Origin of the sequence: Shewanella sp. SM23, from assembly GCF_025654295.1 — a bacterium.
Lineage (GTDB): Bacteria > Pseudomonadota > Gammaproteobacteria > Enterobacterales > Shewanellaceae > Shewanella > Shewanella oncorhynchi.
Genome location: NZ_JAKKRM010000005.1, coordinates 1 through 115,343 on the forward strand (window position 1 = coordinate 1; position 115,343 = coordinate 115,343).

At 45.3% G+C, this 115,343-nt stretch carries 99 protein-coding genes, 1 tRNA gene, 1 pseudogene and 1 riboswitch (1 of these 102 running past the window's edge); of the genes and pseudogenes, 73 read left to right on the top strand and 28 right to left on the bottom strand.

Going from position 1 to position 115,343, the window contains the following annotated elements; all coding sequences use genetic code 11:
- The first annotated feature begins 83 nt into the window (after positions 1 to 83).
- The 7 genes from L5L98_RS08065 to L5L98_RS08095 all read left to right on the top strand — a co-directional run bounded on the left by L5L98_RS08065 (position 84) and on the right by L5L98_RS08095 (position 6,737).
- Complete coding sequence (locus L5L98_RS08065) at positions 84 to 1,061, top strand: transposase (RefSeq protein WP_263139892.1); 978 nt, start codon at positions 84 to 86, stop codon at positions 1,059 to 1,061.
- Positions 1,062 to 1,235: 174 nt separating this feature from the next.
- Positions 1,236 to 1,586, top strand: coding sequence for a HEPN domain-containing protein (locus tag L5L98_RS08070; protein WP_263139894.1), 351 nt, complete (start codon positions 1,236 to 1,238; stop codon positions 1,584 to 1,586).
- A 20-nt stretch (positions 1,587 to 1,606) separates the two neighbouring features.
- Entirely contained in the window at positions 1,607 to 2,032 is a 426-nt protein-coding gene (locus L5L98_RS08075; protein ID WP_263139896.1) for a hypothetical protein, read from the top strand.
- A 99-nt stretch (positions 2,033 to 2,131) separates the two neighbouring features.
- A complete protein-coding gene (gene drt3a, locus L5L98_RS08080) occupies positions 2,132 to 3,304 on the top strand; it encodes an antiviral reverse transcriptase Drt3a (protein WP_263139900.1) in 1,173 nt (390 codons plus the stop codon).
- The gene (gene drt3b / locus L5L98_RS08085) at positions 3,297 to 5,276 is read left to right on the top strand and encodes an antiviral reverse transcriptase Drt3b (protein ID WP_263139902.1); all 1,980 of its coding nucleotides are present in this window, start codon (positions 3,297 to 3,299) and stop codon (positions 5,274 to 5,276) included. Before drt3a ends, drt3b begins: the two co-directional genes overlap by 8 nt.
- A 550-nt stretch (positions 5,277 to 5,826) precedes the next feature.
- Entirely contained in the window at positions 5,827 to 6,258 is a 432-nt protein-coding gene (locus L5L98_RS08090; protein ID WP_263139904.1) for a hypothetical protein, read from the top strand.
- Positions 6,259 to 6,326: 68 nt separating this feature from the next.
- The gene (locus tag L5L98_RS08095; protein WP_263139906.1) at positions 6,327 to 6,737 is read left to right on the top strand and encodes a hypothetical protein; all 411 of its coding nucleotides are present in this window, start codon (positions 6,327 to 6,329) and stop codon (positions 6,735 to 6,737) included.
- 458 nt (positions 6,738 to 7,195) lie between these two features.
- On the opposite strand, the gene metH is transcribed toward L5L98_RS08095, so the two are convergent.
- The gene (metH, locus tag L5L98_RS08100) at positions 7,196 to 10,930 is read right to left on the bottom strand and encodes a methionine synthase (protein WP_263139909.1); all 3,735 of its coding nucleotides are present in this window, start codon (positions 10,928 to 10,930) and stop codon (positions 7,196 to 7,198) included.
- 269 nt (positions 10,931 to 11,199) lie between these two features.
- Here metH and L5L98_RS08105 point away from each other — a divergent pair, with 269 nt between their 5' ends.
- The 12 genes from L5L98_RS08105 to L5L98_RS08160 all read left to right on the top strand — a co-directional run bounded on the left by L5L98_RS08105 (position 11,200) and on the right by L5L98_RS08160 (position 24,568).
- The gene (locus L5L98_RS08105; protein ID WP_263139912.1) at positions 11,200 to 11,925 is read left to right on the top strand and encodes a histidine phosphatase family protein; all 726 of its coding nucleotides are present in this window, start codon (positions 11,200 to 11,202) and stop codon (positions 11,923 to 11,925) included.
- A gap of 221 nt (positions 11,926 to 12,146) precedes the next feature.
- Positions 12,147 to 12,323: riboswitch (cobalamin riboswitch) on the top strand.
- A gap of 99 nt (positions 12,324 to 12,422) precedes the next feature.
- The gene (locus L5L98_RS08110) at positions 12,423 to 13,298 is read left to right on the top strand and encodes an ABC transporter ATP-binding protein (RefSeq protein WP_263139915.1); all 876 of its coding nucleotides are present in this window, start codon (positions 12,423 to 12,425) and stop codon (positions 13,296 to 13,298) included.
- Complete coding sequence (locus L5L98_RS08115) at positions 13,295 to 14,425, top strand: FecCD family ABC transporter permease (protein WP_263139917.1); 1,131 nt, start codon at positions 13,295 to 13,297, stop codon at positions 14,423 to 14,425. The genes L5L98_RS08110 and L5L98_RS08115 overlap by 4 nt, the downstream gene beginning before the upstream one ends.
- A 208-nt stretch (positions 14,426 to 14,633) precedes the next feature.
- Positions 14,634 to 15,716, top strand: a complete 1,083-nt coding sequence (gene cobT / locus L5L98_RS08120) for a nicotinate-nucleotide--dimethylbenzimidazole phosphoribosyltransferase (RefSeq protein WP_263139918.1) — start codon at positions 14,634 to 14,636, stop codon at positions 15,714 to 15,716.
- Positions 15,717 to 15,822: 106 nt separating this feature from the next.
- Positions 15,823 to 16,611, top strand: coding sequence for an adenosylcobinamide-GDP ribazoletransferase (locus tag L5L98_RS08125; RefSeq protein ID WP_212599388.1), 789 nt, complete (start codon positions 15,823 to 15,825; stop codon positions 16,609 to 16,611).
- Positions 16,608 to 17,249, top strand: coding sequence for a bifunctional adenosylcobinamide kinase/adenosylcobinamide-phosphate guanylyltransferase (gene cobU / locus L5L98_RS08130; protein WP_263139923.1), 642 nt, complete (start codon positions 16,608 to 16,610; stop codon positions 17,247 to 17,249). The genes L5L98_RS08125 and cobU overlap by 4 nt, the downstream gene beginning before the upstream one ends.
- A 105-nt stretch (positions 17,250 to 17,354) precedes the next feature.
- Positions 17,355 to 18,989 carry a cobyric acid synthase gene (locus L5L98_RS08135; RefSeq protein ID WP_263139925.1) on the top strand — a complete coding sequence of 545 codons (1,635 nt, stop codon included), beginning with the start codon at positions 17,355 to 17,357 and terminating at the stop codon, positions 18,987 to 18,989.
- A gap of 44 nt (positions 18,990 to 19,033) precedes the next feature.
- On the top strand, positions 19,034 to 19,657 hold the full coding sequence (gene cobO, locus L5L98_RS08140; RefSeq protein ID WP_006085878.1) for a cob(I)yrinic acid a,c-diamide adenosyltransferase: 624 nt from the start codon (positions 19,034 to 19,036) through the stop codon (positions 19,655 to 19,657).
- 760 nt (positions 19,658 to 20,417) lie between these two features.
- Complete coding sequence (locus L5L98_RS08145) at positions 20,418 to 21,206, top strand: trypsin-like serine protease (RefSeq protein ID WP_263139932.1); 789 nt, start codon at positions 20,418 to 20,420, stop codon at positions 21,204 to 21,206.
- 113 nt (positions 21,207 to 21,319) lie between these two features.
- Positions 21,320 to 21,703 carry a DUF952 domain-containing protein gene (locus tag L5L98_RS08150; protein ID WP_263139934.1) on the top strand — a complete coding sequence of 128 codons (384 nt, stop codon included), beginning with the start codon at positions 21,320 to 21,322 and terminating at the stop codon, positions 21,701 to 21,703.
- 926 nt (positions 21,704 to 22,629) lie between these two features.
- A complete protein-coding gene (locus L5L98_RS08155; protein WP_263139937.1) occupies positions 22,630 to 23,664 on the top strand; it encodes a DUF2235 domain-containing protein in 1,035 nt (344 codons plus the stop codon).
- Positions 23,665 to 23,740: 76 nt separating this feature from the next.
- The gene (locus L5L98_RS08160; RefSeq protein WP_131525603.1) at positions 23,741 to 24,568 is read left to right on the top strand and encodes a cobalamin-binding protein; all 828 of its coding nucleotides are present in this window, start codon (positions 23,741 to 23,743) and stop codon (positions 24,566 to 24,568) included.
- Positions 24,569 to 24,630: 62 nt separating this feature from the next.
- Here the strand turns inward: L5L98_RS08160 and L5L98_RS08165 are convergent, their stop codons facing one another.
- Complete coding sequence (locus L5L98_RS08165; RefSeq protein ID WP_263139941.1) at positions 24,631 to 26,022, bottom strand: NAD-dependent succinate-semialdehyde dehydrogenase; 1,392 nt, start codon at positions 26,020 to 26,022, stop codon at positions 24,631 to 24,633.
- A gap of 217 nt (positions 26,023 to 26,239) precedes the next feature.
- Positions 26,240 to 27,358 (bottom strand): glycerol dehydrogenase, encoded by a 1,119-nt coding sequence (locus L5L98_RS08170; RefSeq protein ID WP_263139942.1) that lies wholly within the window; start codon positions 27,356 to 27,358, stop codon positions 26,240 to 26,242.
- A 471-nt stretch (positions 27,359 to 27,829) separates the two neighbouring features.
- Here L5L98_RS08170 and L5L98_RS08175 point away from each other — a divergent pair, with 471 nt between their 5' ends.
- The 3 genes from L5L98_RS08175 to L5L98_RS08185 all read left to right on the top strand — a co-directional run bounded on the left by L5L98_RS08175 (position 27,830) and on the right by L5L98_RS08185 (position 29,274).
- Positions 27,830 to 28,345 carry an AAA family ATPase gene (locus L5L98_RS08175; protein WP_219255377.1) on the top strand — a complete coding sequence of 172 codons (516 nt, stop codon included), beginning with the start codon at positions 27,830 to 27,832 and terminating at the stop codon, positions 28,343 to 28,345.
- 57 nt (positions 28,346 to 28,402) lie between these two features.
- Entirely contained in the window at positions 28,403 to 28,798 is a 396-nt protein-coding gene (locus tag L5L98_RS08180; RefSeq protein WP_028759277.1) for a GNAT family N-acetyltransferase, read from the top strand.
- Between the two features lie 92 nt (positions 28,799 to 28,890).
- Complete coding sequence (locus tag L5L98_RS08185; RefSeq protein ID WP_113941155.1) at positions 28,891 to 29,274, top strand: MAPEG family protein; 384 nt, start codon at positions 28,891 to 28,893, stop codon at positions 29,272 to 29,274.
- 9 nt (positions 29,275 to 29,283) lie between these two features.
- On the opposite strand, the gene L5L98_RS08190 is transcribed toward L5L98_RS08185, so the two are convergent.
- Complete coding sequence (locus L5L98_RS08190) at positions 29,284 to 30,759, bottom strand: PLP-dependent aminotransferase family protein (protein WP_263139947.1); 1,476 nt, start codon at positions 30,757 to 30,759, stop codon at positions 29,284 to 29,286.
- A gap of 117 nt (positions 30,760 to 30,876) precedes the next feature.
- Here L5L98_RS08190 and L5L98_RS08195 point away from each other — a divergent pair, with 117 nt between their 5' ends.
- Complete coding sequence (locus tag L5L98_RS08195; RefSeq protein WP_263139948.1) at positions 30,877 to 31,335, top strand: GNAT family N-acetyltransferase; 459 nt, start codon at positions 30,877 to 30,879, stop codon at positions 31,333 to 31,335.
- Between the two features lie 128 nt (positions 31,336 to 31,463).
- Here L5L98_RS08195 and L5L98_RS08200 read toward each other — a convergent pair whose 3' ends face one another.
- Entirely contained in the window at positions 31,464 to 32,531 is a 1,068-nt protein-coding gene (locus L5L98_RS08200; RefSeq protein ID WP_263139949.1) for a tartrate dehydrogenase, read from the bottom strand.
- Positions 32,532 to 32,627: 96 nt separating this feature from the next.
- On the opposite strand from L5L98_RS08200, the gene L5L98_RS08205 reads away from it, so the two are divergent.
- Together L5L98_RS08205 and L5L98_RS08210 are read left to right on the top strand one after the other, a co-directional pair.
- Positions 32,628 to 33,542, top strand: a complete 915-nt coding sequence (locus L5L98_RS08205; protein ID WP_263139951.1) for a LysR family transcriptional regulator — start codon at positions 32,628 to 32,630, stop codon at positions 33,540 to 33,542.
- 263 nt (positions 33,543 to 33,805) lie between these two features.
- Entirely contained in the window at positions 33,806 to 34,948 is a 1,143-nt protein-coding gene (locus L5L98_RS08210) for a glucosaminidase domain-containing protein (protein ID WP_263139952.1), read from the top strand.
- Between the two features lie 203 nt (positions 34,949 to 35,151).
- On the opposite strand, the gene L5L98_RS08215 is transcribed toward L5L98_RS08210, so the two are convergent.
- Together L5L98_RS08215 and murI are read right to left on the bottom strand one after the other, a co-directional pair.
- On the bottom strand, positions 35,152 to 37,206 hold the full coding sequence (locus tag L5L98_RS08215) for a toxin-antitoxin system YwqK family antitoxin (RefSeq protein WP_263139953.1): 2,055 nt from the start codon (positions 37,204 to 37,206) through the stop codon (positions 35,152 to 35,154).
- 241 nt (positions 37,207 to 37,447) lie between these two features.
- Positions 37,448 to 38,260, bottom strand: a complete 813-nt coding sequence (murI, locus tag L5L98_RS08220) for a glutamate racemase (protein ID WP_263139956.1) — start codon at positions 38,258 to 38,260, stop codon at positions 37,448 to 37,450.
- A gap of 627 nt (positions 38,261 to 38,887) precedes the next feature.
- Between murI and L5L98_RS08225 the strand changes: the two genes are divergently transcribed.
- Positions 38,888 to 42,832: an NACHT domain-containing protein gene (locus L5L98_RS08225; protein ID WP_263139957.1), complete on the top strand. Its 3,945-nt coding sequence runs from the start codon at positions 38,888 to 38,890 to the stop codon at positions 42,830 to 42,832.
- A 623-nt stretch (positions 42,833 to 43,455) separates the two neighbouring features.
- Here L5L98_RS08225 and L5L98_RS08230 read toward each other — a convergent pair.
- The 3 genes from L5L98_RS08230 to pyrC form a co-directional block, all read right to left on the bottom strand.
- A complete protein-coding gene (locus L5L98_RS08230) occupies positions 43,456 to 43,749 on the bottom strand; it encodes a DUF3144 domain-containing protein (protein ID WP_014611180.1) in 294 nt (97 codons plus the stop codon).
- Positions 43,750 to 44,168: 419 nt separating this feature from the next.
- Positions 44,169 to 45,215: a hypothetical protein gene (locus L5L98_RS08235; protein ID WP_263139960.1), complete on the bottom strand. Its 1,047-nt coding sequence runs from the start codon at positions 45,213 to 45,215 to the stop codon at positions 44,169 to 44,171.
- A gap of 131 nt (positions 45,216 to 45,346) precedes the next feature.
- Positions 45,347 to 46,378, bottom strand: coding sequence for a dihydroorotase (pyrC, locus tag L5L98_RS08240; protein ID WP_219251151.1), 1,032 nt, complete (start codon positions 46,376 to 46,378; stop codon positions 45,347 to 45,349).
- A gap of 354 nt (positions 46,379 to 46,732) precedes the next feature.
- Here pyrC and L5L98_RS08245 point away from each other — a divergent pair, with 354 nt between their 5' ends.
- From L5L98_RS08245 to L5L98_RS08290, 10 genes are all read left to right on the top strand, one after another.
- Positions 46,733 to 47,995, top strand: a complete 1,263-nt coding sequence (locus L5L98_RS08245; protein WP_263139963.1) for an efflux RND transporter periplasmic adaptor subunit — start codon at positions 46,733 to 46,735, stop codon at positions 47,993 to 47,995.
- Positions 47,996 to 48,082: 87 nt separating this feature from the next.
- Entirely contained in the window at positions 48,083 to 48,346 is a 264-nt protein-coding gene (locus L5L98_RS08250) for a hypothetical protein (RefSeq protein ID WP_263139966.1), read from the top strand.
- A 96-nt stretch (positions 48,347 to 48,442) separates the two neighbouring features.
- A complete protein-coding gene (locus L5L98_RS08255; RefSeq protein ID WP_263139968.1) occupies positions 48,443 to 49,192 on the top strand; it encodes an ABC transporter ATP-binding protein in 750 nt (249 codons plus the stop codon).
- A gap of 11 nt (positions 49,193 to 49,203) precedes the next feature.
- Positions 49,204 to 50,514: an ABC transporter permease gene (locus tag L5L98_RS08260; RefSeq protein ID WP_263139970.1), complete on the top strand. Its 1,311-nt coding sequence runs from the start codon at positions 49,204 to 49,206 to the stop codon at positions 50,512 to 50,514.
- A 10-nt stretch (positions 50,515 to 50,524) separates the two neighbouring features.
- Positions 50,525 to 51,724: an FtsX-like permease family protein gene (locus tag L5L98_RS08265; protein WP_263139972.1), complete on the top strand. Its 1,200-nt coding sequence runs from the start codon at positions 50,525 to 50,527 to the stop codon at positions 51,722 to 51,724.
- Positions 51,725 to 51,847: 123 nt separating this feature from the next.
- The gene (locus L5L98_RS08270) at positions 51,848 to 53,326 is read left to right on the top strand and encodes a sigma-54-dependent transcriptional regulator (protein ID WP_263139974.1); all 1,479 of its coding nucleotides are present in this window, start codon (positions 51,848 to 51,850) and stop codon (positions 53,324 to 53,326) included.
- A 39-nt stretch (positions 53,327 to 53,365) separates the two neighbouring features.
- Entirely contained in the window at positions 53,366 to 55,054 is a 1,689-nt protein-coding gene (locus tag L5L98_RS08275) for a sensor histidine kinase (RefSeq protein ID WP_263139976.1), read from the top strand.
- Between the two features lie 299 nt (positions 55,055 to 55,353).
- Positions 55,354 to 55,764, top strand: coding sequence for a curli production assembly/transport protein CsgE (locus L5L98_RS08280; protein ID WP_131523186.1), 411 nt, complete (start codon positions 55,354 to 55,356; stop codon positions 55,762 to 55,764).
- 10 nt (positions 55,765 to 55,774) lie between these two features.
- Entirely contained in the window at positions 55,775 to 56,170 is a 396-nt protein-coding gene (locus L5L98_RS08285) for a curli assembly protein CsgF (RefSeq protein WP_106649655.1), read from the top strand.
- Positions 56,170 to 56,976, top strand: a complete 807-nt coding sequence (locus L5L98_RS08290; protein WP_105251644.1) for a CsgG/HfaB family protein — start codon at positions 56,170 to 56,172, stop codon at positions 56,974 to 56,976. Before L5L98_RS08285 ends, L5L98_RS08290 begins: the two co-directional genes overlap by 1 nt.
- Positions 56,977 to 57,123: 147 nt before the next feature.
- Here L5L98_RS08290 and L5L98_RS08295 read toward each other — a convergent pair whose 3' ends face one another.
- The gene (locus L5L98_RS08295) at positions 57,124 to 57,729 is read right to left on the bottom strand and encodes a TetR/AcrR family transcriptional regulator (RefSeq protein WP_181800896.1); all 606 of its coding nucleotides are present in this window, start codon (positions 57,727 to 57,729) and stop codon (positions 57,124 to 57,126) included.
- Positions 57,730 to 57,746: 17 nt separating this feature from the next.
- The gene (locus L5L98_RS08300) at positions 57,747 to 59,171 is read right to left on the bottom strand and encodes a coniferyl aldehyde dehydrogenase (RefSeq protein WP_263139980.1); all 1,425 of its coding nucleotides are present in this window, start codon (positions 59,169 to 59,171) and stop codon (positions 57,747 to 57,749) included.
- 226 nt (positions 59,172 to 59,397) lie between these two features.
- On the opposite strand from L5L98_RS08300, the gene L5L98_RS08305 reads away from it, so the two are divergent.
- The 3 genes from L5L98_RS08305 (at position 59,398) to L5L98_RS08315 (ending at position 60,930) form a co-directional block, all read left to right on the top strand.
- The gene (locus L5L98_RS08305; protein WP_028761699.1) at positions 59,398 to 59,781 is read left to right on the top strand and encodes an STAS/SEC14 domain-containing protein; all 384 of its coding nucleotides are present in this window, start codon (positions 59,398 to 59,400) and stop codon (positions 59,779 to 59,781) included.
- 108 nt (positions 59,782 to 59,889) lie between these two features.
- A complete protein-coding gene (locus L5L98_RS08310) occupies positions 59,890 to 60,321 on the top strand; it encodes a universal stress protein (protein ID WP_263139983.1) in 432 nt (143 codons plus the stop codon).
- A 171-nt stretch (positions 60,322 to 60,492) separates the two neighbouring features.
- A complete protein-coding gene (locus L5L98_RS08315) occupies positions 60,493 to 60,930 on the top strand; it encodes a universal stress protein (RefSeq protein ID WP_219251157.1) in 438 nt (145 codons plus the stop codon).
- Positions 60,931 to 60,945: 15 nt separating this feature from the next.
- Here L5L98_RS08315 and L5L98_RS08320 read toward each other — a convergent pair whose 3' ends face one another.
- Together L5L98_RS08320 and L5L98_RS08325 are read right to left on the bottom strand one after the other, a co-directional pair.
- Positions 60,946 to 61,803, bottom strand: coding sequence for a substrate-binding periplasmic protein (locus tag L5L98_RS08320; RefSeq protein ID WP_263139984.1), 858 nt, complete (start codon positions 61,801 to 61,803; stop codon positions 60,946 to 60,948).
- Between the two features lie 151 nt (positions 61,804 to 61,954).
- Positions 61,955 to 62,506, bottom strand: a complete 552-nt coding sequence (locus L5L98_RS08325) for a DUF924 family protein (RefSeq protein WP_212599365.1) — start codon at positions 62,504 to 62,506, stop codon at positions 61,955 to 61,957.
- 207 nt (positions 62,507 to 62,713) lie between these two features.
- Here L5L98_RS08325 and L5L98_RS08330 point away from each other — a divergent pair, with 207 nt between their 5' ends.
- The 6 genes from L5L98_RS08330 to L5L98_RS08355 all read left to right on the top strand — a co-directional run bounded on the left by L5L98_RS08330 (position 62,714) and on the right by L5L98_RS08355 (position 68,426).
- Positions 62,714 to 63,049: a winged helix-turn-helix domain-containing protein gene (locus L5L98_RS08330; protein ID WP_263139987.1), complete on the top strand. Its 336-nt coding sequence runs from the start codon at positions 62,714 to 62,716 to the stop codon at positions 63,047 to 63,049.
- 687 nt (positions 63,050 to 63,736) lie between these two features.
- Positions 63,737 to 64,069: a hypothetical protein gene (locus tag L5L98_RS08335; protein WP_263139988.1), complete on the top strand. Its 333-nt coding sequence runs from the start codon at positions 63,737 to 63,739 to the stop codon at positions 64,067 to 64,069.
- Positions 64,070 to 64,187: 118 nt separating this feature from the next.
- Complete coding sequence (locus tag L5L98_RS08340) at positions 64,188 to 64,373, top strand: hypothetical protein (protein ID WP_263139990.1); 186 nt, start codon at positions 64,188 to 64,190, stop codon at positions 64,371 to 64,373.
- Between the two features lie 152 nt (positions 64,374 to 64,525).
- On the top strand, positions 64,526 to 65,815 hold the full coding sequence (locus L5L98_RS08345) for an NCS2 family permease (protein ID WP_131523194.1): 1,290 nt from the start codon (positions 64,526 to 64,528) through the stop codon (positions 65,813 to 65,815).
- 202 nt (positions 65,816 to 66,017) lie between these two features.
- Positions 66,018 to 67,136, top strand: coding sequence for a glutamate 5-kinase (gene proB / locus L5L98_RS08350; protein ID WP_105251651.1), 1,119 nt, complete (start codon positions 66,018 to 66,020; stop codon positions 67,134 to 67,136).
- A 12-nt stretch (positions 67,137 to 67,148) separates the two neighbouring features.
- Positions 67,149 to 68,426, top strand: coding sequence for a glutamate-5-semialdehyde dehydrogenase (locus L5L98_RS08355; protein ID WP_263139994.1), 1,278 nt, complete (start codon positions 67,149 to 67,151; stop codon positions 68,424 to 68,426).
- Between the two features lie 104 nt (positions 68,427 to 68,530).
- Here the strand turns inward: L5L98_RS08355 and L5L98_RS08360 are convergent, their stop codons facing one another.
- The 3 genes from L5L98_RS08360 to L5L98_RS08370 all read right to left on the bottom strand — a co-directional run bounded on the left by L5L98_RS08360 (position 68,531) and on the right by L5L98_RS08370 (position 70,565).
- Positions 68,531 to 68,839 carry a hypothetical protein gene (locus L5L98_RS08360; protein WP_219251162.1) on the bottom strand — a complete coding sequence of 103 codons (309 nt, stop codon included), beginning with the start codon at positions 68,837 to 68,839 and terminating at the stop codon, positions 68,531 to 68,533.
- Between the two features lie 209 nt (positions 68,840 to 69,048).
- The gene (gene ybaK, locus L5L98_RS08365) at positions 69,049 to 69,525 is read right to left on the bottom strand and encodes a Cys-tRNA(Pro) deacylase (RefSeq protein ID WP_028759489.1); all 477 of its coding nucleotides are present in this window, start codon (positions 69,523 to 69,525) and stop codon (positions 69,049 to 69,051) included.
- A 119-nt stretch (positions 69,526 to 69,644) separates the two neighbouring features.
- Complete coding sequence (locus L5L98_RS08370; RefSeq protein WP_263139999.1) at positions 69,645 to 70,565, bottom strand: DMT family transporter; 921 nt, start codon at positions 70,563 to 70,565, stop codon at positions 69,645 to 69,647.
- A gap of 288 nt (positions 70,566 to 70,853) precedes the next feature.
- Between L5L98_RS08370 and dnaK the strand changes: the two genes are divergently transcribed.
- The 3 genes from dnaK to L5L98_RS08385 all read left to right on the top strand — a co-directional run bounded on the left by dnaK (position 70,854) and on the right by L5L98_RS08385 (position 74,910).
- Positions 70,854 to 72,773, top strand: a complete 1,920-nt coding sequence (gene dnaK, locus L5L98_RS08375; RefSeq protein WP_263140001.1) for a molecular chaperone DnaK — start codon at positions 70,854 to 70,856, stop codon at positions 72,771 to 72,773.
- Positions 72,774 to 72,883: 110 nt separating this feature from the next.
- On the top strand, positions 72,884 to 74,020 hold the full coding sequence (dnaJ, locus tag L5L98_RS08380; protein WP_113941183.1) for a molecular chaperone DnaJ: 1,137 nt from the start codon (positions 72,884 to 72,886) through the stop codon (positions 74,018 to 74,020).
- Positions 74,021 to 74,316: 296 nt separating this feature from the next.
- A complete protein-coding gene (locus L5L98_RS08385; protein WP_113941184.1) occupies positions 74,317 to 74,910 on the top strand; it encodes a hypothetical protein in 594 nt (197 codons plus the stop codon).
- A 737-nt stretch (positions 74,911 to 75,647) separates the two neighbouring features.
- On the opposite strand, the gene L5L98_RS08390 is transcribed toward L5L98_RS08385, so the two are convergent.
- Both L5L98_RS08390 and L5L98_RS08395 read right to left on the bottom strand, forming a co-directional pair.
- Positions 75,648 to 76,658, bottom strand: coding sequence for a sugar-binding protein (locus L5L98_RS08390; protein WP_263140006.1), 1,011 nt, complete (start codon positions 76,656 to 76,658; stop codon positions 75,648 to 75,650).
- Positions 76,659 to 76,994: 336 nt separating this feature from the next.
- Positions 76,995 to 77,273 (bottom strand): DNA polymerase III subunit epsilon, encoded by a 279-nt coding sequence (locus tag L5L98_RS08395; protein WP_173243176.1) that lies wholly within the window; start codon positions 77,271 to 77,273, stop codon positions 76,995 to 76,997.
- A gap of 574 nt (positions 77,274 to 77,847) precedes the next feature.
- Between L5L98_RS08395 and L5L98_RS08400 the strand changes: the two genes are divergently transcribed.
- The 8 genes from L5L98_RS08400 (at position 77,848) to L5L98_RS08435 (ending at position 88,014) form a co-directional block, all read left to right on the top strand.
- Entirely contained in the window at positions 77,848 to 79,179 is a 1,332-nt protein-coding gene (locus tag L5L98_RS08400) for a DEAD/DEAH box helicase (RefSeq protein ID WP_263140010.1), read from the top strand.
- Positions 79,180 to 79,316: 137 nt separating this feature from the next.
- Complete coding sequence (locus L5L98_RS08405; protein ID WP_263140013.1) at positions 79,317 to 79,901, top strand: GNAT family N-acetyltransferase; 585 nt, start codon at positions 79,317 to 79,319, stop codon at positions 79,899 to 79,901.
- 149 nt (positions 79,902 to 80,050) lie between these two features.
- A complete protein-coding gene (locus L5L98_RS08410; RefSeq protein WP_028759303.1) occupies positions 80,051 to 80,860 on the top strand; it encodes a M48 family metallopeptidase in 810 nt (269 codons plus the stop codon).
- Positions 80,861 to 81,079: 219 nt separating this feature from the next.
- Positions 81,080 to 81,697, top strand: coding sequence for an FKBP-type peptidyl-prolyl cis-trans isomerase (locus tag L5L98_RS08415; RefSeq protein ID WP_006083907.1), 618 nt, complete (start codon positions 81,080 to 81,082; stop codon positions 81,695 to 81,697).
- Positions 81,698 to 81,768: 71 nt separating this feature from the next.
- Positions 81,769 to 82,581, top strand: a complete 813-nt coding sequence (gene dapB / locus L5L98_RS08420; protein ID WP_105251661.1) for a 4-hydroxy-tetrahydrodipicolinate reductase — start codon at positions 81,769 to 81,771, stop codon at positions 82,579 to 82,581.
- Between the two features lie 168 nt (positions 82,582 to 82,749).
- Positions 82,750 to 83,910 (top strand): glutamine-hydrolyzing carbamoyl-phosphate synthase small subunit, encoded by a 1,161-nt coding sequence (gene carA, locus L5L98_RS08425; RefSeq protein ID WP_263140018.1) that lies wholly within the window; start codon positions 82,750 to 82,752, stop codon positions 83,908 to 83,910.
- Positions 83,911 to 83,937: 27 nt separating this feature from the next.
- Positions 83,938 to 87,162, top strand: a complete 3,225-nt coding sequence (carB, locus tag L5L98_RS08430) for a carbamoyl-phosphate synthase large subunit (RefSeq protein WP_105251663.1) — start codon at positions 83,938 to 83,940, stop codon at positions 87,160 to 87,162.
- Positions 87,163 to 87,282: 120 nt separating this feature from the next.
- The gene (locus L5L98_RS08435) at positions 87,283 to 88,014 is read left to right on the top strand and encodes an RluA family pseudouridine synthase (protein WP_198571776.1); all 732 of its coding nucleotides are present in this window, start codon (positions 87,283 to 87,285) and stop codon (positions 88,012 to 88,014) included.
- 80 nt (positions 88,015 to 88,094) lie between these two features.
- Here the strand turns inward: L5L98_RS08435 and L5L98_RS08440 are convergent, their stop codons facing one another.
- From L5L98_RS08440 to L5L98_RS08455, 4 genes are all read right to left on the bottom strand, one after another.
- Entirely contained in the window at positions 88,095 to 88,868 is a 774-nt protein-coding gene (locus L5L98_RS08440) for a substrate-binding periplasmic protein (protein ID WP_263140019.1), read from the bottom strand.
- Positions 88,869 to 89,084: 216 nt separating this feature from the next.
- On the bottom strand, positions 89,085 to 90,173 hold the full coding sequence (locus L5L98_RS08445; protein WP_263140021.1) for a methyl-accepting chemotaxis protein: 1,089 nt from the start codon (positions 90,171 to 90,173) through the stop codon (positions 89,085 to 89,087).
- Between the two features lie 258 nt (positions 90,174 to 90,431).
- The gene (gene mgtE, locus L5L98_RS08450; RefSeq protein ID WP_105251666.1) at positions 90,432 to 91,805 is read right to left on the bottom strand and encodes a magnesium transporter; all 1,374 of its coding nucleotides are present in this window, start codon (positions 91,803 to 91,805) and stop codon (positions 90,432 to 90,434) included.
- A gap of 19 nt (positions 91,806 to 91,824) precedes the next feature.
- Positions 91,825 to 92,532: a hypothetical protein gene (locus L5L98_RS08455; RefSeq protein WP_263140022.1), complete on the bottom strand. Its 708-nt coding sequence runs from the start codon at positions 92,530 to 92,532 to the stop codon at positions 91,825 to 91,827.
- Between the two features lie 783 nt (positions 92,533 to 93,315).
- Here L5L98_RS08455 and L5L98_RS08460 point away from each other — a divergent pair.
- Positions 93,316 to 94,521 (top strand): endonuclease/exonuclease/phosphatase family protein, encoded by a 1,206-nt coding sequence (locus tag L5L98_RS08460; protein WP_263140024.1) that lies wholly within the window; start codon positions 93,316 to 93,318, stop codon positions 94,519 to 94,521.
- Positions 94,522 to 94,801: 280 nt separating this feature from the next.
- Complete coding sequence (locus L5L98_RS08465; RefSeq protein WP_011788387.1) at positions 94,802 to 95,992, top strand: class I SAM-dependent rRNA methyltransferase; 1,191 nt, start codon at positions 94,802 to 94,804, stop codon at positions 95,990 to 95,992.
- A gap of 182 nt (positions 95,993 to 96,174) precedes the next feature.
- On the opposite strand, the gene rpiA is transcribed toward L5L98_RS08465, so the two are convergent.
- Positions 96,175 to 96,837 (bottom strand): ribose-5-phosphate isomerase RpiA, encoded by a 663-nt coding sequence (gene rpiA / locus L5L98_RS08470; protein WP_263140033.1) that lies wholly within the window; start codon positions 96,835 to 96,837, stop codon positions 96,175 to 96,177.
- A gap of 251 nt (positions 96,838 to 97,088) precedes the next feature.
- On the opposite strand from rpiA, the gene L5L98_RS08475 reads away from it, so the two are divergent.
- Genes L5L98_RS08475 through L5L98_RS08490 form a run of 4 tightly spaced genes read left to right on the top strand, consistent with a single transcriptional unit; the run spans position 97,089 to position 100,129 of the window.
- Positions 97,089 to 98,021: a DUF808 domain-containing protein gene (locus L5L98_RS08475; protein ID WP_219255308.1), complete on the top strand. Its 933-nt coding sequence runs from the start codon at positions 97,089 to 97,091 to the stop codon at positions 98,019 to 98,021.
- Between the two features lie 35 nt (positions 98,022 to 98,056).
- On the top strand, positions 98,057 to 98,989 hold the full coding sequence (locus tag L5L98_RS08480) for a 3'-5' exonuclease (protein WP_263140036.1): 933 nt from the start codon (positions 98,057 to 98,059) through the stop codon (positions 98,987 to 98,989).
- Positions 98,986 to 99,144 carry a hypothetical protein gene (locus tag L5L98_RS08485; RefSeq protein WP_173497483.1) on the top strand — a complete coding sequence of 53 codons (159 nt, stop codon included), beginning with the start codon at positions 98,986 to 98,988 and terminating at the stop codon, positions 99,142 to 99,144. Before L5L98_RS08480 ends, L5L98_RS08485 begins: the two co-directional genes overlap by 4 nt.
- Positions 99,145 to 99,184: 40 nt before the next feature.
- Positions 99,185 to 100,129 (top strand): hypothetical protein, encoded by a 945-nt coding sequence (locus L5L98_RS08490; RefSeq protein ID WP_263140038.1) that lies wholly within the window; start codon positions 99,185 to 99,187, stop codon positions 100,127 to 100,129.
- A gap of 107 nt (positions 100,130 to 100,236) precedes the next feature.
- Here L5L98_RS08490 and L5L98_RS08495 read toward each other — a convergent pair whose 3' ends face one another.
- Positions 100,237 to 100,575 (bottom strand): PBPRA1643 family SWIM/SEC-C metal-binding motif protein, encoded by a 339-nt coding sequence (locus L5L98_RS08495; protein ID WP_028761503.1) that lies wholly within the window; start codon positions 100,573 to 100,575, stop codon positions 100,237 to 100,239.
- 381 nt (positions 100,576 to 100,956) lie between these two features.
- Between L5L98_RS08495 and L5L98_RS08500 the strand changes: the two genes are divergently transcribed.
- A tRNA-Trp gene (locus tag L5L98_RS08500) sits at positions 100,957 to 101,033 on the top strand.
- Positions 101,034 to 101,126: 93 nt separating this feature from the next.
- Here L5L98_RS08500 and L5L98_RS08505 read toward each other — a convergent pair.
- Positions 101,127 to 101,318: pseudogene (locus L5L98_RS08505) on the bottom strand (hypothetical protein); the annotation flags it as partial.
- 388 nt (positions 101,319 to 101,706) lie between these two features.
- Between L5L98_RS08505 and L5L98_RS08510 the strand changes: the two are divergent.
- Together L5L98_RS08510 and L5L98_RS08515 are read left to right on the top strand one after the other, a co-directional pair.
- The gene (locus tag L5L98_RS08510) at positions 101,707 to 102,918 is read left to right on the top strand and encodes an NnrS family protein (protein ID WP_263140042.1); all 1,212 of its coding nucleotides are present in this window, start codon (positions 101,707 to 101,709) and stop codon (positions 102,916 to 102,918) included.
- Positions 102,902 to 104,311: an ammonia-forming cytochrome c nitrite reductase subunit c552 gene (locus tag L5L98_RS08515; RefSeq protein ID WP_198573664.1), complete on the top strand. Its 1,410-nt coding sequence runs from the start codon at positions 102,902 to 102,904 to the stop codon at positions 104,309 to 104,311. The genes L5L98_RS08510 and L5L98_RS08515 overlap by 17 nt, the downstream gene beginning before the upstream one ends.
- A gap of 286 nt (positions 104,312 to 104,597) precedes the next feature.
- Here L5L98_RS08515 and L5L98_RS08520 read toward each other — a convergent pair whose 3' ends face one another.
- Both L5L98_RS08520 and L5L98_RS08525 read right to left on the bottom strand, forming a co-directional pair.
- Positions 104,598 to 106,175 carry an ATP-binding cassette domain-containing protein gene (locus L5L98_RS08520; protein ID WP_263140044.1) on the bottom strand — a complete coding sequence of 526 codons (1,578 nt, stop codon included), beginning with the start codon at positions 106,173 to 106,175 and terminating at the stop codon, positions 104,598 to 104,600.
- The gene (locus tag L5L98_RS08525) at positions 106,172 to 107,773 is read right to left on the bottom strand and encodes an ATP-binding cassette domain-containing protein (RefSeq protein ID WP_263140046.1); all 1,602 of its coding nucleotides are present in this window, start codon (positions 107,771 to 107,773) and stop codon (positions 106,172 to 106,174) included. Before L5L98_RS08525 ends, L5L98_RS08520 begins: the two co-directional genes overlap by 4 nt.
- Before the next feature lie 319 nt (positions 107,774 to 108,092).
- On the opposite strand from L5L98_RS08525, the gene L5L98_RS08530 reads away from it, so the two are divergent.
- The 8 genes from L5L98_RS08530 to L5L98_RS08565 form a co-directional block, all read left to right on the top strand.
- The gene (locus L5L98_RS08530; RefSeq protein WP_263140047.1) at positions 108,093 to 110,210 is read left to right on the top strand and encodes a TonB-dependent receptor; all 2,118 of its coding nucleotides are present in this window, start codon (positions 108,093 to 108,095) and stop codon (positions 110,208 to 110,210) included.
- A 92-nt stretch (positions 110,211 to 110,302) separates the two neighbouring features.
- Positions 110,303 to 111,013, top strand: a complete 711-nt coding sequence (locus L5L98_RS08535) for a TetR/AcrR family transcriptional regulator (protein WP_219234616.1) — start codon at positions 110,303 to 110,305, stop codon at positions 111,011 to 111,013.
- Positions 111,014 to 111,085: 72 nt separating this feature from the next.
- On the top strand, positions 111,086 to 112,027 hold the full coding sequence (locus L5L98_RS08540; RefSeq protein ID WP_113939273.1) for an ABC transporter permease: 942 nt from the start codon (positions 111,086 to 111,088) through the stop codon (positions 112,025 to 112,027).
- Positions 112,024 to 112,974 carry an iron chelate uptake ABC transporter family permease subunit gene (locus L5L98_RS08545; protein ID WP_014611500.1) on the top strand — a complete coding sequence of 317 codons (951 nt, stop codon included), beginning with the start codon at positions 112,024 to 112,026 and terminating at the stop codon, positions 112,972 to 112,974. Before L5L98_RS08540 ends, L5L98_RS08545 begins: the two co-directional genes overlap by 4 nt.
- Entirely contained in the window at positions 112,971 to 113,753 is a 783-nt protein-coding gene (locus L5L98_RS08550; RefSeq protein ID WP_263140055.1) for an ABC transporter ATP-binding protein, read from the top strand. Before L5L98_RS08545 ends, L5L98_RS08550 begins: the two co-directional genes overlap by 4 nt.
- Positions 113,750 to 114,751, top strand: coding sequence for a siderophore ABC transporter substrate-binding protein (locus L5L98_RS08555; RefSeq protein WP_263140056.1), 1,002 nt, complete (start codon positions 113,750 to 113,752; stop codon positions 114,749 to 114,751). Before L5L98_RS08550 ends, L5L98_RS08555 begins: the two co-directional genes overlap by 4 nt.
- 154 nt (positions 114,752 to 114,905) lie before the next feature.
- On the top strand, positions 114,906 to 115,196 hold the full coding sequence (locus tag L5L98_RS08560; protein WP_028761491.1) for a DUF2607 family protein: 291 nt from the start codon (positions 114,906 to 114,908) through the stop codon (positions 115,194 to 115,196).
- An 85-nt stretch (positions 115,197 to 115,281) separates the two neighbouring features.
- Positions 115,282 to 115,343, top strand: the start of a protein-coding gene (locus L5L98_RS08565) for a TonB-dependent siderophore receptor (RefSeq protein ID WP_263140058.1). 2,110 nt of this gene lie beyond the right edge of the window; 62 of the gene's 2,172 nt are visible here — the first part of the coding sequence; the start codon lies at positions 115,282 to 115,284; its stop codon lies off the right edge, out of view.

Consider the following 115,343-nt stretch of genomic DNA (forward strand, 5'->3'; position numbering starts at 1 on the left):
CAAAATCAAGCCACCCATTACAAATCGCGTTATTTAGGCTCCTCTACTAGACTCAGTAAAAGTGTTTATGTGGAGGAGTTGCTATGCCGAGGCCTAGAAGAACTCAGATTAGTGTTGAAGACACACCCTTCTATCATTGTTGTAGTCGCGTTGTTCGGCGTGCATTTTTATGCGGTGATGATAGTTACTCGGGTAAAAACTATGACCATCGCCGCGCTTGGGTAGAATCGCTACTGTTTGAACTTGAGGCGGTTTTTGCTATTGATGTAGCGGCCTTTGCGGTGATGTCGAATCATTTGCATGTGGTGTTACGGGTGGATATCGACTGTGCTAATCGTTGGACTGATCGCGAAGTGCTTGAGCAGTGGCATAAGCTATTTAAAGGTGATGAATTAACGCAAAAATTCGCTAAAGGTGAGTTGGTTGAACCTCACCAAGTCCTCAGGCTAAAGCATGCCATAGCAATTTACCGTAGCCGTTTATGTGATATCAGTTGGTTCATGCGTTGCTTAAACGAACCGATAGCAAGACAAGCAAATCAAGAAGATAACTGTAGTGGTCGTTTCTGGGAAGGTCGCTTTAAGTCACAGGCTCTACTTGATGAAGCTGCTGTTTTAGCCTGTATGACCTATGTTGATTTGAATCCCATCAGAGCCAAAATGGCTGACATGCCAGAACAATCAGATCATACCAGCATTCAGCTACGCATTCGGGCAGCATTGAAAGGTGAACAGCCTAACAATCTACTGCCTTTCATTGGTAATGAACGCGATAACCAACCTAATGGAATCGCGTTTACACTCAAGGATTATCTTGAGTTAGTTGAGGATACAGGGCGGATCATCCGCAACGACAAGCGTGGTGCAATAAGTGAAAATAGCGCCAACTTACTGACAAGATTAAATATATCCCATGAAAATTGGTTAAAACTGACCACTGAGTTTGGCAAGCTCTTTCGTGGTCCAGTGGGGACGCTGCAAGAACTGACCGATTACTGCGAGCATTTAGAGAAGCGACGACGGCACTTTGCTAAATGCTGTCGGTACCTTAACGCTGGCTGATTTCAAGCCTGTTTCATTGCTCGTTCCTTCAAGACCTCCAACGAGGCAATGGGTTGGGCTTTTTTTACTAAAAATATCGTTTTTTCAGCCAAATAGGTCAATTTAGTTAGTCATCATCCTTTGGAACCCTACCTCGCTAGCCTTTTAACGGCTAAGTGACTTTTCGTCACTTGAATGCTAACAGAAAGTGCATTATGTTCTTGTTTTATCTTGGGTGGCCCGATTTATTTGCAGTTTTCTACCCGCTTGAAAATGTTTCATAACCCAGACTCCGCTAAAACGAAGCAAATTTTTGAAGAGTTTTTCGGGATTGATGTTACAGAGCATTGGAAATGGCCGAATTACATCCCTAAACAAGCGAGAGAAACCCTTAATACTTGGCTAAGAAAGCGTGGAGATGCGGTTCATCGTGCGCAGGTTGAAATAGGAACACCTCAAATTATTAAGCGTGATGAAGTGGATAAGTGTATTCGGTTTATTACTGAATTAGTGACAGCAACAGATAAAGCATTAGGTTCAGTTTAGTTAGGGTTATGTGAGCTGCAATGAAACTAATACTACAAATTACCTTAGGTATCTTGCTAGCGAGCTTAGTCACTTTGTTGGTGCGAATTGGCTATTTGAGTTATGTCGAATACCGCCTGACACAAGGGCTTAATGAGTTTGCTATGCAACAAAAGCAAACGGAACTTGCTCGCCAGCAGGCTACGAAAGATCGCCAGCTTGCTGAGTATCAGATTCAGCAAGAGTTACAACACAACGCGGCTGAAAAATCCAGACTAGCCAAGCAAAACGAGGCCGCTCGAATACGCAAAGCCGAAGCATGGCGCAAGTATTATCTAGTCCCCGAAGACTGTAAAAACTTTAAGTCCGATGAACACATGGTCAACTGCATCAACCACAAAGCCGATGCAAAAGCAGAATTTGATAGGGCGTATGATTCAGGAGAATTGATACTATCTAGTAAGTAATCGTATAGGGAATGCAGAGTTAATACTACTGCAAACTTATTGAATACTTATACTGTAAAATTTTTATGAAATGTAACTATTAAAATTTTGAGGTAAGTTATGTCTGATAAATATAAGTCACAGTATTTAACAAGAGTGAGGTTTGTTAATTTGTGCGATAAGTTTAAATACTCACCGTTATGTATTCCTTATGCTTTTGAAATTGTTGCCGGTTCTCGTTCTATTTCTGACGGTTTTAGTATTTTAAACTTTAGAGGTAAACCAATTTTATCCATAAACGATGAGCATTCAAAGTTAGTGATTAACCATGTGTCAGAATTGTTAAAAGAGTTGTATGAGGTAAAACAAGGGAATAGGCATAAGATTGTTGCTAATGTGGTACAAATGCTCGGAGAAAACTCAGAAAAGTATGTTTTTAGATACGATATTAAAAAGTTTTATGAGTCAATACATCCTGAGTATATTTATCGTATGGTAATTAGTGACCCTGCTATATCCCCAAATAGTAAAGCATTAGTTAGAATGTATCTCAAGGGTATCGAAGATAAGGGCATTTTCGGAGTAGGTAGAGGAACAAGTTTGAGTGCTGCACTGGCCGAGTATTACTTACTCGATTTTGATAAGGTTATTAGAAGGATCGATGGTGTTTATTATTACGCACGATTTGTTGATGATATAATTGTTTTTTCTTATAAAAAAGTTGAAAATTTTAAGGACATTGTACAATCTAAATTGCCTGTTGGAATGATTCTTCACGAACGAAAAGATAAAAAGTCAGAAGTATCTTTTGTTGATGATGCTGAATGGACTTTTAGTTATTTAGGATACAAATTTACTGCCAATAAGAAAAGGTTAATTAAGATAGATTTTTCAGATAATAAAGTTGAGAAGATCAAGTCTAGATTGGTTAAAAGCTTTATGGATTACGGTAAAAACAAAGATGAAAGATTGTTGATTACAAGAATTAAATATCTTACTGGAAATAGGTTTATACAATTGAGTAATGGGCTGGCATATACTGTCGGGTTCTATTCAAGTTATAGAAATATTAACCCAAGTAACTCTGATGGTTTAAGAGAGCTTGATAATTTTTATAAAAAAATAATTTATTCTAAAAGTTTTAGAGTGAATAAGTTGATTCCATTTTCGATGCTAAGCCAAAAGGGTCTTAATTTTGTTAAAAACGTCTCATTTCTAGAGTCTTATAAGTCAAAACCATATTACTACTTCTCAAATATAAACAGAGTTAAAAGGTGTTGGTCTAATGAATAAGTCAAACGTTGATTACTTAGATGAAAATAGGGTTATAGCTACTGAGCTAACTCCTTTTGAAACACCATTGGTTTTCTCAAATGAAGGTTTTTATAAGAATGTAAAATCTAAAATTCCTTCTGGTTTTTTAAATTCAATTTTATCTCTAAAAAAAGATGGATATACAATTCCATACTCATTTAAAATTGATAAGGATGAGAATTCTGAAAGAAGATTGGCGTTAATACATCCTGGTTTGCAAATAGATTTTGTTAGTTTTTATGATAAATATAAATTTAGGATGATTGAATCTTGTGATTTTAGTGGATGCTCACTCCGTCGGCCGATTAAATTAGCATCTAAGTATTATAGTAGTAGATATAACAAGGTTGAGTCTGAACTGAAGTCTGATGATGTTGAGCATAAAGATAATCAGAATGAAAATTCATTTCAAAACTCATTTTTTGCATATGATAGATATTCACACATAAATTTATTTACTTCATCTAACGAATTTATTGAGCTTGAGGCTGACTTTAAGTATCTACTAAAGCTTGATATTCAATCATGTTTTGAATCGATATATACACACTCAATTTGTTGGGCGGTTAAAGATAAATTATTTTCAAAGAAAAGTGTTGGAGTTGATAATTTTGAAAATAAATTTGATAAGCTCATGCAAAGAATTAATTTTAATGAAACAAATGGGATTATAATTGGCCCTGAAATTTCTAGAATTTTTAGTGAGGTAATTTTACAGAAAGTTGAAGATGATGCTATTTCAAAATTAAATAACATTGGGGTGGTTAAAGGGCGTGATTATGTGCTTCTTCGGTATGTTGATGATTACTTTATATTTTCAAATAGAATCGAACATCTTAATGAAATTGAATATTTATTAGCAGATAGTCTGTTTTTCTTTAAGCTATCTATTAACGAAAGTAAGCGTTTTTTACATGAGCGGCCCTTCTATACTTCGAAAGATATTGCAATAGATAAAATTAGAGTGTCAATTAAAAAGCTTGATCACTCAATAAGTAAGTTGTCTACTATTGGACTTATTCAAATTCGAGTTCCTTTTTTTGGTCGGAATGAAAGAGTTAGATTGGTATCTAATACGGTCAGAGAGATTAAAGCAATTATATCAGAAGAAAAAGTGAAGATTTCAGACGTAACCCCTTACTTGCAGAAGACAATTAAAAATATAATTTTCGGAATGATAGATAAAGTCATTAATCATGCTGTCTTGATAAATGATGATATGTTTGAATATTTAGCGACATATTTTGATTTGCTTCTGTATTTCTACTCTTTAGACCGAAGAACTACGTCATCTTTTTCATTCTGTTTCACGTTAATAGTATTGAATGATTTCTTTAAGGAAAGGTCTCAGTTGCATCATCTATATTTTTTAGATAGAGGTTGCCACTTTCTTAAAAGTAAAATAGAACGAACAGACATTGGGGTGAAAAGTAGTTCTAAGATAGAATTGTATAATCTTACTATGACGCTTCAATATATTAATGTAAAATTTGAAGGTCTATTAGATCTTGTTGATTACAATATCTTAAGGAAAGTTTCAGATTTTTCGTATTTTGATTTTGTTTGTTTAATGACTTTGGTTGTCAAAAGCAAAATTTTAAATTTTCTAATTCCTGAAATAGTTAATGAGTGTGAGGCTCGCATTTTGTTTTTGATTTCTGAATATGGCTATGCATCTTCTGAATTAATACACTTAACATTAGATTATATGGCTTGCCCTTCGATTGATAAAACTAGGAAAGTTGAATTCTTAAATAAATTCTTCGATAATGCTGATTTCAAAGCAAAAGTGTCGCAAATTTCATTTGCTATACCTAAGAGTAATGTCGATAAAAATAATTGTATTTTAGACGCTATTAATTATTCGGAAGCCAATCATTGGTTTACTGATTGGAATAATATTAATATTAGGAAGATTTTGCTCAAAAAAGAGTTGAATCCTACATACTAATTGTTATATCTTATAGTCCCATTTCTAAGAAGGCAACCCTAAATATGTCTAGATTTTTAGCATAAATAGGCAAGTCTTTTTGCTTACTTGTAAGTATACGTGTAGCTAGATATATGGCTGCATTGGCCGAAAGGCACACACAGAAGAAAGGGTAAAAAAGGCTGCCAATAGGCAGCCTTTCTTTTTCTAGCAGATATATTTACTTTATTATAACTATAGCTGCAGAATACCGATCCCCTGTGAAGTTGCCGCAAGCGTTGGAATAAATTGCGTGAGTCCGGTCATGGATGACCGGCTAGCTTTCGTAGGTACAGGGACGTTGCCTTCGGAAGCGATAGCAATTTATCCATAAGACCAAGGCTAGTATCTAATTGCATGTAACTTCGCTAGGGCGTCTTGGATAATCCAAGGAGGATGGGACGAGCAGTCCTCCTTGGTCGACTCTTGATAAAAAAATCAGGGGGTGAAGCCCCACGACCTTGATGTAGATTTTTAATTTGAAATTGAGGCCAGTGTAACTCTGAATAGAGTGCATTCCATTGGAGGTAAATTGAAGTTTTTAGTGATTATCTTCGGCATAGCTGTGTCGATATTTATGCATGGAAGTGGGTTGTCTGTCGATAGCAAATGGTGGTGGGATTTACTGTTATCTTTCAATGTAAAAGCATTAAGTGAAAACTTGGGGATGGTTGTATTTTGCTTTTGGATACATCTTCCACTGATGATCATATTTTCTTTAGCATGTGCTTTGATTATTAATCGAGTTGGGTATCCAAGGTATTTTATTTACTCTGTGTTAGGTACTTCATTTTTTACATTTGTTGTGCTGCCATCACTGCCTGTTTTCGATGTGTTATTAGCTGGCGGGATGAGTCCATTACGTTTTATCGATATCTTTGTAAAAACACTCATGTTTCTGACCTTGTTCTTTGTTTTTAATATACTTGTGAAAAATTATAAAAGTTTGAATTTATTGGGTTAACTTCACTTTCAAGACGTTTCGCTGACTGTGTTTATTGATTTATTTTAGGGATGATTTAAGAGTTTTTTATGAAAAAAATTAGTTTTTTGGGTATGAGCATAGTGCTTGCTTTGACACTTGTTATCGGCCTTGCTGTTGATTTTTTGGTTGAATTTAAGTCTGAATCGATTTTTATGCAGATGAATATTTTTAGCTTTAAATTATTGTTTTCTTTACTTAGCATGCTCTGTGTGCATATTGCTATTGCAGTCACTTTTAATTTGAAACTGTTACCTATGCTTATAGGTAAAGATTATCCGTCAAATTACTTTAAATGGTCTAAATTTCGACTTATAGAAGTTTTATTTTTATTTAACTTATGGGCTATGGGTCATCTTCAATATTTCACTGTCGTAATAGTTAATTTAGCTTTGGTTGAGTTGATACACTTATATTTAGTTTATAGAAGTATCAATAATAAGCTTGAGTCTACTATATAAATTGGTAAGTTGAGGGTAATAAGGCTTGTGGCGTTGGCATAATTCTTTCAATGCGAAAAGTTAACTCTAATCTCACAGAAGTTCACCGATCCCCTGCGAAGTTGCTGAAGGGCGTTGAAGGAAATCGCGTGACGCAGACAGGACGTCTGCGTAGCTTTCGGGGGGAAGGGACGCCCCATCGGAAGCGTTAGCTATTTTCGAATAAGCACGAAGCCAGTAACTAATGCATGTAACTTCGCTAGGGGCGGCAAGGGGAGATGCAAGAGGGGGATTGCTGTTGATCCCCTTCTTGCCCTGGTGTGGAATGGAATTCCACGACTTTGATTTTGATTTTAAATTTAAAAATTAAAACCAAAAATTAAGGAGTGATAACTCAGCCCCTTGATTCTACGTTTTGCTTAATTCCCCAAGTGAAACTTGGGCATTAACGAGTACCAATGACTACTCTGGGTCACTCCCTATTCAGGATCATAATCCAACACTGGCGCCAGCCACTTCTCCGTTTCCGCAATGCTCATCCCTTTACGCTTCGCATAATCTTCCACTTGATCGCGGCCTATGTTACTCACGCCAAAGTAGCGGGATTTCGGGTGGGCGAAATACCAGCCCGATACTGCCGCTGTGGGGAACATGGCGTAGCTTTCGGTGATGTTCAAGTCGATAGTCTCATCGGGCTTGAGCAAGTCCCATAACAAGCCTTTTTCTGTGTGGTCTGGGCAAGCTGGGTAACCCGGTGCTGGGCGTATGCCTTTGTATTTCTCGCGGATTAAGGCTTCGTTGCTTAACTGCTCGTCGGCCGCATAACCCCAAAACTCTTTACGTACCCGTTCGTGCATCCGCTCGGCAAAGGCTTCGGCCAAACGGTCGGCTAAGCATTTGAGCATGATGGCGTTGTAGTCGTCGTGGTTGGCTTCAAAACGTGCCACATGTTCGTCTATGCCGTGGCCTGTGGTCACCGCAAAGCCGCCCATGTAATCGGCGACGCCTGAGTCTTTTGGCGCAACAAAGTCGGATAGGCAGAAGTTGTCGTTGCCGACACGTTCAAGCTGCATCCGCAGGTGATGCGTGGTCATTTCGACTGTGGTGCGTGACTCATCTGTGTAGAGCTCAATGTCGTCGTAATTGACGGTATTGGCTGGGAATAAGCCGATAACCGCTTTCGCCGTGAGCCACTTTTCTTCGATGATTTGTTTGAGCATGGCCTGACCATCGGCGAACAGCTTTTGCGCCTCGACGCCGACGACTTTATCGGTAAGGATTTCAGGGTAATGGCCGTGCAATTCCCACGAGCGGAAAAACGGTGTCCAGTCGATACGCTCGACTAAATCTTCTAACGGATAATTATCAAACACTTGGCGACCGAGCACGTTTGGCGTGAACGGGGTGTAATTGGCCCAATCGTGTTGGCAGCGGTTTTCACGGGCCGCTTCGAGTGAGACTATCTCTTTGCGCTTGGCTTGGGATAGGCGCTTAGTGCGCATGTCGTCGTATTCGGCATAGGTTTCGTCTATGGTCGCTTGGCGAGTCTCGTTGTTGATGAGCTTACTCACCATAGGCACGGCGCGGGACGCATCGGCAATATAAATGGCGCCATGGGGATAATGGGGCGCAATTTTCACCGCTGTGTGGATTTTAGAGCAAGTCGCGCCGCCGATAATTGCTGGAATCGTTAAGCCTTCGCGGTGGAAGGTCTTCACGTTATGCACCATCTCGTCCAGACTCGGCGTGATGAGGCCCGACATGCCGATGATATCGATATTGTGTTCTTTCACGGCGTCGAGAATTCGCTCCACCGACACCATCACACCTAAATCGAATACCTCAAAACCGTTACAGGCGAGCACCACGCCGACGATATTTTTGCCGATATCGTGCACGTCACCTTTTACTGTCACCATCAAAATCTTGCCGTTAGATTGGCCTTCGACCTTTTCTAGCTCAATATAGGGGTTTAAGTAAGCCACGGCTTTTTTCATCACCCGCGCCGATTTCACCACCTGCGGCAGGAACATTTTGCCTGAGCCGAACAAGTCGCCGACCACGTTCATGCCGTCCATCAAGGCGCCTTCAATCACATCCAGCGGACGTTTCGCTTCTTGGCGAGCGGCTTCGGTATCTTCATCAATAAATTCGGTAATGCCTTTGACGAGCGCATGGGATAAGCGTTGGCTCACCGGCCAGCTGCGCCATTCTAAATCTTCTTTTTTGCCGACCTGTGCACCATCACCGCGGAATTTCTCCGCAATTTCAAGTAACTGCTCGGTATTGCTTGAGCCTTCAACTGGGCAGGGCAAGTTAAGCACCACGTTTTCGACCCGCACTTTAAGCTCAGGATCGATATCGTCGTAAATGGCTAACTGACCCGCGTTGACAATGCCCATGTCCATGCCGACTTTGATGGCGTGGTAGAGGAAAACGGCGTGGATCGCTTCGCGCACTGGGTTGTTACCGCGGAACGAGAACGACACGTTCGACACGCCGCCCGAAATCATTGCGTGGGGCAGGGTGGCTTTAATCGCTTTAATGGCATCAATAAAATCGACGGCATAGTTGTCGTGTTCATCAATACCCGTGGCGATGGCGAAAATGTTCGGGTCGAAGATGATGTCTTCTGGCGGAAAGCCGACCTTGTCGACCAGCACCCGATAGGCGCGGGTACAGATTTCGATTTTACGCGCCTTAGTGTCGGCCTGACCTTGCTCGTCGAACGCCATGATAATGGCCGCCGCACCGTAGCGTTTCACTAAGGTGGCTTGCTCAATAAACTTGGCTTCGCCTTCTTTGAGGGAAATAGAGTTAACTATGCCCTTGCCTTGAATACATTTGAGGCCAGCTTCGATGACTTCCCACTTAGAGGAGTCGATCATAATAGGTACGCGGCTGATGTCGGGCTCAGAGGCTATCAAGTTTAAAAACTTGTGCATGATCTCGGCGCCATCGAGCATGCCTTCGTCCATGTTGATGTCGATGATTTGCGCGCCGCTTTCGACCTGCTCGCGGGCGACATCGAGCGCTTGCTCAAACTTGCCTTCTTTGATCAACTTTAAAAACTTGGCCGAGCCTGTAACGTTGGTGCGCTCACCCACGTTAACGAACAGGGATTGGGCGTCGATAGTCAGTGGTTCCAAACCTGCCAAGCGGCAAGCGACCGGAATGTCCGGCAAAATACGTGGATCGTGACGGCTCACCGCTTCGCGGATCACGCGGATATGTTCAGGCGTACTACCACAACAACCCCCGATAATATTAAGCATGCCTTCGCGCGCCCAATCTTCGATCACGTTCGCCATGTCTTCTGGGGTTTCATCGTAACCGCCAAACTCGTTCGGCAGGCCCGCATTCGGATACGCCGACACATAACACTCACTGATGCGGGATAATTCTTCCACATAGGGGCGTAATTCTTTTGGCCCAAGTGCACAGTTAAGACCGATAGATAAGGGCTTGATATGGCGAAGGGAATTGTAAAAGGCTTCGGTCGTTTGGCCAGTCAGTGTGCGGCCAGAGGCATCGGTAATGGTGCCCGAAATCATGATCGGCAATCTGTCTTTAGAATGCTGACCGAATAAGTCATCGAATACGGATTCAATCGCAAACAGCGCAGCCTTGGCGTTTAAGGTATCGAATATGGTCTCGACCATAATGATATCCGCGCCGCCTTCAATCAGCGCCTTAGTGGATTCTTTGTAAGCAGTCACTAACTCATCGAAGCTGACGTTGCGGTAGCCTGGGTCGTTCACATCAGGGCTAATCGAACACGTACGGTTAGTGGGGCCTAACACACCGGCGACGTAGCGTGGAATGCCTGTTGCAGCAAAGGCTTCATCACAGGCTTCACGGGCGAGGCGCGCGCCGACTAAGTTAATTTCGGCGGACAGCGACTGCATGTCGTAATCGGCCATGGCGATGGTGGTGGCGTTAAAAGTGTTGGTTTCAATGATGTCGGCACCGGCATTTAAGTAGTCGGTGTGAATTTGTTTGATGATGTGGGGTTGCGACAAGACCAAGAGGTCGTTGTTACCTTTGACATCTGTATGCCAATCTTTAAAACGTTCGCCGCGATAGTCCTCTTCTTCCAGCTTGTAGCCTTGGATCATAGTGCCCATGGCACCGTCTAAGATCAGAATGCGCTCTGCAAGCTGTTTGCGAATGTCTGCTAATATTTGGCTGGCTTTGGTTGAGGGTATCGTCATAAATAATTACCTTAAATACAGCTAAGTTAAGTCCAAAAATCGGCCATTGTTATGCTAAGTGCATTTTATTGTCGTCTGCCGATATTTTTTGAATACTTGTTCTTAAAAATTTGTTTTGGACATTTAAACGTATAGACGTCCATAATACGCGACTTATGATTGTCAGGGCAAGATGAAAGTCAAAGGCATTAGGAGCGAGAATCGAGAATCAAGAATTTAGGCCCTTGGCTTGAGTTCCTAGCATCTAGTCCCTAACTAAAAAGGCATATATGAAACAAGTTCGATTGTTATTGTTACGCCACGGTGAGTGTGAAGGCGGCGCTATTTTGCGGGGTCGTGTGGATGTGCCTTTGAGCGAAAAGGGTTGGCAACAAATGTCGGCAGCAGTTGAGTCACAGGCCAGCGTGTGTAGTGCGATTTACAGCTCGACTTCACGCCGCTGCGCCGATTTTGCCCACGCTTTTGTCGCCGAGTTGCATTCGACGGCGGCACTGATATCTGAGTCAAGGCCATTGCAGGCGCAGTGTTTGTCGGGTTTACAGGAAATTGATTTTGGTGATTGGGACGGTTGTCGGCTCGATGAACTGTATCAACAAGAGGGCGAACGCTTAGCGGCGTATTGGCAAGACCCTTGGCAAACTCCGCCGCCTAATGGTGAAACTATGGCAAGTTTTGAGTCGCGGGTGAATGGGACTATTGACCAGATACTCGCCGCCGAGTTTGAACGATTGGCCCTTGACTCACATAAAATGGGTAATGAAAACAGTGCCATTAATGAAACCACTGACAATATGCCAGCCACTCAAGTGTGGGTCGTGACCCACGGCGGGGTGATCCGTCACTTAATGGCGCGTGCCTTAGGAGTTGAACGGGCGGTAGGGTTTTATAGTCAACTCGATTTACCCGTGGCGGCCGTGGTGAGCATTAATGTGCTGCAAGATGAACAGGGTGCCTGCTATTGGCGTTTAGATTGGCCGAGTGGGCGCACGTGTTGAGGCCTTATTTCACGACCTATGCGCTATGGTTTAGGCGTGATCGTTTGGCGAGAATAAGCTGACATGAAAATATTCTGATTTAAACAGCATTGCCTAATGGGATAGATGTAGGATAATGCTTTTCCCTGACGTTTGAACGAGATAGCGTATTACATGCGCAATGAGTGATAACGTCGCAGAAATAGGTGTTGGGAATAGACTCTCTTTGTTCGAATCGCTCCGCTGTTTTAATTAATAGTGGCGTTGTTAACAAAGAGCATATCAACCCAAACATAATAGGGAATCGGGGAGCTGCTTGTTAGTCAGCCCGAACTGTGCCCGCAACTGTGAGTAGTGAAAAAGATCTCGAATCTTCTTCCCTACAAGTCAGGAGACCTGCCTATTTCTGTTATCGCTGCGTGCAGCCTTAGTTCTCGAGCGGGTGACTCGAGGGAGCAGATGACAATGTGCACAACCTTTGTTTATACAGGTTTGGACTCGATAGGAGCGCCGCTTAGGTGAAACTTTCCGCAATCCAAACTAACAGCCCCGTGAATGACACTAACCCGTCATTGAGCCCGTCAGTCGCGCTCAATGTGAGCCAGTTGAGCTGGTGTATCGATGGCAAAACCATTCTTTCCAATATTAACTTTACGCTGCCAACGGGGCAGATGCTGGGGCTGATTGGCCCTAACGGTGCGGGCAAGTCTAGCTTGTTGCGCTGTTTGTATCGGTTTGTTCGCCCGACTCAGGGCAAAATTACCCTTTTTGATCAAGATATTGAGCGCTTGTCACCCAAGGCGTTTGCCTGTCGCGTTGCCGTAGTGCAGCAGGATACACCGCACTATTTTGACCTCACCACAGAGCAATTGGTCAGCATGGGCTTAACGCCCCACAAGGGCATGTTCGATACCAATTCGAGCTGTGATACTGAGCGTATTGCTAAGGCTTTAGAGAAAGTCGGCTTGAGCCATAAGATGCACCAACAATATGAGCACTTATCTGGCGGTGAAAAGCAACGCGCCTTGATTGCCCGCGCCATAGTGCAGCAGCCGCAGCTTTTAATCCTCGATGAGCCAACGAACCACCTCGATGTGCGCTATCAAATTCAAATCCTCGAATTGGTGCGTAGCCTTGGCATCAGCGTGATTGCCTCTATTCATGATCTTAATTTAGCCAGTGCCCTGTGCGACAGTTTGTTGTTGATCCATAACGGGGAAGTCAGCGCTATGGGGACGCCAACCGAAGTATTAACCGAGGCGCGAATTGGCGATGTGTTTGGCGTGTGTGCTCAGGTATCGCCCCATCCACAACATAAAAAGCCCTTAATCAGCTATTTTTATGGTTACCACCATGTAGATCATGGCCTGAACGAGCGAGGCGAGGGTGGATGACTCAGGGGAGTAAACAATATTTCATCTCATATTTGGGGCGTATCGTGACACCGTTGACGAGACAACAACTGATGCTGCTCGTATTAGGTATCATCACTTTGATAACGCCTATTGCCGCCACGAGTTTTGGCGCGGCGAACATCAGCTTTATGGATGTTATCCAAGTGTTTATCAATAAAATGGCCAACCTCACTCAAGCCAATGGCATTACTGAGCGCATTGTGATGGAGCTCAGGTTGCCGCGCATTTTACTGGCTTTTGTGGCGGGAGCGGGTTTGTCACTGGCGGGCAGTGTGTTGCAAACCGTGACTCGCAATCCGCTCGCCGATCCCTATTTGTTTGGCATTAGCTCTGGCGCGTCCTTTGGCGCTGTGGTGATGTTGACCTTATTCACTGGCTCTGGATTTTTTGATAATGCGGGCATGGCGGCACATTCTGGGCTTTTTAGCGGTTCGGGTGCCTTGTCTGGATTACTTTGGTTTAGCTTGCCCTTGGGCGCTTTTATTGGCGCGAGTTTGTCGGTGTTGATAGTGCTTGCTTTGTCTGGGCTTGGGCTCAATAGCCAAGTGGAGCGCATGCTGCTCTCTGGTGTGGCGACCTCCTTTATGTTCGGCGCATTAACGAGTCTGCTGCTGTATTTCGCCAGTCCGCAGGCGACAGCCTCTGTGCTGTTTTGGAGTTTAGGCAGTTTTGCAAAGGCCAGTTGGTCCTTGTTAGTACTGCCGACACTGGTGATTGGTGCGAGTTTATTCATTATTTTAGGCATGAAACGGCAGATCATGGCGTTGCAGGCGGGGGATGAAACGGCGCATACCTTAGGGGTGAATGTGCCTAAGCTGCGGCTCAATATGTTGCTGCTCTGCTCCTTGATTACCGCTATTTTGGTGGCTACCTGTGGCGGTATCGGTTTTGTCGGGTTAATGATCCCCCATACAGTACGCATGCTGTTTCCCGGTCGTCAGCCGATTTTATTAACGGCGCTGGTGGGCGGATTATTTATGGTGTGGATTGATGTATTAGCGCGCTGTTTATTGGGCAATCAAGAGTTGCCCGTGGGCATTATCACGGCCGCCATAGGTAGCATGTTCTTTTTGCTGATTTTGCGTAAGCGTAGAGTCATGCCGTAAATACAAGGTCATGCCGTAGGCACCTAGTCAGGACGTAAACCCAGAGTTAAGTCGTCATCCCAGAGTCATGTCGTAAGTGCAGACTGGCGGGATAATCAGTATTTCTGTTGATATCCCACCCGCGATTGGAAATGCACAATTGGACATGTTCGTCATAAACGCGGGATGCGTTGTGGTTATTTAATGTAGATTACAAAGTGGAGTGTGGATGTCTCAGTCAGCCGTGTCTTTTCAAATAAGCCCTGTGAGTAAAGCGCAGGATCTGGTGATTTTGCAGAAAATTGATCTTAAGACTAAGCCGCCCGGCGCCTTAGGTCAGCTCGAATCCTTAGCTTTGCAGATTGCCCGCGTGCAAGCGACTGATTTGCAACAAACGGAGCAGCCACAAACGGATGTGCTCAAAATAGTCCATCCAACCATGTTAGTGTTTGCGGGGGATCATGGCATTGCCGCAGAAGGCGTGTCGATTGCCCCTAGCGAAGTGACTCACCAAATGGTGCAAAACTTTGCCCATGGCGGCGCGGCGATTAACGTTTTTTGTCGGCAGGTGGGCTTTAAGCTCGAAGTGATCGATTGCGGTATTTTAACGCCAGTTGAAGGGGTTGAAGGCATTATTGATCAACGTCTTGGTGCTGGAACGGGTGCAATCCATTTAGAGCCCGCAATGGCGCTTGAAACCGTCGATAAAGGCTTTGCTATAGCGCGCGATTTGATTGAACGTCACCATCAAGCGGGTTGTAACTTAGTCGCCTTTGGTGAAATGGGCATAGGCAATACCTCCTCTGCTGCGGCTATTATGGCGGCGATTATGCAGCTGGATGTGATTGATTGTGTCGGCCGTGGTACGGGCATTAATAGCGAAACCTTAGAACGTAAACTGATGCTGATTGAGCTCGCGTTATTGCTGCATCAAAGCGCCTTAACTGGGCCTAAGTCAGTGTTAGCTTGCCTAGGAGGTTTTGAAATTGTGCAGATGACGGGTGCTATGTTAGCTGCCGCTGAACGTAAAATGCTGGTGGTCGTGGACGGTTTTATCGCGACAGCGGCGGCATTAGTCGCGGTGCAAATCGCCCCCAATGTGCGTGATTATTTGATTTTTGCCCATCAATCCGATGAGCAAGGTCATCTGCGAATGTTAGAATTTTTGCAGGCTAAACCTTTATTATCCCTAGGGCTGAGATTAGGCGAAGGTACGGGGGCGGCCTTGGCATTGCCGCTTATTCAAGCCTCAGTAAATTTTTACAATCAAATGGCGAGTTTTAGTGATGCGGGGATTGAGGCTGTTGTATGATGTGCTCTGCTAAGTCGCTTATTTTACTTATTTAAAATAATAGCCTTTTAGCCAACCGTTTTAATTTTAAACCTTGCAGCAAGTGTGAATTCACTAAGGATGCTTTATGTCAGAACGCGAAAGCTGGCACAAAGAGATAGATTTATTTTTAGTTGCCATGGGCTATTTTACCCGCATTCCTATGCCTAAGTGGGTCGAAGTCGATAGCGATAAGTTGAATAAGGCCAGCCGTTATTTCGGTCTCGTCGGTCTTCTGGTCGGCTTGTTAAGCGCCATAGTGTTTTGGCTGACGCAGAACTGGCTCCCCGCCGGCGTTTCTGTTCTTTTAGCTATGTTGGTTGGCGTCTTGCTCACGGGCGGATTCCATGAGGATGGCCTCGCCGATACCTTCGACGGTTTTGGCGGGGGTTGGACGGCTGAAGACAAGCTGCGGATCATGAAAGATTCGCGCCTTGGCAGTTATGGCGCACTGGCGCTGATGTTGGCCTTGCTGCTGAAATGGCAGTTGCTAGTCGAGTTGGCCCTGTACGATCCTGTCGTGGCGGGTTCTGCACTTATCGTCGCGCACACAGTGAGCCGTGTGGTATCAGCCAGTATCATCTTTAGTGAAAAATATGTCCGCGATGACGAGACCAGTAAGTCTAAGCCGCTATCGCAACATCAAGGCATTAATGAGCTGCTTATCCTGATCGCCAGTGGCGTATTAGTGCTGTTATTCCTCAAGGGATTAGCGGCATTGTCATTGCTATTGGTGATGATAGGATTGCGCCGTTTGATCATAGTGATCTTTAGACGCCAGATTGGCGGTTACACGGGTGATACCTTAGGCGCGGCGCAGCAAATATCTGAAATCATGTGTTATTTTGTATTGCTCGTTGTGGGTAACATACTGTGATCCACCTCGTCCTAGGCGGCGCCCGTAGCGGTAAGAGTCGCTACGGCGAAGCCTTAGTGCGTCAGTACACTGCGCTCGGCTTCGATGCCTGCTATGTGGCGACGGCGCAGGCGCTAGATGATGAAATGGCGACACGTATCGCCAAGCATCAAGCGGGACGATCGGACGATGGTATCGAATGGCAATTGTTTGAAGAGTCGCTCGCCCTCACTGCACTGCTAAAACGGTTAGCAAAACCTGGGCGAGTGATTTTAGTAGACTGTTTAACCCTTTGGTTAACGAATCAATTACTTGCATCGAACATTAACATCGATGATGAACCTGCGCCGACTGAGTGGAATGCGACTGACTTTGCCGTTTCAACCTCTGCCACTTCAACCTCTGCTACTTCAATCTCTGAAGATAAAGCTCATGCGAGTTGGCAGGACGAGAAAACCGCTTTTGTGGATTCCCTCATCGAGCTCGAGGGAGTGGTGATTTTGATCAGTAACGAAGTCGGTTCTGGCATAGTGCCCTTAGGTGAGTTGAGCCGACAATTTGTCGATGAAGCGGGCTGGTTAAATCAAGCCGTGGCGACCTTAGCGGACAATGTCACCTTAGTGGTCGCTGGTTTACCCTTAGCATTGAAACCACTTTAGACTTTGTGCTCAGTCCACGTTTTAAGCTTAAGTTGCTTACTTAAGTGATTTTTAGACTGAGCTGTTATGTTAATGACTGCAAACTAGAATAAGTTTTTTAACCCTATGCCCTCTCCAAACACAGACAACACAGGCGGTACAAATGCACTCGATACCGCTGACGCACCTGTAGTTAATACGCCCGCAATTAATACGCTTGCGGTTAATTCACCTCGGCGCGCGGCAGTCTTGATGGTGCAGGGCACAACATCGGATGCGGGCAAGAGTACCTTAGTCGCAGGCATTTGTCGTTTGCTCGCTCGTCAGGGGATTAAGGTTGCGCCCTTTAAGCCGCAAAATATGGCGCTCAATAGCGCTGTCACTATTGATGGCGGCGAGATTGGCCGCGCACAGGCCTTGCAAGCCGTGGCCTGTTATCTTGAGCCCCATACCGATTTTAACCCCATACTGCTTAAACCAAGCTCGGACACGGGCGCGCAAATTATTGTTCATGGCAAAGCCCTGAAAACACTCGAAGCCTCGGCCTTTTTTGGGCCTAAATCTAAGGACTACAAGGCAATGGCGCTCGGCGCTGTGCTGGAATCCTTCGAGCGATTAAGTGGCCAGTATCAAACCATAGTGGTGGAAGGCGCGGGCAGTCCGGCGGAGATCAATCTGCGCGAGGGCGATATTGCCAACATGGGATTTGCCGAAGCCGTTGATTGCCCTGTGATTATCATTGCCGATATCGATAAAGGTGGCGTATTTGCCCATTTGGTCGGGACCTTGGCCTTGTTATCAGAATCCGAACAAGCGCGGGTAAAGGGCTTTGTGATCAACCGTTTCCGTGGTGATATTAGCCTGTTGCAATCTGGCCTCGATTGGCTTGAAGCTTATACTCAAAAGCCTGTTTTAGGCGTGTTGCCTTATCTGCATGATTTACATCTCGATGCCGAAGATGCGCTGATAAGCTCGCCGACTAAAGGCGCTAACAGCCGCTTAAAAGTACGGGTATTAGTGTACCCAAGGATCAGTAATCACACGGATTTTGATCCGCTGCGGCTGCATCCCGATATTGATTTTGATTATGTGTCGTTGCAAACTCAAGCCGCAAATCACGCGACTCATTTGCCCGCCGCCGATGTATTGATCTTGCCCGGCAGTAAGAATGTGCGCGCCGATTTGGCCTTTTTACGCCAGCAAGGCTGGGATAAAGATATTGCCACACACCTGCGTTACGGCGGAAAAGTGCTAGGCGTTTGTGGCGGCTATCAAATGCTAGGCCAAAGCATTGCCGATCCCTTAGGTATTGAAGACAGTGCGGGCGATACCGCAGGACTTGGCTACCTGCCGCTGAGCACAGAACTCAAAGCCGAAAAACAGTTACGGCGAGTGAGCGGTGAGCTAACGTTACTTGGGCAAAAGGTTGCTGTGAAGGGCTATGAAATCCACTGCGGTGAATCAAGCTATCTTATCCCTAGGCTTGAACAAACGAATGTGCCCTTGCAGTTAATCCCTGAATCCACATCTGTGAGCTTTGCTGATGGCCTGCAAAGCGATGACGGGCAAATCCTTGGCACTTATTTACATGGGCTGTTTGATAGCCCTGATGCGTGTCAGTTGATTTTGCGCTGGGCGGGATTAAACGATGCTAAGGCGATAGATATCAATCAAATACGTGAGCAGCAACTCGATCGTTTAGCCGATGTGTTAGCCGAGCATTTAGACATGCAAAAATTACAGCCAATTTTAGAAGCATAAGTTTTAGAAGCAGACATTTTTAGCAGCAGAGTGAAGAGAAGACCATGACAGCACAGAACGACAACGAACAAGCACAAATCAAGGCCGAACGCCACAAGGCTCGCCAACAGAAAGTGAAAGCCGGTGTGGATGCTAAAATTGCCGCCGCCCAAGAGGAGAAGGGGATTCTGCTAGTGTTAACCGGTAACGGTAAAGGCAAATCGACCTCAGGTTTTGGCACAGTGGCCCGCGCTGTCGGTCACGGTAAAAAAGCCGCGGTAGTGCAATTTATCAAAGGCACTTGGGAGTGCGGTGAGCGCAATTTACTCGAAGGTGCAGGGGTTGAGTTTCATGTGATGGGCACAGGTTTTACCTGGGAAACCCAAGATAAAGAAAAAGATACCGCCGCCGCCGTACTCGCTTGGGAAGCTGCTGAAAAGCTGCTGCAAGATGAGTCGATTGACTGCTTGATGCTCGATGAGCTGACCTACATGGTGAGCTATCACTATCTGGATGTGGAACGTGTCCTTAGCGCACTTAAGAATCGTCCACCCATGCAGCATGTGATTATCACTGGCCGCGCTTGTCATCGGGCGATTATCGAATTAGCTGATACTGTGAGCGAAGTGCAGCCGCTGAAACACGCCTTTGAAGCGGGTATCAAGGCACAGCAAGGTTTTGATTATTAAACTGAGCGTGTTGTTATCATCATAAAGCGATATTTTTTATATCCATATTGGGCAGATAGTAAATGGCGGCCATGCCGCCAACGATCACTGTTGCAACAATGGCAATCTTAACAATCCCTTTAGCTATTCGTTCAGCTAAAAAGCTAATGCCCCAAAGCAAGACAGTTGAGTTACGCGCATTCCGTATTAATTGTCATTGCTTCCCCAGTGACACGCCGTAAATATATCCCTATAGGCTCGACGGCGACATCCATGTCGCCAACGGTCACTGGTACACCAATGCCAATCTTAACTAACCCTCTCGCTGCTCGTTTAGCTAAAAAGCTATTGCCCCAAAGCTTGCTAGCACTCGTTTAGTGTATCGAAAACTGACGAATGAGTTGCCCTACAAAATCTCATCTTTTAGCCTTGTATTTAGCGCGTACATTATTTGATTGTTTGAAACTGGATTGGTGTACCGTCGTATTCAAATCGCTTGGTTTAAAGCTATTTTAAGTTGCTATCTTTGCGTGATATCTCGAATTCTTAAATCTAAAGACCCTTAGAATTAATAACTTAAAGATTATCGTTTTTAGATAATAGGTTTAGAAAATGCGTATGCATGTTTTTCTGCTGGTTTTTTGTATATGAAAAGCAATAAAAAGCTGATAACTTCTTGTTAATACAGATAGTTAAGGACGCGCAATTTTGCTTGTCTAGTGAGTTAAACGTGCATGTGCACTACTAAATTATAGCTATCATCAACGAACATGGACGTAACATGAAAATTTTATTTCTCTTATTCTTTTGTTTCTTTTCTATTGGCAGTGATGCCGTAGTGATGAGACATGACATTCCCCCTGAAAATTATGTTGTAGAAAAAACACCTGAATATCTAATTGATATGCCACATGAAGGTCATGGTGTTCTTATCAACTCTCAATGGATTCTGACTGTAGCACATACTATTTTTTATGATTATGTTGGTAAGAGTTTAATTGTTGGTTCAAAAAATTATGAAATAGAAAGCGTTCATATACACCCAGATTACTCCGAACCTGATAAAAATTTACTCAAAGGTGATTTAGCGCCTTTGATGAGATTTTTTAAATCTAGAAGTGATATTGCATTAATCAAATTAACTTCACCTGTTAGCGGTATAGAACCAATCAATATATACACGGGTAAAAGTGAAGAAGGCAAAAAGATCACAGTATACGGTAAGGGAGCTACTGGGAACGGAGTAACTGGTGAGTATCCTGATACTAAGTCACTTCGTGTTATGAGCCATTTTCAAAATGTTGTTGAAAGCGCAGAAGGTAACTGGCTAGCATTTAAATTTGATGAACCAGCGAATGCACTATCACTTGAAGGAATGCATGGATCTGGAGATAGTGGTGGAGCATCAGTCATATTTGAAGACAGTGTTCCTTTTCTTGTAGGTTTATCAAGTTGGCAATTGGGGCATGGAGATATATCTACTTTTAAAGGTGGTTTGTATGGAACTATTGCTTATCAAGTTAGGGTGTCAAGTTACTGTGACTGGATATTAGGTGTATTGGATAGCTAACAAGAATCTAAAGCGAGACTGCTAACAGTTTGTTCTGTTTCGCTTCGCTGTACATTTCAGCAAACAATCAGCCCCTTAAATGGGCGTCTATAAAACTGATAGGAAGCGTTGATGTGAATCATTTGTATAGAGTTGTTCCTAAAGAAGATTGGGTTGAGGCTCAGCGTTGCGGGCGTGTCTCTCGATGCCAGGCAGATAAACGGCGGGGCAGAGTTCATCTGAACGAGTTGAAGGATGTGGAGCTTGTCGCGAACCGATGGTTTTCTGTTGAGGAAGAGCCTGTCGTTCTTGAGATTGATGTTTCTGGAATGGCGGAATATCTGAAATGGGAGGAGAGGGCTGAGGAGCCTTTGGGTACATGGCCAAATCTCTATGTTGAGGGCGTACCAGTTGAGAATGTGGTTCGAGTTTTTACGTTAGACGCAGGGCCAGATGACGAAGGTGCAGTCTCATTTCGGATAGGAAAAACTCTGTCTGAGGAGCTGTATTCTAACTAAGCATTGAAGCGCATTCTCTGTGTGACGCTAAATTAAAAAGAGGGATCGGGTGAATATCTATTTTTCAGATTATGTCGGGGTCAGCAAAGAGTAAATTGATGCTTTGTTAAGTATCGTTCTGCATTTACCTCCGTAGGGTAAAATGCTAACAAGCCCCTTAAACAGCGTGGCCAGCGGCCGCTGGACTTGCAACAAGCGTTCGTTAATCCATAGAAATTTTAATCTTAAAGCTTTGAAATAGAGCTAAACATCTAACAAGGTTTTGTCCAAAAACTGTGTTGCGTATGTCTTTTAAATCTACAGGTTACGCTAAAGCCAAAACGGTGAGCCATGGTGATTTGCGAGACGACCGTCCACCCCATGGACGGGGCGGTTGAGCATCCAAGGATGGACTGGCTGCGAGTCGATGAGCAAATGGCATGGCAAACCTATAAGTCGGGGCGGTCGAGCGGCTTGGACAACATCCGTGTTTAATTGCCAGTTCGTCATCCATGGCTCTCGTTCATAAGCTTAGAAACCCTAGGTTTCTATTCACCATGTCGTCGAGCAAATACCATGGAGCGCCCCCTTCAATAGGGGCCTGCATTTAATAACCAAGCAATAAGTCATTTAGTGATATTAGCCCTTCTATATTTAACGCTCCTCTGTCTAACTCTTGTTAAAGAAAGCATTAATCTTCTCTCGTACGAACATTACATATGCAAACTGTAGCGGCATCTTATTGTTCTAATTTGTCAGCTTAGGTTTTTATGTCACTATAGGTTTTTTGCTGTGACGTTAGCATGTAAAGCAAGATGAGCTTTTAACGCCTTGAATCGCTGGCAAACAAGGCTATCGAGGCTGTTATTCTTGGTAAAACCCGTTAGCGTCTGTATCGACAGCTTTTTACCTGTGAGATTGGGCATTAGTGACTCAAGGATGATCCTATGAATAAACGTATTGTGATTTGTGCCGACGGCACGTGGAATCGACCCGAGAAAGATCTTAAGGTCGATTTCCCAACCAATGTGCTGCGCCTCGCGCGGGCGATTAGCCCTTTGGCCAGTGACGGTAAACCCCAACAGGTATTTTATGACTGGGGCGTGGGTTCCTATTACGATCAAACCATCGGTGGCGCAACAGGGCGCGGTTTACATAAAAACATCATGGATGGGTATCGCTATATAGTGCAAAACTATTCCCCTGGCGATGAGATTTATCTCTTTGGCTTTAGCCGCGGTGCTTACACTGTGCGTTGCCTGTGTGGCTTGATTAATAACTGCGGCATACTCAAACGTCCCGATGCGGCGTTGATTCAGCAAGCTTTCGACCACTATAAAAAAAGCAGTGCGCCCTTTGCGCCTGATGGTGAAAAATCCCTCGAATTTAGAGCGAGATACAGTCATGAATCTCGGGAAATCAAGTTTGTTGGCGTGTGGGATACCGTGGGTGCTATGGGGATCCCTATTTCATTTTTAGGCTTGTTCGAAGATAAAGACGAGTTTTACGACACTAAAATTGGCCGCAATGTGCGCGTTGCCCGCCATGCCTTAGCCATAGATGAACACCGCAGTGATTTTGAGCCGACTATTTGGCAACTACGCGACAATATGGACATGCAGCAAGTGTGGTTTACCGGTGCCCATAGCAATATTGGCGGCAGTTATAAACCCGATAAAGACGGTTCATTGTTGTCGGATATTGCACTGTTGTGGATGATATCCGAGGCGCAGAAATTTAATTTAAGCCTAGAGCCACACTTAGCCGCGAGTGTGCATCCAAATCCGCTTGCGACCTTACATAACTCGAGACGCAGTTTTTATCGGATAAAACAGGAATATTTGCGACCACTCGACCCTGAGCAAATCCCAGTACTTTTGCATCATTCGGTGAAGGCCCGCTGGGATCAAGATCCTCAGTATCGCCCGAAGAATCTACAAACCTATATCGAACACTATGGCTGGCCAGAGCAGCTAGTTTAACTCTATAACCCCAAGTGACCTGAAGAGACTACGCCTGCATCTTCAGGCGGTTTGGGGATAAATACTAAGGCATATCATGATTAAGCGACACTTAGCTGGACTCGTTTTTGGGCTCAGTCTGTTTTTTCCCCATAGCGTATTGGCCGAGCCCGCTAAACGCATTATTGCGCTCTCGCCCCATGCGGTGGAAATGCTTTACGCCATAGGTGCGGGCGATACGATTGTGGCCGCAACCGATTATGCGGATTATCCCGAGGCGGCAAAAAATATCCCGCGTATTGGTGGTTACTATGGCATTCAAATGGAGCGGGTGATGGAGCTTAATCCCGATCTGATTGTGGTGTGGGATTCGGGTAATAAAGCCGAAGATATCAACCAGCTTAGGACGTTAGGATTTAACCTTTATGGTAGCGATCCTAAAACCTTAGAAGGCGTCGCCAAGGAGCTTGAAGAGTTAGGCCAACTTACGGGGCATGTTGAAGAAGCAAGCAAGGCTGCAGCCGCTTATCGCGCTGAGCTTATCCGATTGCGGGTTGAAAATGCTAAAAAATCAGAACCTAAGGTATTTTATCAACTCTGGTCGACCCCCTTGATGACAGTCTCTAAAAACAGTTGGATCCAACAGATCATCAGTGTGTGCCATGGACAAAATGTGTTTTACGATGCCGCCAGTGATTATCCGCAAGTCAGTTTAGAAAACGTCTTGCTGACCTTGCCCGAGGTGATTTTGCAAAGTGAGGAAGAAGGTAATGTGAAAGGGGTTGATTGGCGCCAATGGCCAGAAATTCCTGCCGTGAAGAAACAGCATATTTATCAACTCAATGCCGATTTATTACACCGCGCGACGCCCAGAGCTTTACTTGGCGTTCAAGCCCTATGTGATGCCTTGGATAAAGCACGTTAAATAAAACGCCTGACAGATTATTCCGTCAGGCGTTTAGTCAGATGTTGCTATTTTCTAAGCGTTTAGAAAGGCGCGTTGATGTCGACCACATTAATAAGCTTGTGGTTTACAAACTCTTTCAATCCTAAATCAATCAACTCGCGGCCATAACCTGAGCGACGTACTCCACCAAAGGGTAAGTCGGCCTTGACCATAGTTGGATGATTGACAAACATCATGCCTGTGGAAACCTGCTTAGCGACCGCGAGCCCGCGTTGGGTATCGGCGGTAAACACTGAGCCACCCAATCCAAAGGGCGAGTCATTGGCGATGGCAATCGCCGCTTGCTCATCTTTCACCCTGTGGATACTGGAAACTGGACCGAAGAATTCCCAATAGTAGGCGGGGTTATCTGGCGTCAGGTTTGTCAGTATTGTTGGCTGCACAAAGGCGCCTTGCTGCGGCACTTTTGGCCCCACTTCGGTCGCGGTTGCGCCGTGTTTTACGGCATCACGGATCTTCTGCTTCAACTCATCGGCCGCGCCTTGGGAAGACAGCGGTGCCAGCGTAGTCGTCGAGTCCATAGGATCGCCTGCTTTTAGCGCTTCAATCCCCTTGATATAGCCCTTCATAAATTCATCGTAAATGGCTTCAACTAAGATCATCCGCTTAGATGATGTACAGACCTGTCCCGCGTTCCAGTGACGGCCAAACACAGCCCAGTCGATGGTTTTAGGCAGATCGGCATCTTCAAGTACGATAAAGGCATCTGCGCCACCCAGTTCTAGGGTGGATTTTTTCAGTGCCTTACCCGCCAGAGCGGCAATGATCGATCCCGCATCTTCTGATCCCGTGAGCGCCACACCATGCACTTTGGGCGAATTGATGATCTGTTCTATCTGCTCTCGGGTGGCATACAGATTTTGGAATGCACCAGAGGGCAGTCCGGCATCGCGCATTAAGCCTTCAAAGGCCGCAGCGCACTGGGGCACATTGGATGCATGTTTGAGTAGTAAGGTATTTCCGGCGGCAAGCTGCGGCGCTAAGATGCGCGCAATTTGGTAGTAGGGAAAGTTCCAAGGTTCGATGGCCAATAATACGCCCAGCGGTTCGTTAACCAGTATCGCTTCACCTTCGGCGGGATCGGCAACCGGCAGTTTTTGCGGTGCCAGCAGTCGCTCGGCATGTTCGGCGTAGTATTCGAAAATTTGCGCCGACAGTTCGACTTCAGCTTCGGCTTCTGCTGTGACTTTGCCCATTTCTAAGGTCAGTAGATTGGCGTATTTGGACTTGTTGTCTCTGAGGATCTTCGCTGCCTTAGACAGTATTGCGGCCCTGTCGGCAAAGGGAGTGGTTCGCCAGCTTAAAAATGCCTGATGGGCGGATTCTATCGCCTGTGTGACTTCGGTATCTGTTGCATTTGGAAATTCTTTAATGAGCTTTCCCGTAAAGGGATTGGTTGTTGCATAAGCCATATGTGCCTCCAAGCGTTTAACAAATAGAGCGTAAATGCCAGCTTTGGCATCGAGGGTGGAAATGTCTTGTTTGTTGTGGACTCCCTTGCCATTGATTATGTGGCAAGGAAGCCTATGATGAACGGTAAACTCGTGTGGCAGCAGGAACTATTTCAGTAGTATTAATTAATAAAATCAGATTGTTGCCACCTACGGAGTACACGTCATATTGTTACGGTTAACAAGCTTCAGCTGTTTTATAGCGTTCAGCCATGGCATTGGCGGCTATCATGGCTTGATAGACATCATCTGCGGTTAATTTCATCGGCATATTGCCCATAGTATCGCCCTCAGCACAGGCTATCTCTGCCACTTTGCGCCACTCGGCCTCGATAAAGGTTTTCAGCCCTAAATCGGCGAGTGTGAGCGGCAGTCCCGCCGTTTTGATGATGCGGATAACGTTATCGATTTCGGCTTTTGGGGCATTTTCGAGCACGAGCTGAGTTAGCAGCCCAAAGACGACTTTCTCGCCGTGCTGAGCTTTATGTAAGTCCGCCACCGCTGACATACCATTGTTTACGGCATGGGCGGCGGCTAACCCGCCTGCTTCTGCACCAACACCACTGAGATAGATGGTGGCTTCAATGGTTTGCTCTAGCGCAGGTGTGACTATTTTGTTTTTAACGGCGTCCATAGCAGCTTCAACATTTTCAGTCAGTAACTGATAACAAAGTTGGGCCAATCCCAGCCCTGTGCGGGAAGGCTTTTTCAGGACTAGGTTGACGCCATCCGATTGATAGCAGGCACGAGCTTCAAAATAGGTTGCCAGTGCATCGCCTATGCCTGCCGCAAAAAATCGGGCCGGAGCCGCGGCAATAATGGCAGTGTCGGCAACGACAGCATCTGGGTTCTGTGGCAGAAACAGATAGCGTTCAAACTCACTTGTTTCGGAGTAGATCACTGCAAGTGCAGTACAAGGCGCATCGGTTGAGGCAATTGTGGGGTACAAGATGACAGGCCGTTTTTGATAGAAGGCGACGGCTTTGGCGGCATCTAAGGTTTTTCCACCGCCAACTCCAACAATAACGTTGGTATGATGCTGTTCTGCCAGCGCGCCTAAGCGCTTTATCTCGGCTTCGCTGCACTCATAGTTGAATTTTTCGAGGTGGCTGCTGATCCCATTTTGATCTAGCCCAGCGACCGCTTCATTCTTCACGCGGCTGAGGATAAATTCATCGCAGATGATAAAAGCATTGTCACCAAAGTCCTTAACATAATCATGCATTTGAGCTAATAGGCCCTTGCCGATAATGAATTTTTTAGGGGAAGTGACGGTACGTGGAACGACAGTGCTCATAGAGCCTCCTTTGCACTTATGACGGTTATCCTTTCATTCTTACCCTAGCATACGCCTAAATTAATGTCATAGCATGAATGGTGGTAATGTTTTTATTGCTAAGCGTAAATTACTACTTTAGTGCTTAATTGTTAGATTAATAATGTGGCTTATTGTTTTATTCTTCGAGTTAAATGCTTTTGTTTCTCCCTGATTTAAGGCAAAGATAGGGCTAAGAGAGCGAGGCGATCTAAGCGGGCGAAGAGATGTCAGAACTCAAAAAAAGCTAACGGTGGATTGTGCGAATAGCGGTAAACGTCTGCTGTCTAAACACAGGATAGTCATTAATGTAATGGGATTTTATTACCTTAAACTCGTCCCAAGTCTTGCTCGGTGTTCATGCTTTATGTGATGCTCTGTACTGTCGTTCATTAGTGTCATAGCGAGTGAAATCGTCGGCTGAGATAAAAGACCAGTAATCAAGGAGTGAAGATGACACAGCAGAATGCGTTAGGACAATTGGTCAGTAAAGGTACGTTAATATTCTTTTGTGGCAAAATGGGCGCAGGTAAATCAACCTTATCGCGACAACTTGCTGAGGCCGAAAACTGTATTTTAATCTCGGAAGACGCATGGCTGGCGGCGCTATATCCCGATGAAATTAAAGATTTTGATACTTACTTGAGCTATTCCGCTCGCCTTAAGCCTTTGCTTAAAAAGCATGTGCAGGAACTGCTCTGTTCGGGTGTTTCTGTGGTCATGGACTTTCCCGCGAATACTATCAATCAGCGCCTGTGGTTTCGAAGCATTTTTACTGATTGCGCCGCCCATAAACTTATTTATCTTAATCACAGCGATGCGCTTTGTTTGAGTCAACTCGATAAACGCAGACAAAGCCACCCTGAGCGCGCTATGTTCGATACCGAGGCGATGTTCTGGCATGTGAGCGGTTATTTTCAGCCGCCGACTATGGATGAAGGCTTTGAGCTTGAGGTGATAGAAAGCTAAATAGTTGAAAACCAAGTGACTGAAAGCAAGTGACTGAATAAAACAATAGGAAATATCATGTACCAAGTGCTTGAAGGCGTTGTGTCTGCCAATGATTTTGTTCGCTTACGACAGATTTCAGGCTTAAGCCCTAGACCATTGGAGGGCGCCATTAAGGCCTTGCCAAGGAGTTTATATGGCGTGCAAATAAAGCTCGCCGAGCAGACTGTGGGTATGGGGCGTGTGGTTGGTGACGGCGCACTCAACTTCGAAATTGTCGATATTGCAGTGGATCCTGAGCATCAAGGTAAGGGATTAGGGCGGCTTATTATGCAACACATCATGGCTTATTTAGATCGTGAGGCTTTTGAGGGCGCGTATATTACCCTGATGGCGGATGTGCCTGAACTCTATGAAAAGTTTGGCTTTAAATTTAGTCGTCCCGCAAGTGAAGGCATGTATATGGTGAAATAACGCCGCTAACCAATACACTTGTAACTTAGGCACTTATAGCTGTAGAACTCAAACAGTAGAGCTCAAAACAACAATCAAAGGAAGATTACCCCATGAATACCTTACTTATTTGCTTATTTGTCGCCATGTTATTGCCATATCTTGCGAAAGGTCCAGTGGCTTGGGCGATGGCAAAGGCGGGTGGTTACGATAATAATCATCCCCGTGCTCAGCAAGCACAGCTAACCGGTTTTGGCGCTCGCGCTTTAGCAGGACATCAAAATGCCTTTGAATCATTGCTGGTGTTTGGCCTAGCCGTATTAGTGGTGATTGCTACCGGCAAAGTAAATCCCACCACTGAGTGGCTCGCCATCGTCCATGTCGGCGCCCGCTTTGTGTATCACATCCTCTATCTTGCCAACAAAGGCACCTTAAGATCCCTCACATGGTTTGTTGCCATCTTCAGTGCTTTCGGGATTTTCTTTCAGGCTTTTTAAGCTTGGATATTAAAGGATCTGCGCCAGTTTTTTGATACTTTCCCGCAGATCATCAGGCGTATGAGCGGCATAGCCCAGTAAGATAGCTTGCCTTGGATAGGGCGCTTGGCAATATCGAGACAAAGGCTGTGCCCCCAAACGTATTTGGCGGCATTTGTTAAGCACTTCCTCTTCGGTCAAGTCGCCTTTTAGCCAACACACGAGGTGAATACCTGAGTCAGAGGTTTGAACGGACAATTTGTCGGGCAGATACTGCTCAATTGCCGCGATTAGCGCCGTTTGGCGTGCTAAGCAGGCTTTTCGCACTCGGCGAACATGCCGTGCATAATGTCCTTCGGCGATAAACAGCGCTAATGTTGCTTGCTCTAGGTGAGCCGTGTGCGTATCGGCGTAATACTTTGCTAGCTGGAAAGCCTGTACCAGTTTAGGGGGCACCACTAAAAAGCCGAGTCGTAATTCGGGCAGTAGCATCTTGGAAAAGGTGCCAGCATAGATCACCCTTTGGTGTTTATCGAGCCCTTGTAATGCCTGTATTGGGCGGGCGCTATAACGAAACTCACCGTTATAGTCATCCTCTAAAATCCATTTACTCTGCTCAGCGGCCCAATCGAGTAAGGCCAATCGTCGTGGCAGACTTAGCATGCCACCGAGGGGAAATTGGTGTGAGGGCGCGGTAAAAGCCAGTTTCACTGCAGGATACCGCTGTATCGCATCGGCAATATTTGTACCCTCAACATCAACATCAACATCAACACTCACAGGACGAACTCGCATATTTTGTGAGAGAAATGCGCCTAAAGCGCCATCATATCCAGGTTCATCAAGCCAGACTTCATCTCCTTGTTGGAGGAGGACTTGCGCCGTGAGGTTAATGGCCTGCTGAGTTCCATTGACTATGATGATCTGCTCAGGTGTGCAATTGAGGCCGCGGGTCGAACGCGCATAGTCACTTATCGCCTCACGCAGCGGCAAATACCCCGCGCTATGGTTTGATTTACCTAAGGTTTTACGTGATTGCCGCCAAACTCGGCCTAACAGCCGTCCCCAAAGTTGGTGTGGGAAAATATCGACACATCCGACGCCAATATTAAGCATGCTATGGCTGTGGTCCGTATTCCCCTTCGCTTTCAGTCGCGCCATTTCTATTAACTGTGGATTAATTTCTAAATCGGAATCAAAGGCTTGAGCGCTTTCTCTGGCACGGTTTGGAATATCGATCAGTTCATCGGGAATGGTATCCGATACATAAGTGCCCGATCCCGGTTTAGTCAGCAGATAGCCTTCATCAATCAGGCGCTCAAACCCTTGCAGTACTGAGTTACGTGAAATCTGCATGGTTTCCGACAAGGCTCTGCTGGATGGGAGCTTCATTCGCGGGTGTAAACGTCCATCAAGAATGGCCTCTCTAAACGCATGATAAAGCTGATCTTTGAGGATGCCATCTTTGAGTTGCAAGTGAGGGAAATTGGATTGAGGTTTTTTCATTTGCTAACTGGTACTGTTAAAAATGCAAAAAGTGTACCTTATGCGGTACCACAATTGAATCTAGAATCTTGCTTCAGTAAAACTGAGACCATTTACTTAATTTCAAGGAGTGCGCTAATGTCCAGCCAATCACTAACAGTGACCATTGATATGGTTAAAGAAACGGACTATTCACTCTGGTTACCACACTGGCGTGATTACCAGACCTTTTACAAAGTGGCGTTATCAGAAGCGACCACCCAAGCCACGTGGCGCCGATTCTTCGATGACCAAGAACCTATTTATTGCGCCGTCGCAAGAGAGGGCCAAAACTTACTCGGTTTTGTGCACTATGTTTTTCATCGTTCTACTTGGGCCGAAACGGATTATTGTTATCTTGAAGACTTGTTTGTTGCCCCAACGGCAAGGGGTCAACATGTTGGAAAACAATTGATTGAGTTTGTAAAGCAAGCGGCCATTGAACACAACTGCGCGCGCCTGTACTGGCATACACAGGAAACAAATTTAACCGCGCAAAAACTCTATAACTGGATTGGTGAAAATCCGGGAGTCATTGAGTACAGAATGCCGCTGTAAGGAGGGGCCTTTAATAAACGCATTAATTGGCTAGCTTATTAATGCGTTTATTATCAGTTGCTTGATAGTCTAAACTCCTTTCAATCCTAATGCTAAAGGGCTTTTAGCATTAGGTTTTAATGCACGTTTTAATTGCGACTAATCGCAGCGATCACTGCATCGGTCAGCTCCCGAGTATTCGCCGTTCCGCCCATATCGCGGGTTAAAGACTGCTTACCTTTCAATACGTTTTCTATCGCGCTGAGTATCAGGTCGTGCATTGCGCCATAACCTAAATGTTCCATCATCATAGCGCCTGCCCAAATTGTCCCTAAAGGATTGGCAATACCTTGGCCTGCAATATCCGGCGCCGAACCATGAACCGGCTCAAACATCGACGGAAATTCCTTGCTTGGATTGATGTTCGCCGAAGGGGCAATGGCGATAGTGCCAGTGCACGCAGGGCCAAGATCAGACAGGATATCGCCAAACAAATTTGAGCCAACAACCACGTCAAAATGCTCGGGTTTCAGCACGAAATTTGCCGTCAGAATATCGATATGATATTGGTCGACCTTAACATTTGGATACTGTTTTGCCATTTCCCCGACGCGACTATCCCAATAGGGCATAGAGTGAAATATGCCATTGGATTTGGTCGCCGAGGTTAAGTGCTTTGCCTCGCGGCTTTGGGCTAAATCGAAGGCATATTTTAAGATGCGATCTGTGCCACGACGGGTAAAAATGCTCTGCTGGGAGACAATCTCATGTTCAGTGCCTTCATATTGAATGCCGCCGACGGCGGAATATTCGCCTTCCACGTTTTCACGTACTACATAAAAATCGATATCGCCGGGCTTTTTACCCGAGAGTGGGCAGGGCACGCCTTCAAATAACCGAATAGGCCTAAGGTTCACGTATTGCTCAAAGGCTCTGCGGATCGGTAGTAGCAATCCCCAGAGTGAAATATGGTCGGGAACTCCTGGAAATCCAACAGCGCCTAAGTAGATGGCATCAAAGGATTTTAGTTGCTCAAGTCCATCCTCTGGCATCATGCGACCGGTTTTATGGTAGGTTTCACAGGACCAGTCGAAGTAGGTCCACTCAAACGCCACACCTAAGATTTTTCCTGCGGCTTCGAGTGTGCGTATCCCTTCGGGGATCACTTCTGTACCTATGCCATCTCCGGCAATTACGGCGATTTTTACCTTAGACATCTTTGACTCCAATAGGGGATTCTGCGTTTTTAGTATGTTATTCCATATTCGTATCGTGTATGAATAGGCTAAATGTTTTGTTAAGGATTACGAATCGTGAGTCAACTGCCGCCACTTGAAGATTTACGGGTCTTTGTTATCGCCGCAACAAGCGGGGGATTTACAGCCGCTGCGGAGCAATTATCTTTTTCTCCAGCGTATGTGAGTAAACGCATTGGCCTATTAGAAAAAGCGCTCGGAGTGCGCTTGTTTCTGCGCTCTGCCAGAAGTGTCAGCCTCACCTTAGAGGGCAAGATTGCCTTGGAATGGTCCGAACGTTTGCTCGATACCATGGAGCAAATGAGCCTTGAAATTAGCTTAGAGCAGCAAGTGCCACGGGGGCGATTACGTATCGCAACTAGCACAGGATTTGGCAGCCACTGTATTGCGCCGATTATTTCAGACCTCGTGTTCCACTATCCCGAATTAGAAGTTGATTTAGAGTTGCTCGACCGCCCGGTCGATCTGGTCTCTGAAGGTTTTGATCTAGAGGTCCGTGTCGGTGGCGAATTGCCACCGCAAATGATTGCTAAGCGTCTTGCGAGTAATTATCGGGTATTGGCTGCATCGCCGACCTATATCGACACGCATGGCATGCCAAACAATCTCGCGGCATTAGCCGAGCATAAGTGCATAGGGATCCGCGAGCGCGATCAAAACCATAGAGTGTGGCGATTGGAAAGTGCGGCTGGCATAGCCTCGGTTGATTTAGCGGCTTCCTTGATGACCAATAATGGCACAGTCGCTAAGCAGTGGTGCCTTAAAGGCCACGGTATTATGTTGCGCTCCATCTGGGATTTACAGCAAGATTTCTTAAGTGGCAGATTAGTCAGAGTACTCCCCGAGTATCATCAATCCGCTGAAATTCATGTAATTTATGCATCACGATTAGAAACGTCTGCCAAACTTCGCACCTGCGTCGCCTATCTTGAAGAGGCATTACCTCGTTTTGCTGGCACTGGAATAAGTTGATTTTATTTCGCCAATCTCTATTGGCGAGTGAACGCTCGCTATTTTCATATTGAGTTTAAATAAATCAAGGTGTTGGATTTAATTGCTGACATTGGGTCAAGAGGCGGCCAAGAAGGCGCTCGTCCTATTCTCCTTAAAAAATGATCGTAATAGGTCATTTTGTATATCTATTAAGCAAACTGTCAGGTTTTTACTGTTACCTTACGCCCCCGATGTATTGGCTAATCCCATTGCTACCGTTTTACCTCAGTTAAAGAGATACCATGTTTATAAAGTTTAAGCTTCCCGTTGCTATGCTCGCACTCATTGCTTTGTCTGTTTTATGCTCTTCGGTGTATGTGCAAGAAACGCTAGCGACTAAGCTGATTTCGAATAGGCTGCCAGTTGATGCTCTTGGTTTTCAGTCACTGACGGCTTCCAATCCTTTAGTTGCCAGTCAGAGTGCTCTACATCATATGCAGAGTTTGCCAAAACTGATGACGACTTCCCTGGTGCAAGCGAATCAAGGTGCTGTTGCAAACCCAACGGTTGCTGAACATTTCTCATCCCCAAAAATGCTTGAGCAGTCATCCTTAGACAATCCAGAGTCTAAACAACTGAGTCTGAATATCAGTTCTCTCGATGAACTCATGGGCTTGTTTGACTCGCTTAATTACACGCCAGAAAGCTTTCGTGATGGTAATAAATCGGTCCCTAGATTGACCTTTGATGCCGTGGGTGAGGGCTGGAGTTCAGTGTCAAGCCAACTCCCGGTGAAGCAAAAGAAAATGGTGTTTCTTAGAATGATTGCCCCTTTAGTCTTATTGGCGAATGAGAAAATTTTACAAGAAAGACAGGTCATTATGTCTGCCCCCCTTGATGATATTGCGTTATTAGCCTTAGGGGTAAAGTACAAAGTAATAAGCAGTGAAGATAAACCGCTGTTAGAAGCACAAAGACAAATGCTACTTGAAAGGGTGGATATCCTGCCACCATCGTTAGTGTTAGCTCAAGCGGCAAAAGAAAGCGGTTGGGGCACATCGCGATTTGCCCGTGAAGGTAATGCATTATTTGGGCAGTGGGATTTCAAGGGTAATGGTATGGAACCTAGGCAAAAGCGCCAAGGTTTAGGCAATTATGGTTTAGCACGATTCGATACACCATTTGCTTCAGTAGAAGGGTATTTGTTGAATTTGAATACCCATAATGCTTATCAGAAGATGCGAGATTTTCGTGCCCAATCAAGACAAGCTAATCAAGCTGTGACAGGCTCTGCACTCGCAGGGACGTTAGACCGATATTCGGAGCGCGGGCACGCCTATGTTGAGGCGATTCGTCAGATGATCCGTACCAATAAGCTATATCTGGTGGATGATATTTATTTAAGTGATGACGCGCCATTACATCTATTAACAAGAACAAACTAAGTGATTGGTAAAATAACCATTTTCACTTAACCTGAATAAAGCGCACTTTAATTAGGCTTATATAGGTCAATTTAATCAAGGGCATCCGCATTACCCTATATCCCAATTTTAAACTTTGCCTTTTTGCTGGTAATTGTCTTCAAGGTCTTGAGTTAACCATTAGGATAAAAGGATAAGCAGTGCCTGATGTTCGATATTAATGTTTACCTTTCAGTAATCGCATAACTGCCATCTGTGTTATAGCGGATGATAAACCCTTTTTTCTCACCATCGTGGTAATACTTCAGGGACAGTAATCGATCCTTGTTATCGATTTCATATGTCCAGCCACGTTGCTCATTGTCGCTGTAATTGGACAGTGAATAACCGCCATCCTTCTTGTAGCGGATGTTGATTTGACTGTCTTGCCCCTGTTCATTATTTTGCAGCTTTTGGACATGCCCCTCTTCATCGAATTCATATTCTTTGATGAGGTTGCCATGATGGTAGTCAGAAAATTTGTATAATTTTCCTTTACTATCATAATAATATTGTTCCCCATGCTTAATTGATGGCGTATTTCTAAAGGGGGGATTCAGTATGTCCTTACAGTCATTGCTATAGGGATTTTCTCGCATTATGCACTCATCTTGAGAGGGCTTGACGGGCAAGGTTTCGTCATATTCATAATGACTTAACTCCATAAGCCGGTGATTATGGTTAGGATCAAATATCGCCTGCATGCCATGGTATTCACCTTTGCGATAGTGTCTAATGCCGTTGGCAACATCCTGTGCTGAGTACCAAATACTCTGACCATCGAGCAGTCCCTGCTTATAATGCTTATTGGCAAAGAGCACATTTTCATCGCTGATTAGTTTTTCTTCACCTTCGCGTAATCCATTGAGATAAGTCACTTCGATCCGTGATTTCTTGTCAGTTTTAAATACCCAAGGGCCAGTGCGCTTGCCATCAAGGTAAGCCCCGTTACCCACATAGTTGCGGTATTCGCCAAGCGAGACTTTATCTACCCAAGGGCCTTGTTTAATGCCGTTTTGATAGTGACCTTTATTGCCATTGCTCTCAAGCCATTCACCGTCTTTGACGCCGTTGCGATAAATGCCTTTTTCAGACAATCGTTTATCACCTGTGCTTTCGCCATATTCGGGCTCATAGATTTCATAGGGGCCATCGAGCACTCCTTGATTGTAATGGGCAAAACCGTAGTTATCTGCCTCATCGAACATGGACTGTGCAATCCATTTACCTTGCTTTTTACCGTCAAGATATTCACCTTCCCAATAGCTTGCTTGGCCGTCAGCCTCCATCCATTTACCGACTTTTTTGCCTTGTTTGTACTGACCATTCAACATGATATTGGCATTACGGTTATCGTAGGCGATATAGGGGCCATCGAGCACACCTTGGGCATAATGACTTTCAAGCGCAAGTCCAGCCCAAGAACCACCGAGATTCATATAATCATAAGCTGGGCCCGTTTTTGGGATCTCACCCTCACCGCTGTTTAGCCAGTCCACATCATCGGCTTCAAAGACAACACTCACCAACACAAAACTGCCCTGTTGTTCGCGATAATCATTGCGATAAAAGTGGGTCACTAAACTGTATTGATGCTCGCGGCCTTGGGCATCTTTATCTTTGCGGGTGAGGGGATAACGTAATTTATATTCGTCCGCGGTTTTCACATCGGCGGGTAAACCTTTAGCATTGCGATAGCCGATTAAGGTTGGTTTGAGCTTGGTTGAGCCATCGATAATCGCTTTAATGGCGGGATCTTCAATCGCCTCAACATCATAGGTTATGCGATATTGCTGCGGTGGAATTTGGTTTAACACTTTGCGGGTGTCGCTGACGGTAAATGATGATAACGTCGGGGCGACTTCATCCAGCACAACTTGAAGGCGTGGCAGTTTAGTGAGTTTTGAATCCTCAAAACCATAACCCCGTAAATGCTGGCCATCAGCATCTTTAAGCATGACCACGACTTCTTTGTCGCCACCCTTATCAAAGTCATAGTAAAAAACGGCCACAATTTCAGCCGCACCATAATCATCAAGATGTACGCCGGGCGCATCGCCGTCGGACATTTCGCTCCACACTTGATTGTCTTTTTGGTGAAAATTAAGCCATTGGCCATTCGGTAAATCGACAGTGGGATGGACGGCTTTGCCCGCAGCGTTTGCCGCAGGAATAACTGTTAAAGAGGATAACAACACTATGCCCGCTGCAGTGAATAAACTGCGAATCGAAAGTTCCATTTAACTACACCTTTTACACCGATAACTTGCGCCTCATGCGCACCAGTAAACGGGCCGAATTTTATGCGAAGACAAGCACTTCAGGAAGTAGCTGATACAAAAAAGGCCGCAATAGCGGCCTGTTAAGATCCAACATTTAACAATCAGCGATGCGATATAGCATTTATTTCGCGGGTGTCTTTTAGGGTAATCATTTAGATTTCTTTGAAAACGGGTTTTAAAAGAAAATGAGCTAAAAATATTACAATAACAGCTGCTTAAATTTAATGGGGCACTGAAGCAGTGCTTCAATTTTGCTTTGTTTCGCTTGTTCTGAATCTACATTCCCTGTGGTGTAAAACGTTATTTCTGGATCGAGTATCGGGCTACACGTTTGGTGCTCGATTTTCAATAATGAGTGCGTTCGATTAGCAATGGCTAATCCAGAATCAATGACAGTAACCTGGTGGGGAAGGGCATTTTTGATTTCTGCATTGATAAGTGGAAAGTGAGTACAAGCCAGCACTAATACATCGGTATTAAACGCATCGGGTTTGTTAAAAATACGCTGAATTTCCTGGGTTACAATGTCGGGATCAAACCCATTGCCGAGAAGTTTTTGCTCTGAGGCGAGAACCAGCGCTTCAGAGTCTTCTACTAAAACCTTACATTCTGTGGCGAAATTCGTGATCAGCATCTTCACATAAGCTGAGTTCACTGTGGTGTGAGTGCCAAGTACCATCACTACCTTTGATTTTGATAACGAAGCGGCGGGTTTTATCGCAGGGACAACGCCGACAATAGGTATATTGAGTTCAGCACGAAGTAAGTCTAGCGCAATGGTACTCGCTGTATTGCAGGCGATAACGATGATATCGGGTTGAGTCAGTGAGCTTGCTTTGGATATAACGTCTAAAATTCGCTTTTTTAGTATATCGTGTGGCTTTTTTCCGTAAGGGAAAAAGCCAGCGTCAGAGACGTAACTCAGCCGTATGTTGGGGATTCTCTTTTTTATTTCGGCCGCGACAGTCAGTCCACCTGAACCTGAATCAAAAACTAATATTGAGCTATCCATTGCACCTACCTTCACATAATCAACACATTTAATTTTGCCATAGACACAGGAGCGTTAGTCGAATTGGCATACAGCTTCAAGAGGCGCATTTTGCTCTTTCAGCCTATTTTGATCAATGAGGATATGTTTGGTTAAGACTTTTTCGTAAACAAAAAATCTTTTGGTGAGTTAATGCAATCTACCGCAGGGTGAGATCATGAATACTCAGTTTTGTCCGCAGTTTAGTTTGGATGCCAACTTAATCCTTCGTGCGTTTGTAAATATAGGTGTAGCTTTAATTCCGCATATCCATTCAGCACTATCATTCCAGTGACACGCCGACTTTGGTTTTAAAATAGTCGTCCATGTATGCTCGAGCATGGAATCTGCTGTATAGGACATACTAATGTCGCGATCACATGGATGTGAATAAGCGAACATGCCACGGACGGTCACTTCCATGATAGTGCTTAATTTGGTTAATCCCTGTATATGTCTGATAGCTGATTTTATAGAGGATTTATGACTATCTTTGGCTTTCATATTAACAGTTCAATGTTTGTATTTCGTACTGTCATCTCCAAATTAGTTTTGTTAGGCTGTTCAAATAGTTGGTAAAGATTAGTATTGAGTAAGGTTTTTCCAAACATGGATAAAGGCATTGTTGAGCGGACTCTTTGGTATGAGCACAAAGACGGTCGTAAAGAACTTAAGGAAACTGAGCTAAGCAGTTTTATCGAGCCTTTAATTATATTGGGCGATGCTGGAATGGGTAAGTCAGTTTTACTGGCTCGATTGGCCGAATTGTCAGGCTTTAAATATTGTACGGCAAGACAGCTTGCTCGTTGCCAAGATCCATTAAAACTTCTTGATGGTAATCAAGTTCTTGTTATAGATGCTTTAGATGAAGTTAGCTCTCAAAAAGAAGGCGCTGCGGTTGATGCTGTTTTAGAAAAGCTTCAACAACTCAATTGTCCTGCTTTTATTTTGTCCTGCCGAGTTGCTGATTGGCAAAGTGCTACAGCAGTGTTATCGATTTCTGAGGATTATTCAAAGAAGCCAATAGAACTGCACTTAATGCCTTTCAGCGATGATGATATTCAGAGGTACTTATCTCTATCCTTGGGAGTTGAGAGAGCGGAAGTCGTTATTCAACATTTTAATTCTCGTGGTTTAAATCAGTTACTTGGCAATCCACAAACACTTGAACTTATTGCTGAAATAGCTCAAGAAGGTGAGTTGCCAAATAGCCGAAGTGAACTATTTGAGCGCGCGATTGATGCTTTGTGGTGTGAGCATAAAGACAGTAAAGCCCAATATCAGCTTGACAAAGAAGCTATCATCCAAACTGCAGGTGCCGCTTTTGCGGCATTAATACTCACCGGAAATGAGGCTTTAACTCGTAAAGCTGCAGCTAATATTGGAGAAGGCGAGATATCATTTATTGAAATTGCCACATTACCTAAAGCGAAAAATATTAAAGATGTTATTGCTACAAGGTTATTTAAAAGTATTGGAGTAGATCGCTTTAGTTATCTACATCGTAGTATTGGTGAATACCTTGGCGCTAAGTGGTTGGCTCAAAACTCAAACTCTGGAACGAACAAGAGACGGTTTTTTTCACTGTTCTATTCTGATGGATTAGTACCCGCGAGTTTGAGGGGGATTCATGCTTGGCTGGCGCAAGACCCTGCGCTTAAGTCTACTGTCATCAAGAATGATCCTATGGGTTTTATTGAGTATGGCGATGCAGATGTGCTGACAGTACATGAAGCGAGAATTTTGCTTACGGCTTTGCAAGGTTTAGCGATTGAGAATCCCCGATTTAGAGATTGGAAAAAATATTCGATAAGGGGATTAATTCAAGAACCACTCATCGAGGATTTAAGACAATTAATTATTTCAAAAAATACGATATTTGGGTTTCGTTTGATATTGCTTGAGGCATTTAATGGTAGTGACATTAACGGTAGATTCGTCGATGATTTAAAACGTATTATTCTAGACAAAAAAGATACGTTTGCGATTAGAAGTGCTGCTATAGAAGTACTTGTTAATAGTAAAGCCAAAGATGATGTTGTTACGTTACTGAATTCTCTTTGCATATATAATGATGTAGATTCATTACGTTTAGTCATTGAGAGTTTTGAACTACTTAATTTCGAAAGTGTTGATGATAAACTTATTGTCGATGCCGTCATTTCTTATGTAGAAAAAAATAAATTTACTATAGGTGTTTTATATACTATAGAGCGAAGTTTACCTGATGGTAGGATCGGAAGTGTTTTAGACCTATTGTCTAAATCACTTACAGAAATAGGAGAGAGGTATGTGCGAACTGGTAATTACGAATTTGCTGATTTTTCCTATTATCTTATTCTTAGAAAAATTAAGTCATCAAATAAAAATCCAAATGTTGAGAGGTTTTTTAATTGGTTAAGTCCACATCATAGCTCACAAGGGTACAATCAAAGTAATAGAAATGAGCTAAATAAACTTATCAATGAAAATAGTGATTTTAAACTAGCCATACAAAAGTGGGTGTTGCTTGAGGCTCCTATTGATAAAAGTATTATACGTAGAGGTAATGATCTAGCTAGTGCTTTATCCGCACTAACTGTTTCCGAAAAAGATCTAATTATTATTTTAAATACATTAGATGAACATGATCAACGCTGGAAAGAGTTGGTTCAGCTCATTCAACATGACGGGGAAGTTGGAAGTCAGTTAAGACAAGCAGCACAACGTTTTGCACGACATAAGCAAGTAGACATCGATTGGCTATCGAGTTTAGCCGTATTGTTCGTTCCTGAGTGGCAAGTTAAGGAGGAAGAAAGGCTTCGTAAAGAAATAGAGGAAAAAACTGTAAGACATCAAGTTCATCGTGATGAATGTCAAATTCACATCAATGATATGCGAACAGGAAATTATCAAGATATTATTAACCCTGTAAAGGCATATTTGAAATTATTCAACGATATTAGTCATGATACTCCAGCATACCAACGCATTGCTGAATGGCTGGGTGATGAATTAAGTCAAGCTGCCTTTGAGGGAGTTGAAGCATACTTAACTAAAAAACCTTTATTCCCATCAATTGATCAAATGCAACAAATTAGAAATGATGGGCAGTTCTATGAGGCAGAGTACATTATTATTGTAGCTACTGCCGAACGTATCAGAAATGGCATAGGGATAGCAGACCTTTCAGATGAAGTGATATTCTCGGTATTTTCATCGTTGCGTCATCATTCTAATCTTGAGCAGCATGCAGGCATAAGTGATCTTCAACTTACTCAGTCAGTAGAACAAGAGATTGAACTGCGAGGATTGTGGGAAACTGCCATAAGACGTTTTTATGAACCACAACTTGCTATTGGTAAAAATACTATTTTGGGTTTTTATGAGCTAATGCATAATGATTCAAAAAAAGAGGTTTGTAGCCAATTAGCATTTGAATGGTTACAACGATATAAATCACTTCCTGAAAATATTGAAAGTGAGTGCATTAAACGTCTGATTTACCCATCTAAATTCGAAGAGTTACGATCTTTACTTGTTGAGTACTTTAATGTTAGCGAGAAACATCATCGTTTAATTTGGGATGCGATTTGTTTTATTGTGGATTTTGAAACTATTACTGAAAAAGTCGGTAAAAAAATTTCCCCTGATTTTATTTGGCAGATTCGTGACTTAGTACAAGGTCACTACAGGCACAACGCATATTTAGAACTTAGTGTTGCTCAATGTGAATGGATAGTACAGACATTTAGATTGTTATGGCCAATGGCAACAGATCTTTATGAAGAAACCCGTGGTTCTAATAATGCTTGGGATGCTAGTCAATTTATTAATTCGTTTATAGAGCGATTAGGGAAATCCTCCAATGAAGATGCTGTCTTGGCATTAAGGGGTTTGCGGCAAGCTCCAGAGGATAGTTATACCTCGTGGATAAAAGTCGTTGCAGCTGAGCAACAACGGCTTGTGGTTGAATCAAATTATGCGCCACCGACATTAGCATCAATTAAGGCTATTACTTGTAATATATCTCCACAATCAATGGCTGATCTTCAAGCTTTAATAATTGAAGAGTTAGAAATTGTTCAGGCAAAGATAAAAAGCGATGACATAGATAGTGGTCGCGTTTTTTATAACGATGACAATATCCCACACAATGAAGAACGCTGTAGCAGTTTGTTAATTGGGTTACTTCGTCAAGGCGCAGCAGGCGTTGAATATACGCCAGAGCAGCATGTATCGAATGATAAAGAAGTTGATATCTGTTGTTCTGTTGGCGGGCTTAGGCTTCCAATTGAAGTAAAAGGGCAATGGCATAGAGATTTATGGCATGCCGCAGATACTCAATTAGATAGGCTATATACGCAAGACTGGCGTGCAGAGCATCGCGGGATCTATTTAGTGCTTTGGTTTGGTAAGGGTCAGCTTGAGACTAAGAAGTTAAAGCCGCAAGGAAGGGGAAAAGCTATACCTAAAACAGCGGAAGAATTGCAAGAAATGCTCATGGCTAATTGTCTTGCTGCACAACAAGGGAGAGTAAAGATTGCTGTTTTAGATTTAGAAATCAATGGGTAAAGACATTTTCTATTTAGCTAGTAAAGAATAAGTTGGTCAGCCGTAAGTCTTTTCAGATTAACAGCCAATACCAAAGCTAAGGTGATACACTATCTGCACTCTAACTTGTTGAAATAATAAAGTAAAATACCGTGGCGACATCATGGATGATGGCGTAGGCTCGGGGGCACATTCTGAGCCGTTAGGTGATTTTTATTGGAGTATGAGACTGGTTACTAAGGTGTTTACGGAGATATGAGTCATTTAGCTACAGACTACTCAAGTGTTGACGAAATTAAGCACTTGCATGTAAGTGACCGTTGGCGGCATGGATGCCGCCGTCGAGCCCTCAAGGATGAGTTTATGGCGTGTCACTGGAATGAAAGTGATTAATTCTATGCATACAAAAATAAAGAACTAATCACTCTCTTAAAGAGGGAGTTGCTGTTAATTCCCTCTTGGTCGATTCTTGATTAACAAATCAGGGTGAAGCTCCACGACGTTGGTCAGCTAGGCTTAATAGTTATAAGTCTATTACCTAGGCAGCCAATACCAAAGCTAACCTAATACAGTTTGGATAATGAAGGCTTAGATTTGTAAACTAAACACTCCGAGAATCTTGATTCTCGGAGTGGGGGAAGTCATTACTTCTGCGTTGCGCGGTAGTGGTCGAAGTTCTCGATATAATCTTCCAGATTGGCGTCGAGCATTTCTTTATAGCGCTCCATATAATAGTCCATCATTTCCTGCTTTTTGGCCTGCATTTGCTCTTTGCTTTCAAAGCTGGTGGAACCAAACCAAGCGTTGTAGCGGGCGACGGCCCACATAAAAGAAGCGCTGACCTCACCAGTTTGGATTTCGGTGCTCTGGTTTTGCTGGTTCGCGAGTTTTATCAACTCAGAGGCACGGTCGTAAAAGGCTTTTTCGTTATCAGACATCAGCAATTCCTATTGTTGGGCAAAGTGGCTAAAGAAAGGGCGTGTGGTGTGTTTTCACCCTTTTGGTTATTGCTACTTACCCTAAGATATTTTGCGACAGAGGGACAGTCGCAGATCTCACAGAATGCGTTGATATCACACTAACATAATGTGCCTAAACTCAATTTGGGATAGGCGTAACACTTTTCAGTTAGTTGCAAAACTCCAGATGGCTTGAATAAGCCCATTATTAACCTTAAACACCACTATCACTTCAATCGGTTCATCCTTACTGAAATAAATTATCTCGAAATGCATTGCTGTGTAGGGAGGGAAAGAGCGCTTGTCGTCGCGCTACTATCATTGCGCAACTCTCATCGCACTCAATATCATCGCCATGATAGCTTGCTTGCCCTCTAGTATTTTCTCAGTTAAGTACACTATTCCAACAGCTTAAGTTGTGTTTGTCCCCATTGGGTGGCATAGGGCATGGCTTCTTGCGGGCTGAGGATAAACTCATTTTCACAGCCATCGCCGCGGGGCGTTTCCCAGAATTTGATGCCCTTTGGCTCAAGGGTGAGCTGGTAATATCCCGAGCCGTCTGATGTGGGGCATTCTGCGTCCGGTGCTTTGCCAGCAAACAATTTGTCCCTTAATGCAGGGGGTAAAGGATGACTCATACCCTCGAGCATGCTTTGTGGTTGAGTATCGGCGAGAAACCATTGCCATGGGTGGAAAGGTTTGCCGTCGGTAAGGGAGAAACTCACAAATTCTTGGCTGATACCATTGGCGCCATAACCTGCCGCCCAGCGATATAGGCGCACACTGAGCCAATGCTGATTAATAAAAATCGGTTCGGCAAAGGTTTCGTCAGTTACAAAACTGCCCATTTGTGCCAGCATTCTGCGGCGAGTGTCAAAGGTTTGTGCTAGTTGGGCTTCATCGGTGAGCTTATGTTCAAGCCATTGATTAATTGCCAATATACCCGTTTGTGGGCCTTTAAATTCGATACCTACATCTGTGCCAAAAGTCAGCGGGCGATACTCAATATTTTCGTAGCTTTGCCATTTACCTCGGCTGAGTTTTGGCTTGGTTTCTAGCGGTAGATTGTAAGCATCGGCACCACAATCCTCGACCTTATCTGGGCTGATTTCTCGCTCAAGTTGCACTGGTAATGATTTACTCGCAGTATCTTTAAACCAATGGCCGCTCAGTTTTTGTGGCGTGACACTATCAAACTGCCAATTTCCGGTATTGCCTTCTTCTTTCCACAGTTCATCTTGCTGCTCGAGTCTTATCGGCGTTAAGTAGCGTTGATAGTAATAACTGCCTGTTCCATATTGATTAAAACAAATTCTGACTTTGCTTTTACCTAACTGTCCCTGCCAGATCCCTGTGAGTTCATTGGCCGCAAAGGTCGGCAAAGAGATCGTGGCGGTCAACAACAGGCTTGAAGATAAAACGGAGAATAACATCCTTGTGGGCATACTGATTTTCTCTTAAAAGGTGATAAGTAAGGGCCGTATTCTAAGCGCAGGATACTGACCGATTGTGGATTAAAAATCAAAATCTGATAAAAAAGTCGCCCGTAGGCGACTTGATGTTAAAGACTTAAGGCTTACTCAACTTGCCAATCAATGGCTTCTCCAGCACGAATAGGCACTACGTTAGTATCGCCAAGCGGGTAAGTGGCAGGGACATCCCATGACTTTTTGACCAGCGTGATGGTATCGGTATTACGTGGCAGATGGTAAAAGTCTGGGCCGTTAAAGCTTGCGAACGCTTCGAGTTTATCCAGCGCATTGACCGACTCGAAGGCTTCGGCATACAGCTCTATGGCAGCATGAGCCGTGTAGGAACCCGCGCAGCCACAGGCGGCTTCTTTCTTATCCTTGGCGTGTGGCGCTGAATCTGTACCGAGGAAAAACTTCTTGCTGCCGCTTGCCGCTGCACCTAACAACGCCTGCTGGTGGGTGTTGCGTTTTAAAATCGGCAGGCAGTAAAAATGCGGACGAATACCGCCTGCCAGCATGTGATTGCGGTTATACAGTAAATGGTGGGCTGTGATAGTCGCGGCCACATTGTCTGAGGCTTGAGTGACAAAATCGACGGCATCTTTGGTGGTGATATGCTCAAGCACGATTTTAAGCGCTGGGAAATCGGCGACAATTTTACTGAGGATATTTTCAATAAAGACACGCTCGCGGTCGAAAATATCAATGGCTGAATCTGTGACTTCACCGTGGACTAAAAACAGCATGCCGACTTCTTGCATGGCTTGGAGTACGGGATAGATGTTTTTAACATCGGTTACGCCGGAATCTGAGTTAGTCGTCGCGCCCGCTGGGTAGAGTTTAGCGGCGACAATTTTACCCGAGGCTTTAGCCTTGCGGATTTCATCTGGGCTGGTTTTGTCGGTTAAATACAATACCATCAAAGGTTCGAATTGTGAGCCCGCGGGCACTTGCGCTTTAATGCGATCGTAATAGGCCAGTGCGGTTTCGGTATCGATAGCGGGGGGCACTAAGTTTGGCATCACGATGGCGCGGCCCATATAGCGGCTGATATCGCGCACTGTATCTTTAAGCTGGGCGCCGTCTCTTAAGTGAATATGCCAGTCGTCTGGGCGAGTGATTGTTATTGTAGTCATAGGGTTTGGTCTTTTGATCGTTTTTGCTGCGAGGGTGGCGGGATCTTATGTGGCAAGGATTTTACTGTAAAGGGAAACTCGGCTGTTTTGGTTAATAAATCTAGATTCTAGACCCTAGAATCTAGGAACTGCTTTTTTTCAATCGGACACTTTTCATTTCACTGCTGCGGACACTTTTAAATAAAAGCGCCAGTGTCCGCGGACACTTTTATCTGTGATTTTTTGTTAAGGTTATGAAAGTAAATAATTTTACTTGTTTGGCATAGGCTTTGCTAACTCTGGGGTAGAGATTTCCAATAGTGTCCGTTGATACGTTCCGGCACTGATGATTCCAACAGGGAAGCGAGTAAAGCCATGATTAAAGATACTAGCGGCCAAGATACAGTACTTGTGCCATCGACCTCTAAACGTCTTAAGTTACCGCTGATCATTGGCGGTTGCGCCTTATTAGTCAGCGCCTTAGTGTGGGCAAGTTTAGGCTCTGATAGTGTTAGCAAATCCCTTAGCCGCAGCGACATCACTACCGCAAAACTCTTTATTGGAACGTTAACCCGCGATGTGGCGACCACAGGTAAAATCGTGGCGGCCAATGCGCCTATTTTGTATAGCACAGAGGAAGGCACAGTGACTCTGCTCAGCAATCCTGGCGATACTGTTAATAAGGGCGATGTGGTCGCCAAACTCGATAGTCCAAGACTCACTAATCAGCTAGCGCAAGCCAAGTCCCTATTAGCGGGTATGGAGAGTGCATTAGAGCGCGCTAAGTTGGATGCAAGACGCGATCAATTACAAGCTTATCAAACCTTAGATATCGCAACGGTCGATCTTGAAGCGGCGGATAGGGAAAGCCGACGCGGAGAGGAACTGATTCAAAGTCAGCTTATTGGCCAGATTGATTATGAAAAGGGCAAAGATGATTTACACAAAGCCAAGCTGAAGTTTAAGCATGCAGAGCAAGAAGTTGCGTTAACGAAAGATACGTTAACCTTTGAGATTAAAAATAAAGCCCTAGAAGTTGAGCGTCAAACTCTCGCGGTGCGTGAATTAGAACGCCAAGTCGATGCCTTGAATATTGTTGCACCTGTTAACGGCATTATCGGTAACTGGATTACCGAGCAGAAAACCCGTCTTAGCGCTAACCAACCGATTTTAACCGTCGTGGATTTAAGCGCCTATGAGGCTGAGTTAGCCGTGCCTGAGTCCTATGCGGATGATCTGGGTTTAGGCATGGAAGTCGAGTTGAGTTTTGGCAGTATTAAGTTAATGGGCAAGTTATCGTCGATTTCCCCTGAAGTGCGTAACCGTGAAGTGACCGCTAGGGTGCAATTTGACCAAAGCGACAGCCTAACACTGCGCCAGAATCAACGCATCTCGGCCCGAGTGTTATTAGAGCACAGACCCAATGTTCTTATGGTAAAACGCGGCGCCTTTATGACCAGCGGTGGAGGGGAGAAAACTTATCAAGTCGAAGGCGATTTAGCGACCCGCCGTGCGATAAAACTGGGTAGTACGAGCCTGAGCCAAGTGGAAGTTCTGGATGGCGGTAAAGCGGGAGATGAGTGGGTGATCTCAAGCCTCGATCCCTTTAATCGTGCTGAGCAGGTAAGAATGAACTGAATCACACGAAACAAGGCATCCCTAATCAGTTGAGCCCTTAGGTGAGCCATAAAAAGTACAGCGTTATGCATTAAATAGGAGCCAGATATGCGACATAACCCCTTAAATATTAGCGTGTTGATGTCATCTAAAGTGTTTGGAGTTTTGGCATTAGCATTGTTAGTGATTGCCGTTGAGCTAAGTATCGGTGAGGCCAATAGTTGGTTTTTTCTTGGGCTTAATCTGCTGGAATGGATTGATCCCTTGGAGGATGTACATCAGGTGGGTGAGGTGTCGGTTGCATTTACGGATTTGATGATCCAAGCCTTTGTATGGTTTTTAGACTGTGTTGTTCAGCCCTTTTTCGGCTGACTCTGTGATGCCATGGCTTAATTGAAAAATAAATATACATTGCGTTTTATCGAGTTGTTTACGCGCAGAATACACTGATTATTAAAGGAAATTAATATGTTATCAATGAAGAATGTGAGCAAGGTTTTTAAAACGGATCTCGTTGAAACCCACGCCCTGCGCGATTTTAACCTCGAGGTGAACGAAGGCGAATTTGTCGCGGTAACGGGTCCTTCAGGCTCGGGTAAAACCACCTTTTTAAATATCGCAGGTTTACTCGAAGGCTTTACCCATGGTGATTATTTTCTCGATGGGATTAACGTGTCTAACTTGAGCGATAACAAGAGCGCTACTGTCCGTAATGAGAAAATTGGCTTTATTTTCCAAGGTTTTAATTTAATTCCCGATCTTAACTTAGCTGAGAATATTGAAGTGCCGCTGCGCTACCGTGGCTTTAATGCCAAGGAGCGTCAACGCCGCGTACAAGAGGCATTAGAGCAAGTGGGCCTAGCTTCACGCCTCAAGCATTTACCTACGCAGTTGTCGGGCGGACAGCAACAAAGGGTGGCGATAGCTCGGGCATTGGCGGGTAAGCCACGCTTCCTGCTCGCCGACGAACCCACAGGAAACCTCGACAGCCTAATGGCACGTCAAGTGATGGAATTACTCGAAAATATCAATCAAGCGGGCACGACCATTATCATGGTGACGCACGATCCTGAACTCGCTCGCCGCGCCCAACGCAACATTCAAATTGTCGATGGTCAAGTGTGTGATTTTACTATGTATCATCAAGGTCATCGACATGTCAGTGATATCACTGCTGCGACTGATATCGACAAACTTGTCGCCAACGCCGACCGTTAAGGATATGCATTATGTTCTTTTATTATGTTGATTTAGCTTGGCGCAGCATTAAGAAAACCCCAGTGCTGTCGCTGTTGATGGTGTTGGCGATTTCGATTGGTATTGGCATCACAATCACCACGTTAAACGTGTACAAAATGATGTCATTTAATCCTGCGGGTGAACGCTCTGATGAGTTAAATGCGGTACAGCTTTGGAGCCAAGGTCCTGATTCTTGGGATGAGTTAAACTCGTTAGTGACTTACCAAGACGCGATGAATCTGCGCAACAATACCTTACCTAAACGCCAAGCTGCGATGTTTCGCACTGGGATGGCAGTGCAAACGGAGGATGCCAATTTTGCGCCTATTTTAGAAAGCATTCGGGTGACGGACAGTGACTTTTTCAAGCTGTTTGACGTGCCATTTTTGTACGGTAATGCGTGGGATAAATCCGTCGACACTGAGCCTGCTTATCAAGTGGTGATTAACGATAAACTCAATCAAAAGTTATTTGCGGGTCAAAACAGTGTTGGCAAAGTTATCTATCTTAATCGTAAACCTTATCAAGTGGTTGGTGTGATTGATGCTTGGGATCCTAAGCCTAAATATTATGATCCCACTAACGGTGCCTTTAACGACACGGAACAAATTTTTGTGCCGTTTTCGCTGACGCCTATCGAAGAGTTTGATATATGGGGTAACACGTCAGGTTGGAAGTTTGAGACGATGAATAGTTACAGTGATCGCCTTAACTCTGAAAAAGTGTGGCTGCTGTATTGGGTTGAGTTACCAAATAAAGACGCAGTAGCCAGTTACCGTTCTTGGCTCAGCAATTATGTGGCGGAGCAAAAAGCCCTAGGCCGTTTTACGGATAATAAATCTGCCGCTGATTCAGTCAAAGTATCCGATGTGGCAACTTGGCTTGAATACAATCATGTGGTGCCAGAAGACAATAAAATCTTGGTCGGTTTGAGTGTTCTGTTTTTAAGTGTTTGTTTAGTCAATATATTAGGTTTGATGCTGACCAAGTTTCTCAAGCGCGCGCCCGAAGTGGGTGTACGCCGCGCCATTGGCGCTAGCCGAGGTCAAATCTTCGCTCAATATATGGTTGAAGTGGGCATGATTGGTTTATTCGGTGGTTTGCTGGGACTGGCTTGGGCCTATGCTTCGCTTTATGGGTTATCGGCCCAGTTTGAGGTCGCGAAGGGGTTAACCCAGTTATCGGCAAGTATGTGGATTATCACCCCAAGTATTGCGGTGGGCACAGCGTTATTGGCTGGTTTGTATCCCGCGTGGGTGGTGTGTCGCACTAAGCCTAGCGTTTATCTTAAAAGCCAGTAGGGGACTTATTATGTTGCATATTAAACCTATTCTCAGCAGTTTATTGCGCAGTAAAAGCGGTCCAATCTTACTGCTTATTCAAATTATTTTGTCAGTGGCGATTGTGGCGAATGCGAGCTTTATTATTCAAGAGCGTTTAGTCCTGATGCAGCGTGATTCGGGGATTAAAGAGTCAGAAGTATTGACCTTTAGCTTGTTTAACTTTGATCCATTGATTGATAAAACCGCGCAAAACAAAATTGATCAGCAAATTTTGCGGGGGCTACCCAATGTGATTGATGCGACCTCAACCAATATGTTGCCGTTAAGCGGTGGCGGCTGGTCGAGCACGTTAAATCTGGGCCCCGACCCAGATAGCGCTAAATCGACACCGCAATTTGCCATGTATTTAGGGACAGATCACACCATTGAGACCTTAGGCATTAAGCTGATTGAGGGGCGTAACTTTTACCCCCATGAACTTAAGGATAACCTCGATAGCCCTAGCCGATTAGCGATCATCTCCAGTGTGTTAGCCAAAGCCATTTGGCCTGATGAATCGGCACTTGGCAAAGTGTTGTACGAGGGTAAGGATGCGCAGATCACTGTGATTGGCGTAGTCGAAAAACTACAAGGCGCGTGGATTGACAGTTCTAGCCTTGAAAATAGTGTGATTCAAAATGTGGATTATGGCAGTAGTTCTTATATGGTGCGGGCCAAACCTGAGTTTCACGCCGAGCTTAAAGACGCGATAAAAAAAGCGCTGCTGGCAGAGAATGCAAACCGAGTACTCGATGGATTTAAGTCAATCGAGGCCTTAAAAGATAGTTCATATCGCGATCATAAATTGATGATTACTGTGTTAACTATGATGGTGGTGTTGTTATTGCTTATCACCTCGCTCGGTTTAACGGGCATGGTGATGTTTAATATCCAGCGCCGCACTAAGCAGATAGGTACCCGCCGTGCATTGGGGGCTAAAAAGCGCGATATTATCAGTTACTTCCTCGTGGAGAACTATTTGATTTGCTTAGCGGGAGGCGTGCTGGGCGGCTTGTTAGCGATACAGTTAGGCCAACAGTTGATGAAAATCTATAGCTTGCCTATGTTGGACTTAAGCTACCCACTAATTACTGTGGCAGGTTTGTTTATTGTCACCACGTTAGCGGTTTACTTACCAGCGCGTAAAGCGGCAAATATTTCGCCAGCAACCGCAACCCGCAGCGTATAGCGGAATATTTGATGTCACTCAAGGTACGATAAAAGCTCGACAAAAGTGCGATAACAATAGGATGTTATTGCACTTTTTGTTACTTTACGGTTAACAGTTTTACTTAGGACAACACTCACACTTATGGATACTATCCTTATCGTCGATGACAATCATGCCATCTGCCAAGCCCTAGGTTTGATGCTAGAACTCAATGATTATCGGGTGCTGATTTGCCATAGCCCAGAGGACGCCCTTGGGTTATTGGCGACTCAAGATGTGGATTTAGTGATCCAAGATATGAACTTTACCCGAGATACCACCTCGGGTGAGGAAGGTCGGCAGCTGTTTTACGCCCTGCGCGAACGCCAAGGGGATTTGCCGATTATTTTGATGACGGCGTGGACGCAACTCGAAACCGCAGTTGAATTAGTCAAAGCGGGCGCCGCCGATTATATGGGCAAACCTTGGGATGACGCTAAGCTACTCAATAGCATCACTAATCTGATTGCGCTTTATAAACTCTCCCGTGCTAACCACCGCTTGGAGCGGGTGAATCATCAACGCCAAGTGGCGATCGCCGATGCGGATCTCTGCGGTATTGTCTTTGGTAGCGGTGCTATGCAGCGTTGCATTGATTTAGCCTTGCAACTGGCGCGCTCCGATGTGTCGGTCTTGATCACTGGCCCCAATGGCGCGGGTAAAGACAAGCTTGCCGATATTCTCCATGCCAATTCTCCCTTAAAAAACAAACCTTTCATTAAGGTCAATGTCGGTGCTTTGCCGATGGATTTATTAGAGGCCGAGCTGTTTGGTGCCGAGGCGGGCGCTTTTACGGGCGCAACTAAAGCACGTATTGGCCGTTTCGAAGCGGCCGACGGCGGCACGCTGTTTTTAGATGAAATTGGCAATTTACCTTTGTCTGGTCAAGTGAAATTATTGCGGGTGCTACAAACCGGCGAATTTGAACGCTTAGGAAGCCATAAAACCCAGAAAGTAAAAGTGCGGGTGATCAGTGCGACCAATGCGGATCTGGCCCAAGATATCGCCGAAGGGCGATTCCGTGAGGATTTGTTTTACCGCTTAAACGTGATTGAACTGGCATTGCCACCGCTGAATCAACGCACCGATGACATTTTACCTTTAGTGCAGCATTTTATTGGCAGCGATTTTAGCTTGAGTAAACCTGCTTTGCAGGCGTTATTACAGCACCGCTGGCCGGGAAATGTGCGCGAGCTTGAAAACGCCTGTAAGCGGGCCGTATTGTTGGCGCAAAGCCATGTGCTGGCTGAGGCTGACTTTGGTTTGGCACCTGTTGCGAGTGTCATCAAATCTGCTTCCAGTGTTTCGGCTGTATCTGAGTCGCGGCTATCTGGCTTGAGACACTCTGATCCTCTGCCTGTTTATTCGCCCGCTTCCATCCCCGTAAATACCGCATTTTATCATGAGTCTGTTCGTGCCCAAGTGTCAGATGCCAATGAGGCGATAGACGTGAGCCGAGAAGATATCGAAGCGGCGCTAAAACAGCATCATGGCGTAATTGCTCGGGTGGCAAAAGCGCTTGGACTCAGTCGCCAAGCGCTGTATCGGCGGATGGACAAGTTTGGTTTAGATAAGTCATAGGCTAAATGCAGATGCTAGGCTATCGATTAAGGAATCTGAGTGTTAATTCGAACTAAACTTATCATTTTTTCAATGGCTTGCTGCGCCTTTGGCGTCTTGCTGAGTTTTGCTTTGGTGAAGTATATCTCACCCTATGCTTCGTCTGTTGCCACGTCTAACACGATTGAAATCCCTGATGTGAATGTGCAACTGGATTTTGCGGAGCTTGAGAAAACGGTCGCCTCCATCGAACTCGCCCTTAACAATAGTGAGCAATTGCAGGAGGCTGCGGCGATGCAAGCGCACCAGAGGGCCGAGCAGATTAAAGCCGAGCTGCAAAAGCTTGAACAACTTAAACAAGAGCAGTTACAAATAAAACTCTTCAAGTTAGAACAACTTAAAGAAGGGCTGTTTAATTCTATTCCTCATGTGGTTGAGCCTTTACGTATAGAACCGCTATCCATTTTACCGCCCAAAGCACCTGTATCTCCTGCGATATCCGCTGATATAGCTAAGGGAGATCGTGTATCGAGTTTGACCTTAGGTGAAGGTTTGATCGTGTTGCTTCTCGCTTGTGCTGTCTGTGGTTTAGGTATTGCTTGGTTGACTCGACATCTCGGCCGCAGTTTAGATTCCCTTGAAGTCGGCTTGCTAAATTTTAGTGATAATGACTTTAGTGTGAGTATTCCTGAACATGGCGAAGGTCAGCTCAAAACCTTAGCGCAGTTATTTAACCATTCGGCGGCAAAATTGCGCCAAGAAAGGCAGTACATTTACCAGCGGGAGTTATTACTGGATAAGGTGATTCAAAGTTCTCCCAATGTGATGTTGTTACTGGACGATCATCAGCGGCTCATTTACGCCAATGATGCGGCGCGTCACCTATTCCATAAAAAGGGCAGAATGGAAGGCTTGAGCCTAGATGAATTGCTGGTGGATTTGCCCGAAGTATTGGCCTTGGCGCTTAAACATGAAAAGAACGGACTCTTCGCCATGGGTGAAGATGATGTGGAAACTTGGTATTTAAGTCGCGGCCAATTTTTATTGAATAACCAACAGCATAACTTAATTTTGCTCAAGCAGATGACCCGCGAGCTCAATCGTCAAGAGGTGGCAGTATGGAAAAAAGTCATCCGCATTATTAGCCATGAACTCAATAACTCAGTGGCGCCCATAGCCTCTATGGTGAACTCGGGCCGACTGCTCACCAAAGATATTGATAATCCCAAGCTAACCTTAATTTTCGATACGATCGAGAATCGTACCAGTCATCTAAGCCAGTTTATCTTCAACTATGCCCGTTTTGCTAAGTTGCCGCTCCCGCAACGGCGTCAGGTAAATTGGGGGCAATTTACTGCCCAGTTAACTCAGCATTATCCCTTTAAACTCATTCATGAGTTACCTGAGGTTGATGGTTTTTTCGATCAAGGACAGATGGAGCAAGTGCTCCTCAATTTACTTAAAAACGCCCATGAATCTGGCTCAAACCCCGAGGATGTCACTCTATCGATTCGGTATCAAACCTTAGTGGATGGTGCAGGTTTTAGTATTGTGATTGAGGATCGCGGCGCAGGTATGTCTGGTGAAGTATTAGAGCAGGCGCTACTGCCGTTTTACTCAACAAAACAATCGGGTACAGGCTTAGGTTTACCTTTGTGCCGTGAAATTATTGAAGCCCACGATGGCAGTATTAGCATGCATAATCGCAGTGACGGTGGCCTGTTGGTTCGACTATGGTTACCACAATAATGCTCACGTTTTGAATAAACACCGTAATGCGACTCTTAAGTCGCATTTTTTATTGCTTATCTTATCCGCTTGTTTAAAGCATAACTCCTATCCTCAACTGCCTCTTGGCGTATTAGCCAAATGGGCTATTTTTGCCTTTTTACCTTAGCTCTTCGGGCTAATTTGCCCCCCAGCGTAATGACGGGAGATCTTTAACCCTGTTAACCTGTTTTATCGAAAATTTGCGTTAAAACTCACCTTGTTCTAACAGAGGTTAGCGCGGTTTTTAAGGTTCGATTAAAAAGGTTAAGGAGGGATAAGTGAAACAGTTAAAACAGCGTCTGCTTACTTACGTTTTATGTCCATTCCTGCTGCTGGCTTCCCCTATCACTATTGCCGATAACGACATTGAAATTAGTGGCTTAGTAATAGATAGAACCTTGACTCGGTTTGGTAAGGACTTTGGCTTTTACTACTCAAGCTATTGGCGCGAACTGCCCTTTACTCAAGGCTTTAACGTCACTCTATATGAGACAGTGTTTCCACAAGCTGGAACCGTTTTAACCTTAGAGGTAAACGGGACTCGGATTTACACCACCCATTTTGGTCGTCGTGCAAATCCGATTAAAGAGAGCGCAGAGCAGGCGATTTTGCTTACGATTGATTATTTAGCGCAAGTCAGAGCCAATGCAATAACAGGTGATTTTTCAGGAACATCGGACGACTTTTAGGATAATAATAATGACATACAGGACGTTACTTGCTCTTGTCACGCTATGTGTGGCAAGCAGTGGCCAAGCCACTGAATTGATTTATACGCCAGTGAATCCCAGCTTTGGCGGCAATCCACAAAATGGGGCTTTCTTATTAAATAAAGCTCAAGCCCAGAATGATAATAAATCTACCTCGACCGAGAAGGACTTTGTCACCCGTTTTAAAGAATCCCTAGAGCGTAATATCATTAACTCAATCACCCGCGGTGTTGCTGATGGTGAAATTACCGATGGTGTTTACGATACAGGTGATTTTCGGATTGAAGTGGCTTCTACGGGAAATGGCGTGATGCTAACTATTACTAATACTGAAACCGGTGAAGTCACTGTGATTGAAATGCCGACATTCGGAGGAGTCAACTAATGGCCCGTCTAGTGTTAGTGAGTTTATTACTGCTAAGTGTGTCGGCCTGTAGCCTGATCTCCAAACCCGATTTAAATATCACGGCTGCCGAGGTTAACCCCTTGAGTGAGGTGATGCGTGGGTTGCAAACTCAACCAGGACCTAAGTTTCCTATCCCTGTGGCCGTGTATTCCTTTCGCGATCAAACTGGCCAATATAAGCCGCAGGCTAACGTGAGTTCATTTTCGACCGCGGTTACTCAGGGTGCAACATCGATGTTGATGCAGACTTTGCTCGACTCTAAATGGTTTACACCCGTTGAGCGTGAAGGGCTACAAAATTTGCTTACCGAGCGTAAGATCAGCAATAAACAGAGCGGTACTAAGGGCGATGAAGTGCCCGTATTATCCACCGCCAGATTGTTACTCGAAGGTGGAGTGATTAGTTATGAGACCAACACTAGCACAGGCGGTAGCGGGGTCGAATACTATGGTATTGGCGCCTCTGAAATGTACCGTGAAGATCTGGTGACCATTTATCTACGAGCCGTGGATGTACACACAGGTAAAGTTATGATGTCGGTCTCAACCAGCAAACGAGTCTTGTCCCAAGAAATGCGTGCGGGTTTGTTCCGTTACACGAGTTTAAATCGATTAGCCGAGGCTGAAGTCGGTTTTACTACCAATGAGCCAGTGCAGTTTTGCGTATTACAAGCCATTGAATTGGCGGTCGCTGAGCTGATTGATAAGGGTATCAAACAAGGTTACTGGAGCCCAACTCAAGTGGCGCAGCCAGCAGAAAAAGCCCAGGAGTTGAGTCAGGGCTAGGTGTCTGAAAGCCGGTATTAGATGCTAGAGCAAAGCAGGCTTCTGCTTTAGCACTTAGTCGCGATAGCGTAAAAGAAAACCGAGCCAGTTAAGCTGACTCGGTTTTTTATTGCAGTTATTGCAGCAGTCAGTTGATATTAGGCTATTTTAGTCCGCTTGCATGGCCTTCCAAAACAGTTCAAAACTGGCATCGCGGTATGTTTTATCTGTCCCCAAGTGCGGGTTATCGATAAAGAATCGGGTTGCTGCTAGATATTGGCCGTGGCAGTTTTCTAGCATCAATTCCACTGGATAATGGGCGATTAGCCCCATCATTTGTCCCTGCTTAATGAGTTCGCTAATAAAGCCTAAGATGCTATTCATCGCTTGATCGCGCACCTTAGCGGCAATCATGGGCGACATTGAATATTGCTGAAAAAACAGTTGTTTGACAGGGTTATCCAGCGACCAATCTATCGCACTTTGCCATAGTTGTAGGGCATTGTGTTTAAGATCGCTGCCCTTATGGGTGTTTAACAGTAAGGCATCGGCAAATTCTTGTTTTATGGTAAGAAACAAAGATTCCATCAAGGCTTCCTTAGAAGGGAAGTGATGGAACAAGGTGCCCGTTGCTACACCTGCTTGTTTCGCAATCGAGGCGGTAGACGTGCCATGAAATCCTTGGCTGACAAAGAGCGCTAAAGCAGTATCGAGAATAGCTTGGCGTTTATCTGTCATGGTTTTAATGGGTTGTGTTGTTGATGGTTTATTCAAGATTTATCCCCCAATGACTAGCGCAAAAATAGCTTCATTAAGATGCGCTGGATAAAAGTGCCGTAGGGCGGGTGAACAAATTTGCCTGTGTTGAATCGGCCACGGCTGAGTACCGTTTTAGCGTGGCTGAAGGTCAAAAAGCCTTCCTTGCCATGGTAATGCCCCATGCCCGACGGGCCTATTCCGCCAAAGGGCGCATCGTCGGCGGCGACATGAAATACGGTTTCATTGATACAAACACCGCCAGAATGGGTCTGCTGGAGGATCTTTTGCTGAGTTGGCTCATCGAAACTCATCACATAAAGCGCTAAGGGTCTGGCTCTGTGGTTGATGTACTGAATCGCTTCATCTAAGGAGTCGTAGCTAATAATCGGTAACAATGGACCAAAGATTTCCTCTTGCATCAATAGCATGTCTTCACTGGTGTGAGTTATCAACTGAGTTGCGAGTTTACGATGTTGGCTATCTATGGCTTCGTCCGTCGCCGAAATAACACGGGCACCTTTTGCTTTAGCGTCTTCGAGCACTGTCATCAAGCGGTCAAACTGACGTGTATTAATGATGCTGCCATAGTCCTTATTGTGGTTAATGGTGCCGTACATGGCCTTAAACTTAGCTTGGTAGGCGGCGATAAAGTCATCCACCTTGGTTTTAGGGCAAAGCACATAATCAGGGGCTACGCAGATTTGTCCGGCATTCAAACACTTACCGTAAATCATTCGTTCTACTGCTATCTCAAGCTGCATATCGGGGGCGATAATCACAGGCGATTTACCACCCAATTCGAGTGTTACTGGGGTGAGGTTATTCGCTGCGGCGCGCATCACATGACGGCCGACTGTGGTCGAGCCTGTAAAGAGTAAATGATCGAAGGGCAGGGCAGAAAATTGGGCAGCAATGTCCGCCTCACCTTCAACAACCGCCACGTGGGATTCATCGAAGACTTGTGCCAATAACTGTTTGATCACTTGGTTGGTCGCTGGGGTAAATTCTGACATTTTGAGCATGGCATGATTACCCGCGGCAATAGCAGTCACTAGCGGGCCAATTGACAGCATGACGGGGAAATTCCACGGCACGATAATACCGATCACCCCCAAAGGTTGATAATGCACTGTGACTTTGGCGGGTGCGAGTAAGATGCCCGCATGGCGAGCGCTGGGTTTGAGCCATTTTTTGAGATTTTTCAAGCTGTAATTGATGTTGTTGATGACAGGCATAATGTCTGAGATCAGGCTGTCATCAATCGATCTATGGCCGTAGTCTTGGCTTAAGGCTTCGACTAAGGGTGTTTGAAATTGCAGTATGGCCGCCTTCAGTCGAGTTAATTGCTCCACTCGCGTAGCGTAATTAGGATTCGGCGCCGCTAAATAACTGCTGCGTTGGCGTTGGAGCAACTGAGTCAGTGGCGAAGTATTAAGGTGTTCGGTGGCCATATTCATAGTGGTTGCTCCAAGGGAAATGGTAGGCAGAGTCTTATTCGGTACTTTATTTAAGTAATCGTCTAGATTGAGTCTTTTATTAAATCAGTACCGACTGATTAGTCGGTTTATCCTAGCTTGCTTAGTGAGATGGTGCAAGGTATCTGGTGTATTTTTGAGCAAGATCACGGCTTGTTGTGGCGTTAGCTTTTACACTAAATCAAGGGTTGTTACATAAGGAGTATGTATGGCATTGTTAAAGCACGGAATTTCGATTGGTATTGAGCGTTATGGTGATGATGATTTTTTCGTTACCTTTAAAGCTATCGGTACCTTAACTCATCAAGACTACGAAATGATGGTGCCTGTGTTGGAGTCTGCATTAGCTGGGGTGAAAGATCCTGATATCTTTGCCTTGGTAGATGTCACCGAGTTGGAAGGCTTGGAACTACAGGCCGCTTGGGACGATCTCAAACTTGGGGTGAAGCATATTCGTCATTTCGAGAAAATAGCTATCGTCGGTAAGACGACTTTGCAGGAAGTGTTGGCTAAATTGGCAAACTGGTTTACGCCTGCTGAGGTAAGGTTTTTTGTTGATAATGGCGATGCTGTTGCTTGGCTAAGAGACTAAGGTTGTGAGATGAAGTTTGTGGTCTGCCAATGCGCTAAATCGGGCGTTATAGCAGCACAGTAAAGATTCACCCAGCAATCCATTCGCGCCATAGAAGGAGTACAAATTATGCGTACAGGTCAAATACTCTGGCCCACAGATTTTTCGGAAACTGCGGCCCATGCACTGAGTTATGCCATTGAAATGGCTAATCTATACCATGTAGGGCTAAAAATCTTACATGTGGTTGAACAGCCGATCGGTGATGAAAACTTTATGATTCTATCTATTACCCCTGAAGAGCTTGCTAAAAGCATGGAGGAAGCGGCGGCAACTAAAATGCGAGCACTATTGGATGGATTGAATACTGAGCTTCCTATCACTACCTTGATCCGCCGTGGCGATCCTGTCTATCAAATTTTAGAAGAGGCCAACAGTAAAGACATTGGCATGGTAGTAATTGCTAGCCATGGCCGAACTGGGATTTCGCATTTTTTACACACCAATGTCTCAGAAGCGGTGGCGAATGGTGCAACTTGTCCTGTGCTTGTGGTTAAGTAACTGGCTTTGACTCTATAAATCCAAAGGGCGCTTATAGCGTCCTTTCTTTTTGATTGATAAAGAATAATTAATTGAAATGGGTACGCAAGAAGCATAGCAAACTGCTATAAAATAGTGGTATTTTGGCCTTAATAATTAGCTTAATTAAAAACTCAAATGATGGATAAGCTTATGCGTACTCAAGAAGTGTTATGCCCTACGGATTTTTCATCCACTGCGGCCCATGCGTTAAAATATGCGGTTGAAATGGCAAATGTTTATCACGTCGATATTCGGTTGTTGCATGTGACTAGCCCTGCCCGTGGCGCCCATTGTTATGGTATTGCGGTCGATATTCCCGCTACATTGGAAAATGAACTCAAAGCTTTCGTTGATGCAAAAATGCAAAGTTTGCAGCAGGAAATGCAGCAGAACCTTACCGAAGGGCTCAATATTAAGTTAGTCGTGCGCCATGGTGATGCTATTGATGAGATTTTAGCGGAAGCCGTTGATGTAGGCATGGTGGTTATCGCTAGTCATGGGAGCAGCGGTTTAGCTGACTTTTTAAAACCCCACGTTACACAGGATATTGTTAAGTACGCTAAGTGCCCTGTGTTGGTGGTGAAATAACACTATGGGATAAGTTTAGTAGGAATCATTTTTGATCATTTTAGGTTCTGTTAACTTAGTCGACGCCTCGGCTTCATTGTCAAATGACATCAGGCGTCGATACTTTTCCTGCAGAGCCACTAAGCTACCATCTTGGGTAATTTGTTTGAGTCCCGCATTAAAATCATCCCGAATTTGTTCACTGAGAAACGCGAACTTGTATTCTGTAGGTGGGAATATTTGGTGGCAAATCGCCTGTTGTTTTAAGTCTTTCTCAGTGAGTTTGCCCTCAAGATAGGCCTGCTTTAAGTAGTATTTGAAAATATTTTTATCCATCACAACGACATCGGCTCTGCGCTTCATCAGCATATAAACCTGCTGCACTTGCCTCGCTTGTTCTTGGTAGCCGCTATTGGTCTTAACCATGTTGGCAAACTCTTCCCCCAGTAACGATGATGCACGTTGAAAGGCGACGACTTGTTTGTTGTTTAAGTCTTCTATGCTATTGATGTTAAATTGATTACTCTCGAGGCTAATGGCGCAGTTTTGGTAGGTTATCGCAACGTTGGAATAAAAAACGTTGTTAATCATTCCTTCTTTGATGTTGATGATGCCATCGAGTTTACCCTCCCTGAGTTCATGGAAAGTGCGCGCCAGTGGTAAGTAGTGGATAGAAGCAGTATGGCCTTTAACGGCGAGGGCTTGGTTAAGTAATTCGAGTTCGATCCCGCTATTGGTTGCTTGGATGACATAGGGCGGGATAGACAGGCTGACGCCTATCTTAATTTCAGCCGCTTGGCCGAGCTGAGCGCCGCATAGGATGAGTAACCCCATCAATTTATAGCGGTTACGACGAGCCACTGAGCTATTTGGCTTATTTAGTTTATGCGCCATAAGTTACCAACACCTCCGCGGTATACACTTGCAACTGTGTTTGATACTCGCCAAGTCATTCCATGACTTTCTTGAGTAAGTGTAGTGTGTCTGTGAACTCAGCACGGCTTTATTTATCAAATACACATTAACGCTTTAACCTATTACAGGCTCAAAAGGATGAGCCCGGTTCAGTCAGAAAAGCAATTTCTTCCGCCGTAGACTCCCTGCCTAAGATAATATTTCTATGTGGATAGCGGCCAAACCTGTCGATAATCGCTTTATGGCGCAGTTCAAACGCGAGGTTTGTTATCGCAGCTTCGCGATTAAACAGTTTTACTGCTACTTGGTGAATGGCTGCCGATTCGCTGTGCATATAGGGCATAAATAGAAAAGGGACTTGTTTGGATTTTAGTGCTGTATCTACCCGTTGGGCAACGGCCTCTTGGGCGAGCACTAAGGCTATCGCATCGGCTTCGAATGCGGCAGGCGTATCGCGGTAAATATTACGGGAGAATTGATCGAGCACTATGATTTCAGCCAATCGACCTTGAGGCGTGATTCGCCAATGTGAAAGTTCTCCCCGTTTAGCTTGAAGTAGTACACCTTCGAAGCGCTGTTTGATCTGGGTATCAAATTCAACATCTTTAATCCACCAAAGCTTTGGGTCAATGTCTTCAAACCAAAATGTCAGTATTTGGTCTGCTGTGATTGTCTGGCTCATTTTAGCCTTTCTTCATAGGTGTTGAGTGATATTAGAAATAACAGTTGTTGGGGGAGGATGACAAGTCGTTTCGTTTGATTTAAGTGCAGATTTGTTATCTGATGATCTTGTCGCGAACCGTAAGTATTTAGTATTGGCTATTGCCTTATTGACTGAATATAAAGTAGTTTTGATGATAATTACTTTTGTTTCCAGACAGGTCATCCTATGTCACTTTCAATGCCAGCATCCCAACAGGTTTCAAAGCAAAATAAGGCGTTTCTGCGTAAGTTATATTTGGCGCATTTAATGGATGATGACCGCCATAATCTATTATCACTCAATAAGTTAACCGGAATGCCTCGCCGAACTTTACAGGATGCTATCGCAGCTTTTGAGGATATAGGTATTCGAGTCGAGTTTGTGCAGGAAGGCAGCCGTAACAATTCAGGTTATTACCGTATAGTCACCTGGGGGCCGATCAGTAGCGCTTGGGTCGATACCCATCTAAGCGAAATCGCTGAGCTGATAGGTGTTGTTGAGAGCTGCGAAACGGCTGTGTGAAGAGGTAAGTTTTCGGTTCGGCACTGATCCTCTATCTAACGTAAAACCGCTTGTTCTCCAAATACGTTTAAGCCATTCTATTTCTGTGATTAGATTTTTTAAAAGATAAATGAATACGCTAGATATGATTGCCTTTCGCAAATGACCCTATAGAGCTATTTTGAGCTTCTTACTTTTATTCAGACTAACGGCTTATTGTCATGACATGTTGTTGTCAGTAATTTAATCAATAAAATATAATTTATTTTCATTGGGTTAAGATAGGTTGTCAGTACTATCGTTGATAGGCTGTTGTATACCAAAAGGAATCGGTATGGCTAAGTTTTTAAATCTATTTTCTTTAAGTTTGATTTTTGCCAGCACATTTTGCTATGCAAATGAGTAAACTCAAGTTTCCCTAGACGGTGATAAGATTCACTATCATGGAGGGTTAACAAAAGAAGCCAATGAAATGGTGTTTGAAATATTTAAGGAAAACACTTCAAAAATAAAATGGCTATCTATTAAGAGTCTTGGTGGTGCAGTTAATTTAGGCCTTGATTTAGCAGAGTTTATTAACAGAAATAGTTTAAATGTTGAGGTGACTGAGTATTGTTTATCTTCATGTGCTAACTACGTATTCTCTGCTGCACATGAAAAACGAATCACGAACCATGCCTTGATGGGCTTCATGGTGGAACCTCTGGCATGGCTGCTGGAGTCTCTGAATTTATCAAAACCTTACCTGAATCTGAGCGTGAGGCCACTCAAAAACACTTTGATGAATATGGTGAAAAAACGGTGGCAAGAGAAGCTGATTTCTTTCAAAAATTAGGCGTTAATCCCAACATCACCACACTTGGCCAAAGTGATAAATATAAAAAATATGAAGATGCGGGTAGTTATGTCGGTTGGTATTACGCCATCAGCGATCTGAATAAACTTGGCGTCAAGAACATATCGGTACTGAATCCACCTTGGGTATTTAAACAGCTTTCAGAAAAGAGTCAGTTTTATAAAGTTGAAGTTACCGGAAGTTAATATATAAATTCAACTCAGAAGTGCTATTCTCGCCAATTAAGCAGCTAATTGATTAACGCTTCGGTAGCTCATATTTCGCGCTATTGGTGCCATGCGTTAGGACTAAATAAGGATCTGTATGAAAACATTATTTAAATTTAAAAATCCTTTAACAATTGCGGCCTTGGTCTTTTTTATGGGGGCAATATACAACGCATATTCAATGGATATCATCGGTCTGGTGTGCTTTCTCGTCGCAGCTTTGGTATTTTTAGTCCTAAGTATTTTCCGTACTGGTAAAACAAGTTACAGCAAGCAAGATTAGTTAATATTTCCCCCCATTATTTTCTCGTACGACAGCCTCTTCTCTGGCCTGACCAGCCTAAACTCCCTATAATCGGCTGCAAATGTTATCACGTTACATAGTGTTCACATCTAAATACCCTACATACTTAAAATAAAAAGGAACCTTGTTCCATGTTAGAAAAACTGTTCAAACTGAAACAAAATCAAACGAGCCTCAAGCAGGAAGCGGTCGCAGGTTTGACAACATTTATGACGATGGCCTACATCATTTTTGTGAACCCAATGATGTTAGCCGATGCGGGCATGGACCATGGAGCTGTATTTGTGGCGACCTGTTTGGCGGCGGCTGTCGGCTGTTTGGTTATGGGGCTGATGGCGAATTATCCCATTGCGCTTGCTCCAGGTATGGGACTTAATGCCTTTTTTACCTACACAGTCGTGGGTGAAATGGGTTACAGCTGGGAGACTGCGTTAGGCGCGGTATTCCTGTCGGGAATTTGCTTTTTAATCTTGTCCTTAGTGCGTATTCGAGAATGGATTGTAAATAGTATTCCCATGTCGTTACGTATCGGTATTGCTGCAGGTATTGGTTTGTTTCTTGCCCTGATTGGCCTTAAGAGCGCCGGTATTGTGGTGGCAAGTCCTGCTACGCTAGTGACGCTGGGCGATATCACGGCATTTCCGGCGGTTATGGCTGTGCTGGGCTTTTTCCTCATTATTGCTATGGTGCAGCGGGGAATGAAGTCGGCGGTGATTGCCAGCATTCTGATTATCACTGGCCTAGGATTAGTGTTTGGTGATGTGCAGTATCAGGGTATTGTATCAATGCCACCTTCAATCGCACCTACATTTATGAAGATGGATTTATCCCAAGTATTTGAAGTAACTATGCTATCAGTCGTTTTTGCCTTCTTATTTGTGGATCTCTTCGATACCTCTGGCACTTTAGTGGCGGTTGCACAGCGCGGTGGTTTTCTCGATGATAAAGGCCGTTTACCACGTCTGAATCGTGCCTTAACCGCTGACAGTTTAGCAACGATTGCGGGGGCGGCTTTTGGCACTTCCACCACGACAAGTTATATCGAAAGCACCGCGGGTGTGAGCGCGGGTGGTCGTACTGGTTTAACGGCCGTTGTGGTGGGATTACTCTTTATTGCTGCGTTATTTTTATCGCCATTGGCGGGGATGATCCCGGCTTATGCAACTGCGGGCACACTGTTTTATGTAGCGATTTTGATGATGTCGGGACTGGTGCATGTCGAATGGGAAGATTTGACTGAAGCCGCGCCTGTGGTGGTTGTGTGTATATTAATGCCGCTAACGTTTTCTATCGCGACGGGCATTGCCTTTGGGATCATCTCATATGCAGCAATCAAATTACTCACAGGTCGCTTTAGCGATCTTAATGTGGGCATTTTAGTATTAGCCGCATTGTTTGTAGCTAAGTTTGTCTATGGTTGATGCTGTCGATTAATTCACCTGTACAGTAAAAACTCGCAGCGTAGATTGTTTACATTTTTTGAGGGCCATCTAATCGATGGCCCTTTTTAATGCGCGATTCTAAGCAAAAACGAAAATTTATCTCGAGTTAATAACTCCTTGCTACCAATTACTCAGCGGATTAGGTATAAGGATTGTTCGGTTATTTTGTTACAAATGAATAATGAACTTAAGTGAGATTGCGTATCGCCGCGTGGTAGTGAAGTTAGGGACGAGTGTGCTGACCTCTGGCAGTAAACAGCTAGATAAAGCCCACATGGTTGAGCTTGCTCGTCAAATGGCCGCACTGATGAAGTCAGGGGTCGAAGTCGTATTATGCACCTCAGGGGCAATTGCCGCTGGGCGTGAACATCTCCAATACCCGACACTGCCCGACACTATGGCCAATAAGCAATTGTTAGCCGCTGTCGGGCAAAGTCAGTTGATCCTCGCTTGGGCACAACTCTTTAGTATTTATGGGCTGCATGTGGGCCAATTGCTGCTGACCCGTGCCGACTTGCAGGATAGGGAGCGTTACCTTAACGCCCGCGACACGCTCAATGCCTTGTTGGCCAATAATATTGTGCCGATCATCAATGAAAACGATGCCGTTGCTACCAATGAGATTAAAGTGGGCGATAACGACAATTTATCGGCGCGCGCAGCACTCTTATGCGATGCTGACTTATTGATTTTATTGACGGATCAAAAGGGCTTATTCGATGCGGATCCACGTACTAACCCGAACGCTAAGTTAATTTCACAGGTGGTGAAGATTGACGATAGTCTGCGTATGCTGGCGGGCGGTTCTGTATCGGGTTTAGGCACGGGTGGTATGTCGACTAAATTGGAAGCAGCGGATATTGCTCGCCGTGCTGGCATCGAAGTGGTTATCGCCTCTGGCCATCACCCAGATGTGATCAAAAAAGTGGTCGCCAAAGAGTCCGTCGGTACTCACTTTAGTGCCATCGAAAACCCGCTCGAAAGCCGCAAACAGTGGATTCTAGCGGGACCTGCAACTCAAGGTTCTTTAGTGCTTGATGCGGGCGCGGTCAAAGCCGTGACTGACAAGGGCCGCAGTCTATTGTCTAAAGGTATCGTAGGCGTTAAAGGTCAGTTTGAACGTGGTGCGACGCTACAATTAGTTGATCAACAAGGTAAAGTGATTGCTAAAGGGATGACACGATACTGTGGCCAAGCCCTGAGTTTGATTGCGGGTAAGCATTCCGACGAGATCGAGTCTGTACTCGGTTACGATTATGGTGACGCAATAGTGCACCGCAACGACATGGTTGTCTTATAAGCGAGGTCTGTTTTGAGTCAAATGAATCAAGATCAGTATTTACAGCAACTTGGCCAAAATGCCAAACAGGCCAGTTATGCTTTAGCCAATTTAACGGCGAGCCAAAAGGCTGACTTACTCGAAGCTATTGCCGATGCGCTGACGGCAAACTCCGCCGCCATTTTAGCGGCTAATGCTAAAGACGTTGCCGCCGCTAAGAACGATGGATTAACTGAGGCGATGATCGACAGACTGTTGCTCGATGATGCGCGTTTAGCGGGCATTATCGGTGATATCAGCGATGTGATCCGCCTTGCCGATCCCGTGGGCGAAGAGTTTGGCAGCAAGTTATTAGATAACGGTTTAAGGCTGACTCGTCGCCGCGTACCGCTGGGCGTGATTGGGGTTATCTACGAGGCGCGCCCGAATGTGACTGTCGATATCGCGGTACTTGCCCTTAAAACGGGTAATGCGGTGATCCTCCGTGGCGGAAAAGAAACCCTTGAATCGAATAAGCTTATCAGCGAAGTGATCCGCGGCGCGATTGTCGCCCAAGGTTTGCCCATAGATGTGGTGCAATTTATTGATTCTTCAGACAGAGCCCTAGTGACAGGTTTACTTAAGCTCGATCAATATGTCGACATGATAGTGCCGCGCGGCGGTCAAGCATTGCAGCGCTTATGTGCCGAGCAAGCGACGATTCCAGTGATTTTAGGCGGCATTGGTATTTGCCACTTGTATGTCGATAAAAATGCCGACCTTGAGCGTGCCTTAGGCGTAATCGCTAATGCCAAAGTGCAGCGTCCAACTGTGTGCAATGCTCTTGATACCTTGCTGGTGGATGAGCGCGTGGCGAGCAGCTTTGTACCGCAAATTGCCGAATATCTGCATCGTCTAGGCGTGCGTTTTTCAGTTTGTGACACAAGTTTTAGTCTGCTGGATGGTTTAGGGTTCGATGTGATGCTTGCTAAGTCTGAGGATTTTGGCATTGAATGGTTGTCGTTAACCTTAGGTATCAAAGTCGTGAGCGATATCGATGCTGCTGTTAGCCATATTCGCCAGTATTCTAGCGGCCATTCGGAAGCCATTTTGACCGATGATATTCATGCAGCGGCGCACTTTATGAATGAAGTGAACTCAGCCGCCGTGTATGTCAATGCCAGTACGCGTTTTACCGATGGCGGTCAGTTTGGTCTTGGCGCTGAAGTGGCGGTGAGCACGCAAAAACTGCACGCCCGCGGTCCAATGGGGCTTGAGGCATTAACCACATATAAGTGGTTAGCGTGGGGTGATTACACTAGTCGTGTTTAGCGGTAAATACCGATAAACCCAAAGCCGTTAACCTACTACGTTGACGGCTTTTTTGTTTGCGGTATCCAACTGAATAGCGACATCAATGTGTTTGGCTAACAAGTTTAGCTGCTTATGGCGAGCGGGGTATAAGTAACAAGTAACCAGATACAGAAAAATATCGTCGACATAACGACAGTGAATTTACGAAAGGCCTTGATGTATTCCAAGGTATAAATAAAGTACTTTTCTTGTACTCTGCGAGTGAGTAAAACCGAAGGCAGCATAAAACTGCAATAGAGCATGACTACCATAGTGGTAAAACTGTTTCCCCAGAAATGCTCATAAATAAATAAGGCGATGCAGAGTAGCATGGCGCACCAACTGATAGGGCTGATGCTATTTTCTGGATTCCATTGGGTTGATTTTTCCATCTGACTATCCTTAGTCGATTTGTACCTCAGTACAATTTATAGACGGATATCTCGGCTTTATCAAACGCTTTCCACTTTAGACTCAGTACGCTGGCCAGTTTGTTGCCGTTTGAGCCTTGTTCACCATTTATCTAATATGAGCGCGTACAACTTAAAGTGAATTGCTTACTTAACGCCGAATGACTTGTGCTTAATGTGGCCTGGATAGCTTAAAGTGTTTTGATATCGGCAAATTCGCCTTTGCAAAGCAGGGCTAAGTCTGTGGCCGCTAAGCTTATCTCTAAACCGCGTCTGCCCGCGCTGACATAAATCCTGTCGAAGCCTTGAGCGCTGGCATCAATCAAGGTTGGTAATTGTTTCTTTTGCGCTAAGGGACTAATACCGCCGACTAGATAGCCTGAGGATTTTTGTGCTAGGTCGGCATCGGCCATTTGTAGTTTCTTTTGCCTTAAGCATTTCGCTACGGCTTTTAGATTAAGCTGATGATCGACGGGCACGAGCGCAACGGCAATCGGCGCATGGGCTTTGTCGATTGCAACTAAAAGGGTTTTAAATACTTGCGCGGGTTCGAGCCCTAAGGTGTTAGCGGCTTCTTCGCCGTAGGCGGCGCAGTGTGGATCGTGGCTGTACTCTAAGATATCAAACGCGATCTTGGCTTTTTTCGCCAATCGGACGGCCGGGGTCATTTTATACTCCTTCACAAAATGGGGGATATTAGCGCTTAATCTTGGCTTAGAATGTTAGCCAGCTCTTTTAATTGGCCCATTGCCGTGAGCTAACATTATTTAAGGCTGCTACTCAACGATTATTCCGCTAGCTTTGTGCTTATCTTGTTTTTACGCTCTAAATAACGGGGCAGAAGTTGCTGCAACATCATCCCCGATAAAATAAAGGCTAGGCCGAGATAGGTTGCCATCGCAATCGTTTCCTGCAAAATCCACGCGATAAAACCAATCGACATCACAGGGGATAAAAACACCATAGTGCTGATGTTCGCGGTGCGAGTGGCGGTTTTCAGCGCCATTAACCAGAGCACGAAGGTAATGCCCATCTCAAATAAGCCCACATACATACCTGCAAATATCGCCTTAATACTAAAACTGGGCAGGGTATCTGTCAGCACTAAGGTGACGGCAATAAAAGGTAAGCCGATAAGAAAACTCAATAATAAACTGACCACAGGATCGCCTTGATCTTTAGTGTTGACGATCCAATATAGGCACCAGAGTAAGGTGCTAGTCAGCGCTAATCCGATACCGAGCGGGCTATCAAAACTAAAGCCGCTGATATCGCCGCCGGTAGCAATGATAAACACGCCTGTATAGGCAATCAGCGCCGCAGCAATGTCGCTCTTACGTAAATGTTGCTTTAACAAAGGCGCGGCAAGTAACGGCAGTAATACCGCCCAAGTGTAATTAAGTGACAACGCTTGCTGCGCTGGCAGTAAGGAATACGCTTTAAATAGCACGACATAGTAAAGGAAGGGATTGATGAGTCCAGTCACCAGATAAAACATGGGGCGGTGTAAAAACTGTTGCTTGAGTAAGGAAAGCTTTTTTTGCCAAGCAAGGATTCCGGCAAGGGCAATAATCGAAGTGAGTACGGCAACAAACACCAGTTGCAGCGGTGTGTAGTAACTCAAGGCAATCTTAAAGGCAGTGGCCACTGTAGACCAGAGAAAGACCGCCGCCATGCCATACACGTACGCTAAATTCGAAGACTTCACTCTGCTACCTTACTAGGATAAACATCCGCCAAATGTGGGCAGATTGAATAACAGCTTTGGTTGATAAGCAAGACTATTTTATGTGATTGGATATTTTATCCAGCTGTAGATGCGAGAAAGATAAATCAGAAAATTTTTTTGTTCGCCCTTGTAATTAAATTCCCTGTCCCAATATAGGTATCAAGGCAGAGAAGGTGGCCAACGATGGACTTGATATTTAAACCGTCTAGCCCCATATCAAAACCAACTAAACAAATTTAGATTGAATGAAATTTTTCGGAGGACCTCATGGGTAAAATTATTGGTATCGACTTAGGCACAACAAACTCTTGTGTAGCTGTCCTCGATGGTGGCAAAGCACGTGTGTTAGAAAACGCTGAAGGCGATCGCACAACCCCGTCAATCATCGCTTATACAGATGATGAAACCATTGTCGGTTCGCCAGCAAAACGTCAAGCTGTGACTAACCCGACTAACACATTCTTCGCGATTAAGCGTTTGATTGGTCGTCGCTTTAAAGATGACGAAGTCCAACGTGACGTGAACATCATGCCATTCAAAATCATTGCAGCCGACAACGGTGATGCATGGGTTGAATCGCGTGGCAACAAGATGGCTCCACCACAAGTTTCTGCAGAAATCTTGAAAAAGATGAAGAAAACCGCAGAAGACTTTTTAGGTGAAGAAGTAACTGAAGCGGTTATTACTGTTCCTGCTTACTTTAACGATTCACAACGTCAAGCGACTAAAGATGCGGGTCGTATCGCAGGTCTTGATGTTAAACGTATTATCAACGAACCAACGGCTGCAGCATTAGCCTACGGTATCGATAAGAAACAAGGCGACAACATTGTTGCAGTATACGATTTAGGTGGTGGTACATTCGATATCTCTATCATCGAAATCGACAGCAACGATGGCGACCAAACATTTGAAGTGTTGGCAACCAACGGTGACACCCACTTAGGTGGTGAAGACTTTGACAACCGTTTGATCAACTACTTAGCTGACGAATTCAAGAAAGAGCAAGGCTTAGATCTGCGTAAAGATCCATTAGCAATGCAACGTCTGAAAGAAGCAGCAGAAAAAGCGAAAATTGAACTTTCAAGCACCAACCACACTGAAGTGAACCTGCCATACATCACGGCAGACGCAACAGGTCCTAAGCATTTAGTGATTAAAATCACTCGTGCTAAATTGGAATCACTGGTTGAAGACTTGATTATCCGTACATTAGAGCCACTAAAAGTTGCCCTGGCTGATGCAGATTTATCTGTAACAGACATCAACGAAGTGATTCTAGTGGGTGGTCAAACACGTATGCCTAAGGTTCAAGAAGCAGTGACAAACTTCTTCGGCAAAGAACCTCGTAAAGACGTGAACCCAGACGAAGCGGTAGCCGTAGGTGCTGCAATTCAAGCGGGCGTACTGTCAGGCGACGTGAAAGACGTATTACTGTTAGACGTAACACCACTGTCTCTGGGTATCGAAACCATGGGCAGCGTGATGACTAAGTTGATTGAAAAGAACACTACTATTCCTACTAAGGCGCAGCAAGTGTTCTCAACAGCCGATGACAACCAAAACGCAGTGACGATTCACGTACTGCAAGGTGAGCGTAAGCAAGCGAGCGCGAACAAGTCATTAGGCCAGTTCAACTTAGACGGTATTGAGCCAGCTCCACGTGGCCAGCCACAAATTGAAGTGATGTTCGACATCGATGCCGATGGTATTCTGCATGTGTCTGCGACAGACAAGAAAACCGGCAAGAAACAAAACATCACCATCAAAGCTTCTTCTGGCTTAAGCGAAGAAGAAGTGGCGCAAATGGTACGTGATGCCGAAGCTCACGCAGATGAAGACAAGAAGTTTGAAGAGTTAGTGCAAGCACGCAACCAAGCTGACGGCTTAGTCCACGCGACTAAGAAACAAGTGGAAGAAGCGGGTGATGCATTGCCAAGCGAAGATAAAGAGAAAATCCAAGCTGCTATGGCCACTGTTGACACTGCCAGCAAAGGCAATGACAAAGAAGCCATTGAAAAGGCAACTCAAAACTTGATCGAAGCATCTGCTAAGCTGATGGAAATCGCTCAAGCTAAGTCTCAAGCTCAAGGCGGCGACAATGCCGACGCGGGCAAACAGGCTAACGCTGCTGCCGATGACGTTGTCGATGCTGAATTCGAAGAAGTGAAAGACGACAAGAAATAATGACTTGTTTTCAATCAAATAGATTGATTTCAAAGCGTTAATTTCTAGGCGGGCGTTACGGGGCAACCCTAACGCCCGTTTGTTCAACACCAGCTGAGAAGCATGAGATTATGTCAAAGCGAGATTATTACGAAGTATTAGGTGTCAGTCGTGACACCAGCGAACGTGAAATTAAAAAGGCCTACAAACGTCTGGCCATGAAATTTCACCCAGATCGCAACCCAGGCGACAAAACCGCAGAAGCTAACTTTAAAGAAATTAAAGAAGCCTACGAGATCCTAACCGACGCCGACAAAAAAGCGGCCTATGACCAATTTGGTCATGCGGGTGTGGATCCTAATCGCGGTGGCGGTGGTTACGGTGGTGGTCAAGGCGATTTCGGTGATATTTTCGGTGATGTCTTTGGCGATATTTTCGGCGGTGGACGTCGTGGTGGCGGTCAACGCCAAGCGGCCCGCGGCTCAGATTTACGTTACAACCTAGAGTTATCACTGGAAGAAGCCGTTAAAGGCTTAACCAAAGAACTGCGTATCCCAACACTGGCGACTTGCGATCTATGTGAAGGCAGCGGCGCTAAAAAAGGCACCTCTGCAACCACTTGTGGCACCTGTCATGGCCAAGGCCAAGTCCAAATGCGCCAAGGTTTCTTTGCGGTGCAACAGCCTTGTCCAACCTGTCATGGCCGCGGCAAGATCATCAAAGATCCTTGCACTAAGTGTCATGGCGATGGCCGTGTTGAAAAGAGCAAAACCTTATCGGTTAAGATCCCTGCCGGCGTAGATACGGGCGACCGTATTCGTTTAGCGGGTGAAGGCGAAGCGGGTGAGTTTGGCGCGCCTCCAGGGGATTTATACGTTCAGGTCAGTGTGCGTGAGCATGCGATTTTCGTCCGTGATGGCAATAACCTTTACTGCGAAGTGCCGATATCCTTCAGTAAAGCGGCCCTAGGCGGTGAGATTGAAGTGCCAACACTGGATGGTAAAGTCAGCCTGAAGATCCCAGCCGAAACGCAAACGGGCCGTATGTTCCGTTTACGTGGCAAAGGCGTCAAGTCGGTTCGCAGCCATGCGGTAGGCGACTTGCTCTGCAAAGTGGTTATGGAAACCCCAGTTAACTTAAACGATCGTCAAAAAGAACTGTTACGCGAATTTGAAGCCACCTTAACTGGTGAGTCGAAAAAACACAGCCCAAAGGCTGAGGGCTTTTTCGATGGCGTGAAAAAGTTCTTTCAAGATCTGAATAGCTAACTTGGTCTAGTGTCGCAGAGGTTAGCTGCGCACTAGAAGAAAAAAGCCCTGCAATGGTTAACCTTGCAGGGCTTTTTTATATTCGGATTTATGCCCAAATATTAAAGTGTTTAAAGTTGAAGCAGCCTGCGGTGGTGTTTCACCAATTAGCTGCTTAATTGTCCTGTGTCGTACTTCGGAGTTGAATTCGGAATCAAGCAGTTGCTATAAAACAAAATGACTATGACCGTAAATAGCGTTACTATAATGAAAAGTAACACTTAATATGCACCGTAACTGCTAATGAGAGAGTAATTATGGATTCAATAACTGGAGAATATGGACAAATCAGAAAACCCTTAATTTACTATAAGGGAAATCTCGTAGCATTGAATATATCTGAAGAGTCTGAGTCATATTTTGGCGGTAACTTACCATTAATATCTAACTTTCCCGAGACAGCGAAGTTACATCTTTTGTTTACATTAAACAGAGATATATTAGATTTATTCGACAACATCCAGTTTTCTAGCATAGCATTAATTTATCCGTTTATGCATGATGGTGGTTCAATCAAATATCAAATAAGATATGACGGAAGTATCAAGATACAATCAGTCCATCCCCGAGAAGCTGAAAATGATTGGCCCTATGAAAATTACCCAACCTCCTTTTTAAAAGTGAAATTTGCACACGAACAAATCCTAAAAATGGATTTTAATGATTTCAAAAATCTACTTCCACAAGGCCAATTCACTAACAATAGTGAAGAAATAATAATAGTCATTCCTCCTCAAGCTGGTTATGAAGTTTCTCTTTGGGGCGATGATGGTGATGCAGAAAATGTTTTATGTGTTTTTAGAATCTGCCCTAAAACTGGTAATGTATATGCAGACAATCAATGCAGCTAACAAGAGCAGACCACGGACTTGCAAACCTATTAATTTAATTGTCCACTAAATAATAAAACTTGTACCAAATTTAAATATAGCCACTACTCCCTTCATGATAATGCCCAGAAGATCAGACGGGCATCCACAGTAATTGCGTGGTAGTTAATCTCCAGCTTTGCTTAAGCATTGAACAAGGAGGTTTGTATGTAGTGTCATTGAAATGATTGGACAGGCAGGAAATGTTATTGAGATACTCATTATTAAATTTTAGAAAGATGGAGTGTTAGTTCTTTTTTTAAATACGAATAAGTAACACTGAAACTTCAGGAGTTCATATTCCGTGCGAAGTTGTCTAAATACGGAGTAAAAATGCCGTGGCGACATCATGGATGATGGTGCAGGCTCGGGGGCACATGGATGTGCCATCTGAGCCGTTAGGCAATTTTTATTGGAGTATGAGACAGGTAATTAATGCATGTAACTTCGCTAGGGTGAGTGCTGCGTAGCAGCGTTTCGAACGAGAGCCTGGGATGGCGAACTGGCAGTTAGACATGGACGTTGTTCGCCGGGGTATTTCCAAAAGGGGAACAAGCGCTTTTCCCCTTTTGGTCGCGTGTGGGGTGAAGCCTGACGACTTTGATGTAGATTTTGATTTAAAAATCCAAACGAAGTTTGGAAATTGGGTATGCGTGAGCCATCAATTATGATCAATGGCTCCTTTGAGATGTGTACTGGCCTAATCCATCATTTTTGCGTCACATTCCGGTACGCTTGTCACAGGTGTCAACGTTTTGAGGAGTACAAAACGTAACAGGTGTGTAGATTGCTTTCTCATACTTTTGTTTTGTGACAATTTTATAAAGCGTCAAAATTGCCTGTCTTCCCATTTCATATGGATTTTGACCCACATTGACATGAGCAAGACCATCTTTCAGCATCATTAACTGCTCTGGAGATGTATCGGTAATAATAATGACGATCTCCTTGTTATTAATTTTTTCTTGGTATGGAGCCATCATTTCACGATAGAGCGCATCATTATTTTGCGCCCAACCACCAACGGCGATAAAAGAGTCTGCCTTCACAGGCTTACCTTTCATTACGGACTCCATTTGTTTAACGGCTTGACTAAGTTGATCAAAGTTAAAAAAAGGTTCTCTAATTTCTGTCCAGCCAAAGTCGCCATTAAGTAATTCCCCTGGAGGAGTATCGTATTTTTTCCCTGATAAGGCGGAGCGTACACCCATAAGTCTTAAATTTAGATTGGGAGAATCTGGCCGCCCAGAATGCATTATCAGAGTTCCCCCATTTGGCCGTAGTTTTTTTAACTGTTCACCCAATGATTTACCTAGTTCAAAATTGTCAGTGCCTATATAAGCGAAGCGTAAATTCTCAGGTTCTTCTTTGATAGAAGCGTCAAAATCAGAGTCATAGGTAATAATCGGAATTCCTGCATTTTTAGCTCTTTTTAGACTATTTTCAACGAGGTATTTAGATTGTGTAACAGCGACAGCGATACCATCTATACCTTCATCAATCAGTTGATTGATTACCTGATCTTGCAATCTAACACTGCTAATTTCAGGTCCTCGATATATACATTCTACGCCTTCTATTTGAGCCGCTGCATCTATACAGCCATTTTTGCTTTGATCAAAAAAAACACTATAAAATTTAGGCACAACAGCAAATTTCAGCTCTTTTCCATAGGCAGAGGATATTGGTAATTGACTTAATACAATGAGTAACAAAAATAATCTCACCACACTTCCTCCTAAAAATAATGAGACAGCGACTTAACGCTTTACAACAGAATGTAGCAAAGGAATGGATTTAAAGACATGAGATGCAACGGTGTTATTGAACATTATTGATCTGAATCAGTAATTCACAATACAATGGCGAACATGTCTGTTAGACATGAACGTTGTTTGGCAAGTGAGATCCAAGAAAGATATAATGAGCAGTCCTCCTTGGTCGATTTCTTAATAAAAAATCAGGGAGAAGTCCCACGACGTTGATTTGGATTTAAAAATCCAAACGAAGTTTGGAAATGGGGTATGCGTGAGCCATCAATGATGATCAATGGCTCTTTTGAGAGGTTACTCTTCTGTATCAGTAAATGCGGCTTCGGCTTTCTCTAACTCTTGCTCGGTTTTAAGCTGAAACGCTTGCTGCTTTTTAAGCTTGGCTTCTTCTTCAAGTGCGGCTTCTCTTTGTTTAAATTCGTGTCTCTCTGGTTTAGTTAGAAACTTAAACGCGAGCTTGTTGCCTAGCACGTAGGCGACGACGTCTTCACCTTTTGTGCGGCGTTCATCGACACGTTGTGAAAAACGGGCGTTATCGCGGGCTTTACGTTCTTCGGCATTTAACTTACTCATAATCTGTTCTCCTCATTTAGTTAATCACGGTAGTGTTCCACTACGTTCAGTTAAACAAATGAGTTGTGTTGCACATTCATAAAGCTGATTGGGCGGGATTCTACCATAAGCGCTCACGAAAGCTGTGGGATTAAAATCTACCATTCCATCACCTGCGTTAACTTTGCGCACATAAGAAAGATGCGGCTAGAGTCACTTTTAAGATACACCACGAACACCGAAGCGACAGGAATTCACCTATTCCTGCGAACTGGCCGTTAGACATGGACCTTGTCCGCAAGGGAGATCCAAGAGGGGATTACAGTTGAGCCCCTCTTGGTCGACTCTTGATTTAACATCAGGGGGTGAAGCCCACGACCTTGATGTCGATTTTGATTTGATATTCGGTTTAGAAATTCAAACGAAGTTTAAAACTTAGGCTTTCTTAGCGGCGTAAGGCAAATGCCGTAACTGTATCGTTGCAAGCAGTACCGTTGCGAACTGTGCCAAGGCTTGCGTAAAAGCCGAAACAACATTGGTATTCAAAGGCAACTCTCAGTAAACTTTCGCTCCCATGTTTTGATCCGGTGCTGTGATGACCTTTCCCGAGCTTTCTTCTTACCCTGAGTCGTTAACTTTTGCTGAGCTTGGCTTAAATTCGGCGTTACTTAAGGCCTTGCCTGCAAGTCTTAAACATCCGACAAAGGTGCAGCAACTCACGATTCCGGCCATTCTTGCAGGACGGGATTTGTTAGCCTTAGCACAAACCGGTAGCGGAAAAACCTTAGCCTTTGGTTTGCCACTCCTACAACAAATTTTGTTGCAACAGCAAACACAGTTGCAGGGCGCTAAGTCTGTACAGCGTCCAAATGCACTGGCGTTAGTGCTGGTGCCTACACGGGAATTAGCGCTGCAAGTGACTGAGTCGCTGCAAACAGTGGCGAGTCAGTTATCGACTTCGTTGAACATTCAGCTTCTGTGTGGTGGGGTCGCGCTGGAAGACCAATTAGCCGAACTTGCAGCCAAGCCGCAGGTATTAGTGGCAACCTCTGGGCGTTTACTGGATTTATGTAAACAGTCCCACGTCAGCCTCGATTCGATAAAACATCTTGTGCTGGATGAGGCTGACCGTCTGTTGGAAATGGGGTTTTGGCCCGATGTGCAAAAGCTGATGGCGTTTATGCCTAAGCTTAAGCAAACCTCGTTGTTTTCTGCCACCTTGCCCGAGGCTTTGGATACATTGGCGGGCAAGCTACTGGTGAATAAGCCGCTACGGGTCGAAGCTCACAAGGTGAATTCAGTGGCTGGTGAAATCGAAGAGCAGCTCTATTTAGTCAACAAGGGCAGCAAAGCACAGGCATTGATTGCGCTGTTAAAACAGTATCAATGGCCGCAGGTGTTGGTGTTTATCAGCGCCCGCGATGATGCCGATGCCGTCGCTAAACGGCTCGCTAAAGCGGGGATGAAAGTTGCCGCGCTGCACGGTGAAAAAGAGCAAACCGTTCGCAGCCAAACCTTGGCCGACTTTAAAGCCAATCGTATCCAAGTATTAGTGGCGACAGATTTGATGGCGCGCGGCATTCATGTTGATGCCTTGCCTGTCGTCATCAATTTGGATTTGCCCATGAGTGCGCCTGTGTACGTGCACCGCATTGGCCGCACCGCGCGCGCTGGCGAAAAAGGGCTGGCGATTTCCCTCGTGTGCCACGGTGAAATGGCAACTTTAACGGCGATCCGCAGTTTAACTGCGCGGGAGTTACCGCTGGCATTATTGGCTGACTTTCCGGTAACGGATAAGCCGAGTGAAAAAATCACTGATGACGCCACTGAGATCAAAGTTGAGCGTAAGCGACCACCACGGGATAAACAGGCGAATCGCCGTAGCATCAATAAGCACAGCGCTAAAGAGTTTAAAGGTAAGCGCTGAGCTTGAAGCTATTCATAGCGTTCAAGCTTGGCGTGCCTCAATCACTAAACTGATAACAGAATAAAGCGCATTGGCCGCTGTTATCACTTTCGCTCTGGGTGTAACTTAGTGACTTATTTACATTAAGGAACTAAGTCATGGGATCGACATTGGCGTTAAGCAAAACACTTCATAAAGTGGTGAATAACGGTTTAACGACCGAGCACTTTGTACTTAGGCCATTCCAGCGAGCGGATCTTGAGGCTTTTACCTGCTATCGAGCCGACCCTAAGGTCGCCAAATATCAAAGCTGGACGGATTACAGCTATAGCGATGCACTCGCGTTGTTCGAGAAGATGGATTATGCACAATTTGGTGCGGTTGATACTTGGTTTCAGCTTGCAATTGTCACTGTCGCATCGGGAGCAACACCGACCCAATTAGTTGGCGATCTGGCGCTGCACTTTATTGATGAGCTGCAGGTGGAAATTGGCTTTACGATTGCGCCTGAGCATCAAGGTAAACATGTTGCTTTTGAGGCCGTCAGCGCATTGCTGGATTACCTCTTTATTGAATTGCATAAGCATAGAGTTATTGCTATCACCGATGCACAAAATCTTGCCTGCTGTCGCTTACTCGAAAAACTCCGCTTTAGGCGCGAGGCCCATTATGTGAAAAACATCTTCTTTAAAGGCGCGTGGGGCGATGAGTTCGTCTATGCCTTGTTAAAGGAGGAGTATTAATTCACTTTAGGTGCAAAGTATCGCTAACGCGCGCCGCCAGTGTTTCTCTATTTGGCTTATCTTGTCTATCTCAGTAAAATCTTTCCATTAGTTGAGCCCGTGTTGGCTCAAAGATCTTCACGCCCGTCATGGGATTTAAGGAGTGCCACATGAAATCAATGCGTTTAGGCTTAGTGGGGATGGCGGTCGCGCTCGGATTATCGGCCTGTGCGACCACGCAATCGCCAACAGGGCGAGGGCAGACCTTGTTGTATTCAGCGGCGCAAATGCAGCAGATGGGCGATTCCTCCTTCGAGGAAATGAAAAAACAGCAAAAAGTGAGTAGTGATAAAAAGCTGACACAATACGTCAATTGTGTCGCTAATCGTATTACCGCAGTGCTGCCGGACCAAACCCAGCGCTGGGATGTGGTTTTGTTTGACTCTGAACAAGTTAACGCTTTTGCTCTGCCGGGTGGGCATATTGGGGTTTATACCGGATTGCTTAAGGTCGCTAAGGGGCCAGATCAGCTTGCTACTGTGCTCGGTCACGAAGTCGCGCATGTGTTGGCGCAGCACGGTAATGAGCAGGTTTCCCGTGGCCAGTTAACGGGCGTTGGAATGCAGATTGCCGATGCGGCGCTAGGGGCGAGTGGTGTGTCGAATCGCGACTTATATATGTCGGCATTGGGACTCGGTGCTCAGGTGGGGGTGATCTTACCTTTTGGCCGTGCCCAAGAGAGCGAAGCCGATATCATGGGCGTAGAGTTAATGGCTCGAGCGGGTTTCAATCCGGCTCAGAGTGTTGAGTTATGGCAGAATATGTCGAAGGTGGGCGGTAGCCAAGGGCCGGAGTTATTATCGACCCATCCATCGAACAGTAATCGCATCGCTCAGCTACAACAATTGCAAGCACAGATGCAGCCACTTTATGCCAGTGCTAAAGCGCAGGTGAAGAATCAATGTGTGGCGCCGAAATAAGCTGAAGTCTATTTAAGATCAAAGTGCCCGTTTGGTGAGTGTTCGCTGTCGTTTGCGCAGAGATATGTCTCCTTAACCTATTTATGCTTTTGGATAAATACGCAATAAGTGTGTAAAAAAGCCTCCTTAGTTAAATAAGCAGTCAGTTTATCAGCATAGCTCGCTGAACTATGGTAAACTGGCGCGCAAAATTCCACTGATAATTGAGAGTCGTTAATTATGTCTGATAAATTCAGTACTGTTGAACAGCAAGCAAGCTACGGTGTAGGCCGTCAAATGGGTGAGCAACTGGCCGCCAATTCTTTTGATGGCGTGGATATTCCAGCCGTTCAAGCGGGTTTAGCCGATGCGTTTGCCGGTTTAGAAAGTGCTGTGTCTATGCAAGATCTGCAAGTTGCTTTCACTGAAATTAGCGGTCGTATTCAAGCTGCTCAAGAGCAAGCTGCTGCTGCTGCGTCTGCTGAAGGCGATGCTTTCTTAGCTGAAAATGCTAAGCGTGATGGCGTGACTGTGACTGACTCTGGTCTGCAGTTCGAAGTATTAGTCCAAGGTGACGGTGCTACTCCAACTTACGAAGATACTGTTCGTACTCACTACCATGGTTCTTTCATCAATGGTGATGTGTTTGACAGCTCTGTAGTTCGTGGCCAACCTGCTGAGTTCCCAGTTTCTGGTGTTATCGCTGGCTGGACTGAAGCACTGCAACTGATGCCAGTAGGCACTAAGTTGAAATTATTTGTGCCACATCACTTAGCTTACGGTGAGCGCGGCGCGGGGGCATCGATTCCTCCTTATTCAACTTTGGTATTCGAAGTTGAATTATTAGATATCATCTAATATTGAAAAAACGCCTAAGCCTGTCTTAGGCGTTTTCTTATGGAATACAAAGAAAGATTGAGGAGATTGAAATGAGTGGACAAGTGAGAGTGGCAATCGTCGGTGCCGGTGGTCGTATGGGACGCACTCTTATTGAAGCGGCCTACAATCACGACCATATTTTACTGGGTGCCGCCATTGAGCGTGCAGGCTCAAGTTTAGTGGGTGTGGATGCGGGTGAGTTAGCTGGTGTGGGTAAATTAAACGTCATGATCATGGATTCGCTCGATTATGCGACCGATGATTTTGATGTGTTGATCGATTTTACCGCGCCAGACGCCAGTATTGTCCATTTAGATTGGTGTGTTCGCCATAAGAAAGCCATGGTGATTGGCACAACCGGTTTCAATCATGCTCAAAAAGAACAGATCAATGCCTTTGCCGAGCAAACGCCGGTCGTGATGGCGCCGAATATGTCTGTGGGTGTCAATTTGATGTGGAAATTACTCGAACTGGCTGCCGAAGTCATGGGTGATTACACGGATATCGAAATTATCGAAGGCCACCACAGACACAAAAAAGATGCGCCGTCGGGTACAGCCCTGAAAATGGGTGAAGTGATTGCTAAGACCTTAGGTCGCGATCTTGAAAAATGTGCCGTATATGGCCGTGAAGGGATCACGGGTGAACGTGACCGTGAAACTATCGGTTTTGCGACTATTCGTGCTGGTGATCTCGTTGGTGAACATACGGCCATGTTTGCCGATATCGGTGAGCGTTTAGAGATCACCCATAAAGCTTCGAGTCGTATGACCTTTGCTAATGGTGCTATGCGTGCTGCTCACTGGCTCGTGGAGCAAAAGCCGGGCTTGTATGATATGCAGCAGGTTTTAGGTTTGCATTAATATTAAAAACGCCGATATGGCGTTTTTTTTTGCACCCAGTTACCAGTGGGTGGACGGTTTCGCGTTTTTACTGTAAACTCGCTGGAATTTGTCAAAATTTCGTAAATTAGCGGAAATTGGTATCTTAACATAACATAAAAACATTATATTTCAGTGGCTTGGCTCTTTATGGAGGTCGCGTTGACAAAGTCTGCCTTACTCGTACTCGAAGATGGAACTGTATTCTCTGGCACAGCAATTGGTGCCGATGGTCTCTCTGTTGGTGAAGTTGTTTTTAACACTTCCATGACAGGATACCAAGAAATTTTAACTGATCCATCCTACTCACGCCAGATTGTAACATTAACCTACCCACACATAGGCAACACTGGTACCAATGATGAAGATATTGAATCCGATGGGGTTCACGCTTGTGGTCTTATCATTCGTGATCTTCCGCTCATCGCAAGTAGTTTCCGTAATCAACAAAGCTTAAGTGATTATCTCAAAGCGAACAATGTCGTTGGCATAGCAGATATCGATACCCGCAAGTTAACTCGTATTCTCCGTGAAAAAGGTGCTCAAGCCGGTTGTATTATGGCAGGTGCAGACTTAGACGAAGCAAAAGCGCTCGCCGCTGCCAAAGCTTTCCCCGGTTTAAAAGGCATGGATCTCGCTAAAGAAGTCACGACCAAAACTGCCTATCCATGGCGTAAAGGTAGCTGGCGTTTAGTGGGCGGCTTACCAGAAGATACGCCAGCAAATGAGCTTAAATACAAAGTAGTAGCCTACGACTACGGCGTTAAGCAAAACATTCTGCGCATGTTAGTGGACCGCGGTTGTGACGTCACCGTAGTGCCTGCTAAAACTTCAGCTGCCGAAGTGTTAGCGATGAATCCCGATGGTGTATTCCTTTCGAACGGCCCTGGCGATCCAGAGCCATGCGATTACGCGATTGAAGCGATTCAACACATTCTGAAAACCGACACGCCGATTTTCGGTATCTGTTTAGGTCATCAGCTACTCGCGCTGGCCTCAGGTGCAAAAACCTTGAAGATGAAGTTTGGTCACCACGGTGCAAACCACCCAGTGAGCAATATCGAGAAAGGTAACGTGATGATCACCAGCCAAAACCACGGTTTTGCTGCCGATGAAACGACCTTACCCGCCAACATTAAGGTGACGCATAAGTCGCTGTTTGATGGTTCACTCCAAGGTATCCATCTCACGGACAAGCCCGCGTTCAGCTTCCAAGGTCACCCTGAAGCGAGCCCTGGCCCGAACGATGCCGCCCCGCTGTTCGATCACTTTATCGAGCTAATCGACATATACCGTCAGAACGCCAAGTAGTACGCTAGCTAGGAGAAGAGAGAAGCAATGCCAAAACGTACAGATATAAAGAGTATTCTTATCCTAGGCGCCGGCCCAATCGTGATTGGTCAGGCATGTGAATTTGACTATTCTGGCGCACAAGCGTGTAAAGCGCTGCGTGAAGAAGGCTACCGTGTCATTCTGGTGAACTCTAACCCTGCCACCATTATGACTGATCCAGAAATGGCCGATGCCACTTATATCGAGCCGATTCACTGGGAAGTGGTCCGTAACATTATTGCTAAAGAACGCCCAGATGCGATTCTGCCAACCATGGGCGGCCAAACCGCACTGAACTGCGCATTAGAACTTGAAGCCAAAGGCGTACTGAAAGAATTTAACGTCGAGATGATTGGCGCGACTGCCGATGCTATCGATAAAGCTGAAGACCGTAGCCGCTTTGATAAAGCGATGAAAAGTATTGGTCTTGATTGTCCACGCGCGGGCATTGCCCACAATATGGACGAAGCTTATGGCGTACTTGATCAAGTGGGTTTCCCTTGTATTATCCGCCCATCCTTTACTATGGGTGGCTCGGGTGGCGGTATCGCTTACAACAGGGAAGAGTTCGAAGAGATCTGTTCACAGGGCTTAGAGTTATCGCCAACGAGTGAACTGCTGATCGACGAATCACTGATCGGTTGGAAAGAATACGAGATGGAAGTGGTCCGCGATCGCAACGATAACTGCATTATCGTCTGCGCCATCGAAAACTTCGATCCTATGGGCGTGCACACGGGCGACTCTATTACAGTTGCACCCGCGCAAACCCTGACTGATAAAGAATACCAAATCATGCGTAACGCCTCTATGGCCGTACTGCGTGAGATTGGTGTTGAGACCGGCGGTTCGAACGTACAGTTTGGTATCAACCCGAAAGATGGCCGTATGGTTATCATCGAGATGAACCCACGTGTATCGCGCTCTTCAGCATTAGCATCAAAAGCAACGGGTTTCCCGATTGCGAAAATCGCTGCTAAGTTAGCAGTTGGTTTCACTCTTGATGAGCTGATGAACGACATCACTGGCGGTCGCACGCCAGCGTCATTCGAACCTGCTATCGATTACGTTGTGACTAAAGTGCCACGCTTTAACTTTGAAAAGTTTGCCGGCGCGAATGACCGCTTAACCACACAGATGAAGTCTGTGGGTGAAGTGATGGCGATTGGCCGTACTTTCCAAGAGTCGCTGCAAAAAGCATTACGTGGTTTAGAGGTTAGCCGTAACGGTCTAGATCCTGTTACAGATATGTCTAAACCTGAGGCGATGTCGCGTATTCGCCACGAGCTGAAAGAGCCTGGTTGCGACCGTATTTGGTACATAGCCGATGCGATGCGTGCGGGGCTGAGCTTAGATGAAATCTTTAAACTGACCAATATCGACCCTTGGTTCCTCGTGCAAATCGAAGAGCTGGTTCAGCTCGAAGGTGTTGTCGCTGAAGCGGGTCTGGCGGGTCTGGATATCGACTTACTGCGTAAGCTGAAACGTAAAGGTTTTGCCGATGCGCGTTTGGCCGATGTATTAGGCGTGAACGAAGCCGAAGTGCGTAAGCTGCGTGATAAGTTCGACCTGCACCCAGTCTATAAGCGTGTGGATACCTGTGCGGCTGAGTTTGCAACAGACACGGCTTACATGTACTCAACGTATGAAGAAGAATGTGAAGCTAACCCATCGACCCGTGACAAAATCATGGTGTTAGGTGGCGGGCCAAACCGTATCGGTCAAGGTATTGAGTTCGATTATTGCTGTGTGCACGCGGCGTTAGCGCTACGTGAAGACGGCTATGAAACCATCATGGTGAACTGTAACCCTGAAACCGTTTCAACCGACTACGACACTTCAGACCGTCTGTACTTCGAACCCGTCACACTGGAAGACGTATTAGAAATCGTCCGTATCGAGAAGCCAAAGGGCGTTATCGTGCAGTACGGTGGTCAAACGCCATTGAAATTGGCCCGTGCCTTAGAAGCCGCTGGCGTACCTGTAATTGGTACTAGCCCAGATGCCATCGACCGCGCCGAAGACCGTGAGCGTTTCCAGCAAGCTATTCAACGCTTAGAGATGAAGCAGCCTGAAAATGATACCGTGACTACGGTTGAAGGTGCTGTGATTGCCGCTGAGCGTATCGGTTATCCGCTAGTTGTGCGCCCATCCTATGTACTGGGCGGCCGCGCGATGGAAATCGTTTACGACAAGCAAGATTTGCTGCGTTACTTCAACGAAGCCGTGAGCGTATCGAACGCGTCGCCAGTACTGCTCGATCGCTTCTTAGATGATGCGATTGAAGTGGATATCGACGCAGTATGTGACGGTGAAATCGTGGTGATTGGCGCGATTATGGAGCATATCGAACAAGCGGGTGTTCACTCAGGTGACTCAGGTTGTTCGCTGCCGCCATACACGCTAAGCCAAGAAATCCAAGATCGTATGCGCGTTCAAGTCGGCAAGTTGGCGATGGAACTCGGTGTTGTCGGCCTGATGAACGTACAGTTCGCCGTGAAAGATAACGAAATCTATATGATTGAAGTTAACCCACGTGCTGCCCGTACTGTGCCATTCGTGTCCAAAGCGACCGGTGTGCCTTTAGCTAAGATCGCCGCGCGTGTGATGGCGGGCCAAAGCTTAACGTCGCAAAACTTCACTAAAGAAGTGATCCCACCTTTCTACTCAGTGAAAGAAGTGGTGTTGCCCTTTAATAAGTTCCCAGGTGTTGACCCACTGTTAGGCCCTGAAATGCGCTCTACCGGTGAAGTCATGGGCGTGGGCGATACGTTCGCCGAAGCCTATGCTAAGGCGCAGTTAGGTGCGACTTCTGAGGTGCCTAAGTCGGGTCGTGCATTATTGTCTGTGCGTAACAGCGATAAGAAACGCGTTGCCGATTTAGCGGCTAAGTTAATTGAGCTCGGTTACCAAATCGATGCGACTCATGGTACTGCGGTTATCCTAGGCGAAGCGGGTATCAACCCACGTTTAGTGAACAAGGTACACGAAGGACGTCCACACATTCTCGATCGCATCAAGAATGGTGAATACACTTATATCGTGAACACTACCGAAGGTCGCCAAGCGATTGAAGATTCTCGTCAATTGCGCCGCGGTGCACTGCGTTACAAAGTTAACTACACGACGACCATGAATGCTGCATTCGCCACTTGTATGGCCCATGCCGCCGATGACCGTACTAACGTGACGTCAGTACAAGAACTGCATCTGCGCGTACTGGCTAAATAAGCTATAGCGTTAATGTTGTTAATTAGAGGGCCGCATAACTTAGGTTATGCGGCCTTATTATTTCGTCAATTTTGAGCGCTTCGTTCATTTTATCTTCTACTTATGTTGCCTGAGAAAATTATGTCAGCGCCAGCCGATAGCCTTGCCAAAGTCGATACTTTTATTGCGCCGCCTTGCCTCGGGCAAATACGCGTGCTCTATCAAGATAGCGATATTCTACTGATTGATAAGCCGAGCGGATTATTGAGTTTGTCGGGAAAGAATCCGCTGAATCTCGACTCGGTGCATTATCGTTTAGTGCAGGATTTTCCGACGGCCACTTTGCTGCACAGGCTCGATTTTGGCACTTCCGGTATCATGCTGGTGGCGCTGAATAAAAGCGTGAATGGTTTGCTGACAAAACAGTTTCAGGCGCGCACGGTTGAAAAGTGTTATACCGCCTTGCTGCACGGGCATTTAGCCGCTGACAGCGGGGTGATTAATCTGCCGATCGCTAAAGATGTTGAGCATTTCCCACTGCAGAAGATCTGCCATAGCACAGGCAAAGTTGCGATCAGTGAATATCAGGTGCTGGAACGATTAACCGAACCTTTCGCCACGCGGGTCGAATTTATCCCTGTTTCTGGCCGAACCCATCAACTGCGGATCCACAGTCAGCAATTGGGTCACTCAATACTGGGGTGCGATCTCTACGGCGGCGTGGGTGAGTGCGTGACTGATAAGGCTGATGCAGATGAAGCTGATATCACTAATACGATGAGCAGCAGATTAATGCTGCATGCGACCCGCTTAGCGTTTAATCATCCTATCACGGGTGAGCGTATCGACTGGGTTTGTGAGTGTCCTTTTTAAGCGCTTTTAAAAGAGCAATAGAGTTTAGCTCTCAGCATTCAGCACTTAGCACTTAGCACGTAGAATTTAGAGCAATGGGTTTAGTTGCTAAACCCGATACGTTCGGTTTGCATGGGCGGCGCATCGTTGGGGAGCCAAGTACGGTAAATCGTTGCGAAGGTGCCATCTGCTTTTATCGCTTCTAGGCTGCTTTTCCACTGTTCGATCACATCATTGGGCGTGCCTTGTGAGAAGGCAATGTAAAGATGATTAGCACTAATCGTGAAGAGCGACTCTACATCATCAATGCTCGCGCCCGCATCCGACAGAATACTCGGCGCGGTGAGATTGGCATTACACCAAAGATCGACACGTTGCTTCATTAATTGTTTGGCACTCAATAAGGGCTCGGATGAGGCCGCAACATTCGTAAATCCCAGTTCGAGCAATAGGCGTTCTTCCACCGAGGCACGATAGACACCAATTGCCTTAGCCGTCTTTGCATCATTTATAGTGGTTATTTTTATACCGCTATTTTTTAAGGCATAAAAATTAGTCGTGCCGACAGCAACAGGCCCAATCATAGTAAACATTTGCTCCCTTTCTGCTGTGCGCGTCATAGTAAACAACACAGTATTTGGTTGCTCGGTCAGCATTTTCCAGCCGCGAGCCCAAGGTACGACCTTGATTGGATCTGGGTTGTTTATGCGCTTTTGAATTTCTTGTACTACCTGTACAGCTAAACCATCGGGTTTGCCATCGACAGAAAAGCTGATTGGTGACCATTCTTCGGTATAGATGTTGAGCGGCTGCGCGCGAAGAGAAACTGCGCTGCTAAGGGTGAGTGATAACAATAAACTTGTGACTAATTTCATTAATAACCCTAAAAATTAGAATGTTATAATTGAGTCTCACTGCTTGCTCTTGAAACGATTAAAGATGAAGGCTGTGCTTAAATCAAGTATAGCTAGGGGTTCATTTTCTAAGATTAAATTTACTATACCGTTTTGAACGATAAAAAAAGAGCGCTTGTATGGCGCTCTTAGGTAGGCTTATTTATGGGTGATAGCTTATCTTTCTGTGCTTATATATCACGCTCGATATACATCTCGCATAAGGTTATCAATGCAATGTACAACACGCATACTGGCGTCTTCCATTGAGTGCAGTTGTTTGACCATCTCAGGCAAATTACCTTTTTGTCTCGCATTGAGCGCCGCTTTTCCTGCCTCGTGTACCGCTTTATGTGGTGCATCTAATGCTTTGAAATTACTTAAATGCTGATAATTCTCGGCACCAAATCCTTTGAAATACCATTGCCCTAGGCGGCACTCAGTGTGTGAGTTCACATTGTGGTTATGCTGTGGTTTTTCAATTAATTGATAAACGCTACTTTTCCAGACTGCGTGGTCGAGCTTAGTGGTATTCAAGAATGACGCAGTGGCTGCGTTATGGATAACGTGCTGCATTTGTTTTGAGCGTTGCAGGACATCTTCAACGACTTGACCAATTTGGGTTGAGGAGGTGGCTACATCAACGGCACTGCTTTGATTGTTATGAACAATTTCTTTAATCTCAGCCGCTTGCGCGACGATTTGTTTCACGAGCTTTTCAATATGGCTACTGGCTTCATGTGCTTTGCTTGCAAGCTGGCGCACTTCATCGGCCACCACGGCAAACCCCCGTCCTGCTTCGCCTGCACGGGCGGCTTCAATGGCGGCGTTCAATGCCAGCAAGTTTGTTTGTTCTGAAATTCCTTGAATAGCCGCGACAAATTGATTGATTGAAGAGGTCGTAGCATCGAGTTCTGTGACAGCTTTCATGCTGTTTGATGCTTGATCATTAATATAAGTCGCTCTAGTGCCTAAATTGGCAATGGCCACACGGGTTTGATCAAAAACGTGATTGAGTTCAGACAGTGATTCTTGTTCTGCTGAGAGCAATTCGGCACTGCTGGCTAAGCCTTCGCGCACGGCATTAAGCATATCTCCGCCTAGGTTTTGGCAGGCGATCACTTCAGTGTAGTGGTCTGCATTTTGGCGAGACTGTTGCTGCATGGTCTCATTTTCACGGATCATGCCACGCAGTTCATCTATTTCATTTTGGTGTTGGCGTTCTAGTTGGATGAGTCGCTCTTTAAGCGCCTGGTTTTCAGCTTTGAGCTGGGAATTAAACCACATATAAAACCTCTCAAGTCGCTAGGACTATCACTATTGCTTATCGACTTACTGTGACTGGGCTCAGCGGTAAATACTGCAATGTTAATAAAAAGTAAAACGATTCAGGTATGGAAATATTAACTGATCTTTAAGCTTTATTCTTAATTTTTTTAAGGTTATTGAAGCTTTTATGCTTTGTCATAAATGGGTTAGCACTATCGAATGATAAGTGAACCACGCTAAGGTTAACTTAGCTTGGTTCACTTTGAGGTCTTAGGTTTATGGCATAGGTAAGTCGAGCACCACAGTGGCTATGCTGAAATACACGAGCACACCTATGATATCGGCGATGGAGGTGATGAGTGGCGCACTAGCGGCCGCAGGGTCCATCTTTAACTTGCTCAGCAAGAAGGGTAATGACATACCAATCAAGCTGCCAATAATCACCACAATTTGCATTGTGAGTGCCACAACTAGCGCGATTTCAGGTCCGCCGCGCCAAAATCCTAGCAAGGACACTGCCGCTGCCATGCTGGCTCCTAATAATCCGGCGACAAATAACTCGCGCCCTAGCATAGATAACCAATCCTTGAGAACCACTTCCCCTGTGGCTAGGCCGCGTACCATTAAGGTCGCCGATTGTGATCCCGCATTGCCGCCGCTATCGATCAGCAGAGGTAGGAAGAAGACTAAGGATACATAACTGGCAATCGTGTCTTCGAAGAAGGCGATACCGGCCCCTGAGAAGATATTACCAAAGACCAAAATCACCAGCCAAACCACGCGCTTGCGGTAGAGTAAGCCTATGCTGGCGGTCTTAAGGTTATGGTCAATATTGCCGATGGCCGCAGTTTTTGTGAACTCAAGATCCGCCTGTGAGCTGGCGATATCCATAGCATCATCATAGGTGACGATACCGACGAGCTGGCCTTTGCCATTGACTACTGGCAGCGCCATTAAGTCGTAATGGGCGATCATCTGCACCGCTTCTTCGCGAAAGGCATTGGCATCGAGCGCGACGGGGTCGGGTTTCATAAAGTCGACCACTCGCTCGTGCGGTTGCGCCAGCAATAACTGCCTTAAAGACACAGTACCAATCAAGCGACCTAACATGTCCACCACATAGGTTTGATAAATGGTTTCCTTATCAGCGGCCTCAGTGCGTAGGGTATCAATGGCTTCTGCCGCAGTATGGCGGCTATTGAGCAAGGTGTAATCCGAAGTCATGACCGCGCCGACTTTAGCTTTATCATAGGCGGCGAGGGTGCGCATATCTTCCCGTTTGGCCAATGCTAGCGCAGGTAAAATCGCCGCTTGCTGGGTTTCATCGAGCAGATTATAGAGATCGGCACGTTCATCTGCTGCCATGTGAACCAGCAGCGCAGATAGCGTAGTTTTATCTAATTGCTGTACTAAGCTGGCTTGCAATTCATCGGTCAGATAGCGAAACAAATTGGCGCAAACCTTAGGTGAGGCCAGTTGCAATAATAGGACTTGTTGAGCTTGATTAAAGACGTTAAATACGGCTGCAATATCGGCAGGGTGGCGTTTTTCGGCTAATTCAGCCATGGCGCTGGCACTGCGTTGCTCGATAATCATTTGCAGGTTATGGATGATTTTTTTAGTGTTGTTTGTGCTGTTATTCATGTTCATAGTTCATTCTCTCAACGATCTAGTGACCAAAGTAAAAGGTGATGTCTGCGCCAAGTTGCAGCGCGTTGCCACGAAGGGCATTGCCTAAGCTCAATTCGAGCTGTAGCTGTTGTTGTGGTGTGTGTTGATAGGCGAATTGATAGGCAGTCTCGCTCAATTCTTTTTGATAAATCTCGGCTATCACGCGATGGTGACTACTGAGTTCATACGCCGCCGCGATACCCACAAGCAATTGGGTTGATTGATTAAACTCATGGGTAAAACCTAAATTGGCATAGAGACTGACATCAGAATCGCCTAAGGTTTTGCCAAAAATGCCGAAGACTTCGGTGGCTAATTCGTTACTGGCATCGAGGTTTTTCTGCAAGTTGATTACCAGTGCGCTGTGCCAATCATCCTGTTGCTGCTCTGGATCTGAGTGGGAGTTTAAGTTGAGCGGTAGCTTAATGCCGACTTCTGCTTGATCCCCACGAATATCGTCATTGGCATTGGACGCTAATCCTAAATGCCATTCCCATTGATTGCGGCTGCAAGTCGTGGCCGCGTTTAATTGTGGACGAGCATGATCCGACCTAGGTTGTTGCCAGCCCATTTCTAATTCACAGTGCTCTGCGAGGGCAGGATCATCCACTTCGAGATGGGATGCCGCCGCACTCATGCTGTAGTACAAGCTGATACTTGCGCAGGATAAAGATCGCAAAATTGATGTGTTGTTTATGTAAGCCATATTTAGGCTCCTCAGATGTAAACCCATAGATGTAAATCCATAGGGAAAACGAAGTCCACTGAGGCAAAAAACTTGCTTTGAGATACAATAAATACACATAACTGAACCCCAGCAAAATGCTGGAATTGCTAAAGCGCAGCCATAGGCTCAGGCTTATTGTCTGTGATTGATATTTTGGGGGAGGCTGAGTGAAGAATGGTTCACACTACTACCCTGCTTAGCAGGTAGCAGCAAATATTGCGGGCTAGTGCTAGGCGTTAAATCCTGTCTTTTGGACAGGGCATCTACTGTCGCTTATGTGTGTGCCCACAGTGGGTCTCCGCAATGATTAAAGTCGCCACATTCTAAGGGACTGAAATGTAAAGTCAACCGCACATGTTATTACATATGTTTTTGTTTGAATTTACACTTTAAGGAAAAGTTAATTTTATGATCATTCTTGGGTTTGCGTGATTTTGTTGGGAGTGCTGGTGGTTTTGCGCACCATTCATTGTTATGTGATTGTTTGTTTTTTGGCTGGTGGCGGTTGATTTTTGTTGTCGGATTTAACTGTGATATTGAATTGTGGTTTTTAACGGTATGACTTATCTCAGTAAGCTGTGTTTGAGTCGCCAGAGATGAGTTAGCACTTTATCCATAATGGGGATTTGGCATTAGTGCACTTCGGGTATACCCTTGTCGTGCCTGCGGTGAGTCATTGTGCTCACTCAGATTAAGTCAGATTAAGTCAGATTAAGTCAGATTAAGAGAGTTTGCTGTATTCAGATTTGGGGGGATTAAGCTGTGGCACACAATATCGATGAGTTGGAATCAATGGCTGCACCTATCGATCATAAGTGCACCGCGAATATCAAGATCGCCAGTATCAATCTGTTTAACTTTATTGAGCCGCCTTTGGCTTACTATGATTTTGAAAATATCTATAGCCATGGGCAATGGCAGAAAAAGTGTCAGTGGTTGAGTGAGTTTCTCGTACATCGCCAGCTCGATATTGTGGGATTTCAAGAAGTGTTTAGCCCTGAACCGCTCAAACGAATCGCCAGCGAGCAAGGTCTAGGGTATTTTGCGGTCGTTGATGAGCCAACTCTTATCAGTGATTACATTTATCGTAGCCCTGTGGTCGCGCTTGCCTCCCGTTATCCCATAGTGGAAATTAGCAGTGTCGAACCTGATGCGCGTTTAGTGGCTGCCATGGGATTATCGAGTGAATTTGCCTTTAGCCGTAAGGTGCTGCGCGCAACCGTTGAAGTGCCACACATCGGCAAGTGTGACTATTATGTGGTGCACTTTAAGTCAAAACGTGCCGGATTAGCGCTCGAGCCTAAGCTATTTGAACATCAGTCCCTTGAACATCAACCTCTCGAACATCAGCCACTTGGGTTAGATAACTTGGCTCCCGCAGCGAGCATGAAACTGCATTCAGAAACCCAACTACTCACAGAGCAAGCCTTAGGCCGCTGGGCATCCACCATGCAGCGCGGCGCGGAAGCTGCGTTATTATTCAATGGCATATTGGTACGCAGGCAAGAATCTAAACATCCCGTTATCGTGATGGGGGACTTTAATGACAGTCTGACAATGGGCGCCTTAGATGCGTTAACGATACAGGGTGAGAGCATTCACAGTAATGACATTAAAGCCGCTGGCCTTGGGCATTTATCTGATGCGGCGTTAGCGGCGGTGTTTGCTCAGTATCAACTTAAGGATGCCTATGAGTTATTTATTGAAGCGAACTTGAGGGACAGTTTGACTGGCAATACCGCTTACCATAGGGAACACAGAGCGGCGACCCATTACTATGGCCCTAAAGGTTCAGTGCTGGATTATATTTTGCTTTCGAGTGAGTTTGATGCGAGCCATGGCCGCAGTTTAGCGCAAGTCGTAGATTATCAGACCTGCGATAGACACTTAGTCAGACCTGAATATGAACGCGACGCCTACAGTACTGACCATGCGCCCGTCATTGTTGAGTTAGCGCTACGTAGCTAAGTTCTCGTGTTTACTGATTAATTCGTCTTATTTCAAATCATGTCAGTTGTCTTTACGGTTTTGTTAGCGTTGTTTCATTAACCATCCCTACATCATTTCGCATGAATATCATTCAGAATTAACCGTTAAAATAAGGTATGATCGGCCACCCGTGGATGATGGTAAATAAGCGCTTCGGCGTGTTCGGTACTCGCACTTAGGTGGCATTGGGTATATCATCCGTTTCCCATTTTTAGACAGCAGCCCTTTTTTAGTGGCGGCCCTATTTTTAAAGGCAACTATGGCTATCAGAATCAAACTTAAACCCGGCCGCGAGAAGTCACTCGAGCGTCGCCATCCTTGGGTATTTTCCAATGCTATTCATAACATTAAGGGAAAACCTGAAGCGGGTGAGACAGTCGATGTGGTCGCGCATGATGGTCATTGGTTAGGTCGTGGTGCTTGGTCGCCTGAGTCGCAAATTCAAGTGCGGATTTGGACTTTCGATCGCGAAGAGGAAATTGATCGCGCGTTTTTTGCTAGACGTTTACAGCGGGCGCAAATCGGCCGTAACGATTTAATCCGCGAGCAAGGCTTAACGGGTTACCGTTTAGTGGCTGCTGAGTCCGATGGTTTACCTGGGATCACCATCGACAGATATGCCAATGTGTTGGTGTGCCAGTTACTGAGCACAGGTGCTGATTTATGGCGCGATACCTTAGTCGAGCTATTGGCTGAGCAATATCCTGATTGCGCTATTTATGAGCGTTCCGATGTGGATTCCCGTAAGAAAGAAGGCCTGCTGCCTGTTACCGGTTTACTGCACGGCACTCTGCCTGAAATGCCGGTGATTATCGAAGAAAACGGCATCAAGATCGCCGTCGATGTGATTAAAGGCCATAAGACAGGTTTCTATCTCGATCAGCGTGATAACCGCGCCATTGCCGCCCGTTTTGTCAAAGATAAATCGGTATTGAACTGTTTTTGCTACACGGGGACTTTTGGTCTGTACGCTGCGAAAGCAGGCGCTGCCAGTATTGAAAACGTCGATGTGTCTTCTCTAGCCTTGGCGACAGCGCGCCTCAATATGCAAGTGAACGGTTTGAGTGATGACAATGTGCATTACAACGAAGCCGATGTGTTCAAGTTGTTGCGCCAATATCGTGATGAAGGCAAAACCTTTGATGTGATTGTGCTCGACCCGCCTAAGTTTGCCGATAACAAGGCACAGTTAAACGGGGCTTGCCGTGGTTATAAAGACATCAATATGATTGCATTGCAGTTGTTGAATCCGGGCGGCGTGTTATTGACCTTCTCTTGCTCAGGATTAATGCCTGCGGATCTGTTCCAAAAAATCGTGGCCGATGCCGCGCTCGATGCGAAACGTGAAATCCAGTTTATTGAACGCTTAAGCCAAGCGAGCGATCACCCTATCGGTAGCGCCTTCCCAGAAGGATTCTACTTAAAAGGTCTAGTTGCCAGAGCTTGGTAAGCCAGCGTTTGATATAAGCTGTCTGCGATGGGCAGCTGAGTCAGATAACATTGAACTATAAAAAAGAGCTATAAAAAGAACCATAAAAAATGCCAGCCCTTTGAAAAAGTGGCTGGCATTTTTACAGCGTATTTTTACAATCAGCAGCCTTGTGACTGCGATGGATTCTTTAAACGCAGAACTTATTTGGCGGTAAAGGTTTTTACGCCATCAGGGGTGCCAACGAGTAACACATCCGCACCGCGTTTGGCAAACAGACCGTTAGTCACTACACCGACTATCTCATTGATCTGACTTTCTAATTCTTTTGGATTAAGGATCTTAAGATTATACACATCGAGGATCACGTTGCCGTTATCGGTCACAACGCCTTCACGGTACACAGGATCGCCGCCAAGTTTAACGAGTTGACGCGCCACATAAGAGCGTGCCATCGGAATGACTTCTACGGGTAGTGGAAATTCGCCTAGTATGTTGACTTGCTTAGTGTTATCCACGATACAGATAAACTTCTCAGCCACAGCCGCGACAATTTTCTCGCGAGTTAATGCCGCGCCGCCACCTTTAATCATATCCATGCGGTCGTTGATTTCATCGGCACCGTCCACATAGACAGATAAACGATCGACGCTGTTTAAGTCATAAACGGGAATACCCAGCGCTTTCATTTTCTGAGTTGATGCCTCAGAGCTAGAGACTGCGCCTTCGATATCGGCTTTCATGGTCGCCAGTGCATCGATAAAGTGATTCACAGTCGAACCCGTACCAACACCAACAATGCTGTCTTTTTCAACGTACTTAAGTGCGGCCCAACCGGCAGCTTTTTTCATTTCATCTTGAGTCATGTTGACATCCTGTAACGGCAAATGAGTAAAAAATTCTGGGCTTAGTATACTCTTTTCCGATAAATAATGTGGCGCAATTCCACCGTGGGTGTGATCTAGATTGCTGGCATTTTCACATTAGCAAGCAGTCCCAATAACGTAAGTAACTTAAGCAGTTAAGTTGGAAAGCATTTCGCTATACGCAACTAATCTAACTAAGCTACTATGGCAAAAGCAGAATGGTTTATAGATGATTTGTAGAGGGATTTAGCATGGCAGGCGCGAGTTTATTAACCTTACTCGACGATATCGCATCGATTTTGGATGACGTAGCGGTAATGAGTAAAGTGGCGGCAAAGAAAACCGCGGGTGTATTGGGGGATGATTTAGCCCTCAATGCCCAGCAAGTGACGGGCGTAAGCGCCGATCGTGAATTACCCGTCGTGTGGGCGGTGGCCAAGGGATCATTCCGTAATAAGTTGATTTTAGTACCAGCAGCAATGCTTATCAGTGCTTTTATTCCCTGGGCTGTCACCCCTTTATTAATGTTTGGTGGACTGTTTTTATGCTACGAAGGGTTTGAAAAACTGCATCACAGCTATAGCCATCGAAAAGGCCAGCAACAACACGAAACCCAAGTAGAGAATGAGTTACCTGAGATTAAAGATTTCGCCGCCTACGAGGCCGAAAAAGTCAAAGGGGCGATTCGTACCGACTTTGTGTTATCGGCGGAAATTATTGCCATTACCCTTGGTATCGTGGCGGACAAATCCCTATCGACACAGTTTTTTACGTTAGCTGTCATAGGGATAGTCATGACCATAGGCGTGTATGGTTTAGTGGCGGCAATTGTGAAAATGGATGATGCGGGTTTGTACTTGAGTCAACGTGAAGGCGCCTCTGTATTAACTCAAATGAACCGTAAATTAGGTTTTGGTTTATTGAGTGCAGCTCCCGTATTAATGAAAAGTTTAACGATTATTGGCACGGCAGCCATGTTTATGGTGGGCGGTGGGATTTTAACTCATGGCCTACACCTAGTCGGCGAGCAAATCCACCATGCTGAACAAGCGGTTGCTGCCATTGATGTTGTTGGACCTGTGTTTGCTGTGCTGACGCCAAGTATTCTTAATGGCTTATTTGGTGTCGTTGCTGGCGCTGTTGCACTTATTGCGATGACAGGAATACAGAAATTGCGTAGTTAACTAGCTGCGCGCATCAACCATCAAGGATGAGCACGATGAAGTTAATGAAGTACTGTGTCTCCCTGAGTAAGTTGGCTTGGTTACGTAAAGAGTTTGGCAAAGATGCCGATGGGTTAATGGCGGTAATGGATGCTGCTGGCACGGCTTATCTTGATAACCTCAATGCCTTGACCGAGCCGCTGAAAAGTGAGCGGGTATCGGCCGAGGCTGAAAATGCGATTAAAGCTAAAACTCAACTTCAAGCGCAGCGTCAGTGGGCGTATTTGTGGCTGCAGCAACGTATCGCTCTGACTACACGTATTGATGATATTGAACTTGCAGCATTAGCAGCTTTTGAATTTCAACATGTCCGCATCGAGGTGGTTGAGCCGTCGGAGTTCGATGCGGTTGTCGCGCGATTACAGGTTGATCAAGTCTTAGGTTTTGATACTGAAACCCGTGCAAGCTTTGAGCGCGGCGTGCAACACCCCTTGAGTCTTATCCAAATCGCGACAGCGAATACCTGTTATTTATTTCAGCATGCCATTCTGGGAGAGCAATTTATCCAGTTAAAAGCCTTATTAGAAGATGAAACCATACTCAAAGTCGGGGTTGGTTTACGCAGTGATGCACACGCTCTCAGGCGGCAATGGGGCATTAATGTCGCCTCAACATTAGATTTAAATTGGGCACTGGCTCAACTTGGAGCGGAGAAGGAAATGGGGACGCGCCAATTAGTTGCGGCGCTTTTGGGTGTACGTATCGACAAACCTAAAAAAGTCACCTTATCGAATTGGCAGCACGTGCCTTTATCCAGTGCGCAAATTCATTATGCCGCCGCCGATGCCTTGGCCGCACTCAAATGCTTCAACGCGCTAATCACTCAACTGACACCCTTTTATCATGCATCAAGTGCCGCAAAAGCCGCATTATTAATTCCTTCAAGTTTTATAATGCCATTGGCGAAATATTTTAAGGATGCAGAATGAAACACAAAACCCAAGATGCCGCAAAAGTTAAAATCATGCCATTACATTCGGATGCGAGCTCGCAAGGCACCAGTACTTTAGGTTTGATTTACCGCGTACTTGGCATGTTGCTTCTGTTAAGTGTTATCACTTTTGGGATTAATGCTTGGGCATAGATAGCGGTATTGCCAGCAGTCGAAAATAAAGGAGAACACTATGTTAGATGCTATTTGTGAACTCGAAACAGAGGATCATTTAATTGCGAGAACGACTTATAGTGTTTTTAAGTTTCAACAATTACCCGATGAGGATATCGAGCGTTTGCGGCAATGGTTAATTTGCCCCGCCTGCGGTGGTAAAGCATATTTCCGTAAAGCCTCAAAAGACGGTAAAGCCGCTTGTTTTGGCTCGCGATATCATCAAGCCGATTGCATTGAATTTAAACCTTCGGCACAAAAGTCCCGTGAGGAGCAAGATGCCATCGAAGTGCAGCAACAGCTGGTGGACGCCGATGCCTTAATGATCGATTTTAGCCGTAAACCTCGTCGCCATACGCCTGCAAACAAAGTTTCGACTGCACAGGTATTAACCAGCAAGACTGAGCCAACGCCTAAATTGTCCTCTATGCCTGAGTCATCGAAAGCGTCTGTTGCATCGTCAGTGGATGATCGGATACAAGAGTCGAAAACAGGCTACCAAGTTAACACCGCTGAACATACCACTGAAAAACGAGTGCCTAGCCAAGGGCTCGAAAAGTTACTCCACAGTTTATTGCGCGGTACAGATTTAGCAAAATCAGATCTCTGGGTATACACAGACGCTGAGCGAAAATACCGTTGGCGGGCGAAGAACCTGTTTGTCAATTTTGCCGATGCGGACCCAAGCGACAATAAACCCCACATGTATTGGGGCACGATATCCCACACTGACCCGACGATGAGTTGGCTTAACCCCGCCGACAGCAAAGATATCGGTATTCCTATCGATGGGATAAAGCAACCATTATTAGCGCAATTTGAAATAGAAGATAAACGCTGCTTTGAAGGTGCGGGTTTGATTTTATTTGGTAAATGTTTTTGGAATAAAGAAAAGACCCGCAAAATTATTCAGCTATGGAATAACGATTTGCAGCGGATTTTTATCTCAAAGTTGGAAGATTAATTGGCTTTGGGGAGAGAAACTAAAAAGAGGGGGAGAAAAGGGGCTATTCCCGACGCACAAAAGCGTTACAGCAAAAGTCCCTATCTATATCACGCAGATGAAAGCGCTTACTTGCCGCAGCACTTCTTGAATTTTTGACCGCTACCACAAACGCAAGGCTCGTTACGATTCGGTTTTTTCTCGAAAGTCGTGGTCTTAGGCTTATTTAATAAACCTTCTAATTCAACAATATCTTCAGCGACGTCGGCATTGACTTCGATATTGGCGAACAGCTGGTGTTCGGCAACAATCGCGGCAACTTCGAGTTTACGCGCTTCGTCGGCAACAATTAATTGTAATGGTAATGCTTCTGTACCCGGTTTAGCGGCACGCTTAGTGTTGTAGCCATAGCTTTCGTGCTTCGGCTTAGGGGTTTTACGACCCTTGAAGAAAAATTTGTCAGACATGAGTGGTTCCGTCGAGCAGTGTATGAAATTGACGATGCTTATACTATAAAACGCCGATTTTATAAATCGAACTCAGATCTTTTTTCGATAAATGCGCGTCTTTAACCCTTAAGCACCTCAAAATGGCCGAAACGGCACACTTATTTGGTCTTATCAAACTGATTTGTTGTGGGATCATTTAGTCGAGTTACTATTAACCTATGGGCTCTAAACTAAGTATCTACTACGTCATATCGCTAATATGCGATGGCTTTTTAATCTCAGTGGCAGTTAAATCAACAGCAATAGCCTAACTTGTTTGAAAAACCTTCAGTTAATGAGTTTTGCCATAAAAAGTACTTTACCTTTGGAAGTGCTTTTAGCATAATGCCCCACGTCAACAGGGGTGTAGTTCCAATTGGTAGAACAGCGGTCTCCAAAACCGATGGTTGCGGGTTCGAGTCCTGCCACCCCTGCCAAATAAAACAACGGCTTGCATAGAAATATGCGAGCCGTTTTCTTTTGCGTAGAATAAAACGTAGAAAATGATTTTACTCGGATTGAATAAATAGTCATTTTTTAACGCTACCAATTGTCGGTACTATTTCCACTTTTCTGTCGTAACCCTCCACATAACTGCGGCTTGTAGGCTCATTTACTGTCAATGCTTGTTCATCAAATAGGTTGTTGGCGAAGTCACTAATCCGCCAGTTTCTAGCCTGATAATCGATGCTAAAGCGAGTTACCACATAATCATCTGCAACTGTTATCGCCGTTATAAATTGAGCTGCCTGTGCTATCAAAGTCTTGGCTGTGTTCGAAATAAGATAGGCCAATCAAAGCCACGGTTATTTAAATCAAAACGGTATTTATCCTATCTAAAATTTACGAATGTGTGACTGGTTTGTGCCGTTACCTGTGTAAAAGTTTGCATCGAACCTTTGTCCATCATGAACCCGCAGTACATTGATCAAGCCTATTAGCCGTCAGAAATGAGTATTCCACGACACTTTATTTTTTGTTCATCTTTGGGATCTTAGTTCCAAAATCTAAGATTTAGTTTGAATTGAAGGTCATAACAGTACAATATAAGGGCTATATTGAATACATCTTAAGTGTGTTCATCATCGTTCTGCTACTCGGCTAACAACTATGCTAAATATTGATGATCCTACACAAACCGAACGTACTCACGCGTTATGGCGCTTAGGCTTTAGACCTTTTTTCCTTGGGGGAGCAATATTAGCTGCGCTATATATCCCTTTGTGGCTATTAACTTGGTTTACTCCCCAATATAGCTTTTTCCCTTCATCTTTTTGGAGCAAGATACTGCCGCTATGGTGGCATCCACATGAAATGTTGTTCGGTTTTGCTATGGCAATTGTGTGTGGATTTTTGCTGACAGCCGTGCAAAATTGGACCAACCAACCCACATTAAAGGGATGGCCACTCGCATTGACCTTTAGCTGCTGGTTACTGGCACGATTATTACTCTTACTTCCAATGCAGGTTCCGCTCATTTTGCCCGCCTTGTTTGATTCATTGTTCCTTGGTATGGCAAGCCTTACCCTATGGCGCTGCATTTATAAGGTGAAGCAATGGCGCAATATTGGTTTTCCGATCATGTTGTTTGCTGTACTCGTGATTAACAATGTCAGCTATTACGCCCTTTTTGAGCGCGACTTTATTCTTGCCAACCAGATCTGGCAGGCGATGTTATGGTGGTTAGCCTTACTTATCACCATAGTCGGTGGACGTGTCATTCCATTCTTTACCGCGATGCGCATTAAGGCCACTAAAGCAGATCCCTTAACTTGGATTGAATACCCGCTGATCCTGACGATGATCTTGCTCGTCATTCAATCACTCATCCACCTTATACCTCTGGAAGTCGAGCGAGGCTTACTGCTCATTGCAGGGCTCTTGCAGCTGGTCCGATTTGCACGCTGGTTACCCCATAAAACACTGAAAGAACCTATGCTGTGGTCCTTGCATCTTGCCTATTTAATGTTGCCACTCAGCCTGTTAGCCATGAGTTGGTATCTCGATAATGAATATGCCTATCGCAGTTTGCTTCACCTATTTGCTATTGGTTGTATGGCTACCCTGTGTCTTTCGATGATTTCCAGAGTGTCACTCGGGCACACAAGTCGAAATATTTATGAGGGCCCGAAAATGATCTTGGCATTTATCTGCCTACCATTAGCGGCACTGCTCAGGGCATTAATGCCCATCTGGTTTCCGGCCCACACCCAAGTCTGGTTATGGTTGGCTGGCAGTTGCTGGTTTATCGCATTTGCACTGTTTGTATGGCATTACTTGCCGATACTTTCTCGCCCCCGTATCGATGGGCGCCCAGGTTAATATTGATGTTAGGACAAAAGGATACAAAGTGAAAATTTATTTAAAAACAGTTATATTGCTAAAAATGATTTGCTTGCTCGTCATAACTACATGTGCATCTGTAGCGGCTTCCGATACTAGCAATCAACAAAAATATCCTAACCAATATCAATCTTGGCAAGCCACCTCTGAACAAGTTGAACGCGAGGATATGCTCGCCAATTATCCCGCCAGCATCATACTCTGGGCAGGATCTTCCTATGCCAAAGAGTACCATAGCCCACGTGGACACCATTTTGCCGTTGCTGATGTGACGCATACTTTACGTACAGGTGTCCCCCCTAAAGCAGGAGAGAAAGGATTATCCGCCAGTTGTTGGACCTGCAAGACACCGGATGCCCCTAGATTGATTGAACAACTGGGATTTGAAGGATACTCCGCTAAAAACTTTACTGATCTGGGCAAAGAGATCCAAAGCGTAGTGTATTGCAGTGATTGCCATGAATCTGGCACTAATAAGTTAACTTTACCTCGTCCCCATGCCCAAGAGGCTATGGCTAAAATTCACCTGCCATTCGATAAACAAGATACCGATATGCAAGGTGCGCAGGTATGTGGTCAATGTCATGTCACTTACTATTTTCGTCCGGAAAAAAGTAATGTTGTTAATATTCCCTGGATTTTTGGCAGCACCGCAGATGATATTGAAAAATATTATGACACTCGCCGCTTCTTCGAATGGATCCATCCTCTTTCGAAAACCCCCATACTCAAAGCACGTCATCCTGAGTTTGAACACTGGAGTCGCAGTAAACATGCCGAAGTCGGTGTCACTTGCATTACCTGCCATATGCCTACCCAGCAGGATGCAAAAGGTGTTGAATTTACTAGCCATAAAGTTGATAAAGCCTTACCGCATTTTGATAACAGTTGCAGTGGCTGCCATAGCAGTAAAACCAAAATTGAAACCAAGCTCGCGGCTAATAAATTAACGATTGAGACCAAAGCCCGCGAAGTTGAAGCTCTGCTCGTCAAGGCCCACTATGAAGCCAAAGCGGCATGGGATGCAGGTGCTAAATGGGAGAATATGAATGAGCCAATTATGGCGATACGACACAGTCAGTGGCGCTGGGACTTTGCCATGTCTTCACATGGTTTGTATGCACATAATCCACAAGAAGGTAAACAGCTTTTAGATAAAGCCATCGAACAAGCGAACGAAGCACGTCATCTGCTCGCTGGAATATTGAAGCAACTTAACGTGACTCAAGTTAGCTATCCAGATATCAGTACTAAGGAAAAGGCCCATCAAGCGATAGGGTTAGTTGAATCGGATTTAATCAAAGAAAAACAAAAGTTTATTGAAGAGGATGTTAATAAAAACTGGCACCCTGTCGCAAAATATGGTTACTAGTTTATTAACGGGTAGCTGATAATTTGAGGGATTTTAAAGCTCAAAAGCGAGAGGAAGCTCGAGTATTTATGCTTTGATTCAGTGAGCGTTATGCCAACAAGGCTTGGTCGGTTCTACAGTAATGCTCATCTTCTTTTGCACGAGCAATAACTGCAGCCGAAATGATTCATGTCATTTCGGCTGCAGTACATAACTCATTGATATGTTGGTCAGTAACGACAAATTAATCACTGTAATCTGTGTCAGATATCTGTAATTCAGTTTTTTAATGCGTAGAAAGCCGATCCTACTTTGAGGCAACTGATTGATGAAATTCTATTATTTTGTTTGGCTGCCAAAGTGATTGGTTTCGGTGCGAAACTAAAACCAATGTACAACTCTGTTCGCAAATAGCCTTGGCTACACGCTTTTCTGTCTCTTCATCCAATGCCGAGGTTGCCTCATCCATTATCAGAATCGGTGCATTTTTGATAAGCGCGCGTGCTAAGGCAAGCCTTTGGCGTTCCCCTCCCGATAACCCTGCGCCTTGCAAGCCGACTTCTTGGTAAATGCCCAGTTCTGATCTGTCTAATACTTCATCCAGCGCCACTTGGCGTGCCGCTTTATCTACGGCTTGATCGTCGGCATCAGGGTTACCAATACGAATGTTACTGGCAATGGTGCCTGTAAAGATGAGTGGATCCTGCGGCACATAGGCGAAAAAGCGGGCAAGTTCAGCAGCAGGGATTGAAGTGAGTGGCACTTTGCCCAAAGTGATCAGGCCTAGGGTGGGATCATCAAAGCGCATCAATAACTTAAGTAAGCTGGTTTTACCTGAACCGCTCGGGCCACAAATCAGCACGCGTTTACCTGGCTCGATAGTGGTATTGATATTTTGCACCGCAGGGGGAAATGTTACGTTATTCAATTCGATTGTATGATTGTTCGGTGTCTTTTGTTGCACTTGGCTTGGATCTTTGAGCATTGGCGCATGAGTCGCTTGTCGATAGTGTTTAATAGCCGCTAACTGATCATTAATGCTTATTGCCGCCACGGCGAGAGTTTCAAGTGGCGCCGCCGCGCGCATGGTCAACATCAAGACAGCGAGCAGCATTGTCGTATTGTTTATACCGGATAGCACCAGATAGAATGCCATGCCTGCAATAGGTAAAAAACTGGCGATAGCCGACAGTAATGTTGCTATGGCAGCGGCGCGATTAGTTCGTTCCAGTGCGATTTCTTGTGTTTGCCAGTTTTGCTCCAATCGTGTTGTTGCGCCGCTATATCCTGCTGCTGTGCGCAGTAACTCTAAGTGGTCGATCAGTTCAAGGGTTGACTGATCTGCTGCCAATTCAGTGTTGTTTCGGTCCATATCTGCGCGGGCAAGGGCTCGTTGCGCCATACTCTGAATCACAAATGACACGAGCAACAAGCTAGCCAACATCAATACCAGTGGCATGCCACCGATCAATCCTATGCCAAAGGTAATGCAGAGCGGAATAAGCGGTGCATGAATAAATACCTGAAATTGATGTGCCGGAATACTCATAAAGCCAGGAATACTCCGAGAGACAGTTTCTATGAGTAGTGTCCTGACACTCGGTGTAAACCAAGAGAGTTTAGCTTGTTGCATGGTCGTGCCTAAGGCACTGTAGAGCGCATTGGCCAGCCTTGCGCCAGCCCAAAAACCTGAACGCGAAGCCAGTATTGTGGTGAGTATGGTTATTGCAGCAATCGATAGCACTTTTTGCGGTGATTGCTGCTCAATAATGGCTAAAGCCAGTTGAATGTAGCATGCCGCTTCCAATATGGCCGTCACAGCCCAACCGCAGGCAACAGGTATTAAGTGCTTTATGGCTGCGTAATTTTGGGGACGATTTATCATTGGCCTTCTCCTTCCCTGTGATGATGCTTGAGTGTGAGCTTGTCATCCGCCAGCTCGGCAAGCGTTAAGTCATGGGTGACCATCACAATCGTTTTGTGGTTTGTTTTTGCGTGATGGCGTAGCGCTGTGAACACGTTAAATGCCGTTTCGCTGTCTAGGGCCGATGTGGGTTCATCAAGCAATATCACCCTAGCGGGTGAAAGAAATACACGAGCAAGATTAACGCGTTGTATTTCACCGCCAGAGAGCGCGCTTGCATGAGTAGTTAAGGGTTTATCCAATTGCGCGCAGTGTAATGCTGCTAAGTAATCGTCATCCGTGGCATAAGGTGCGGTGAGCGCGAGATTGTCGGCGATGGAGGTTGCCAGTAGTCCCGCACCTTGCGGTAATAGCATGATCGCGCGATTAATCGAGGCTTCATCCATCTCATTGAGTGCAATACCAGCAAGTCGAATATCTCCGGTATTTAGCGGCTCCATGCCAGCTAATAAACGCAGTAATGTGGATTTGCCAATACCACTGATCCCTGTAACTGCTGTGACTCTGCCAGATCTAAATTGATAGTTAATGGGCACAGATTGATTGCTTGTAGACAGTGAAGGCACAACATTCGTGAGGGTGAGCTGCATATTTGCATTAAGCTCAATATTGCCGTTACCAACAGGAACTCTCGACTGCTCAAGAAAATCCGTTAGCCGCTGAGCGGCAGCGCGGCCCGTGGCAAGATAATCAAGCCCATGCCCGAGCTTTAGGGCTGGCGTGACTATGGCCAGACTGAAGAACAAGGCTGCAGCAAGGTTTTCTGGCGGCCATTCATACCCGATGGCATAGACAATGGCAAAAGTACAGACAGCCTGCAGTAGTGATGTGGCCACAGCGACTGAAGTTGATACCTTGCTTACCCGCTCAAGAATATCCCCAATAAAATGTGTCGTTGCCTTTTGGTAATCGGCCATAGCACCCGTTTGTACGCCATAAATGCGAAATACAGGCGCACCACGGGCGTAGTCATCCACCGCGGCAGTGATATTTCCCATCACATTGACTCGTGCTTCCCCCTGTTTTGCTGCAAGCCTTGGGATCACCACCAAATAGAAAAGCGCTGCGACTAGGCCTGGTATAAGGGCAAGTAATGCCACTAAGCCAGCGCTTAAGATCAGCAAACCAATAGTGATGGCAGGGACAATGATAAAGGTCGCTAATTCTGAGGGTAAATGCGCGATCATATGATGCAATGATGCTATGTCATCGACCATTAATCGCTTTAACTTTTCGCCCTTATATTTTGCCAAGGTACTTGGTGGCAACCTAACAAGATGCGCTGCAACATGACGCCTTAATCTTCCAGAAAATTGCGCCTCAGCATTGTGGTTAACCCAAGATGCGCTACCAGAAAGCAGTGCCGACAATATCCCAAATATGAGCGCCCCCGCTAACCATAGCGAATGATGGCCAGCAATAAGTTGAATCATGCACCAGAGTGCACCTAGTGTCGTCATGCCAGCACCTGCCGCTAGCAGCATTCCGAAAGTGAGTGCGGGAATCGCCGGACGTAGGGCGAAGGCTAATGTTGAAGTGGGACTGAAAAGTCGCTGCATTTTAATGTTCACCTAAAAAATCGAAGTGGAACAGGCTGGGCTTCGGTCTGGAAAGTGTGATTAACACAAGGCCAATGAAGCGATGAAGTCTTGATATTGCAGAGTAAAAAATAGTCTGAGTGCCAGAGTTTATGGGCAAATGAACATCCACGAGCCAAATTCCTTGTTTCATAAAAATTGAACCGCCATGAAATGGCGACCATATTAAGCGGTCATTTTTATTTATCAACATGGTGTTGATAAATATTTTGAACGGCGATAATATAATTGATAACTATTCTCATTGGCAACAAATCTTTCGTATAAGGAGTTATTACACATGCCCCGATTTGGTAAGTTTTACCCACAATCAAAGTGGGTTATCGGTTCTCTTGCGCTGGGGCTTAGCGCTATTTCAGGCTCAACTATTGCTGACAGTGGAACTGCTCCAGATAAGCAATCCAAGCAAAAAGATGCAGCGGGAAATATTGAAGTTATCACAGTTTACGGTCAGAAAATCGAGCGCACGCTGAAAGAAACTGCGAGCTCAGTGACAGTGATCACCGAAGAACAGTTGAGGAAAAATGCCGACCAATCAACGATTTCTGAAATTCTCGGCGGTACGCCAAACTTAATTTATGCCGGAAATACCGATGCGCCCATTATCCGCGGTACGGATACTAAAGGGCCTGTTGCAGCGGGTAATGCCTACTTATCTAAGCCTGTGCCGGGTGCAACTATCAGTGTTGATGGTAAATATCTGAGCCCCGCAGAACTGGATTTAGGTGCCGCAGGCGTGTGGGATGTGTCGTCTATTGAAGTCTACCGTGGTCCGCAAACGACCAGTCAAGGAGCCAACAGTATTGCTGGCGCCGTAGTCATCCATACCCATAACCCCACTTATACGCCAGAATTTGCAGCGCAAGCACTTTATGGCAGTCGGAATAAGCAGCGTTTTTCGGTTATGGCATCTGGTGCGCTCAGTAATGACTTTGCCGCAAGAATTAGCGCAGATTACAGTGCTAGAGATACCTTTGTTGATTACGTTAACCCCGATTTTACTGCCCATGATTTGGATTTTGAGTTTAAAAACCAAAATCTACGGGCGAAGTTGCTATGGGAACCCGAAAAATACAGCAACTTTTCCGCCATGCTGACTTATTCCTCCACTGAGGCTAAACGTCCCAGAAATGAGGTGGTATCAGAACCCTATGATGACTTAGAAAATCGTTCAATTTTTCAGGATAATCAAGAAGTCAGCAATCATGTCGGGCTTTTTGATCTTGAATATGTGTTCGACAATGGGATGAAGTTACATAACCAACTGCAGTATTCAGAAGGGCAGTTTGATTATCACTTCGCAGCACCTTATCAAGGAATTGCAAAACGAGATAATGAAAACTTTTCGAATGATATAAGGCTGAACTTTGGTGACAAAAGTTCAGAGTTTAGTGGGGTTGCCGGTGTCTTCTACTGGGATGATAAAACCAACAACAAGCTGAACAACGTATTTGGTAATGCCGACGCCGACTTGAGACATACCAGTTTTGCCCCCTACGGTGAAGTCATATGGCGCTTCTCACCTAAGTGGGCATTCACCAGCGCACTCCGTTATCAGTCTGATGAAATTAGCCACGATGGTATTGCCAGCTACATCCCAGGTGTGCGCCATCAATATGAAGAAACGTTTACGGCGTTATTACCTAAGGTTGCCCTGTCCTATGATCTGACAGATAACGTCTTAGTCGGCGCTATGATCAGTGAAGGTAACATTCCTGGGGGCACAGGCATTAACTTCCGCGGCGGCGAATATTATACATTCGATGCCGAATCGGCATGGAACTATGAACTTTTTACCCGTATCGATCTGCTTGAACAACGCTTGATCATAAATAGCAATCTCTTTTACACCCGCTTTAAGGATTCACAACGTTCAGTTACTGATTACCTCGATGGGCGTCCCTTTGGTTCTGTCATTATTAATGCTGATGAAGCGCAGAGCTATGGGATTGAATTAGATTGGAACTTTAAAGTGGCCGATAGTTTTAGCCTATATGGTGGGCTGGGTTTACTTGAAACTGAGATAAGTGAATTTAATGACTACCGTGGCGAGGAGTTTGTCGGCAACGAGTTTAGTAAAGCGCCGGGATATATGTTCAATATAGGGTTTGACTATTCAATCACAGACGCCATTAAAGTGAGCGGTGATGTGCGCCATACGGATGGATACTTTTCAACGGATACCAATGAGCCAGAGTTAAGAGTGGGATCTTACACTACGGTAAACCTGAATTCTTCCTATCAAATCAACCAATATTTTGAAGCCTTTGTTTATGCACGCAATTTGCTGGATGAACGTGCACCCGTGGCAAAAATGGCTGACAGAAGTACCGGAGGCGTGGATGCATATTTACTTGAACCTCGAGAAATAGGTGTAGGCGTTAGGGCGAAGTTTTAGCGGCTAGATTCTACCCGCGGTATTGGCTATTGCCATGCAGCGGGTAGCAAGAGCGGTTAGAATGGCTTTTTTGCCTTGGAAACCTTATCGATATGACACAAGTACCGGATCAACCCACTCAAAAACGCCAGCGTGGCAGACCTAGCCGTATTTCCCGTGAGGCTATCGCCAGAGCTGCGTTGGAGATTGGGGTTGATCAAGCGACCATCCCTGCTATAGCCGCGCATTTAAAGGTCGATCATTCTTCCCTCTACCATCACGTAGCAGGTCGGAATGATGTTATCTCCATTGCTGCTGAGCTTGCAATTAATGAGCTGGACTGGCGAGCGCCAGCGGCCACAGATTGGCGGAGCGAATTGATCATATTGACCGATGCCATTTGGGCACTCTATGAGCGTCATCCTGGCCTCGCTGAGTCTATCCATCAGGCCAGTGTTACGCCGTCATCGGGTATACGTTCTTTTGCTGAATCGGTCGAAAAGCTGCAACGCAAAGGCTTCTCCCTCGATGAAGCAGTGCTGGCCGTTGATATCTTAGTTGACATGGTGGGGGAGTGCTTTTTGGGATGGTGGTCAACCACTAAACCAGAAGCCGATGGTCGGACACGTAAAGAGCGAATTATCGCAATTTGGGAAGATGAAGCCACCAAGCTCCCTGATAAAGCTGAGCAGATAAATGCGATGGTAGACATTATGAAGGTGGGCGCTCGCAAATGGTGGGAGCGAAAACGTGACTTAGTGTTAGCGGGTATTGCCGTTACCCATGCCCAAAAGGCAGGGGGATCTGATAAGGCTCAAACATAGCGCGTCGATATGAAAACCTCATAGCGGCTGCAGATTAGTACAAGATTTATTGCGTATAGGAAGTATCAGTTTGTGAAGGTGGTTTATGCACTGACGTGCTTTTTTGTGCTTTGTTTTGCCTCATTGCTGCTAGGTGCAAAGTATGCCTCTGTGACGCAGATGCTGACGTTATCGGATGATGTCTGGTTGGTGTTATCTGCGAGTCGCTTGCCGCGGCTCTTTGCCTTGATTTGCTCAGGTGTAGGGCTCGCTGTCTGTGGTGTGATATTGCAGCAGATTGTGCAAAACAAGTTTGTTGAACCTGCTACTTGTGGCGGGCTTGATGCCGCCAAACTAGGCATATTAATTTCAATCATTCATGCCCCGAGTATGGGGGGCACCGCCAGAATGTTGGGGGCTTTAGTTTTTTGCTTGCTTGCGAGCTTAGCCTTTATTCTGATTATTCGTGGTATTCGGTATAAGAGTCCGGTGCTCATTCCAATTATTGGGATTATGTTTGGCAGTGTACTCAGTGCGATAGCGGAACTTTATGCATATCAAAACAATATGATGCAGAGTATGCAGGGATGGATGTTGGGTGATTTTTCAAAAATCGTGCAAGGTAACTACGAAATCATCTATCTGATCCTTCCCGTAGTCATACTGACCTACCTTTATGCACAGCGCTTTACCATTGTAGGAATGGGCGAAGGCTTGGCTACCACACTCGGCCTGAGTTATTTCAACCTAGTTATCTTAGGGTTAGTGCTGGTTTCCCTGACCATAGCGACCACAGTTATCACAGTCGGGAGCATTCCATTTATTGGTTTGATTATTCCTAATCTTGTCGCTATGCGTTACGGCGATAATTTAAAACGCACCTTGCCTATTATCGCCTTTGCTGGCGCAACGCTACTGATTATCTGTGACTTGCTTGGTCGGCTTGTTTTGTATCCCTTTGAAATTCCTATAGGTCTAACGGCAAGCTGTTTAGGTGGACTCATATTTTTAGTTATCGTTTGGAAAATCAAATGAAAGACAGTGCATGGCGTTTTTTGAGCTGGGGGCTGCCTATTATGTTGGCAGTCACATTTTTATTGATGGGCTCAGGCTTTGATTTTGACTATGTCATACCGAATCGATTGGTGCGTTTGGGCACTATTTGCCTTGGTGGTGTCTGTATTGCGTTTTCTTCGATATTGTTTCAGACCTTAGCCGGAAATCGCATTTTAACACCATCTATCATGGGGTATGAAGGGGTTTACCTGATTTTGCAGGCACTGTTGATCCTTATCTTAGGGACGGGCAGCAGTATTCTGATCACCGCTAACAGCAATTTCTTTGTCTCAGTCGTGGTGATGCTGCTTTACTCAATGGCGATTCACCGTTGGCTATTTAGTGGAGATCGACATGATGTGTTCTTCCTACTGCTTGTGGGCTTAGTGCTCACTGTGGTGTTAGGCAGTTTTACTCAGTTAATCCAATATTCTATCAGTCCCGGTGAGTTTTCTATTTTCCAGAGCTATAGCCTAGCGTCGTTCAACCGCGCTCAACCAGAGCAATTGCTTATCTCTCTAGTACTTGTCAGTGCCGTGTGTATTGCCGCTTGGAGAGTGCGTGCAGTGCTTGATGTATTACTGATGGGGCGGGAGCAAGCTATCTCTCTTGGTATTGATTATCAAAAAGTGGTGCGCCTGCTATTGGGTCTTATCGCGGTATTGGTCGCAATATCAACCAGTTTAGTGGGGCCGACTGCTTTTATGGGGATATTTGTCGCGAACATGGCCTATGCACTGGCAAGGCATCCGTCGCACTCATTTACTTTGATAACAGGATGCGCCGTTGCTATCTCGGTTTTTCTGATCGCGCAAATGCTCGTTGAGCATCTGTTTAATTATCAAACCAGTGTTGGGCTGTTAATTAATCTATTTTGTGGCGCCTATTTCTTTGTCTTAATTCTTAAACCTCGGAGCGCAGTGTGATAACCGTCAATAACTTATATCAGTCTTATGGCGCGAAACCGGTGCTAAAAAATGTCATAGCACAATTTCCCGAACATCAGATTACTTCTCTCATCGGCCCCAACGGTGCTGGCAAAAGTACCTTACTGATGTCGATTGGTCGGCTACTGAATATCCAGCAGGGCGAGGTATTACTCAAAGGTACTGCTATCCACAATATTCCTTTGAAGGATTATGCCAAGCAAGTGGCAACCATGCGTCAGTTTAACAGCCTCAATTTACGCCTGACGGTCAGGGAGTTAGTGGCATTTGGTCGTTTTCCCTATAGCCAAGGGGCACTCACAAAGGAAGATCATCGCGCCATTGATGAAGCGCTGTCGTTTTTAGCTTTACAGTCATTAGCTAATGTATTTATTGATGAACTTAGCGGCGGACAACGCCAAATGGCCTTTCTGGCAATGGCAATTGCACAGCAAACGGACTATTTATTGTTAGATGAACCGCTCAACAATCTGGATATGAAACATGCCGTTAGCATCATGCGGGCGCTTCGCCATCTGTGTGACGATTACAAACGAACGGTCGTGTTAGTGGTTCACGATATCAATTTTGCGGCTAACTACTCCGACTATATTGTCGGTATGAAGCAAGGCGTTGTGCACTGCGCTGGACCCGTTGAAGAGGTCGTCACAGCACAAAGGTTAAAAGCACTGTACGAACTGGATCTTGAGGTGCTGAAAACGAACCAAGGAACAGTATGTAACTATTTCAACTTCAACTTACAAGGAGAATACAAGTGACGTCGAAATGTAGAAGTGGGACTAAAGTGATAGCGATTCTGTTATTTAGCTCGGCTTTTTTGCTGGCCTGCGACAATAAAACCGAATCAGTACAACTTGCATCATCGGATACTCGCGCTTCAACGGCTGAGTTGGATTTTGCCCCGATAGAGGTAGAGCATAAGCTGGGCACTACAGTTATTACAAAACGGCCAGTGCGTGTTGCGGCCCTAGATATGAATGAAGTCGACTATCTCGAACAGTTGGGTATTCCCATTGTCGGTATGCCAAAGGATTTTGTTCCTTACTACCTGAAAGACTACAGCAACAATAGTGATATCGTTGATTTAGGTGCTATCGTTCAACCCAATATGGAACGTATTTATGCACTTAAACCCGATTTGGTGCTGATGTCATCCGTTCAAGCTAGTCATTATCAAGCGCTTTCCAATTTGGCACCAACCATTCATTTGGATATTGATTACCAAGACAGCAACAGCGATTACTTTGATATAGTCACAAAACACTTATTGATGCTGGGTAAATTATTCGATAAGCAAACCTTGGCAAAACATAAAGTGGATGAACTGGAAACTAAGATCCAAGCCGCCAGAATGGTCATTAAGGACAGGCCAGAAAAAGCATTGGTGGTGCTACATAATAATGGCGCTTTTCGATTTTTAGGTATTCGTTCACGCTATGGGTTCATTTACAGTGCGCTAGGGGTTAAACCCGCTAGCTTATCAGAGCAGATGGGATTGCACGGTCAACCTGTATCAAGCGAGTTTATTCTTGAAAACAATCCCGACATCATTTACGTGGTTGACAGAACCGCAGTGATGGAGCGAAGCCCAGTATTGGATAAACAGTCCATAGATAACCCTCTCTTGCGTGAGACCAATGCTTGGAAGACGGGGAATGTTATTTTTGTGGATCCAGAGGCTTGGTATATCACAGGTGCGGGCATAACATCCCTTAATATCATGATTGATGATGTGTTAAAGGGTTATGTAAAGTAGCTGGCTGCAAATAGTCTATGGACGGCATAGCTAATGACTCATGGGATAAGTTACCTCTTGTAACATTTAAGCCCTACGGCTTAGGTAAATCGGTTTGCAACTTTAGTAGTGCTTAACATACAATCGCCTGCCAAATTATCTGAGGAAGTAGGGTTTGAATAGTGTGATACAAACAAGACGCACCCTAGCGATATGGCTTGCTGCCATATTGGTGCTATTGTCTGTTGCCATTGCTGTTCACAGTGTTTCCCATGCTAGTGAAGACTCTAAGGCCAATTGTTCGCTGTGCTTACATCAGCACCAGTTGCAACATGCGCTAACCAGTACCCCCTTTCATTTTCAACTCGCTCAGCAGGGTTATATCTCGGTTGAGTTTCAGGCCGTTTCCTTTAAGCGACCTTTTAGTCGTTTCTTCAATAGTCGTGCTCCGCCCATAACAGCATAAGTTACTGTTTATTCAATTTATCTTAATTAACTTTGAGCGCCTTGGCTTAGCTAAGGCGCCGATGCTGTTTGTTTCCGGAGTGAAAATGACTTCTTTTTATGTCCCTAAGCGCACTGCGCTGTTGCTGGGCGCCTTGTTTGTGCTCAA

Bases quoted from the DNA above. Each gene is read 5' to 3' on its own strand.
- L5L98_RS08520 (WP_263140044.1), bottom strand. From the start codon at position 106,175: ATGATAAATCGTCCCCAAAATTACGCAGCCATAAAGCACTTAATACCT.
- L5L98_RS08395 (WP_173243176.1), bottom strand. From the start codon at position 77,273: ATGAGTAAGTTAAATGCCGAAGAACGTAAAGCCCGCGATAACGCCCGT.
- L5L98_RS08135 (WP_263139925.1), top strand. From the start codon at position 17,355: ATGCCCTCTCCAAACACAGACAACACAGGCGGTACAAATGCACTCGAT.
- rpiA (WP_263140033.1), bottom strand. From the start codon at position 96,837: ATGACTCAAGATGAAATGAAAAAAGCTGCCGGTTGGGCCGCACTTAAG.
- carA (WP_263140018.1), top strand. From the start codon at position 82,750: ATGGAGGTCGCGTTGACAAAGTCTGCCTTACTCGTACTCGAAGATGGA.
- mgtE (WP_105251666.1), bottom strand. From the start codon at position 91,805: ATGAACATGAATAACAGCACAAACAACACTAAAAAAATCATCCATAAC.
- L5L98_RS08145 (WP_263139932.1), top strand. From the start codon at position 20,418: ATGAAAATTTTATTTCTCTTATTCTTTTGTTTCTTTTCTATTGGCAGT.
- L5L98_RS08445 (WP_263140021.1), bottom strand. From the start codon at position 90,173: ATGTGGTTTAATTCCCAGCTCAAAGCTGAAAACCAGGCGCTTAAAGAG.
- L5L98_RS08330 (WP_263139987.1), top strand. From the start codon at position 62,714: ATGTCACTTTCAATGCCAGCATCCCAACAGGTTTCAAAGCAAAATAAG.
- L5L98_RS08300 (WP_263139980.1), bottom strand. From the start codon at position 59,171: ATGAATATGGCCACCGAACACCTTAATACTTCGCCACTGACTCAGTTG.
- drt3a (WP_263139900.1), top strand. From the start codon at position 2,132: ATGTCTGATAAATATAAGTCACAGTATTTAACAAGAGTGAGGTTTGTT.
- L5L98_RS08115 (WP_263139917.1), top strand. From the start codon at position 13,295: ATGACTCAGGGGAGTAAACAATATTTCATCTCATATTTGGGGCGTATC.
- pyrC (WP_219251151.1), bottom strand. From the start codon at position 46,378: ATGACTACAATAACAATCACTCGCCCAGACGACTGGCATATTCACTTA.
- L5L98_RS08475 (WP_219255308.1), top strand. From the start codon at position 97,089: ATGGCAGGCGCGAGTTTATTAACCTTACTCGACGATATCGCATCGATT.
- L5L98_RS08165 (WP_263139941.1), bottom strand. From the start codon at position 26,022: ATGGCTTATGCAACAACCAATCCCTTTACGGGAAAGCTCATTAAAGAA.
- L5L98_RS08495 (WP_028761503.1), bottom strand. From the start codon at position 100,575: ATGTCTGACAAATTTTTCTTCAAGGGTCGTAAAACCCCTAAGCCGAAG.
- L5L98_RS08095 (WP_263139906.1), top strand. From the start codon at position 6,327: ATGAAAAAAATTAGTTTTTTGGGTATGAGCATAGTGCTTGCTTTGACA.
- L5L98_RS08200 (WP_263139949.1), bottom strand. From the start codon at position 32,531: ATGTCTAAGGTAAAAATCGCCGTAATTGCCGGAGATGGCATAGGTACA.
- L5L98_RS08340 (WP_263139990.1), top strand. From the start codon at position 64,188: ATGAAAACATTATTTAAATTTAAAAATCCTTTAACAATTGCGGCCTTG.
- L5L98_RS08255 (WP_263139968.1), top strand. From the start codon at position 48,443: ATGTTATCAATGAAGAATGTGAGCAAGGTTTTTAAAACGGATCTCGTT.
- proB (WP_105251651.1), top strand. From the start codon at position 66,018: ATGAACTTAAGTGAGATTGCGTATCGCCGCGTGGTAGTGAAGTTAGGG.
- L5L98_RS08440 (WP_263140019.1), bottom strand. From the start codon at position 88,868: ATGAAATTAGTCACAAGTTTATTGTTATCACTCACCCTTAGCAGCGCA.
- L5L98_RS08480 (WP_263140036.1), top strand. From the start codon at position 98,057: ATGAAGTTAATGAAGTACTGTGTCTCCCTGAGTAAGTTGGCTTGGTTA.
- L5L98_RS08320 (WP_263139984.1), bottom strand. From the start codon at position 61,803: ATGGCGCATAAACTAAATAAGCCAAATAGCTCAGTGGCTCGTCGTAAC.
- L5L98_RS08105 (WP_263139912.1), top strand. From the start codon at position 11,200: ATGAAACAAGTTCGATTGTTATTGTTACGCCACGGTGAGTGTGAAGGC.
- L5L98_RS08530 (WP_263140047.1), top strand. From the start codon at position 108,093: ATGCCCCGATTTGGTAAGTTTTACCCACAATCAAAGTGGGTTATCGGT.
- L5L98_RS08160 (WP_131525603.1), top strand. From the start codon at position 23,741: ATGATTAAGCGACACTTAGCTGGACTCGTTTTTGGGCTCAGTCTGTTT.
- L5L98_RS08455 (WP_263140022.1), bottom strand. From the start codon at position 92,532: ATGGCTTACATAAACAACACATCAATTTTGCGATCTTTATCCTGCGCA.
- L5L98_RS08215 (WP_263139953.1), bottom strand. From the start codon at position 37,206: ATGGAACTTTCGATTCGCAGTTTATTCACTGCAGCGGGCATAGTGTTG.
- L5L98_RS08190 (WP_263139947.1), bottom strand. From the start codon at position 30,759: ATGAAAAAACCTCAATCCAATTTCCCTCACTTGCAACTCAAAGATGGC.
- dapB (WP_105251661.1), top strand. From the start codon at position 81,769: ATGAGTGGACAAGTGAGAGTGGCAATCGTCGGTGCCGGTGGTCGTATG.
- ybaK (WP_028759489.1), bottom strand. From the start codon at position 69,525: ATGACCCCGGCCGTCCGATTGGCGAAAAAAGCCAAGATCGCGTTTGAT.
- L5L98_RS08435 (WP_198571776.1), top strand. From the start codon at position 87,283: ATGTCAGCGCCAGCCGATAGCCTTGCCAAAGTCGATACTTTTATTGCG.
- L5L98_RS08400 (WP_263140010.1), top strand. From the start codon at position 77,848: ATGACCTTTCCCGAGCTTTCTTCTTACCCTGAGTCGTTAACTTTTGCT.
- dnaJ (WP_113941183.1), top strand. From the start codon at position 72,884: ATGTCAAAGCGAGATTATTACGAAGTATTAGGTGTCAGTCGTGACACC.
- murI (WP_263139956.1), bottom strand. From the start codon at position 38,260: ATGGATAGCTCAATATTAGTTTTTGATTCAGGTTCAGGTGGACTGACT.
- L5L98_RS08175 (WP_219255377.1), top strand. From the start codon at position 27,830: ATGACACAGCAGAATGCGTTAGGACAATTGGTCAGTAAAGGTACGTTA.
- L5L98_RS08515 (WP_198573664.1), top strand. From the start codon at position 102,902: ATGGGCGCCCAGGTTAATATTGATGTTAGGACAAAAGGATACAAAGTG.
- L5L98_RS08315 (WP_219251157.1), top strand. From the start codon at position 60,493: ATGCGTACTCAAGAAGTGTTATGCCCTACGGATTTTTCATCCACTGCG.
- L5L98_RS08305 (WP_028761699.1), top strand. From the start codon at position 59,398: ATGGCATTGTTAAAGCACGGAATTTCGATTGGTATTGAGCGTTATGGT.
- L5L98_RS08195 (WP_263139948.1), top strand. From the start codon at position 30,877: ATGTCCAGCCAATCACTAACAGTGACCATTGATATGGTTAAAGAAACG.
- L5L98_RS08385 (WP_113941184.1), top strand. From the start codon at position 74,317: ATGGATTCAATAACTGGAGAATATGGACAAATCAGAAAACCCTTAATT.
- L5L98_RS08185 (WP_113941155.1), top strand. From the start codon at position 28,891: ATGAATACCTTACTTATTTGCTTATTTGTCGCCATGTTATTGCCATAT.
- L5L98_RS08230 (WP_014611180.1), bottom strand. From the start codon at position 43,749: ATGTCTGATAACGAAAAAGCCTTTTACGACCGTGCCTCTGAGTTGATA.
- L5L98_RS08070 (WP_263139894.1), top strand. From the start codon at position 1,236: ATGCTAACAGAAAGTGCATTATGTTCTTGTTTTATCTTGGGTGGCCCG.
- L5L98_RS08265 (WP_263139972.1), top strand. From the start codon at position 50,525: ATGTTGCATATTAAACCTATTCTCAGCAGTTTATTGCGCAGTAAAAGC.
- L5L98_RS08270 (WP_263139974.1), top strand. From the start codon at position 51,848: ATGGATACTATCCTTATCGTCGATGACAATCATGCCATCTGCCAAGCC.
- carB (WP_105251663.1), top strand. From the start codon at position 83,938: ATGCCAAAACGTACAGATATAAAGAGTATTCTTATCCTAGGCGCCGGC.
- cobO (WP_006085878.1), top strand. From the start codon at position 19,034: ATGACAGCACAGAACGACAACGAACAAGCACAAATCAAGGCCGAACGC.
- cobT (WP_263139918.1), top strand. From the start codon at position 14,634: ATGTCTCAGTCAGCCGTGTCTTTTCAAATAAGCCCTGTGAGTAAAGCG.
- L5L98_RS08535 (WP_219234616.1), top strand. From the start codon at position 110,303: ATGACACAAGTACCGGATCAACCCACTCAAAAACGCCAGCGTGGCAGA.
- L5L98_RS08545 (WP_014611500.1), top strand. From the start codon at position 112,024: ATGAAAGACAGTGCATGGCGTTTTTTGAGCTGGGGGCTGCCTATTATG.
- L5L98_RS08290 (WP_105251644.1), top strand. From the start codon at position 56,170: ATGGCCCGTCTAGTGTTAGTGAGTTTATTACTGCTAAGTGTGTCGGCC.
- L5L98_RS08225 (WP_263139957.1), top strand. From the start codon at position 38,888: ATGGATAAAGGCATTGTTGAGCGGACTCTTTGGTATGAGCACAAAGAC.
- L5L98_RS08325 (WP_212599365.1), bottom strand. From the start codon at position 62,506: ATGAGCCAGACAATCACAGCAGACCAAATACTGACATTTTGGTTTGAA.
- L5L98_RS08465 (WP_011788387.1), top strand. From the start codon at position 94,802: ATGGCTATCAGAATCAAACTTAAACCCGGCCGCGAGAAGTCACTCGAG.
- L5L98_RS08410 (WP_028759303.1), top strand. From the start codon at position 80,051: ATGAAATCAATGCGTTTAGGCTTAGTGGGGATGGCGGTCGCGCTCGGA.
- dnaK (WP_263140001.1), top strand. From the start codon at position 70,854: ATGGGTAAAATTATTGGTATCGACTTAGGCACAACAAACTCTTGTGTA.
- L5L98_RS08155 (WP_263139937.1), top strand. From the start codon at position 22,630: ATGAATAAACGTATTGTGATTTGTGCCGACGGCACGTGGAATCGACCC.
- L5L98_RS08245 (WP_263139963.1), top strand. From the start codon at position 46,733: ATGATTAAAGATACTAGCGGCCAAGATACAGTACTTGTGCCATCGACC.
- L5L98_RS08405 (WP_263140013.1), top strand. From the start codon at position 79,317: ATGGGATCGACATTGGCGTTAAGCAAAACACTTCATAAAGTGGTGAAT.
- L5L98_RS08250 (WP_263139966.1), top strand. From the start codon at position 48,083: ATGCGACATAACCCCTTAAATATTAGCGTGTTGATGTCATCTAAAGTG.
- L5L98_RS08180 (WP_028759277.1), top strand. From the start codon at position 28,403: ATGTACCAAGTGCTTGAAGGCGTTGTGTCTGCCAATGATTTTGTTCGC.
- L5L98_RS08345 (WP_131523194.1), top strand. From the start codon at position 64,526: ATGTTAGAAAAACTGTTCAAACTGAAACAAAATCAAACGAGCCTCAAG.
- L5L98_RS08335 (WP_263139988.1), top strand. From the start codon at position 63,737: ATGGCTGCTGGAGTCTCTGAATTTATCAAAACCTTACCTGAATCTGAG.
- L5L98_RS08065 (WP_263139892.1), top strand. From the start codon at position 84: ATGCCGAGGCCTAGAAGAACTCAGATTAGTGTTGAAGACACACCCTTC.
- L5L98_RS08125 (WP_212599388.1), top strand. From the start codon at position 15,823: ATGTCAGAACGCGAAAGCTGGCACAAAGAGATAGATTTATTTTTAGTT.
- L5L98_RS08170 (WP_263139942.1), bottom strand. From the start codon at position 27,358: ATGAGCACTGTCGTTCCACGTACCGTCACTTCCCCTAAAAAATTCATT.
- L5L98_RS08285 (WP_106649655.1), top strand. From the start codon at position 55,775: ATGACATACAGGACGTTACTTGCTCTTGTCACGCTATGTGTGGCAAGC.
- L5L98_RS08235 (WP_263139960.1), bottom strand. From the start codon at position 45,215: ATGCCCACAAGGATGTTATTCTCCGTTTTATCTTCAAGCCTGTTGTTG.
- L5L98_RS08260 (WP_263139970.1), top strand. From the start codon at position 49,204: ATGTTCTTTTATTATGTTGATTTAGCTTGGCGCAGCATTAAGAAAACC.
- L5L98_RS08485 (WP_173497483.1), top strand. From the start codon at position 98,986: ATGAAACACAAAACCCAAGATGCCGCAAAAGTTAAAATCATGCCATTA.
- metH (WP_263139909.1), bottom strand. From the start codon at position 10,930: ATGACGATACCCTCAACCAAAGCCAGCCAAATATTAGCAGACATTCGC.
- L5L98_RS08525 (WP_263140046.1), bottom strand. From the start codon at position 107,773: ATGCAGCGACTTTTCAGTCCCACTTCAACATTAGCCTTCGCCCTACGT.
- L5L98_RS08210 (WP_263139952.1), top strand. From the start codon at position 33,806: ATGTTTATAAAGTTTAAGCTTCCCGTTGCTATGCTCGCACTCATTGCT.
- L5L98_RS08075 (WP_263139896.1), top strand. From the start codon at position 1,607: ATGAAACTAATACTACAAATTACCTTAGGTATCTTGCTAGCGAGCTTA.
- L5L98_RS08510 (WP_263140042.1), top strand. From the start codon at position 101,707: ATGCTAAATATTGATGATCCTACACAAACCGAACGTACTCACGCGTTA.
- L5L98_RS08360 (WP_219251162.1), bottom strand. From the start codon at position 68,839: ATGGAAAAATCAACCCAATGGAATCCAGAAAATAGCATCAGCCCTATC.
- L5L98_RS08415 (WP_006083907.1), top strand. From the start codon at position 81,080: ATGTCTGATAAATTCAGTACTGTTGAACAGCAAGCAAGCTACGGTGTA.
- L5L98_RS08310 (WP_263139983.1), top strand. From the start codon at position 59,890: ATGCGTACAGGTCAAATACTCTGGCCCACAGATTTTTCGGAAACTGCG.
- drt3b (WP_263139902.1), top strand. From the start codon at position 3,297: ATGAATAAGTCAAACGTTGATTACTTAGATGAAAATAGGGTTATAGCT.
- L5L98_RS08490 (WP_263140038.1), top strand. From the start codon at position 99,185: ATGTTAGATGCTATTTGTGAACTCGAAACAGAGGATCATTTAATTGCG.